This window comes from Carboxylicivirga sediminis (assembly GCF_018156225.1).
GTDB lineage: Bacteria > Bacteroidota > Bacteroidia > Bacteroidales > Marinilabiliaceae > Carboxylicivirga > Carboxylicivirga sediminis.
The window spans coordinates 1-86,791 of the sequence record NZ_JAGTAR010000027.1; the positions used below are offsets into that span (position 1 = coordinate 1).

At 41.3% G+C, this 86,791-nt stretch carries 73 protein-coding genes, 2 tRNA genes and 1 rRNA gene; 52 read left to right on the plus strand and 24 right to left on the minus strand.

Annotated elements, in window-relative coordinates; genetic code table 11:
- From rrf to KDU71_RS16140, 8 genes are all read left to right on the plus strand, one after another.
- Positions 1–92 (plus strand): 5S ribosomal RNA (gene rrf, locus KDU71_RS16105); the annotation flags it as partial.
- Positions 93–167: 75 nt separating this feature from the next.
- Positions 168–1,319 carry a CapA family protein gene (locus KDU71_RS16110; protein ID WP_212192122.1) on the plus strand — a complete coding sequence of 384 codons (1,152 nt, stop codon included), beginning with the start codon at positions 168–170 and terminating at the stop codon, positions 1,317–1,319.
- A gap of 57 nt (positions 1,320–1,376) precedes the next feature.
- On the plus strand, positions 1,377–2,075 hold the full coding sequence (gene cmk, locus KDU71_RS16115) for a (d)CMP kinase (protein WP_212192123.1): 699 nt from the start codon (positions 1,377–1,379) through the stop codon (positions 2,073–2,075).
- A 3-nt stretch (positions 2,076–2,078) separates the two neighbouring features.
- Complete coding sequence (locus KDU71_RS16120; protein ID WP_212192124.1) at positions 2,079–2,948, plus strand: 4-hydroxy-3-methylbut-2-enyl diphosphate reductase; 870 nt, start codon at positions 2,079–2,081, stop codon at positions 2,946–2,948.
- Positions 2,949–3,015: 67 nt separating this feature from the next.
- Positions 3,016–3,384 carry a DUF805 domain-containing protein gene (locus KDU71_RS16125; RefSeq protein WP_212192125.1) on the plus strand — a complete coding sequence of 123 codons (369 nt, stop codon included), beginning with the start codon at positions 3,016–3,018 and terminating at the stop codon, positions 3,382–3,384.
- A 224-nt stretch (positions 3,385–3,608) separates the two neighbouring features.
- Positions 3,609–4,823, plus strand: coding sequence for an efflux RND transporter periplasmic adaptor subunit (locus KDU71_RS16130; protein ID WP_212192126.1), 1,215 nt, complete (start codon positions 3,609–3,611; stop codon positions 4,821–4,823).
- A 4-nt stretch (positions 4,824–4,827) separates the two neighbouring features.
- The gene (locus tag KDU71_RS16135; RefSeq protein ID WP_212192127.1) at positions 4,828–6,342 is read left to right on the plus strand and encodes a TolC family protein; all 1,515 of its coding nucleotides are present in this window, start codon (positions 4,828–4,830) and stop codon (positions 6,340–6,342) included.
- 11 nt (positions 6,343–6,353) lie between these two features.
- The gene (locus KDU71_RS16140) at positions 6,354–6,545 is read left to right on the plus strand and encodes a YwbE family protein (RefSeq protein WP_212192128.1); all 192 of its coding nucleotides are present in this window, start codon (positions 6,354–6,356) and stop codon (positions 6,543–6,545) included.
- A gap of 5 nt (positions 6,546–6,550) precedes the next feature.
- Here KDU71_RS16140 and KDU71_RS16145 read toward each other — a convergent pair whose 3' ends face one another.
- Positions 6,551–6,967 (minus strand): (deoxy)nucleoside triphosphate pyrophosphohydrolase, encoded by a 417-nt coding sequence (locus KDU71_RS16145; RefSeq protein WP_212192129.1) that lies wholly within the window; start codon positions 6,965–6,967, stop codon positions 6,551–6,553.
- A 315-nt stretch (positions 6,968–7,282) separates the two neighbouring features.
- Between KDU71_RS16145 and KDU71_RS16150 the strand changes: the two genes are divergently transcribed.
- The 3 genes from KDU71_RS16150 to KDU71_RS16160 are packed head-to-tail and all read left to right on the plus strand — an operon-like array spanning position 7,283 to position 9,217.
- Positions 7,283–8,353, plus strand: coding sequence for a CNNM domain-containing protein (locus tag KDU71_RS16150; protein ID WP_212192130.1), 1,071 nt, complete (start codon positions 7,283–7,285; stop codon positions 8,351–8,353).
- Positions 8,340–8,762: a gamma-glutamylcyclotransferase family protein gene (locus tag KDU71_RS16155; protein WP_212192131.1), complete on the plus strand. Its 423-nt coding sequence runs from the start codon at positions 8,340–8,342 to the stop codon at positions 8,760–8,762. Before KDU71_RS16150 ends, KDU71_RS16155 begins: the two co-directional genes overlap by 14 nt.
- Positions 8,763–8,785: 23 nt before the next feature.
- Positions 8,786–9,217, plus strand: coding sequence for an MgtC/SapB family protein (locus KDU71_RS16160; protein WP_212192132.1), 432 nt, complete (start codon positions 8,786–8,788; stop codon positions 9,215–9,217).
- Positions 9,218–9,250: 33 nt separating this feature from the next.
- Here the strand turns inward: KDU71_RS16160 and KDU71_RS16165 are convergent, their stop codons facing one another.
- The 4 genes from KDU71_RS16165 to ahpC form a co-directional block, all read right to left on the minus strand.
- A complete protein-coding gene (locus KDU71_RS16165) occupies positions 9,251–10,462 on the minus strand; it encodes a C45 family peptidase (RefSeq protein ID WP_212192133.1) in 1,212 nt (403 codons plus the stop codon).
- 79 nt (positions 10,463–10,541) lie between these two features.
- Positions 10,542–11,414, minus strand: a complete 873-nt coding sequence (locus KDU71_RS16170; RefSeq protein WP_212192134.1) for a D-hexose-6-phosphate mutarotase — start codon at positions 11,412–11,414, stop codon at positions 10,542–10,544.
- A gap of 104 nt (positions 11,415–11,518) precedes the next feature.
- Positions 11,519–13,078 (minus strand): alkyl hydroperoxide reductase subunit F, encoded by a 1,560-nt coding sequence (gene ahpF, locus KDU71_RS16175; RefSeq protein WP_212192135.1) that lies wholly within the window; start codon positions 13,076–13,078, stop codon positions 11,519–11,521.
- Between the two features lie 89 nt (positions 13,079–13,167).
- Positions 13,168–13,731: an alkyl hydroperoxide reductase subunit C gene (gene ahpC, locus KDU71_RS16180; protein ID WP_212192136.1), complete on the minus strand. Its 564-nt coding sequence runs from the start codon at positions 13,729–13,731 to the stop codon at positions 13,168–13,170.
- Between the two features lie 396 nt (positions 13,732–14,127).
- Between ahpC and KDU71_RS16185 the strand changes: the two genes are divergently transcribed.
- Positions 14,128–15,639, plus strand: coding sequence for a GH3 auxin-responsive promoter family protein (locus KDU71_RS16185; protein WP_212192137.1), 1,512 nt, complete (start codon positions 14,128–14,130; stop codon positions 15,637–15,639).
- A gap of 12 nt (positions 15,640–15,651) precedes the next feature.
- Positions 15,652–16,266: a deoxynucleoside kinase gene (locus tag KDU71_RS16190; protein WP_212192138.1), complete on the plus strand. Its 615-nt coding sequence runs from the start codon at positions 15,652–15,654 to the stop codon at positions 16,264–16,266.
- Here KDU71_RS16190 and KDU71_RS16195 read toward each other — a convergent pair.
- Positions 16,263–16,910, minus strand: a complete 648-nt coding sequence (locus KDU71_RS16195) for a hypothetical protein (RefSeq protein ID WP_212192139.1) — start codon at positions 16,908–16,910, stop codon at positions 16,263–16,265. The genes KDU71_RS16190 and KDU71_RS16195 overlap by 4 nt on opposite strands.
- A gap of 115 nt (positions 16,911–17,025) precedes the next feature.
- Here KDU71_RS16195 and KDU71_RS16200 point away from each other — a divergent pair, with 115 nt between their 5' ends.
- Positions 17,026–17,394, plus strand: coding sequence for a YccF domain-containing protein (locus tag KDU71_RS16200; protein WP_212192140.1), 369 nt, complete (start codon positions 17,026–17,028; stop codon positions 17,392–17,394).
- A 92-nt stretch (positions 17,395–17,486) separates the two neighbouring features.
- Entirely contained in the window at positions 17,487–19,304 is a 1,818-nt protein-coding gene (locus KDU71_RS16205; protein WP_212192141.1) for an ankyrin repeat domain-containing protein, read from the plus strand.
- A 61-nt stretch (positions 19,305–19,365) separates the two neighbouring features.
- On the opposite strand, the gene kbl is transcribed toward KDU71_RS16205, so the two are convergent.
- Both kbl and KDU71_RS16215 read right to left on the minus strand, forming a co-directional pair.
- Positions 19,366–20,556: a glycine C-acetyltransferase gene (gene kbl / locus KDU71_RS16210; RefSeq protein ID WP_212192142.1), complete on the minus strand. Its 1,191-nt coding sequence runs from the start codon at positions 20,554–20,556 to the stop codon at positions 19,366–19,368.
- A 97-nt stretch (positions 20,557–20,653) separates the two neighbouring features.
- Positions 20,654–21,634 carry an adenosine kinase gene (locus KDU71_RS16215; protein WP_212192143.1) on the minus strand — a complete coding sequence of 327 codons (981 nt, stop codon included), beginning with the start codon at positions 21,632–21,634 and terminating at the stop codon, positions 20,654–20,656.
- A gap of 148 nt (positions 21,635–21,782) precedes the next feature.
- Here KDU71_RS16215 and KDU71_RS16220 point away from each other — a divergent pair.
- Positions 21,783–21,856, plus strand: a tRNA-Asn gene (locus KDU71_RS16220).
- Between the two features lie 40 nt (positions 21,857–21,896).
- A tRNA-Asn gene (locus tag KDU71_RS16225) sits at positions 21,897–21,970 on the plus strand.
- Between the two features lie 76 nt (positions 21,971–22,046).
- Here the strand turns inward: KDU71_RS16225 and KDU71_RS16230 are convergent.
- The 3 genes from KDU71_RS16230 to KDU71_RS16240 all read right to left on the minus strand — a co-directional run bounded on the left by KDU71_RS16230 (position 22,047) and on the right by KDU71_RS16240 (position 26,599).
- The gene (locus KDU71_RS16230; RefSeq protein WP_212192144.1) at positions 22,047–23,951 is read right to left on the minus strand and encodes a S8 family serine peptidase; all 1,905 of its coding nucleotides are present in this window, start codon (positions 23,949–23,951) and stop codon (positions 22,047–22,049) included.
- 172 nt (positions 23,952–24,123) lie between these two features.
- The gene (locus KDU71_RS16235) at positions 24,124–25,671 is read right to left on the minus strand and encodes a WG repeat-containing protein (protein ID WP_212192145.1); all 1,548 of its coding nucleotides are present in this window, start codon (positions 25,669–25,671) and stop codon (positions 24,124–24,126) included.
- A 13-nt stretch (positions 25,672–25,684) separates the two neighbouring features.
- On the minus strand, positions 25,685–26,599 hold the full coding sequence (locus KDU71_RS16240; RefSeq protein ID WP_212192146.1) for a porin family protein: 915 nt from the start codon (positions 26,597–26,599) through the stop codon (positions 25,685–25,687).
- A 137-nt stretch (positions 26,600–26,736) separates the two neighbouring features.
- On the opposite strand from KDU71_RS16240, the gene KDU71_RS16245 reads away from it, so the two are divergent.
- The 3 genes from KDU71_RS16245 to KDU71_RS16255 all read left to right on the plus strand — a co-directional run bounded on the left by KDU71_RS16245 (position 26,737) and on the right by KDU71_RS16255 (position 29,213).
- Positions 26,737–27,288, plus strand: coding sequence for a flavodoxin family protein (locus KDU71_RS16245; protein ID WP_212192147.1), 552 nt, complete (start codon positions 26,737–26,739; stop codon positions 27,286–27,288).
- Between the two features lie 86 nt (positions 27,289–27,374).
- Complete coding sequence (locus KDU71_RS16250) at positions 27,375–27,746, plus strand: BlaI/MecI/CopY family transcriptional regulator (protein WP_212192148.1); 372 nt, start codon at positions 27,375–27,377, stop codon at positions 27,744–27,746.
- 6 nt (positions 27,747–27,752) lie between these two features.
- Entirely contained in the window at positions 27,753–29,213 is a 1,461-nt protein-coding gene (locus KDU71_RS16255; protein WP_212192149.1) for a M56 family metallopeptidase, read from the plus strand.
- Positions 29,214–29,303: 90 nt separating this feature from the next.
- Here KDU71_RS16255 and KDU71_RS16260 read toward each other — a convergent pair whose 3' ends face one another.
- Positions 29,304–31,286, minus strand: coding sequence for a thioredoxin domain-containing protein (locus tag KDU71_RS16260; protein ID WP_212192150.1), 1,983 nt, complete (start codon positions 31,284–31,286; stop codon positions 29,304–29,306).
- 177 nt (positions 31,287–31,463) lie between these two features.
- Between KDU71_RS16260 and KDU71_RS16265 the strand changes: the two genes are divergently transcribed.
- From KDU71_RS16265 to KDU71_RS16280, 4 genes are all read left to right on the plus strand, one after another.
- On the plus strand, positions 31,464–32,129 hold the full coding sequence (locus tag KDU71_RS16265) for a hypothetical protein (protein WP_212192151.1): 666 nt from the start codon (positions 31,464–31,466) through the stop codon (positions 32,127–32,129).
- A complete protein-coding gene (locus KDU71_RS16270; RefSeq protein ID WP_212192152.1) occupies positions 32,130–33,581 on the plus strand; it encodes a DUF5723 family protein in 1,452 nt (483 codons plus the stop codon). It abuts the gene before it with no gap.
- 693 nt (positions 33,582–34,274) lie between these two features.
- Positions 34,275–34,661 carry an HU family DNA-binding protein gene (locus KDU71_RS16275; protein WP_212192153.1) on the plus strand — a complete coding sequence of 129 codons (387 nt, stop codon included), beginning with the start codon at positions 34,275–34,277 and terminating at the stop codon, positions 34,659–34,661.
- A gap of 102 nt (positions 34,662–34,763) precedes the next feature.
- A complete protein-coding gene (locus KDU71_RS16280; RefSeq protein ID WP_212192154.1) occupies positions 34,764–35,327 on the plus strand; it encodes a hypothetical protein in 564 nt (187 codons plus the stop codon).
- Between the two features lie 92 nt (positions 35,328–35,419).
- Here KDU71_RS16280 and KDU71_RS16285 read toward each other — a convergent pair whose 3' ends face one another.
- From KDU71_RS16285 to KDU71_RS16310, 6 genes are all read right to left on the minus strand, one after another.
- Positions 35,420–36,295, minus strand: a complete 876-nt coding sequence (locus KDU71_RS16285) for a hypothetical protein (protein WP_212192155.1) — start codon at positions 36,293–36,295, stop codon at positions 35,420–35,422.
- 91 nt (positions 36,296–36,386) lie between these two features.
- Positions 36,387–36,827, minus strand: coding sequence for a septal ring lytic transglycosylase RlpA family protein (locus KDU71_RS16290; RefSeq protein WP_212192156.1), 441 nt, complete (start codon positions 36,825–36,827; stop codon positions 36,387–36,389).
- A gap of 1 nt (position 36,828) precedes the next feature.
- Entirely contained in the window at positions 36,829–37,410 is a 582-nt protein-coding gene (locus KDU71_RS16295; protein WP_212192157.1) for a DUF502 domain-containing protein, read from the minus strand.
- Positions 37,411–37,566: 156 nt separating this feature from the next.
- Positions 37,567–37,917, minus strand: a complete 351-nt coding sequence (locus KDU71_RS16300; RefSeq protein WP_212192158.1) for an MmcQ/YjbR family DNA-binding protein — start codon at positions 37,915–37,917, stop codon at positions 37,567–37,569.
- Positions 37,918–38,046: 129 nt separating this feature from the next.
- Positions 38,047–38,409 carry a YraN family protein gene (locus KDU71_RS16305; RefSeq protein WP_212192159.1) on the minus strand — a complete coding sequence of 121 codons (363 nt, stop codon included), beginning with the start codon at positions 38,407–38,409 and terminating at the stop codon, positions 38,047–38,049.
- Positions 38,410–38,412: 3 nt separating this feature from the next.
- The gene (locus tag KDU71_RS16310; RefSeq protein WP_212192160.1) at positions 38,413–39,315 is read right to left on the minus strand and encodes a S66 peptidase family protein; all 903 of its coding nucleotides are present in this window, start codon (positions 39,313–39,315) and stop codon (positions 38,413–38,415) included.
- 190 nt (positions 39,316–39,505) lie between these two features.
- On the opposite strand from KDU71_RS16310, the gene metG reads away from it, so the two are divergent.
- From metG to KDU71_RS16345, 7 genes are all read left to right on the plus strand, one after another.
- Positions 39,506–41,548 (plus strand): methionine--tRNA ligase, encoded by a 2,043-nt coding sequence (gene metG, locus KDU71_RS16315; RefSeq protein ID WP_212192161.1) that lies wholly within the window; start codon positions 39,506–39,508, stop codon positions 41,546–41,548.
- Positions 41,549–41,698: 150 nt separating this feature from the next.
- Positions 41,699–42,442: a hypothetical protein gene (locus KDU71_RS16320; RefSeq protein WP_212192162.1), complete on the plus strand. Its 744-nt coding sequence runs from the start codon at positions 41,699–41,701 to the stop codon at positions 42,440–42,442.
- Positions 42,443–42,725: 283 nt separating this feature from the next.
- Entirely contained in the window at positions 42,726–43,175 is a 450-nt protein-coding gene (locus KDU71_RS16325; protein ID WP_212192163.1) for a DMT family transporter, read from the plus strand.
- Between the two features lie 198 nt (positions 43,176–43,373).
- Positions 43,374–45,245, plus strand: a complete 1,872-nt coding sequence (mutA, locus tag KDU71_RS16330) for a methylmalonyl-CoA mutase small subunit (RefSeq protein WP_212192164.1) — start codon at positions 43,374–43,376, stop codon at positions 45,243–45,245.
- A 52-nt stretch (positions 45,246–45,297) separates the two neighbouring features.
- A complete protein-coding gene (locus KDU71_RS16335; RefSeq protein WP_212192165.1) occupies positions 45,298–45,669 on the plus strand; it encodes a four helix bundle protein in 372 nt (123 codons plus the stop codon).
- 36 nt (positions 45,670–45,705) lie between these two features.
- Entirely contained in the window at positions 45,706–47,862 is a 2,157-nt protein-coding gene (scpA, locus tag KDU71_RS16340) for a methylmalonyl-CoA mutase (protein ID WP_212192166.1), read from the plus strand.
- 307 nt (positions 47,863–48,169) lie between these two features.
- The gene (locus KDU71_RS16345) at positions 48,170–49,612 is read left to right on the plus strand and encodes a leucine-rich repeat domain-containing protein (protein WP_212192167.1); all 1,443 of its coding nucleotides are present in this window, start codon (positions 48,170–48,172) and stop codon (positions 49,610–49,612) included.
- Between the two features lie 165 nt (positions 49,613–49,777).
- On the opposite strand, the gene KDU71_RS16350 is transcribed toward KDU71_RS16345, so the two are convergent.
- A complete protein-coding gene (locus tag KDU71_RS16350; RefSeq protein ID WP_212192168.1) occupies positions 49,778–50,323 on the minus strand; it encodes a hypothetical protein in 546 nt (181 codons plus the stop codon).
- Positions 50,324–50,584: 261 nt separating this feature from the next.
- Between KDU71_RS16350 and KDU71_RS16355 the strand changes: the two genes are divergently transcribed.
- From KDU71_RS16355 to KDU71_RS16415, 13 genes are all read left to right on the plus strand, one after another.
- Positions 50,585–51,802 carry a multidrug effflux MFS transporter gene (locus KDU71_RS16355; protein WP_212192169.1) on the plus strand — a complete coding sequence of 406 codons (1,218 nt, stop codon included), beginning with the start codon at positions 50,585–50,587 and terminating at the stop codon, positions 51,800–51,802.
- Positions 51,803–52,294: 492 nt separating this feature from the next.
- On the plus strand, positions 52,295–53,176 hold the full coding sequence (locus tag KDU71_RS16360) for a DUF5777 family beta-barrel protein (protein WP_212192170.1): 882 nt from the start codon (positions 52,295–52,297) through the stop codon (positions 53,174–53,176).
- Between the two features lie 21 nt (positions 53,177–53,197).
- Positions 53,198–53,617: a c-type cytochrome gene (locus KDU71_RS16365; RefSeq protein WP_212192171.1), complete on the plus strand. Its 420-nt coding sequence runs from the start codon at positions 53,198–53,200 to the stop codon at positions 53,615–53,617.
- 180 nt (positions 53,618–53,797) lie between these two features.
- Entirely contained in the window at positions 53,798–55,267 is a 1,470-nt protein-coding gene (locus KDU71_RS16370; protein ID WP_212192172.1) for a methyl-accepting chemotaxis protein, read from the plus strand.
- A gap of 437 nt (positions 55,268–55,704) precedes the next feature.
- Positions 55,705–57,156, plus strand: coding sequence for an endonuclease (locus KDU71_RS16375; protein WP_212192173.1), 1,452 nt, complete (start codon positions 55,705–55,707; stop codon positions 57,154–57,156).
- A gap of 25 nt (positions 57,157–57,181) precedes the next feature.
- Positions 57,182–59,908 carry a carboxypeptidase-like regulatory domain-containing protein gene (locus KDU71_RS16380; RefSeq protein WP_212192174.1) on the plus strand — a complete coding sequence of 909 codons (2,727 nt, stop codon included), beginning with the start codon at positions 57,182–57,184 and terminating at the stop codon, positions 59,906–59,908.
- 34 nt (positions 59,909–59,942) lie between these two features.
- Positions 59,943–61,769, plus strand: coding sequence for a DUF5689 domain-containing protein (locus KDU71_RS16385; RefSeq protein WP_212192175.1), 1,827 nt, complete (start codon positions 59,943–59,945; stop codon positions 61,767–61,769).
- 37 nt (positions 61,770–61,806) lie between these two features.
- A complete protein-coding gene (locus KDU71_RS16390; protein ID WP_212192176.1) occupies positions 61,807–63,522 on the plus strand; it encodes a DUF4493 domain-containing protein in 1,716 nt (571 codons plus the stop codon).
- A gap of 70 nt (positions 63,523–63,592) precedes the next feature.
- Positions 63,593–64,612: an endonuclease/exonuclease/phosphatase family protein gene (locus tag KDU71_RS16395; protein WP_212192177.1), complete on the plus strand. Its 1,020-nt coding sequence runs from the start codon at positions 63,593–63,595 to the stop codon at positions 64,610–64,612.
- 4 nt (positions 64,613–64,616) lie between these two features.
- A complete protein-coding gene (locus KDU71_RS16400) occupies positions 64,617–65,756 on the plus strand; it encodes a DNA/RNA non-specific endonuclease (protein WP_212192178.1) in 1,140 nt (379 codons plus the stop codon).
- Between the two features lie 195 nt (positions 65,757–65,951).
- Positions 65,952–66,776 (plus strand): alpha/beta fold hydrolase, encoded by an 825-nt coding sequence (locus KDU71_RS16405; RefSeq protein WP_212192179.1) that lies wholly within the window; start codon positions 65,952–65,954, stop codon positions 66,774–66,776.
- Entirely contained in the window at positions 66,777–68,525 is a 1,749-nt protein-coding gene (locus tag KDU71_RS16410; RefSeq protein WP_212192180.1) for a sensor histidine kinase, read from the plus strand.
- Positions 68,526–68,607: 82 nt separating this feature from the next.
- On the plus strand, positions 68,608–71,925 hold the full coding sequence (locus KDU71_RS16415) for a hybrid sensor histidine kinase/response regulator (RefSeq protein ID WP_212192181.1): 3,318 nt from the start codon (positions 68,608–68,610) through the stop codon (positions 71,923–71,925).
- Here KDU71_RS16415 and radA read toward each other — a convergent pair.
- The 4 genes from radA to panC form a co-directional block, all read right to left on the minus strand.
- On the minus strand, positions 71,922–73,289 hold the full coding sequence (radA, locus tag KDU71_RS16420) for a DNA repair protein RadA (protein ID WP_212192182.1): 1,368 nt from the start codon (positions 73,287–73,289) through the stop codon (positions 71,922–71,924). The genes KDU71_RS16415 and radA overlap by 4 nt on opposite strands.
- A 2-nt stretch (positions 73,290–73,291) precedes the next feature.
- A complete protein-coding gene (gene rfaE2 / locus KDU71_RS16425; RefSeq protein WP_212192183.1) occupies positions 73,292–73,786 on the minus strand; it encodes a D-glycero-beta-D-manno-heptose 1-phosphate adenylyltransferase in 495 nt (164 codons plus the stop codon).
- Between the two features lie 90 nt (positions 73,787–73,876).
- A complete protein-coding gene (gene panD, locus KDU71_RS16430; RefSeq protein WP_212192184.1) occupies positions 73,877–74,227 on the minus strand; it encodes an aspartate 1-decarboxylase in 351 nt (116 codons plus the stop codon).
- Positions 74,217–75,077: a pantoate--beta-alanine ligase gene (gene panC / locus KDU71_RS16435; protein ID WP_212192185.1), complete on the minus strand. Its 861-nt coding sequence runs from the start codon at positions 75,075–75,077 to the stop codon at positions 74,217–74,219. The genes panD and panC overlap by 11 nt, the downstream gene beginning before the upstream one ends.
- 254 nt (positions 75,078–75,331) lie before the next feature.
- On the opposite strand from panC, the gene KDU71_RS16440 reads away from it, so the two are divergent.
- From KDU71_RS16440 to KDU71_RS16475, 8 genes are all read left to right on the plus strand, one after another.
- A complete protein-coding gene (locus KDU71_RS16440; RefSeq protein WP_212192186.1) occupies positions 75,332–76,138 on the plus strand; it encodes a glycogen/starch synthase in 807 nt (268 codons plus the stop codon).
- 12 nt (positions 76,139–76,150) lie between these two features.
- Complete coding sequence (locus tag KDU71_RS16445) at positions 76,151–77,866, plus strand: DUF4270 family protein (protein WP_212192187.1); 1,716 nt, start codon at positions 76,151–76,153, stop codon at positions 77,864–77,866.
- Positions 77,867–78,117: 251 nt separating this feature from the next.
- On the plus strand, positions 78,118–80,106 hold the full coding sequence (locus KDU71_RS16450) for a DUF4954 family protein (RefSeq protein ID WP_212192188.1): 1,989 nt from the start codon (positions 78,118–78,120) through the stop codon (positions 80,104–80,106).
- Between the two features lie 24 nt (positions 80,107–80,130).
- Entirely contained in the window at positions 80,131–80,937 is an 807-nt protein-coding gene (gene nagB / locus KDU71_RS16455; RefSeq protein WP_212192189.1) for a glucosamine-6-phosphate deaminase, read from the plus strand.
- 162 nt (positions 80,938–81,099) lie between these two features.
- The gene (gene glmS / locus KDU71_RS16460) at positions 81,100–82,935 is read left to right on the plus strand and encodes a glutamine--fructose-6-phosphate transaminase (isomerizing) (RefSeq protein ID WP_212192190.1); all 1,836 of its coding nucleotides are present in this window, start codon (positions 81,100–81,102) and stop codon (positions 82,933–82,935) included.
- Between the two features lie 164 nt (positions 82,936–83,099).
- Positions 83,100–83,765, plus strand: a complete 666-nt coding sequence (locus KDU71_RS16465) for a hypothetical protein (RefSeq protein WP_212192191.1) — start codon at positions 83,100–83,102, stop codon at positions 83,763–83,765.
- Positions 83,762–84,250 carry an arsinothricin resistance N-acetyltransferase ArsN1 family B gene (locus KDU71_RS16470; protein ID WP_212192192.1) on the plus strand — a complete coding sequence of 163 codons (489 nt, stop codon included), beginning with the start codon at positions 83,762–83,764 and terminating at the stop codon, positions 84,248–84,250. The genes KDU71_RS16465 and KDU71_RS16470 overlap by 4 nt, the downstream gene beginning before the upstream one ends.
- Positions 84,251–84,273: 23 nt before the next feature.
- Positions 84,274–85,791 (plus strand): glycosyltransferase family 39 protein, encoded by a 1,518-nt coding sequence (locus KDU71_RS16475; RefSeq protein ID WP_212192193.1) that lies wholly within the window; start codon positions 84,274–84,276, stop codon positions 85,789–85,791.
- Positions 85,792–85,818: 27 nt separating this feature from the next.
- On the opposite strand, the gene KDU71_RS16480 is transcribed toward KDU71_RS16475, so the two are convergent.
- Positions 85,819–86,631 carry a M28 family metallopeptidase gene (locus KDU71_RS16480; protein WP_212192194.1) on the minus strand — a complete coding sequence of 271 codons (813 nt, stop codon included), beginning with the start codon at positions 86,629–86,631 and terminating at the stop codon, positions 85,819–85,821.
- Positions 86,632–86,791 lie beyond the last annotated feature (160 nt).

Below are 86,791 nucleotides of genomic sequence, written 5' to 3' on the forward strand. Positions count from 1 at the left end.
GGGTTCCACCTCTTCCCATTCCGAACAGAGAAGTTAAGCCCGATAGCGCCGATGGTACTGCGTAGAAGTGGGAGAGTAGGTCGCCGCCTTTTTTTAGAGAAACCTCTTATTCGAATGAATAAGGGGTTTTTTGCGTTTAATACTTATTTTTATCGAAAAAACTGATTATGCGCTTGTATCTATTCATTTTACTACTGCTCCCTCAATTATCCTCAGCTCAGGAGCGCTCTACTCTATCACTTGTGTTTATGGGAGATGTAATGGGGCACGATTCACAAATAAAAAGCGCACGCATTGGAAACGGCGATCAGTTTGACTATAACAGTTGTTTCAGGTATATAAAAGATGATATTAAGATTGCCGACATCGCTATTGCTAATCTAGAAGTTACACTTGCTGGTCCTCCGCATAAAGGTTACCCGGCTTTTTCATCGCCAGATACCTTAGTAGATGCCTTACAGGAAGCCGGCATTGATGCATTGGTGATGGCCAATAATCATTGCGTGGATCGGCGAAAGAAGGGCTTAAATCGCACGTGTGATATTTTGGATCAAAAGGGTATGCCGCGCACAGGTGTATTTAAGGACTCGCTTGACAGGGTAAAACACACTCCAATGATCATTGAAAAGAATGGATTTCGAATTGCATTTTTGAATTATACATATGGTACAAACGGCATTCATGTTCAACCTCCAAATATCGTCAATCATATCGACACAGCCATAATTGCAAAAGATATTCAGGTAGCCATGGCCATGCATGTAGATGAAACGATTGTATGTATGCACTGGGGCTGGGAATACCAGACGAAACCAAATCCTGAACAAAAGCGTTTGGCAAATTGGCTCAAATCGAAAGGCATAAATATCATTATTGGGTCGCACCCACACGTGCTGCAACCCATGGAGTTAACAGTGCACAATGAAAGACAGAGTCTTGTGGCCTATAGTATGGGTAATTTTATTTCTAATCAACGGCCGGCTCCTCGCGATGGATCGGCTTTATTGTTTGTTGAATTAGAAAAGAAGGATGGTATTACAAAAGTTATTAATGCCGAGTATCAGTTAACGTGGGTTTATACACCAATAATTGGCGATAAGAAGCATTTCTATGTAATGCCGGCAGTTCGGTACAAGAATGCTAAATGGATGCAGGAAACAGCACGAAAACGTATGAATGAATATGTGACAGAAGCGAGAGAGATATTGAAGTACAATAAGGCTGTTGATGAAAAGAAGTTTAATCAACCGTTAAGCAGGCTTAATGGCTTTCAAATGGATGTTCCGGATGTACATCCTGGTGGATTGGTAAGTTTATAAAATTAAAAAAATGGTGGTTGTTACATATTTTCTAAATTTGCATCCAACTAAAATAAAATGATGCACAATAAACAATCAATAATTGCAATCGATGGTCATTCGTCGTGCGGGAAAAGTACAGTAGCGAAAGATTTAGCCAAAGAACTTGGGTACGTATATATTGATACAGGTGCCATGTATCGTTCTGTAACACTTTTTGCCATGCAAAATGGCTTAATTCAGAATGGTAATACCGATGAAGCCACATTAAAAGAACGTCTTGGCGAAATCAACATTTCTTTTAAATATCAACCGGAAGAAAAGAAGAATGAAGCTTTTTTAAATGGCGTTAGTGTGGAAGATGAAATTCGTAGTCTGGAAGTAAGCAACAACGTGAGTGCTATCAGTGCAATTGGTTTTGTCAGGAAAAAGCTGGTGGAGTTGCAGCAGGAAATGGGTAAGGAAGGTGGCATCGTTATGGATGGCCGGGATATCGGAACGGTTGTTTTCCCAAATGCCGACCTGAAATTGTTTATGACAGCTTCTCCTGAAATCAGAGCTCAGCGACGCTACGATGAATTAACAGCAAAAGGGGATATGGTAGAATTTGATGCTATCCTTGAGAATGTGAAGCAGCGTGATTACCTCGATAGTACACGCGAAGAAAGTCCGTTAATTCAGGCTGAGGATGCTGTTGTACTGGATAATAGTCAACTGAATAAAGAAGAACAGCTTGAATGGATCATTAAGGTGCTTAAAGACCGCAATCTGCTTTAGCTGATGATAACCGTTGATATTGATAAGTCTTCCGGTTTCTGCTTTGGTGTAAAAAAAGCCATTGAAGCGGCAAGTCAACTACTCAGTGATGGTGAAAGAGTATACTGTGTTGGCGATATTGTGCATAACGAGGCTGAATCGACCAGGTTAAATCAACTGGGAATGCGTATCATTGAGCATAATGACTTAGAGCAACTTCAAGATGGAACTGTGCTGTTCAGGGCGCATGGCGAACCACCTGCCACTTACGATAAAATTAAAGCGTCTGGCTTGAAGCTGCAGGATGCAACCTGTCCGGTGGTGCTTAAGTTACAACAACGAATCAGACAAGCCTATCTGGAACAAAAGACAGCTGGTGGCCAGATTGTCATTTTTGGTAAACCAGGTCATGCCGAAGTGATAGGCTTAATGGGACAAACTGAAGATGAAGCGATAATTATTGAAAGCGAAACGGATATTCACCTCATTGATGCTGAACGGCCCGTTGAAATATTTGCACAAACCACAAAGGACCCCGATAAACTGGCAAGGCTGGTAAAGCTTATCCAAACCAGATGTCACAATGATGTAAAATGGCACAATACCACTTGTAAGCAGGTAACAGGACGTGTTCCGCGGATAAAGGAGTTTGCTAAGGCCTATTCAGCGGTGGTTTTTGTTGGTGGAAAGAAGAGTAGTAACGCCCGGGTATTGTTTGATGCCTGTAAACAAGTGAATCCCAATAGTTTTTTCGTATCCTCAGCTGAAGACGTGAGGACAGAGTGGTTCAATCCAGACACTTCTTCTGTTGGCGTATGTGGAGCTACATCTACCCCCAACTGGCTAATGGAACAAGTTGCCAACTATATCAGGACGATTTCGATGCCACGATAATTAAAGAACTGATAGCCCTTGACCAGATGGAAAGGGCTTTTTTTATAAACTCTAAAACCAAATAGAAATGAATTATTTTATTGCAGCATTAAAAAAGTATGCTGATTTCTCAGGAAGGGCAAGAAGAAAAGAGTATTGGATGTTTGTTTTATTTTATACACTTTTTGCAATGGTTGCGGGAATTCTTGATGTCATGATCATCAGCACAGCTGGTATTTATTTTACTCCAATACTTACATTGTTTTTATTGGGAATGATCATCCCAACATTGGCAATTAGTGTGCGCCGCATGCACGATATTGGTAAAAGTGACGCAATGATTCTGATTCCGATGGTGCCATTCATTGGCAGTATATGGTACCTTATTCTAACCGTAACAGAAGGTAATGTAGGAGATAATCAGTATGGACCCCATCCAAAAGCAACATCTTTCTGATACTGTGATTATGCTATGATATTTACAAGTCATTTGTAATTGGCTTTGCCCGGATAGAACTTCTATTCGGGCTTTTTTATTTATAAAAGGTAAAAATTACTCGTTTTGTCATTTAACAATGTAATTTGAACACAATTATACCCTTAGGATTAAAAAGCATCTGTTATTTTTGTGGCAACCTGAAAGTATTTGGTCTTAGAGGCCGGTTTCAACACTAGAATCTTATGAATCGATCGATTATTCTGCATAGCCTAAAAGTTGCATCATTTTTTACATTGATAATATGTCTTACTGCTTGTCAGGCTAAATCCGGCACTGGCACCTACGAAACCTACGTGGTTGATAAAGGCAATATTGAAACATGGGAGTCAACAGCTGGTTTTGTTGAGCCTGCCAATGAAGTTTTGCTGCTAAGTCCTACTGCCAGTATCATTACCAGTATTCTTAAAGAACCTGGCCAGGAAGTGAAGGAGGGTGAAACAATATTGGTGCTAAACACCAAAGAGGTGGAAGATAAAATAGAACAGCTCAATGATAATTTGGCTGTTATGCAGAATAACCTTGAAAAAACCCGATTGGCAGCACGCAGCAATAAAGCAGATCTATCACACAACATCGAAACCAAGAAACTGAAAATCTCATCGATTAAAGCCACCTTGGCCGACCAGGAACAGCTGCTTGAAGTTGGGGGAATTTCGCCTGCCAAGTTTGATGAAACAAAGCAACAACTGGTTTTAGCCGAGAAAGAATTGCAACTGGTTCAGCAGAAGAGTGCGATTAAATTACAGCAATTGGAGGCCGATGAAAAGGGGCTGTTGCTGCAAATTGATATTAAACAGAAGGAAATTAAACACCAACAGGAACTCTTAGAAAGCCTACAGGTAAAAGCTCCTTCCGATGGCATTATTTTGGCCATACATGGAAAGAAAGGCGAGAAGATTCAGGGTGATAAATTATTAGTTAGCCTGTCGGATTTAACCTGTTTTAAAATACAGGCTACGATAGATAGTAAATTTCGCGACATGGTAAAAACTGGTAAGCGCGCATATGTGGTGGTTGATAATACCAGGCTTGAAGGTCGTATTGGCACCATCATGCCTCAGCTGAAAGACGGTAACTTAGAGTTCTCGGTGCATCTGACCAATAGCCAGCATCCAAAGCTTATTCCTAATCAAAAAGTAGACATACAAATAGTAAAACGTGCCCGATACGATGTGCTTCGCATTAAGAAAGGAGCCATGATTAGCAACAAAAAAGTGCAACACGTATATGTTGTTAATGGCGATAGTGCCAATCAAAAAGAGTTGAAACTTGGTCTGGCAACCGATGAATACATTGAAGTGCAGGAAGGACTGGAAGAGGGTGATGAAGTGGTGATATCCACTGTATCGGCCATTGGAAAAGAGACATCGGTAAGTTTAGAAAAATTAAAAAAATAGAAGGATGAGACGTGTTGGAATATTAATACTGGCTGTCTTAATCGTATCTAACAGCAGGGCGCAGTCAAATGAGAAGGATACATTTAGCTTAACACTACAAAATGTGGTTGATTTAGCCATCAATCAATCATCATCGGTTAAATATGCTCAAAACCGCTATGAAAATTACTATTGGCGATGGAAGAACTTTCAGGCACAGTTCAGGCCACAGTTGGTGGTAGAAGGTAATTTGCCCAACTATTATGAGGGCACAGAGCCGGTAAAACAAGGGGATGGTAGTATTGAATTTAGAGAAGTGGGCCGATTTAATAATAACGTCGCGCTTTCGGTTAATCAATCAATTCCTCAAACAGGCACAAGAATATATGCCAGTAGTTCGGTTATCCGAAATCAGGATTTACTAAAAGATGAAGTCAGTTTCTCAGGAGACCCTTATAAAATTGGATTTACACAACCGGTTTTTGCCTATAACTGGATGAAGTGGGCACTAAAAACAGAGCCAATGGTGTACAATGAGGCTCAGAAAGATTTTGTTGAAACCATTGAAGAAATATCCCGCAATGCCACCTGGCGATTCTTTAAGTATTTAAGGGTGCAGACCAATTATAAGCTCGCCGAAAATAACCTGGCGAACAGTAAGGACAACTTGCGTATTGCAGAGACAAAGCGTAAACTGGGAACTATCTCTGAGAATGATTATTCCCGCATTCGGCTGTCGGTGCTAACTGCACAAAAGTCACTGACACAGGCCAGTATGGATTTAAAAAATGCTGACTTTGAACTAAAGTCCTACATTGGTCTTGACCAACATACACAAATTGAGCTGATTATGCCCCTCAATATGTTTTTATTCCAGGTCGATCCCGAGATGGCCTTAAGTGAGGCACTCGAAAACCGCAAAGAAACAACCCAATATAAACGACGCCTGGTGGAAGCTGAACGTGAACTGACCAAAGCTAAGCGGGGAAATGGTTTATCTGCCACCCTGCATGGTAGTTACGGAACATCAAACATTGCCTACGACTGGCCCGGGGTGTATGATGAACCGGCCAACCAGAAGTATTTGCGATTATCATTCTCCATTCCAATTCTTGATTGGGGCAAATCATCATCCAATGTTAAATTGGCAGAAAGCAGACGCGACCTGGTGGTATTTGATGTGGAGCGCGATAGAGAAAATTTTGAGCGAACCGTTGTAGTTCAGGTCGAACAATTTAGCCTGTTGAAGGCACAGTTAGAAATTGCAGAAGAAGCTGATTTGGTGGCTAATAATGGCTATATGATTGCGCTTAAGAAGTTCCAGAATGGTGAGATAAGTATTGCAGACCTGAATATTTCGCTGTCGGAGCGGGAGAAGGCTAAGCGTGACTATATAAATTCGTTGGAAACCTATTGGGTGGCCTATTACCGTTTACGAGAACTAACCCTCTATGATTTTGAGAAAGGGCAAAAAATCATGTATGATAATCCGCTTCTGGGAGGATTGCTCAAAAAGGCAAAACCAGTTGATAACATATAATAGCGTAGCTCATGGATGGCCGATATAGAACTAACATTAAGCCGGGTGACAATGTAAGTATTGTCCTCAAACAGCATCAGCGAACAGGTCAGTTGACCGAGGGTGTTGTCAAGGATATATTGACCAAGAGCAGCTTTCATCCGCATGGTATAAAAGTACGCTTAGAAGATGGCCAGGTTGGAAGGGTAAAAAAGATAGTATAAGTAGGTTAAACTTTAACTACCTGGCGTTTCACAAACTCTTCCATCACAGGCAGGTCAGCATCCGCCCAATTGAGTGATTTAAGTTCTTCAAGTGAGAACCAGCTAACCTTTTCGTGTTCTACCGCTGTAACGGTGCCTTCTTTTATTGAACAAATAAACGGAATTAGTTCAATTGTTTTATCCGGGTAGGAGTGAATAGTTGGAGTAAGTGACTCACTAACTGTGATAAGGATATTTAGTTCTTCCTTAATTTCACGGATGACACATTCTTCCGCAGTTTCGCCTTTATCAATTTTGCCACCAGGAAATTCCCATTTCCAGCTTTGACTCATTTGCCTGCTGCGTAAAGCAGCCAGTATTCTGCCATTATCAACAATAATAGCACAAGTTACCTGTATTAACTCATTTGTAGTAGAACTCATTTCGAATAGCAATATGCTAACCTTCAATTAATGAAGATTTGTGTGTTTTGGGTTTAGACGGGCATAAAAGTAATAAAACTCATTAAACCTGCAAGTGCATAGTTAATTAGTCATAAAGATTGATATTGAATAGCTTTATTGCTCTAAAATGGAAAAGTCGCACCAAATTGCTTATGCATCATTACCTGCTAATAAGTATTCAGAATCGGATAATTAAGATTTGTTAAGTCGCATAAAAAGGTAGGAAATGGTAAAAATTAAAAATAAATTTGGACAAATGCAGCCAGGTGAATGGCCGCTCATAATGTAAAAAACATGCTATTACTTTTTGTTTATCTATTTCTGGCACTGTTCATTTCCTTCCTCTGTTCAATTATGGAAGCAGTGCTGTTATCAACACCCCAGTCTTTTTTATTTGTTAAAAGTGGCGAGGGTAAATCCTGGGCAGCTTATTTTGCCGGTTTGAAGAGTAACATTGATAAGCCACTCTCAGCTATACTATCGCTTAATACAGTCGCACATACTGTTGGGGCTGCCGGAGTGGGTGCTCAGGCCATTAAAGTGTTTGGTGAAGCTTCTTTTGGCATTGTTTCGGCTATATTAACCATCCTTATTCTGGTTATTACTGAGATTATTCCAAAAACTATCGGGGCCAATTACTGGCGAAATCTGGCCAGGTTCTCAGCAATTGTCATTAAGGCCATGATGTTTGTGACCTATCCTCTGGTGGTGATGTCGGCAGTAATAACCCGCGCCCTATCTGGCAATAAGGATGAAAAAACCACCAGTAGAGAAGAGATTGCAGCATTGGCTACCATTGGTGCCGACGAAGGTATTTTTAATGCCAAAGAGCACAAGATAATCCAAAACCTGCTTAAGCTGAGAAATATAAAGGTGAAGGAAATCATGACGCCACGGATTGTAGTAGCTATTGCCAATGAGGAGATGCTACTACAGGATTTTCTTAACAACAAGGAATACCTCAATTTTTCGCGTATACCCGTTTATTCAGGACATGATGAGAATATTACTGGCTATGTTTTCAGACAGGAAGTGTTCGAAAATCTGGCTGAAGATCATCATGATTTAAAGCTTAAAGATATCAGGCGTGATATTGTTATGGTGGCTTATTCAACTGTGTTGTTTGAAATATGGGAGAAGCTGATGAAGCAAAAAGAACATATCGCGTTGGTGGTGGACGAATACGGTGGTATGGATGGCATTGTAACTATGGAAGACATTATTGAAACGCTTCTGGGGCTTGAAATTGTTGATGAAAAAGACACAGTAACAGATATGCAGGAATATGCGCGTCAGCGTTGGAAAGCCCGTATGGCCAAATACCAGCAGGCGGGGAATCAAAATAAGAGCAATGAGCCCCAATAATGGCCATTACCTGTTTGTGTATGGCACCCTATTAAATAATTCGGATCACCCGATGGCTACCTATTTGAATCAACAGGCAAAGTTTATCACATCGGGCTTTTTAGTGGGCAAATTATACAAAGTGGATGACTATCCCGGAGCTATCGTTACCCAACAAATTGATGAAAGGGTGTATGGCCAGATCTACAGCCTGCTAAGTGAAGAACAAGTGCTGAATGAGTTGGATAAATATGAGGAGACAGGAGTTGATTTTTCTGAGCCCTGTGAGTACATTAGAGAGGTAGTCGAGGTATTTGATGACTTTGGAATGGTATTCAACTGTTGGGTGTACCTATATAACTGGCCGGTTGACGACTTGGTTCATATCCCATCAGGTAATTATCGGGCATATCTTACCCAGACTTCGTAAACATCTTGTATTGAATTATTGCGATGACATATACCGAGTTTGCATTAAGATTGGTAATAGCACTGGGAGCAGGATTTCTCATTGGTTTTGAGCGAAGTTGGCACCATAAGTCAGCTGGTTTAAGAACTATTACGCTGGTGACGATAGGTTCGGCTTTGTATGTGATGTTATCGGTTAATATTACGCAAACAGAGGGTGATGTTACACGCATTATTGCCCAGGTAGTTTCAGGTATAGGTTTTCTGGGTGCAGGCATTATATTTAAAGAAGGTGTTAATGTGCATGGCCTGACGACAGCTGCAACAGTCTGGTGTAGCTCAGCCATTGGTTGCCTGGCCGGAGCAGGCTATCACATCGAAGCTATCATAGCTACGGTGCTGGTTTTAGCCATTAACTCAGTGATGTTATTACTCGATAAACACCTTGAGAACAGAGGAGAGGGAGAGAAAGAATAGGGGTATAATCTAAGATAATACCCCTTTGATATTTTATTCTGAAAAACCATGGTATGTTTTCCTTACTAAATCATCCAGCCAGGTATAAACCTCTTTTATTTCTTTGATGGTTGGTGCACTGATATGCCATTGATCCAGTTTCTGCTTTGTTGTTGAAAAAACCGATGCTTCTACTTTCTCGAGGTGTTGAATAATGCCACTTCCCTCGCTGTTAATTAATTCAGAAACATTGAGGTATTTATAGCCGGCTGAGCGTTCAATGGGATAGCATCGCTTTTTAAGTTGAAGTGTTAGCTCATTCAATTCGCAGTTGGCTTCACCCTCTGCTGTTAACATGGCAGGTAAGTTATTTCCTCCTTTAACCCAAACTGGTACCGACAGGCAGGTGCTCGGAAATCCAACCATAGTCCAGATAGTTGATAAATCAGGTGCTTCACCTCTGCTCACTCCCTCTATTAAAATGGCCGATGAGGAGCCATGGCGTGTGATCATATCTCCTGAATTAACAAAGTGCTGACCTTTGCGAACTGCCGAGTATTGTTGACGATAATCCACATCCAGAACCGCATGCTTGAGACAGCGCGAAAAATTCTGTAAGATGGTTTGCGTGTTGAGCGCTCCCATTGATTCGGCCTGATAGAAGATATCCTGAGCCGTTTGGTAGCGAATAAAACCATAGCCAACATCTTTTTTACCGGTGAAAGAGTAATTGGTGCGAATGATATAGCCGTTTGGTGCCTGGGCAGGATCGTTGGCATCAAATTTTGTATAGTTGTAATTATTCACTTCATAAAACGCCACGCCCCCTTTGGCATCCAATACGCCAAAATGCGCAGCCAATCCTTTAGGTGCTGGTCTTTCATGAATGAGTGCTTCAAAATCTTCCAAACTGGCACATTTTTGCAATGCCTCTTTCATAAAGAAGCCTTCCTGATCTTTAAATGAAGTGGTATCATCGAGGTTGACGTTAAAGGATGCACTATTCATTATGGCAAATCCGGCCGCATTGGAACCACCCCATACTTGCTCGCCTTTGGCATCAGATGAGTTTATCAAACCGATGTAATCGTATTTTCCATCACTGAAGTAGCGTAATTTGTTCTCAAATGTTTCGGTGTCACGCAGCTTCCAGATGATTGGTCGCCCATTGGCCGTATATTTACCAGATACAATCGCGGTGGTACAGGCCTTAACTGAGGGATGCCCGATGAGCAGAGCCATCAGGGCAATGAGTAGATGTTTCATAGAATCGTTGTTGGATTTAGAAAAGCAAGTAAGCTCTTTGCAATTAATAAAACAAAGAGCTTTGTCAGTATCAGCTAAATCAACTGATTGTAGTGGCTAATGTGTGTGACATACCCGGTTGAATCACAATTGTATCATCAAGGCTGTTGGCTGCTTCTACACACAGCATATGTTGATAATGTTCAGCCAAATCGCCCATTTGCATCGCTAATTCAGCACCCGGATTCCAAACCACTGTTATGCCACTGCCCGACTTTTTCACACTGATATCGCGCTTGGTATCATGAATAATGGCCGTATCCGATGTGCGATAGCGTCGATCGGTGCGCTGACCAAAAGCAAGCAATTTATCTGTTTGATGTCCATTTGCATTGGCTACATCATCCTGATAATCGACACTGGATAGCCCTTCGAGCGTAACAGTTTCAATGTCAGAAATATTAAAGTAACTGTGTAAGGCTGCGCTTACCTCAAATGGTTTATTGTCAGTATTTCGGGTTGTCAGTTCAACAGTTAGCTCTTGGTCCAGTTTTAGGAGTAATCTGGCTTCAAACTGATAGGGCCAAAGCCGCATGGTTTCGGCATTGGAGGTAAGGCCCAACTCGATGCTTACTTCTTCATCGCTGGCAGACGTGTTGGTTACGGCCCAGTTGGAGATGCGTGCGAAGCCATGTGGCGGTAGTGAGCTATCCACCGGATGAGGACCAAACCAGGGCCAGCATATAGGAATACCGCCACGGATAGCTTTCCCGTTCTTAAAAATGGCTTTGGGACTTACAAAGAGCACATCCTCTTGTTCATTGGGGATGAAGCTTAGTACATGTGCCCCATATAACGATACTTTAGCTGTTGCATGCTTGCTCTGCAGCTCAGCAACAATGGTGTGCTCAAATGGCTGAAAAGCTATTTTACCGACGATGCCAAATTGTGTGTTTAATACTTCCGGATTCATTGTTTGTGTTTTAGATAACAGCAAAAGTATTGATTCTGGATGATAACAAAAAAAGGGCCCACGCATTAAATACGCAGACCCCTTGGCTGTATTTCATTTACATATTAATTAGCAGACAAAACACCTTTAATGTTGTCCTCGAAGGCTGACAGTGCCGCTTTGGAACCTTCACCCATGGCAATAACGATTTGCTTGTAGGGAACGATAGATACATCGCCTGCCGCATATACACCTTTTACGTTGGTACGGCAATGTGCGTCAATCTCAATTTCACCCATGCGGTTGGTAGGTACCATGTCAGCGAATACTTTACTGTTCGCCTGCAGACCAATCTGCACAAATACTCCATCGGTTTGTATGGCTTCCTCTTGTTCTGTTGCTCTGTGTTTAAATGTTAATCCATTAACCTGACTACCATCGCCATCCACACTTAGTGTTTGGGCATTTGTAATAATCTTCACGTTGGAAAGTTGTTTTAGCTTATCCTGCAACACCTGATCGCCTTTCAGGCTATCCATAAACTCCAGAACTGTTACCTCTGAGGCAATTGAAGAAAGGTCAATAGCAGCTTCCAAACCGGAGTTGCCACCACCTACGACTACTACTTTTTTACCTTTGTAAAACGGCCCATCGCAATGAGTACAAAATGCCACTCCATTTCCAATGTAATCACTTTCACCAGGCACACCCAGTTTACGCCAGCTAGCGCCGGTGGCAATTATCAAGGCTGGAGTTATAAGTGTTTCTCCAAGTGAAGTGGTTAAATGTTTTTTACCATCGATCAGTTCTGTTTTTTCAACTAATCTGTTCTCCAAAATATCAATCGAATAATCATTTAAGTGGCTCATCAGATTGGCTGATAGCTCGGCACCAGTTGTTTTGGGCACTGATATCATGTTCTCAATAGAAACGGTTTCAGTAACCTGGCCGCCTACCTTTTCAGCCACCAATGCTACAGAAAAACCTTTACGGGCAGAGTAAATGGCTGCTGAAACGCCGGCCGGCCCGCCACCAACTACCACTACATCGTATGTCTTCGATTCTGATGCTGCTGGTTTGAATGTGCTACCTAGCTGCTTTTCAATCTTGGTCAGCAATTCACCTAATGATGATCGCCCAACATGCAGCTGCTGGCCATTGGCGTAAACGGAAGGTACTGCCTGTATATTTAATGCTTCAACCTCTTCCTTGTTTATGGCCCCGTCTATTATTTCATGGCTTATATTCGGATTCAGAAATGCCATGATGTTAAGCGCCTGTACAACATCGGGACAGTTGGTGCAACTAAGCGAAATATAGCTTTTCAGCTCAACCTTCTGATTAATGCCTTTGATGCGCTTTGTAAGCATCTCGTCGGGCAGGTTTTTACCAATACCATCCAGGTTAAGAATTGCCAATAGTAAGGTTGTAAATTCATGACCGGTTGGTACTGTACGAAAAGTTACATTGCTTGGTTCGCCATTTTTAAGAATGGTAAAGCTAAGGTTTGGCCCAACAGTAACCTCTGTCGTAATATTATTGGAACAAGCTGCAACGTCTTCAAGCAAGCCTGTCAATTCGTTTGTGTTAGGGTGCTTATCGGCTACTGCCACCTGAAATGTAAACTGACTTTTCAGGTTGGAGAATACTTGGGTTACCTGGTCTTTTATAGCTTGTTCTAACATGTTTGTCTGTTTTAAAAGTTGGGATTGAGAGTGAAGAGAGGTAGTCAGAAGACCTCAAGGATGGCCTTCTGACTTTTAGTGCCTGGTTATTAAATTTTACCTACAAGGTCAATGTTTGGCTTTAGAGTTTCGTTACCTTCTTTCCACTTAGCCGGACACACTTCTGATGGGTGTTCAGCAACAAATTGCAAGGCTTTTAATTTGCGTAATAGCTCATCGGCATTTCTGCCAACATTACCAGCTACCACTTCGTACGATACGATTTCACCCTGTGGATTCACAATAAATGTTCCGCGTTCTGCCAGACCAACTTCTTCAATCATCACTTCAAATCCGCGTGATAAAACACCTGTTGGATCGGCTAACATGGGGTATTTGATTTTTTTGATGGTATCAGAAGTATCGTGCCATGCTTTGTGTACAAAGTGTGTATCGGTCGATACAGAATAGATTTCGGCACCGGTTGCTTTGAACTCATCATATGAGTTGGCTAAATCTTCCAGCTCGGTTGGGCATACAAATGTAAAATCTGCTGGGTAGAAGAAAAATACGGACCACTTGCCTAATACATCTTCTTTTTTAACTGCTTTGAAATCATCGTTTACGTATGCTTGTACTTCAAAATCTACAATCTGTTTTCCAATCTGTGACATAGTTATAATGTTTAAATGTTAATATATTTCGTTGTTTAAATTTTTACAGAAGCAAAACTACATACTGAAGCAATATCAATCAAATAGATAGTAATTATACTAATGATAGACAAAGACTATAACAACAGAATATGAGGTAGTTGTAATGTATGTACATGATTGTTGGATATGAGAAAAAATATATCGGAATACTTAACGATCAAATAATGTGTTGTTTGTGTATAATGTATATATCCTTAGCTACCTTGCCTGAATTAGTGTGAATAGGGCTTACTAAGAGCTTATACACAAATCATTTTTACTTATCTTTAATCCCTGTGGATTGATAATTATTCGCAATGGTGCTGTTGATAGAGGAGATGATAGAATTATTTATTGCTAACCGATAGATTTTATATGCCCATACTGAGTTCAATTATATCACTGGTTAATGCCCGAAGATTATCTCAAATAGATCACTTTAAGAAAAACCCTGAGGAAGTGCAGCAAGCAGAGTTGCGTCGTTTGCTTGATTCAGCAAAGCATACGACCATAGGGAAAGAGTTTGAGTTTAAAAGTATAGCAGGCTATAGTACTTTTGCAGAGCGTGTACCTGTTCAGGACTATGAAGGTTTACGTCCTTATGTTGAGCGATTAAGAGAAGGGGAGAGTAATTTACTCTGGCCTGGTGATATTAGATGGTTTGCCAAGAGCTCTGGTACCACCTCTACCAAAAGCAAATTTATACCAGTGACCAAAGAGACACTGGAAGATTGCCATTTTAGGGGAGGTAAAGATGTGCTGGCATTGTACCTGCAGAATAATCCTGATTCAGATATGTTTAGTGGTAAATGCCTGACCTTGGGTGGTAGTCATCAGATCAATAACTTCAGTAATGAAAGTTATTACGGCGATTTATCAGCTATCTTGATTGAGAACCTGCCTTTCTGGACACATTTTGCCCGGACACCCGAACAATCCATTGCACTAATGGATGAATGGGAGGCCAAGCTGGAGAAAATTACCGAGACAACCATTAAAGATAATGTAACCTCGCTGGCGGGTGTACCCAGTTGGTTTCTGGTGCTGATTAAGCATTTGCTCAAGCAAACCGGAAAATCCAATTTATTGGAAATATGGCCAAATCTGGAATTGTTTATGCATGGGGGCATCAACTTTACACCTTATCGTAAGCAATATAAAGAGTTGATACCGACGGATAAGATGAATTACATGGAGACCTACAATGCTTCAGAAGGATTCTTTGGTATTCAGGATGATCTGAATGATCCGGGTATGCTGCTGATGCTTGATTATGGGGTGTTTTACGAGTTTATTCCCTTAAATCAGATTACCAGTCCACATCCGGATGCCAGAACCATTGAAAATGTGGAAATGGGCGTTGATTATGCCATGGTGATTACAACCAATAGTGGATTATGGCGTTATATGATTGGCGATACGGTGCGATTTACTTCCTTACGCCCCCATAAAATCATCATCACCGGAAGAACCAAGCATTACATTAATGCATTTGGTGAAGAACTGATGATTGAGAATGCCGAGCGGGCCCTTGATAAAGCTTGTGCAGCCACCAATGCGGTTATTAAAGAGTATACGGCTGCGCCCGTTTTTATGGGTGAAGAAACAAAAGGTGCACACGAATGGCTGATTGAATTTGATACCATGCCTGTATCGCTTGAAAACTTTACCGAACTGCTTGATAAAACCTTGCAGGAAGTGAATAGCGACTATGAGGCGAAGCGTTACAAAAACATCACGCTTGAGGGACCAAAAGTGACGGTGGCCAGACACCATTTGTTTATGGATTGGCTAAAGAGTAAGAATAAACTGGGCGGACAGAATAAAATACCTCGCCTGGCTAATAACAGGGAATATATTGACGAATTACTGAAGTTAAACCATTAGAAACGAAAAGATATGCACATTGCGGTAGCAGGGAATATTGGATCAGGTAAAACATCGTTAACCGAATTGCTCGCTCACCATTTTGGATGGGAAGCGCATTTTGAAGATGTGGATGAAAATCCTTATTTGCCAGATTTTTATGAAGATATGAAGCGCTGGTCCTTCAATTTGCAAATCTACTTTCTAAAGAGCCGTTTTTCATCGGTACAGGAAATTCGGAATACAGGAAGAACCGTTATTCAGGATAGAACCATTTATGAAGATGCCTACATCTTTGCGCCCAACCTGTTTGATATGGGTTTGATGAGCCGTCGCGATTTTGAAAACTATGAATCGTTATTTGAGTTAATGAGTAGTTTGGTGCAACCGCCAGATTTACTGATTTACCTGCGTGCTTCAATTCCTACTTTGGTCAACCAGATTCAATTACGCGGACGGAATTACGAGAACAATATACGTCTCGAATACCTCAAGCGACTCAACGAACGTTACGAAGCATGGATTGAAAAATACAATAAAGGCAAACTACTTATTATTGATGCTAACGAAATAGACTTTATCAAAAACAAAGCTGATTTGAGCATGATCATAGATAAGGTAAATGCCCAGTTACATGGCTTGTTTTAAAGGCCGAATAATAAACCAATATTGATACTTATTTGGTTTTGCTTCTCATGCGGATTCTCTGTGTAATCCGGTTCAGCATCCGGATAATAAATGGCTTGCATGTTAGTGATGATATCCATTTGCACATGGATATCCAGCATAGTTTTTTTCGATAATTCAACCAGAAGACCAAGTTGTGGTGCTACACCTGGCTTCCATACTTTAGCAGTGTATTTCACCGACTGGTTAGTAAGTCCATTCGAGGCAAAATCAATGGTATTCATCATGTAGTAAGCGCCAAATGATAAACCTATGTAAGGCCGCACTTCATCGTGACTAAAATAATAGGTTCCATTGGCCAGCAAACGAATGGTTTGGTACGAAGCGCTTACTTCCCCATATTGCTGCACATTCCAAAAGTCGCTACCATCCTGAAGCTGATAGCCTAAATCACAACCCAATGAAAGACGTTCGTTGTAGAACCATTTGCCCATAATGGCAGCCTGCCATCCATTTTCAGCAACATCCTTAAAGCCCAACTCATCCGATGAGCGTCCAATATTTGTAGGAAATGAATAGCCTATTTTACCACCGAGAAAATAATCCTGAGCCACAGTATGACTGATGAATAAAACAAAAAGTAACAGAATTGCTGATAATCGCATAACGTCGTTTGAAGCATTAGCTGTGAAAATAAAAAATGTTTATTAGTTTTAGTCAATATTATAACTAAAAACCTGAGGGATCCACTAATTGAATCCCGAATTAAATCTTTAACCTATGTCAGTTTTAGGAAATATCATCTGGCTGCTGTTTGGAGGCCTGTTAACAGCTATTGAATATTTTGTGTCTAGTCTTATATTGATGCTCACCATTATAGGTATCCCTTTCGGATTACAAACCATGAAGTTGGGTATTCTGGCACTCTGGCCATTTGGCAGTCAGGTAGTAGATAAGCCACAAGCCAGTGGTTGTTTAAATACGCTAATGAATGTCATCTGGATTTTCATTGGAGGCATCTGGATCTCTATATCTCACCTGATTTTTGGAATTCTCTTAGCTATCACCATTATTGGTATTCCATTTGCGCGCCAGCATTTTAAACTGGCCCATATTGCACTGGTGCCGTTTGGTAAAGAGGTGAGGTAAACATTATATAACTAGAGACTACATTGGTATGGCATGCAATAGGCATTGTGTGCTGGATTATTGCGCTTCAGAGGTTGATGCTATTGAAGATTATGAAATACTTTATAAAGAAAAGTTTATTACTGGGCTGTTTTGGTTTGAGCTTATTTGCTTGTAAGGTTTTTAAGATGGAACAGGTGCCTGAGAGTTTTGCCTATATATATCAAAGTGAGCAGGAAAAACCATTGTATGCAGGTCAGACGGAGATAGAAGTGGACCCAGAAGCTTTTTCTATACGGTTTGTGTGTGGCAGATTTGATGAAGTTGAGCAGCAGTTTTATAATATGCGCATAGCGGCTTTTTTAAGCGAAAGCCAAATGCCCAACATATATCCAGGCATACCTGCAGATTCGCTGCCATGTTTTGGGGCTGGTACCGGAATGGCTCCGTCTCAAAACGAAAAGTATGAAGTGCTAAACATTAACTCCAATGCACATCATTATCTTTTTTATCAGGATGAAACCAGTAACAGAGTTAAGCTTCTTTCAGAGAAGGATGAGCAGCTAATGCTCGAATTTGAAGTGGATTCATTAGGCTTTTGGGGGCATAATGAGGAAATGTCGCAAGCTCGTTTGAGCGAGTTTTATTTATTGCTTTATAAAGATGCGAACCTCAATAGGCGAATTGACGAAGGAGAGTGGAGTAAGGTAACCATTCGTTTAAAGGGTAATTACCGGGAGTGGAGTCAGCCATTCTGGAATCAGCAGGATAGTTTGGGACAAACGCCACTACACCATTTGTTTTTATTAAATCAATGGGCTGATTGTGGTGATAGGCAACGACTCTCTATCCTTGAGCAGGCCTGTATGTTGCCTGAAGTCAATCTGAATTTGCAGGATGCATATGGTAATACAGCTTTGCACTATGCGGTTGGGAACTACTATATGCATGATGTGGAAGCAGGCAGACGCTGTAATAAAGGGCATGATTTAAGACTTATTCAAGCGTTGCTTCATCACGATGGATGCGATGTGAACCGTACCAATTACTACTATTGCAATAATCCGTTACAAGAGTATTTGATGGCTTATGAAACCGGTGTTAATCGCATCAGTCAACGAGGTGTTGAGCTGATTAAACTTTTTCTGCAACGAGAGGGATTAAACCTCAATCATCAAAACAACGTGCTTTTTACGGCTTATGACTACGCCGAACGTAAGAATTGGCTGGATGATGTCAATGATGAGCTTATTGAGCAGCTTAAAGCGGATAAGGCTTTTCATAAGGGGGCAACGTATGAGTTGTGGATGATGCTTAATCAGGTTGATTTTAATGTAACGGAATTGGATACTGCATTTTTTACTGAAAATATAAAGCTCTGCCTTGATTACAATGCCAATCCTAATGGACGGCAAGATGCATCAACACCATTGGCGGCACTTTGCGATACCCGTCACAGGCCCTATGGCTATGATGAAAATGAAATTGCTTCTAACATGCGATTACGAGCTGTGTTAATCAATCAGCTCATAAATGCAACCGGATGTGATGTTAATGGCCATGATGGAGAGGGCTTAACGGCTTTGCACCATGCTGTAAGAAATGATAATGCAGAGTTGGTAGAAGCGCTCGTTGAGAATAGCGATACAGACCTGAATGTTCAAAATGCTTTGGGTAATACCCCTTTGATGGATGCTTTGCAAAATCTGCGTTTTCGATTAAATGATGCAGAGCAAGCAAAAGATTGTATTAGGTGTCTGACTAATGAACTTGAACGGACTAATTTGCATTTAGTCAACTATGAAGGTCATACTTTAAGTGATTTGCTGAAAAGGCAGATTGGTGATAAAGCCAAAATTAGCTCTACCTTATATCCAGGACTGCATCAACTCTTAGTTGATTTAAATGAGAAAGTTGAACGATTGTTATAATCAAAAAAAAGGGCGCTCAACGAGTGCCCTTTTTAATATTGTATAGCTGTAGCAACAGAATTTACTCTATAACCTTCAGTTCTTTACCAATCTTAATGAAAGCAGCAATGGCTTTGTCCAGATGATGTTGTTCGTGAGCGGCTGACAACTGAATGCGTATGCGAGCCTGTCCTTTTGGTACAACAGGGTAGTAGAAGCCAATGACATAAATGCCTTCTTCTAACAGACGCGCAGCAAATTCTTGCGACAATTTTGCATCGTAAAGCATCAATGCTACAATAGCTGATTCGGTTGGCTTGATGTCAAAACCGGCCTCAACAATCTTAGTTTTGAAGTATTCAGCATTTGAAATCACTTTGTCGCGTAATTCTGTTGATTCAGTCAGCATATCAAAAATCTCTAACGCTGCACCAATGATTGATGGAGCCAATGAGTTAGAGAATAAATACGGACGAGAGCGCTGACGCAGCATGTCGATAATTTCTTTCTTACCGGTTGTGTATCCGCCTAAAGCACCACCTAATGCTTTACCAAGTGTACCGGTAATGATGTCAACACGATCCATGCAGTTATGGTATTCATGAGTTCCACGACCTGTTTTGCCGATGAAACCTGATGAGTGACTGTCATCAACCATCACTAAGGCATCGTATTTGTCGGCTAAATCACAAATCTGATTCAATTTGGCGATATCACCATCCATTGAGAATACCCCGTCGGTAACAATGATGCGGAAGCGTTGCGCCTGCGCGGCTTTCAACTGCTCTTCCAAATCAGCCATATCGGCATGCTTGTAACGGTAACGGGCTGCTTTACACAAACGCACTCCATCAATGATAGACGCGTGGTTCAGTTCGTCTGATATAATAGCATCTTCAGCTGTAAATAATGGCTCAAATACACCACCATTAGCATCAAAGCAGGCTGCATATAGAATGGTGTCTTCCATGCCAAAGAATTCAGCAATTTTTGCTTCCAGCTGCTTGTGGATATCTTGTGTGCCACAAATAAAGCGTACCGATGACATACCATAACCGTGTGTGTCTAATGCTTTCTGAGCAGCTTTTACAACACGCGGATGTGAAGATAAGCCAAGGTAGTTGTTGGCACAAAAGTTAAGTACCGGCTCACCGCCCTGAACATTAATCTCGGCACCCTGAGGGGTAGTAATAATGCGTTCGTTCTTATACAGACCAGATTCCTTGATGACTTCAATTTCCTTGGTCAGAAAATCCTGAAATTTACCGTACATGACTATCGTTTTTCGTGTGATTAATCGATTTTAATTTTCAAAAGTACGGGCATTGAAACTAAAGAACAATGACTAAAAGCACTTTTTTACTTACGAATTAATTTAATTCGTCTTTTATAAGCTTTTGAATGTTAGTCCACGTACTTTCATTCATTTTCGGTCCGATTACCTCAATAACATGTCCCGAAAGGATAGAACCGATTCTACCACATTTTTCCAAAGGCAATTCCTGGATAAGACCGAATAAGAAACCAGAGGCATATAAGTCACCAGCCCCGGTTGTGTCAATGCTTTTAGCGGGAATAATACCTACTTTAACTATTTCGTTGGAGCGTTTAATCATTGAGCCTTCTTTGCCAAGCTTAAGAATGGCTACCTGTGTGCCTTGTGCCAATTGCAGAAGTGCCTCTTCACCTTCTTTACCTGTATAGGCTTTGGCTTCCTCTTCGTTGGCAAATACAATATCCACATAGTTATGGATTAAGTTAGTCAGAAACTCCAGATTATCCTCAACTACATTGAAACTTGCCAAATCGATGCTGGTAATTAAGCCATTGGCTTTGGCCAGTTGGTAAGCCTTTTCAATCAGTGCTTTGTTCTGCACCAGGTAGCCTTCTACATGAAAGTATTTATAGCCTTTGAACAGTTCCTCGGCCAAATCATCCTGCGATAATTCAACTGCAGCACCCAGGTAGGTGGCAAAGGTGCGTTCCGAATCAGGACTAATCAGTGCATTGGCGTGTCCGCTTTGTGTATCTGATTCCAGCAGGTGAGGGGTAATGTTATGGGCTGTCATGTCGGCTTTAAAAACTTGCCCCAACTCATCTTTACCTATCTTGCCAATGAAGCCGGTTTTAACACCCAGGCTGGCCAGGCCATGAATAGTATTAGCAGCAGAACCGCCGCTAGCCAAATCTTTTTTAATATGAGAAGTTGCTTCCTTCACTTTTAGGGCTGCAGCTTCATCTACTAACTGCATACTTCCTTTTGGTAAATTCAATTCATCTAATAATTGGTCGTTTTCCAGTATTGCCAGCACATCTACCAACGCATTTCCTAATCCTAATACACTGCTCATCCTTAATCGTTTAATATTTCCGGGTAAATTTATTCTAAAAATTTTCGACAAAGATATTGCATATTTTGAAGATTCCTTATAGTTTTGCAACGCATTTGACGAAAATGCCTCCTCAACAATGGGGTTCAAGACATCTTGAAATTCAAATTCCCTAGTAGCTCAGTTGGTTAGAGCGGCGGACTGTTAATCCGTAGGTCGTAGGTTCAAGTCCTACCTGGGGAGCTTTAAAAAGCTTAAACGAAAGCTTTGATTGAAAATATTTTCCCTAGTAGCTCAGTTGGTTAGAGCGGCGGACTGTTAATCCGTAGGTCGTAGGTTCAAGTCCTACCTGGGGAGCTGAAAAGCCATCTCAATAGAGGTGGCTTTTTTGTATATGTTTATTTTGGTTGTAATTAACTGAAGTTGTCTTAATCTATGGCATTTCTGGCAAAGGAAAAACATTGCATTCACGAGCTTTTTCAATAGCATGCTTTGGATGTATTAGTTTTATGCCCTCTTCAGATGTTGAAGATGTAGATGTAATAATATCAATCACTTCTGGGGGACTTAATTTAGGATTGATGCTGAGCATTTTTGCTGCCAGATTTGTTACTTGGGGTGAAGCCATTGAGGTTCCTGAAAATGCAATTACATCTCCGCCAGGCACTACACTTTCCACTTCATATCCATTGGCATATACATCAACGCTTTTACCTTCTGTGGTAAATGAGGTTTTTTTTCCGGCTTTATCCACAGCACCAACAGTAATAAGGTTGGGGTAGTTTAAGCTGGACGGAAAATCTGCAGCGAAGTCAACATCATTGTTGCTGTTACCAGCGGCACAGATAAAAAGTATGTCTGGATTTGAGGCTACAGCTTCTGTAAACGCCTTTCTTTGGATTTCAAATAACTTCTGACCATAGGTTTTTCGCTCTTCATCGCTTTTTCCATACCCATGCATTTCAAGTGGAGCAATAAACTCCTGATTGAGATCAATGCCCCAACTCATATTTACCACTCTTACATTGTTTGTTTTGAAATACTGGATTGTCTCAGTATACATTTTCGCCCAATTCAATGTTTTTTCGTCGTTTGGCAATTCTGGCATTAGCTTATGGTCAAAGGTTAATCGGGCAGAAAGTACTTTTGCCTTAGGATTGCCTTCAATGGCAATACCCGCTACATGTGTCCCATGTGCATAATTGGAATATAGTATGAGTTGTTCGAAGTAGGCCTCAAACTCTTCCGGAGGCACCAATGCGAATTCCTTTTTTAATGCAGTTGCTTCATCAGAAGATATATTGGCAAATATATCCATCAATCCTTTTAATGAGGCTTTTGCATCTTCTTTATTTTTCGCCTTATTGCCTTGTGAGTGCAGTAATGAAGTTGTTTTTAATCCCTCAAGGTTAAAGGCCACACCATGTATGTCGTCAACAAAACCATTGTTGTCGTTATCAATATTGTCTGGCTTTTCGTTGATGTTGGTCCAACGCTTTGACTCGGGCATAGCATCCATATCTACGCCTGTGTCCCATATGCCAATAGTTACATGCTTATTATCCGGATGATTATCCATGGAGACATTCCTGTCCGTCCAAATGTCAACCATCACCTCTTTGGTTCCGTACTTCTCCAGATTGCTGACATAGTTTGTGTATATAATATCTTTATATGGGAAGAAATAAGTAATATCGGCGTATGTGCCAACTAAAGCAAAGGCGATTTCCTGAGGTACATTGCCCTTGTTTTTATCAAGTGCAGTTTGTACGGTTCCTTTTAGAGGGGATATAGCAATATTCTTACTCCATATCTCAAGAATGCCTTTGAATTCTTCAACGTCTTCTTGTACTATGGAAAAGTCAACGTTAAGAAAAAAATCATCCAGATATAAGTTAATTGCTTTTTCACAGGCTTCAAGATTTTTCGCATCACATTTAAGCATCGCATTGGCAATAGATTCCATGCTTTTAGCTCTGATTAGTTTTGCAGATGCTTTGTCGGAATACTTTCTTTCTTTTTCGATGCATTCAATGACGGTTTTGTAATCATTTTCAATAAAAGCAATATCTCTCAACTTGGCATAAATATCACGTTTGCTGGCATTGTCATTGATTTCGTATGTTGCCAGGACGTTAAGCAAATCTGTTTTAATCTGCTGAGCTAGATGAAGTACTTTTTGCTCATCCTGAATAAATGCAAGGGCATCATCAACTACAAGCTCGTAAGAGTGTTTGGGGAGGTCTTCGGCCTTATTAATAACAATTTTTTCTTGTGCCGTTAATCTTACAGGACCGATGTGGAATAGTATCAGCACCAATAATACAACTGTTTTCATGACAATAATTTTTAGTGATTCCAGGGTGTTTAAAATCGAAGAAAAAAGAAAATACAAAATTACATCAAGGCTTGTGACCTGTCAATGTGAATGGTAAGGATTACTTGGCAGAAAATAACAGGCAATAAAAAAGCCACCCGAAAGAGGTGGCTTCAAATGCTTTGTTGATAAATTAAATGTCGAGGTAGATTGATAACCCTACCGAAACCGGATACAGTTCTGGCCCCTTGTTTTCTTCAAATAATGTAGAGAAATAATAGGTGCCATATAGATTGATGGCCCTGTAGCCGATGCGCACCATGCCACCATACCTGAACTTCTGCAGATTGTAGGCGCCTTTTTTCTTTTGTTTGTGTGGGTCCTCGCTGTCATCATAGACAATGCGATTGTACGAGTTGATGCGCATGCCACCAATACCACCAGCTGAAATATAGAAAGGCTGACGACGGTGGTTGGTCGGTATTTGAAACTCCATTAGTAATGGCACGTTCAGGTGTGTCGTTACCAGTTTGTTTTTATCCAGTGGACGAGCCGCATCCTCAAAGCTGATGTTGCCATTGGCATCTTTGGTCAGGATAATGGGATTCGAAAAGTGATAGTTGTTCCATTCTATTCCCAGACCAGTTACAAGACCAATATTACCCCTTCGATCCAGACCAATGCTCCATTGCAGGGCATTAATGGCAAAACTGTTGGAACGGCCACTGTTGAGTTCCATAAATGAATCGTCGGCTGGCAGATTGGTGCTGCCACTATAGGTGACATAATTGTTAAAGCCAAACTCAACACCTGTGTAATGGCCTTTAAATCGGCGATGGTATTCCCGGTATTTATCCCTGTTTCTTCCACCTATTTCGATATAAGTATTTTTGCCTTTTTCATTGATAACAATGTCGCTGCCTAAAACTTTAATGTGTGTTTTATTGCCATCCTCGTCTTCAACGATGATTTCTTTTTCATTCCGTTCAGTCACAGATGATTGTGAATTGCTTCGACTATAGTCATTCTCAGGAGCCGGTAAATCAAGCGGATGTCCCATTTCATCAATCCAAATCATTTGACCATCGAGCAGGGCTTTGGCCTTGCCATCTTCATAGGCCCATATGTGCGTATAGATGGGCGGGATTATTTCATTGCCGGTGGTATCAATATAACCCACCTTGCCATTTTTCAGCACACGTGCCTTGCCATCTTCAAAGGCCCATATCTGCTGGTATTCGCAAGGAATTATTTCATTTCCGAGGCTATCGATATAGCCCACTTTACCATTTTTGAGTACGCGTGCTTTGCCATTTTCAAAAGCCCATATCTGCTGGTATTGGCACGGAATGATTTGTTCGCCTTGCTTATTAAAGTAACCCAGCTTGCCTTGTTTTAGTACTTTAGCCAATTCGTCGCTAAAAGGCCATACCTGATCGTATTCGGCTGGGATAATTATCTCTCCGCTGATATGGTAAACGCCGGCTTTACCTGATTTTAGCACTCTGAAAAAGCCATCATCATCCAGGTTCCAAACCTGATTGTACTCGCAAGGCACAATAATCTGACCGCCTGCCTTGATGATGCCCACCTTTCCGTTTTTCATCACCCGATAAATACCGGATTCGATCTCCCAGTGACGCTCGTAAATGGAGGCGACCTCAGGTGTGATGGTTTGGGCACTCAGACTAAGAGATGTCAATAGTAGCGTTAACAGTATGGCAGCAAATTGCTTCAGCATAGTACAGCTTGTTTTAGAATTGAACTAATGATAAACCAATGGTAAATGGGTATAATTCGGGTCCACGATTTTCGGTGTAGAAGGTAGAGAAATTGTAGCTTGCATATAGGTTAATGAAGCGATAGCCCACTCTTACCATAGCACCATATTGAAAGGGTGTCAGGTTAATGTCGTCTTTCCCTTTGTCTTTCGTACGGTTGCCATTTTCTTTATATACCAGCTTGGTATGACCTCCAATTTTAAAACCGCAGTAGGGGCCTGCCGAGATATAGAATCGATGAAACGGTTCGGACGATGGAAACTGGTATTCGAAGAGCAGAGGAATATTAATAAATGATGTCGTTATCTTATTCTTTTCAACACTTCGTTCAGCTGGTACAGGTACACCTATTGTTTGACCGGTTTCAGTATCGCGTTCAAACGTATAAGGTTGGTCGGTGCGGTAGTTGTAGAACGTCCAGCCGGCGCCTAGTACCATGCCAAAATTGTTTTTGTGGCGCTGAAGACCAATGTTATACTGGAGGAAATTAATACTGAAGGTCACCGATTTAGAGCCATTTAAATCCATAAACAAGGCATCTGAGGGAAGATCTGTTGAGAAATCGGATGTCATGTAGCCATTGAAGCCGATATCACATCCTGCCCAATGGCCCTTAAATTTTTCGCGTGGTACACGCACCATGCGAATACGTGAGCGATTATAGTCCTCAATAACTTCAAAGCGACGACTACCAATGGTTATTTTAGTGATGGTGTCGTTGAATTCATCGACTTCCACTTTAACACCTGGCGCTTTTACAATGCTCTTGCCATTTTTTTCTTCTACACTGACAACACTTTTGCTTTTTTCTTTTTCCTGGGCATTGGTATTGCCAAGAACAGCTAGGGTAAAGGCTGCCAGCAATACTATTTTGAGTGCTTTCTTCATAGTTATTTGTGTTTAATTCATTAATCAAAAGTAGGACGACAGTTGCGGTTTATTTGTTACAGCGATATTGTTGACTTGCGATAGCTAAAGTGATAAAACATTAGTATATTGTATTTTATACCTCTAAATAAATTCTTATGCACGTCGCTATATTCATCGGAAGTCCGCGCTATAATGGTAATACCTCTACCATGGCATCCATCTTATCCACCTCATTGATTGAAAAAGGAGCTGAGTGTCGCAGCTTTCATTTGTACAAGCATAAAATAGAGCCCTGTCTCGATTGCAGGCTTTGTAAGCTGGACGACATGACCTGCGCCCAATTAGATGATATGACAGTTCTTTATGAAAACATTGAGTGGGCTGATGTCATAATTTTTGGAACCCCGATTTACTGGTTCGGGCCTTCGGCACAGACTAAGTTACTCATTGACCGGTTCCGACCTTACTTTGCCAATAAAAAGTTGTATGGCAAGCGGGCCGCACTGTTATTGCCAGCAGGCTCAGGCATGGGAGATTGTGATGTGACTATTGAGCAATTTCAACGGATATTTAAGGCCTTGGGCATGATTTATATTGATACGGTGGCTATACAGGCCTATGATGAAAATGATGTGCGTGATGATGAACAACATCATGATCAACTTCGTGATTTGGTAGATAAAATTATGACCGAAGAAATGGCTTAATAGCTCTTTCAACTAAAAAAGTAGTGAAAAGTTTTTGCAGTTGAGAATTAAGCCATATATTTGAACTAACAATTTAGTTGAATAGAATGAAGGAATTGACCAAAGCAGAAGAACAGGTGATGCAGAAACTATGGGAACTGGGCAAAACCAATGTTAAAAGCATCATAGACCTCATGCCGGAACCCAAGCCGGCATACAATACCGTATCTACCATTGTGCGCATTCTCGAGAATAAAGGCTTTGTCGACCATGAAAAGTTGGGCAAAGGATACGTGTATTTTCCAGTTGTGTCTAAAGAGAGTTACAAGAAAGTGTTTATGAAGCGCTTTATGTCTAATTATTTCCAGGATTCATTTAAAAATATGGTGTCTTTCTTTGCCAAAGAAGACAAGATGGACATAAATGACCTGGAAGAATTACTGAATGATGTAAAAAAAGATTTGGATAAAGAAGACTAACACATTATGAACCTAATCGTTAATTACTTATTTGAATCGTCGCTGATTTTGGGCTTGCTAACAATCTTTTACAGGTTTGTATTGCACTATGAACCAAGGTTTAAATTTAACCGCTTCTACTTGCTGCTATCGCTTATGGCGGCAGCAGTGGTGCCATTGCTCACATTCAGCTTTTACCGCACAATTACGCCAGAAGGCAATGTGTATGTAGGTAATGTACTGGGAGCCATTACGGTTTATGCCCAAAACACGAAAGAAGCGGTGGTGCCTGTTGTGGCGCAATCATCAGCTTTTAAATGGTTGTATATGGTTGGTTGCCTCGGTTTGTTGTTGCGCTTGCTTTATGGGTTTGTCCGATTGGGCGGATTAGCCGGTAAAGTGAAGTTGGTTAGTTTCAATGGATACAAAGTGGCTGACCTGCCCGGTCAGTTTAATCCATTCTCATTCTTTAATGTGGTGTTTGTGAATCAGTCGCGTTACTCCGAAAAGGAGCTGGAGCAGATTATGATTCATGAGCTGACACATGTTCGGTTAAAGCACAGTTGGGATGTGCTTTTACTCGAATTACTGCTAATTGTTCAATGGTTCAATCCCTTTGCGTGGTTCCTGCGCAGCATGCTAAAGGAGCTACACGAGTTTCAGGCGGATAAGCAGGTGCTCGATAAAGGTTATTCAGCTAAAAGTTACAAGGAGTTGTTGTTGTTTCAGGCTACGGGTGCCCGCTTGTTGCCGGTTAATAACTTCAACCAGTCGCTTACTAAAAAACGATTTACCATGATGAAAAAAGATAATATTCAAAAGTTATTGGGCCTTAAATCAGTGTTTGCCATTGTTACGATGACGATGGTGGCTGTACTATTTGCCTGCGAGCTGCGCGATGAGGAGCCTGCCATGACTGAAGAGGCAATAGAAATAAAAGAAGTTGTAGAAAACACCAGTGCACAATTAAAAACAGTTTCTGGACCGGTTTTCTTTGTGGTGGAGGAGATGCCCGAGTACCCGGGTGGAGAAGAAGCGTTGCGCAACTACATTGCCACTTCGGTTAAATACCCGGAAATAGCTAAAAAAGCCGGGGTAAGTGGTCGTGTTTATGTGACATTTATTGTTGCCGATGACGGTTCTGTAAGAGATACAAAAATTGCCCGTACAAGTGGTTTTAGTGTGTTGGATGATGAGGCTCTGCGTGTAGTTTCTGAAATGCCAGAATGGCAACCTGGTAAGCAAAGCGGGAAAGCGGTTAATGTGAGCTTTACGGTGCCAATTAATTTTGCTCTAAACGATGATCAATTTCAACCAGGGACAACTCAAAAGAAAGGTGTTGCTTACGAGGATATGACCGAAGAACAGAAAGCCCAGGTTATTGAGCAATACAGGAAAAAAGGATGGGAAGTGAGCTTCAACGAAGACGGTTCTCTCAATCTAAAACAGATTGTAACGGAAAAGGGGACCGCAACGCCAATCAAGTAACAAACAATTTATAATGTAAAGGACGTAATGTGCAGAGACTTCTCAATGTGCATTACGTCTATTTTTTTGTGCTTGGGCATCTGGACGGTGCTATCGAAGTTCAGATGGCTTATCCACCGGTAACTCACAGGTCTTATTTTGGCACTTATAAATTAACGTTGCGCCTTCTTTAAAACGGTCCTGTAGTACTGCTAGTTTTGATACTCCGTCAACTGAACCGGCATAAATGCCGCCTGACCGCAACTGCTGCTGTAGCTCTTTTCTGTAGGCTGCTGCCTTACTGCCTGCAATTACCAGCTCCTGACGTTTATCCTGCAGATAGGCCAGCAATGCCCACTGTGCATAATAGGTGGGGTGTTCTTCCGCTGTTTTAGTCATCCTGGCGATCAGCCCTTTGGCAATTGCTTCATACTCCGGCAGGTGAATGAGCTGGTGCAGTCGTATCAGGTTATTGGCCATAGCACCAACTGACGAGGGGATAACATTATCCTGCACATCCGTTTTGCGGGCAATCAATTGTTCGCCACTTTTGGCGGTGTAATAGAATACCTGCGCAGTGGCATTGTAAAACTCACCAATGGTATAGTCCGCCAGTTCTTGGGCTGTATGCAGGTAAGCCTCATTAAAAGTTACTTCGTATAGACTGATAAGCGCATCAAGCATAAAGGCATAATCATCGAGGAAGGCTGTAATTTTACTGACGCCATTTTTGGTGGTACGCAGCAAGCTGCCATCCGGTTGGTGCACCTGCTCAAGCAAATATTTCATGGCGCTTTCAGCCATTTGCAGATAGGCCTCTTCTCCAAAAGCCTGGTAGGCTTCACAAAGACTTGTTATCATCAGCGCGTTCCACGAGGTGAGGGCCTTATCATCCAAACCGGGTCGAACACGATGCGCTCGGGCTTTAAAGAGTTTCTCCAGGGCGGTGTTAATGCGTATGTTAAAAGCTTTAGGGTCCAGCTGATGCTGGCGGGCATAGGCTTCGCGGGTTACATCGCCATGCAATATATTGTTACCGTTTTCCCAGTTACCATTTTCGGTAATGTTGAAATAGCGGAAGAAATGCTCATCATCGCCCAGGAGGGTTTTCAACTCAGAATAATCCCATACATAAAAAAGGCCTTCTTCGCCCTCGCTGTCGGCATCCAGTGCCGAATAGAAGATACCTTCGGGCGATGTGAGTTCGCGTTTCACAAAGGCAATGCTTTCCAGCACTATTCGTTTATACAATTCATCATGCGAAGCTTTATAGGCCTGGCTATACAGGGCAATCAGCTGCGCATTATCGTAGAGCATCTTCTCAAAGTGGGGCGCAAACCAGCGCTCGTCCACCGAGTAACGGGCAAAGCCGCCACCAGCCTGGTCGTATATGCCGCCTGATGCCATGCGATTAAATGTGAGGTGTACAAAAGAAAGCAACTGCTCATCTTTTTCCATTACGGCTGTCTGATGAATCAGCTTTAGTGCTACCGGCATCGGGAATTTTGGAGCGCCTCCAAAGCCACCATGCTGTTCATCAAAGCGGGTACTGCTTTTTTGCACCGCCTGGTAAATGTTGGGGGTGACATCATGGTTTGCTACAGGTATCTCCAGCTGTTGGATGCCTTTGGTCAGGCCTTCGGCTTGTTGTAGCAGCTTGTCTTTGCCATTGGTATTTAGTTCGGCCAGCTGCTGCAATACAGCCATCCATTGAGCTTTAGGGAAATAGGTGCCACCCCACACCGGACGGCCATCGGGCAGTGCAAAACAGTTTAAAGGCCATCCGCCCCTGCCGGTCAGCATCTGCACGGCTTCCATATAAATCTGGTCTACATCAGGCCGTTCTTCTCTATCCACCTTAATACAGATAAAATGCGCATTCATCAATTGGGCGACCTCTTCATCCTCAAACGATTCATGCTCCATGACGTGGCACCAGTGGCAGGCCGAATAGCCCACACTAATCAGCAGGAGTTTGTCTTCATCTTTGGCCTTCTGTAATGCTTCATCGCCCCAGGGGTACCAATTAACCGGATTATGGGCATGCTGTAATAAATAGGGGCTGGTTTCGTGTATTAATTGATTAGTGTGCATAGATGTATTATTTTGTGGTAACGAACAGCTCCATACTATCACGATGAGATTGAGTACAGATATGGCAGTCCTGTTAGTCATTTAAGAACAACAGATGGCCGTATCCGAAGTTCACTCGCTTTAGAGGATATCGCTTGGCTGTTGGGGCAATAAGTTTGTAATAAATAAGTTAGTATAATGAAGTGCAGTCTGGTGCTGCTTATCGACCAATCTATGATTTCACGATACACGATATTGCTACTCATCCTGATGGTATTGGCCGGGTGCACCGGCATCGATACCGATAAACTGTCGGATGACCTGGAGTACCGGCCCAACCTGTCGGTACCGCTCGGCAAATTGACGGCGCAGTACGATGAGGTGTATGAGTTGCCGGTTGACTTGCCTGATCCCATTGACTCGGAACCGGTGAGTTGGGAGGAGAGGGAAATAATGTATTTCGATTTGGAAGCCTCCATCTCGGAGCGAAAATACATCCTGTCGATGCTCCTGCAGTTTGATATAGTCAATCGCTACCCCGCAGCCATGGCCGTGGAGCTATACCTGGTTGATGCATTGGGGGAGATAATAACGCTTACTACATCACCCATTGAACTGGAAGCGGCACAGATTGATGAAAGTGGCGCCATTGTGCAGCCGGCCAGTACTGATCCATATCCTTATCAGCTGCCGTTAAGCGACGAACAGATTGATGCTTTGCTGGACGCCCGGGCATTGATTGCTGAAGGAGTGGTGAAAGACATCCTGCTCAGCAACGCCATAGTCAACAGTTTTTCATCGTATCAGCTGGATGCTGCCATAGGCGTGCAGGCACAGGTGGATTTTAGTATTAACAATAACTAAATGAAGCAGCTGTCCTACTATATTGTTATTCTTGGGCTGCTGGCTTTTGTTCATGTGGCTAAGGCACAACAAAACCTCACCCTGTTTCTGATGCACGATGTGCCGCAGGCCAACTTTGTGAACCCGGCCGTTACCTACCAATGCGATTGGATCGTAGGGGTGCCGGCTTTAGCATCGCTGCACAGTAATTACAACAACAGTGCGTTTACCGTCAATGATGCCCTGCGCTACGATGCTGCTACTGACTCCAGCTATGTGAATTTTGATAAGGTAGTGAATCAGCTCGATAACACCGAGATAGTGGCATCCACTGCGCATTACACCCCTTTGTATGCCGGCTTCTGGTTAAAGAATAACTGGATAACCTTTTCGGTAACTGAGAAGGTGACGGCTTTTAATACCATGCCCAGGGAGGCAGCCGAACTGCTGTGGTATGGCAATACGCGTTTTGTGGGGCGCGAAGCTTCGTTGGATGGCCTTCGTATGAGTGGCTATCACTACCGCGACTATGCGCTGGGTATTGCCCGAAAGGTATCAGAGCGATTACAGTTGGGTATGCATGCCCGATTACTATTTGGCAAAGGAAGTATGTATACACCCAAAACGGTGGGCGGACTAGCGACCAATGCCACCAATTTTAATCTGTTGATTGATTTGGATACCAAAGTGCATACCTCATTTCCGATAGAGGTGGAGCTGGATGATGAAGGATATGTTAACAGCATTGACCTGCAGGATGATATTGACTGGCGACAGTACATGATGAATGCCAAAAACCTGGGGATAGGGTTCGACTTTGGTTTTATCTATGAGCTGGATGAGCGCACAACCCTATCGGGCAGCCTGCTAAACCTGGGTGTGATAGGCTGGAAAACTGATGTAAATAGTTTTGTGTCTGACGGCACTTTTGAGTTTACCGGTACCGATTCATCTACCGATTTTAACAACGGCAATTATGCGCAAGAACTGGGCGACAGCCTGCGCCATCAGTTCTTACCCGTACCTGATAATAATACCTTTACCACCCGCCTGACGCCTGAAATGTACCTGGGTGCCACCCGCAACTTCACCAACCACCTGAATGCCGGTGCGGTATTCTACAGCCGGATATATCGTAACCGCATCATGCCGGCATTTACCTTGTCGGCCAACACCTATAACTACAAAATGCTGAATGGCTCCTTGTCATACACAGCTATCAATGGCGACTATATGAATATTGGGGCCGGACTGGGGCTTAAGCTGGGTGTTTTCCACTTGCATGCGGTGAGCGATAACCTGCTTGGCTTTTTAAAGCTTGAGAACCAACGCAACCTCAATCTGCGTTTTGGGCTGAGCATTGTACCCCGCTGCGATGAACCACGCAATGAGGTGCAAAAAAGCAAAAAGGGCATCAGCGCCCTGCCATGCTACCAGGATCCGTATGCGAAAGGCCGCCGGAATAGGCGCTAGTGGTTGGCTTTAAGTTTATCTGTACTTTTTACACAAAGTTGATAATCTTCTTTTTTCTAAAAGGCAATCCCCCTAATTATTAATTTATTATGCGAATCAATAGTTAAAAATTGCTTAATATACACTTTCAACCCATATCAGGGTTGTTTTCTCACCATATTGATAACCCCGCGCTTCGCACGGGGCTATTATTGTTAATGTCCTACGGACATTTTTTCTGAAAGTCGCAACGACTTGCTAAGCATCTGTGAGATGCTTAGCAAGTTTTCTTTCATACCTGTTGGTGTTTCCCTGTATCATGAAAGTTTTTATCACGAAGGGATTTAATATTAATAACAGAACCCCGGAGTGGGTTCAACTATTGATTCGCATGTATTTTAACCTCCATAAACCGTCCTCCCCAAGGTGGAAATGCCTTAGGTCATTGAATAGTGCGCTAAGGTGAATGGGTACAGATTTTTTAAAACACAAGTTATATCTCTTTACAAAGCACCATCATGACTTTTCCTCACTACGTTTATGCTTTTTTGTAAGCAGGTTTTTGAATTTTCCTCATGAGGTTTCTTGACTTTAACCCGGGTTAAAACTAATTTGTACTATGGTAAAAAAGTAATATGACCCGGGTTAAAATCAAAAAGTATAAGAAGACAAAACAATAACTGTCCTTATAAAAATTCATAAACCTACTGAGACATGACGATTAATTACAAGAAGGTAAAGCAAATTGTTAAGGATAAGAACGGGAATGAGAAAGAGGTGTATTATGCGCGCTCGTGCCAGCGACGTAAAATTGATTTGTATGATTTAGCAGAGCGCCTTGCCAGCTATAGCATATTATCACCGGTGGATATACACAGTGTTTTAATTGGGTTAGCCGATGTCATTCCTGAGTATTTGATGGATAACAAGTCGGTGGACTTGGGCGATTTGGGCATCATCAGTCTGCACCTGAGCAGCCACAGCGAAGAAACCGAAGAGGCAGTGACCTGGCGTTCCATAAAGGATCTGAAGGTGCAGTTCAGAGCTGGTGTGCGTTTTAAAAAGAAGCTAAAGCACGCCAGTTTTAAGTTGGTGAAATAATTTTGATACAAAAAAGGCTCGCATCTTATTGAGATAATCTAACTCAAGATGCGGGCCTTATAACAAAAGGCCGTATGCATATTCAGAAAAGCAGATAAAGCTATGAGATATTTATTGTGGATTCTTCTGTTAATACCTTCGTATTGCCTGGCGCAGAATGTGGCTGAAAGAAAGGGAACATTAAAGGCAGGCATAGGATTAGGGTATAACGAAGGGTATCAAGAATCAGGGCTGGGGCTGGTTTACACAATTGGCTGGCAAAAGGCGATTGATAGTCAGGAGCGATTACGAATCAATCCCAACATCTTGTTTGGAGGATTTACACCTCTAATGATGACTGATAAACGCGATCAGTATATACGCTCAGGCAGCTTTGGGTGCCATCTGTATTACGATATGCTGCAAGGTAAGCACCTGTCGTTATTTGCTATGGCGGGAGCTTATGGCAATTACACCAGGGGATTGCTGGGCGATGGCGAATTTAATACTGGCTCAGAGTACTATCATAAGTTTTATGCTGGTGGTACAGCTTCATTGGGGATAAGGGTTTATAATCCGTCAAAGCGGATAGGTTATGAAATAAGGCCGCTGACCTTTCAATATGGCAGTAACCAGCATTTTATGGGCTATGTAATGGTCAGCATTGATTTTCAAATCAGGCGATAACTGTTTGTGGTGAAATGCAAATAAGGCTCGCACCTTATTGATTTAATGTACATCAAGATGCGAGCCTTATATTTTGGTTATAACAAATCTTCTTACTTCAGCAGCTTATCCATTCTGGCTGCATCGTCCTTTTGTTCCAGCCTGAGGTAGGTGTTTTTCAGGTATCTGATATAGGATTGGTCCTGTGGATTCATCTGGCGCAGCCTGATAAAGGTGTCGCGTGCAATACGAAAATCAGCTGATACCTTTTTAAGGTCGCGACGCAGGTAAGCATAGGTAGTGGCATTTTTGTTTTTATTGTACTTAGCCATTTCATACTTATATCTGTCTTCGGCTTTGTTGTAATAATACCTGGCTTTCCATTCCAGGGCCGCTTCATAATCTGGTTGTTCTTTAATGAGTTCATTGCAGGTTTTAACAGCTCTGCCTGCATTACCGGTTGCTTCCAGCGCTTTAATGTAGGTGAGTTGTGCTTCCTTCGAAAGTACGGCTTCTCCTTTGCTCTCATAGGCTGCAACAACTGCCTCACTATTTTCGTTGGCAGCATTCAGAAACACCTGACGTTCAGCTTTCAGCTTCAGCAATTCCGGGGTAGTGATTTTGTCTGCATACGATTGCCACAGGGCTAACTCCTGGTCGGTGCGGCCTTCGCGCTGTAAAAGTTGTGAGTATTCGGCCACTAATCCAATATTAGAATCATCTTTCAATAGCTGGTCATAAATGGCAGTAGCCTCATCGGCTTTATCTATCTGGGCGCAGCTTTGTGCCTGTTTAATCAAGAGGTCTTTACTGACCTCTACATTGTTGCTAGCGGCTAATTGGATATATTCAGCATAAAGAGTATATGCTTTGGTGTAGTCTGCCTGGTTAAAAGCAGCATCCGCTTCTGAGAGAATAGTGGGTAACTTAGCAGTAGGATTGCAAGCCGCTAATATAGCAATGGATAGTATGAATAATACCTTCTTCATTATAAACGTGTTTTGGTGTTTGTGCGACGAAGATACAATCAAAAGCCGTGCCTGACAAATACAGCAACTTGGCAAAGGGCTGAGAAATGCCCTAATGCAGCATAAATTGATGACCCATTTTTTGCAGGATAAGCCGGGGATGGTGATGGACTGGCTGCAGCAGGGAATCAGGAGGTAGTGGTTGGTGAAGCGATTCAATACTGACATTGGCAATGCCTTGGCGGTAAAAATCTAGCTCGCGGGCAGCACGTTCGCTAACATCAATGATGCGGCCTTTGATAAAAGGGCCCCGGTCGCTGATGGTAACCACCACACTTTTCTGATTCTCCAGGTTGGTGACGACCAGCTGTGTGCCAAAGGGCAGGGTGCGATGGGCGGCTGTCATGGCGCTATTGGAAAAGACCTTGCCGCTGGCTGTTAGCTTTCCTTCGAAATGACTCGCATAGTAGGAGGCTTTGCCGGTTTGGTAGAATGCTTGTGCCTGGCTCCACAGGCTAACCAGCAAAAGCAGTAACACAAGCAGTGCACGCATCTTATTTGACTTTAGCCACACCACCCGATACAATAAATTTCATCACATCGGCCGGATGGGCGTCAATGGGTTTTACATTCTCACTTGGTACAACATATAGCTCTCCTAAAATACCATAGGAGCTGGGCAGGTAAACAGCAAGTTTGTCTTTAATACCCAGTTCGTTGAGGTCGGATGCGGTGATAAAGCCAAACCGTTCCATAATGCCTTCTTTATCCAGGGTAACCAGCACAGGGCGCTCAAACTTACGCTCTTTACCCACAAAAGCTGATAATAAATCCTTCACCGAGGTGTAAATCACTTTAATCAAAGGAGCTTTCTTCAGGCCGCGTTCAAAGCGATTCTCGATAGGAGCCGTAATCAGTATCTGTCCAATAAAACCAATGAAGGTGATGCACAGGATGATTACCAGCAAACCCAGACCTGGGAAGTTAAACTGAGCATAGGGTTCGTGCTGAAATACCTCCAGATCACGCAGCAGACCATCGAGCCAGATAAAGGCAAATACAATGACATAAAGCGTAACCGCCAACGGTACTACATATAATAAACCCTGGAAAAAGAATTTGGCTAGTTTTTTCATTTCTTGAGTGTTTAACGCAGAGGCACAGAGCCGCTGAGTTATTAATAATTCATTCTTCTGCTGTCGATTTCTAATAATTTTACCACAAAATCAAAAGGCACTGGTGAGAAATATAAACCTCTGCACCTTTGCATCTCTGTGTTTATAATCTTTTATCTAAAGATGATACTCTTCTCTCACTTTCTTCGTCAGACTTTTAACAATCAATTCGTAAGAATGGTCTATAAGTTCCCTAAGCAAGTCATCTTTGATGGAGCCGTCGGCATATACGGTGTTCCAATGCTTTTTGTTCATGTGGTAGCCCGGTTGAATGGCCGGATATTCTTCGCGCAGTTCAATGGCACGTTCCGGATCGCACTTAAGGTTCATGCTAAACTCCTTGTCCAGGCTTGTTAGAGCAAACATTTTACCGGCGACCTTAAATACAAGCGTGACTTCATCAAAAGGGAATGTTTCGCTCACAGCCGGTTTGGCCAGGCAGTAGTCTCTGAATTCTTCAATATTCATATGATACTAATTTAGCTTTGGCAATATAACGAATAAGTATTTAAACGCAGAGACGCAGAGACGCAGAGGAATAATTTGATTTCTTTCTTTGCGTCTTCGTGTCTTTGTGTTGTTATTTTTTTTGCTGGATCACAAACCAGGATGAAAAGCTTCTTCGATATGTTCAATATCCCACTCCTCACCATTGGGTATTAGCGTGACTACATCAAAGCGTACTTCATTATCTATGCCAGTTTCATTTATGTAGGCTTCGGTGGCTTCTACAATAAAACGAATCTTACTATTGGTAATGGCTTCTTTGGGATTTTCCCAGCCATCTGAGGTTCGTGTTTTCACCTCAATCACCACCAGGTAGTCGTCGTGCATGCCAATCAGGTCCAGCTCTTTGTGGTTGTATTGCCAGTTGCGCTCCAGTATGTCAAAGCCTTTTTCTTCCAGGTAGTCAGCAGCTATGGCTTCCCCTGTTTTGCCCAGTTCGTTGTGTTGTGCCATCTGTTAAAAGCTTAATTGGCAGGAGCAGTTCTGGACGTTCAGATTCACACGCTTACCCAATATCAGGGGCTGGTTGAGGTGATTGTGTCCGGCTGGAAATCCAAACATTACCGGATAATCGTATTCTTCAACAGCCTCTTTGATGATTTCATAAGCCGTTTGGCCGTATGGGTCATCATTGTCCTTCATATCGGTAAAGTCGCCAACAATAATACCGCTTAATTCTTTAAGAAAGCCGCTCAGCTTTAGGTTTTGCATCATGCGGTCGAGGTGGTACAGGTATTCCGACAGGTCTTCGATAAACAGAATCTTACCATGAGGAGCAGGATCCAAATCAGTGGCACGTAAGGCATATATCAAAGAGAGGTTACCTCCTATCAGTATGCCATTGGCTTCACCCGTTCTGTTGAGCGGATGTGGTTTAAGCTGGTAATCGGGCAGCTCACCATGCAGCAGCTTAAACAGGTTCTCAACATCTTCCTCATCCTCCGATTTATCCGGAAAGTTTTTAGGCATCAGCCCATGGATAGAAGCCACACCTGCTTTGTTCTGCAAGGCGGCATGCAGCACCGTAATGTCACTGTAGCCTATCACCCATTTTGGATGCTCAAGATAATGCGTGAAATCAATTTGATCGATAATGCGGATGGTGCCATAACCTCCCCGTGCGCAGAATATGGCATCGATATCAGTACTGTTCAGCATGTGCTGCAAGTCGGCTTTACGGTGTTCGTCGTTGCCGGCATACTGGTAAAAGGAATTATAAGCATGCTCGCCAATAACCACTTTATAGCCCCGTTTGTGCAGGCACTTTTCGGCATAACGAATGATCTCTGCATCTACCTTACCGGCTGGTGCGACGATGCCAATGGTTGAACCTTTTTCGAGTGACTTAGGGAATATCATAACAGAAGTATCAAGATTTAAGATAAAAGTATCAAGATAATCTCTAAAACGAAAATAGTCTTGTGTCTTGATACTTAAATCTTATGTCTTTTATCTTACTTCTATAATAAATTACTTTGCATATCTTTGCGCCATTAAATTCAACCGTAGAATAGCAGGTTGTAAGCAACCATAAAATAATTCAAGCAGAATGAAGCAAGCTGGAGATTTCAAAAGAACATTGGTAACCACTGCGTTACCTTATGCCAATGGGCCCGTTCATATTGGTCACTTAGCGGGTGTGTATGTGCCGGCTGATATTTACGTGCGTTACCTGCGCCTTAAAAAGGAGGATGTGGTGTTGATTGGTGGCTCTGATGAGCATGGTGTACCCATTACTTTAAAGGCCAAAAACGAAGGTATTACGCCGCAGGATGTGGTGGATAAGTTTCATGGCATCATCAAAGATTCTTTTGAGAAATTCGGTATTTCATTCGATGTGTATTCACGCACTACCAGCAAAACGCATTATGAAACGGCTTCAGAATTCTTCCGCACGCTTTACGATAAAGGAGAGTTTATTGAGAAAGAATCGGAGCAGTACTACGACGAAGAAGCTAAACAGTTCTTGGCCGACCGTTACATTACAGGTACTTGTCCGCATTGTAAGAGCGAAGGCGCCTATGGTGACCAGTGCGAGAGCTGTGGTACATCATTAAACGCCACTGACCTGATTGATCCGCGATCAGTTGTGTCAGGTAGCAAGCCGGTCATCAAAACTACCAAGCACTGGTATTTACCTTTAGATAAACACGAACCATTTTTGAAAGAGTGGATTTTGGATGGCCATAAAGAGTGGAAGTCAAATGTTTATGGACAGTGCAAATCGTGGATTGACCTAGGTTTGCAGCCACGTGCCGTAAGTCGCGATTTGGATTGGGGAGTGCCTGTGCCTGTTGAAGGCGCTGATGGCAAAGTGCTTTACGTTTGGTTCGATGCGCCTATCGGTTACATTTCAGCCACCAAAGAACTAACGCCTGAATGGGAAAAGTATTGGAAAGATGAGGATACACGCATGCTTCATTTTATTGGTAAAGATAATATCGTGTTTCACTGTATTGTGTTTCCATCGATGTTGAAAGCAGAAGGCAGCTACATTCTACCTGAGAACGTACCGGCCAATGAATTCCTGAATCTGGAAGGTGATAAGATTTCGACTTCTCGTAACTGGGCCGTTTGGTTGCACGAATACCTGGTTGATTTTAAAGATAAGCAGGACGTGTTGCGCTATACGCTCACAGCCAATGCGCCTGAAACAAAGGATAACGATTTTACCTGGAAAGATTTTCAGGCACGTAATAACAACGAGTTGGTTGCCATATTGGGTAACTTTGTCAACCGTGCCATAGTATTGACACATAAATATTATGATGGGGTTGTGCCTGCGCAATGCGAACTGACTGACTATGATAAGGAAACCTTGAACGAGATTCCTGTGCTGGTTAAAAAGGTAGAAGATGCGCTGGATAACTTCAAATTCCGTGAAGCTGTTAAGGAAGCGATTAACTTAGCCCGCCTAGGTAACAAATACTTGGCTGATACTGAGCCTTGGAAACTGATTAAGACAGATGCAGAGCGCGTGAAGACGATTATGAATATTGCTTTACAAATTACTGCCAATGTGTCTATTCTGATAGAACCATTCCTGCCATTTACTGCTCAAAAGATGCAAAGCATGCTGAACCTGGGTGGTTTAACCTGGGTGGACTGTGGTAAGATTGATTTCCTTTCGGCAGGTCACCAGGTGAATAAACCGGAGTTGTTGTTCGAAAAGATTGAAGACGAAACCATTCAGATACAGCTGGATAAGCTGCAACAAACAAAAGAAGCTAATGAAGCGGCTAATAAGACAGCGGCTCCAGCCAAAGAGAATATTGAGTTTGATGACTTTGTGAAGATGGATATCCGTGTAGGAACCATTTTAGAAGCTGAGAAAGTGGCCAAAACGAAAAAGCTACTTCAATTAAAAGTTGATACCGGCATTGATCAACGCACTGTTGTATCTGGTATTGCAGAGTTCTTTAAACCCGAAGACATCATTGGTAAGCAGGTGAGTATCCTTGTCAATTTAGCACCACGCAGTATTCGTGGTATTGAGTCGCAAGGTATGATATTGATGGCCGAAGATGCAAATGGCAAATTGGAGTTTGTATCACCAGCCAATGCTGTTAAGCCTGGTTCGGAGGTAAGATAGAGACGATCTAAAATACTATAAATGAAAAGGTCCTGAATATTCAGGACCTTTTTTTGTTTAATTTTTTGATAAAAAAACAGTTATTATTGAAACTATTATTTTGTTATTTCGAATAAGTAGTCTGTATATTAATCTATTATAATCTAAACAATGAAAAAACTTGCACTATTTTGCATGCTGGCAATTAGCATGACCATGTTAGCTCAAGAGGCTCAAGAAGTTCAGACGACACAAGATGAACAAAAAGGACCTTTACTATTATCCCCATCATTTACATTTTCACATAAGAAGCTTGCTTATGTAACTCTTGAAGATGGAACTGAAATTAAAGGTAACATTCAGGATATTGATCGTGAAAAAGGATTGATAGAATTTGTAAAAATTAAAGATGGGCTGGGCAAAAAACATAAGCTTAAGCCAGCAGCAATTAAGCATATGTATTTACCTCCAAGTGGACTTGATAAGGTAACTAATGCTGTTGATGTTTTGTATGACGCAAAGAAATGGAATGATCAAAGAATTGACCAGGACTTGATTAACCAGGGATATGTGTATTTCGAGCAGGCTGACGTGAAAATCAAAAAGAAAACAGAAAAGCTCTTGGTTCAGCTTTTAAATCCAACCTTCTCATTAAAAGTTAAGGTATATCATGATCCTAAGGCTAAGGAGACAACCTCATTGGGAGTTGGCGGAATTAATGTTGTTGGGGGAATTGCTAAGTCGTATTATATAATGAAACAAAGTGATATAGCAGCCTATAAACTTACAAAAAAGGATTATCAGAAGCAGTTTGAGGCTTTTTGGTCTGATTGCAAAGTGTTGGTTGAAGAATATGGCGATAGTCCTAAGTGGCGTGACCTAACAGAGCACATACATATGTACAACGAACTATAATTGACTCTAAAATTTTATAACGACTGTCCTTCGTAAAGTGGGACAGTCTTTTTTGGCAACAACCGTAAAGTAATTTTCGAATTGGATAATGCGGCCAATTTCCTTTATTACTTTGATGAAAACAATGTAAATGTGTTCAACCTGAACTAATCGAATACAAAAAACTAACCTAAAGCCTTAAGAGTCATCTTAAGGCTTTTTTTCATTTCCTTTCCGCACTTTTTACCGTAAATTGCAGCCAAATTTTAGTTGAAGCAACTAAACTAATCGACCTGGATTTTATATGTATTTAAAGTATATTCTAACGGGCATTGCCTTGTTAATTGGTGGCCTTTTGGCTGTTCAAGGCAGTATCAATTCGCAATTGGGAGGTTTATTGAGGAATCCGTTACAGGCGGCTTTCGTTAATTTCTTCGTAGGAACAATTATTTTGCTGGCCATTAATGTATTTGCTAAAACCGAACTGCCGGCAAAAGAAACTCTTAAAGCCATCCCGTTATACTTGTTTATTGGCGGTGTGATGGGTGCCGTTTATGTGAGTTCAGCCATTATTCTTATCCCTAAAATTGGTGTGGCAACCATGTTGGGTGCGTCCATTGGTGGTCAAATGATTGTAGCCTCTATAATTGACCATTATGGTTTTTTCAACATTACGGTACATGCCATCTCACCCGGACGAATTGCCGGAATTATTCTTTTAATTATCGGCGTGTTTTTAATTCAGCGGTTTTAGAATTAAAGAAATTTAGCGTTAATAACTGACTGATTAAGTATAAGTTGGAGCGATATGAGACCTATCGAAAGTATGAAGATACTTGCATATGTTATTGATAATCATGCTCTATAACACCATTAAAAACAGTTAAAAATTAGTTCTAATATCAACAAAAGGTTTATTTTTGCGCCTTGGAAAAAAACAAACAGTTACATTATGGCAGATAAAACAAAACAACTGTTATTTAGTGATTTTCCACCAGTTTCTACTCAAGAGTGGATGGATAAAATCACGGCAGATCTTAAAGGAGCAGACTTTGAGAAAAAGCTGGTATGGAGAACCAACGAAGGGTTCAACGTACAGCCTTTCTATCGTTCTGAAGACCTTGAATCAATTAACTACCTGGAAAGCCAACCTGGCGAGTTCCCTTATGTAAGAGGTAATAACGCGAAAACCAACAAATGGTTTGTTCGTCAGGACATTTTGGTGAAAGATGTGAAAGCAGCTAACGAAAAAGCGTTGACTGTTTTAACTAAAGGTGTTGACAGTATTGGTTTCGTAATTGAAGACAAAGCGCTTATTACAGAAGCTAACGTTGAGGCTTTATTGAAAAACATCATTTCTGACGATGTGGAAATTAACTTCAACGCTTGCTGCGGCAACAAGGAGTTAATCGAGGCAGTTGTAGCAGTTCTTGACAAGATGAACCGCAACCAGGCTGAAGTTAAAGGTTCAATTAACTTCGACCCGATTGGTGATTTAACCATCAATGGAAAAGCTTGTTGCGATATCGAGAAAGCATTAGACCGTGTGAAAGAAGTGGCTGAGGTAGCTAAAAACTTCCCACAGTTCAAAACGCTTGCAGTAAATGCTCGTCACTTTAACAACGCAGGTGCTTCTATCGTGCAGGAGTTGGCGTTCGGTTTGGCTATGGGTAACGAGTACCTGTCGCAGCTAACTGAGCGTGGACTTTCTATCAATGAAGCAGCAGCTAACATGAAGTTCAACTTCGGTATCAGCGGTAACTACTTCATGGAAATTGCTAAGCTACGTGCAGGTCGTCTGTTATGGGCTAAGATTGTTGAAGCTTACAAGCCAACTGGTGTTGAAGTATGCAAAATGCATGTACACAGCGAAACTTCTGAGTGGAACAAGACTATCTTCGATCCAAACGTAAACATGCTTCGTACGCAAACTGAGGCTATGTCGGCTTCTATTGGTGGAACACAGTCATTAACTGTTATTCCATTCGACGCACTTTACAAAGAAACTACTGAGTTATCTGAGCGCGTAGCACGTAACCAGCAGTTACTGTTGAAAGAAGAATCTCACTTCGAGAAGATTGTTGACCCGTCAGCGGGTTCATATTATATCGAAAACCTAACTAACAGCATCGCTGAGCAAGCGTGGGCTTTGTTTGTTGAGGTTGAAGAAAAAGGTGGTTACCTGGCAGCTATGAAAGAAGGCTTTATTCAAGGTCTTGTAAAAGAAACAGCTGACAAACGTCGTAAGGCAGTAGCTACTCGTCGCGAAAATCTATTGGGTACTAACCAGTTCCCTAATACAGGCGAAATCATCTCTGGTAACATTGATGCCAGCAAATTAGTTAAGTCATGCGCTTGTTGCGAAACAGGAAACGATGTTGAGCCAATCTCATTGTTCCGCGGTGCACAAGACTTTGAAGAGTTGCGTTTAGCTACAGAAAAAGCAGCTAAGCGTCCAAAAGTATTTATGTTGACTTACGGTAACTTAGCTATGCGCTTAGCTCGCTCACAGTTCTCTGGTAACTTCTTTGGATGTGCCGGATACGAAATTCAGGATAACCTTGGTTTCAAAACTGTTGAAGAGGGTGTTGAAGCAGCCAAAGCAGCTAATGCCGACATCGTTGTACTTTGTAGCTCTGATGATGAGTACACAGAAGCAGCTCCTAAAGCTTTCGAATTACTAGGTGATACACCATTGGTAATTGCTGGTGCTCCTGCATGTGCTGATGAACTAAAAGCCAAAGGCATCACAAACTTTATCAATGTTCGTTCTAACGTGTTGGAGACATTGCAAGGGTTTAACGAGATGGTTCTAGAGAAATAGACTTTGAGACTATAGACTTTTAGACAAAAGACTTATTGAGAGTATAATTGTAATGAATAGGAAGCATAACTTTAAGGAATTGCAGATTTGGAAGAAGGGTAGGGCTCTTGTAAAGGAGATCTATCAGCTTACCTCTGAATATCCTCAATCCGAAATATACGGATTGGTTAGTCAAATGAGACGTGCTTCTGTGTCAATCCCTTCAAATATTGCAGAAGGTTCAGGCAGAAAAACGAGTAAGGAATTTAGTCGTTTTCTTGAAATTGCGTACAGTTCATCATTGGAGCTGGAAACACAATTATATGTTTCATGTGATCTTTCGTTTATCTCAGAATCTAAATTAGATGAATATCTATTTAAAATTGATGAAGTTCAAAAGATGATTTCTTCATTTGACAGTAAAATTCTGGCAGATAGTATCTAATCGTCTATTGTCTAAACATCTAACAATCTAAAAATTATGCGACCAAAATTTAATAACATAGATATCAAAAACAAGCCTTGCGGAACGACTGATGCTAAGGCTTGGGAACAAAAGCACGGGGTGAAAAAAGACTGGGTGACACCAGAGCAAATCCCTGTGAAACCAGTTTATGGTAAGGACGATTTAGAGGGCATGGAGCATTTGAACTATGCGGCCGGTTTACCTCCATATTTACGCGGACCTTACTCAATGATGTACGCGATGCGTCCTTGGACAGTTCGTCAGTATGCAGGTTTCTCTACTGCAGAGGAGTCAAACGCATTCTACCGTCGTAACCTGGCTGCTGGTCAGAAAGGTTTATCGGTAGCATTTGACTTGGCTACACACCGTGGCTACGACTCGGATCACGAGCGTGTAGTAGGTGACGTAGGTAAAGCAGGTGTGGCTATCGATTCTATCCTTGATATGAACGTATTGTTCGATGGTATTCCATTGGATAAAATGTCTGTATCGATGACTATGAACGGTGCTGTATTGCCGGTAATGGCTTTCTACATCGTAGCTGGTTTAGAGCAAGGCGTTAAGTTGGAAGAGATGGCTGGTACTATCCAGAACGACATTTTGAAGGAATTCATGGTGCGTAACACCTACATCTACCCACCACAATTCTCGATGAAGGTGATTGCCGACATCTTTGAATTTACTTCACAGAAGATGCCTAAGTTTAACTCAATCTCTATTTCGGGTTACCACATGCAAGAAGCAGGTGCTACCGCTGATATTGAGTTAGCATATACTTTGGCTGATGGTTTAGAGTACTTACGTGCCGGTGTTGATGCTGGTTTGGATATCGATGCATTTGCGCCTCGTTTATCATTCTTCTGGGCCATTGGTATGAACCACTTCATGGAGATTGCCAAGATGCGTGCAGCTCGTATGTTGTGGGCTAAAATCGTGAAGCAGTTCAATCCTAAAAATCCTAAGTCCTTAGCGTTACGTACGCACTCACAAACTTCAGGATGGTCATTAACTGAGCAGGATCCTTTCAACAACGTTGGTCGTACTTGTATTGAGGCGATGGGTGCTGCCCTTGGTCACACACAGTCGTTACACACTAACGCATTGGATGAGGCAATTGCATTACCAACCGATTTCTCTGCACGTATTGCTCGTAATACGCAGATTTTCATCCAGGATGAAACTCAAATCTGTAAGGCTATCGACCCATGGGCAGGTTCTTACTATGTAGAGTCATTGACTAATGAGTTGGTTGACAAAGCCTGGGCACACATCCAGGAAATTGAGTCATTAGGTGGTATGGCTAAAGCAATTGAGTCAGGTATTCCTAAAATGCGTATCGAAGAGGCTGCTGCTCGTACACAGGCTAAAATCGATGCAAAGACTCAGACAATCGTGGGTACTAACAAGTACCGTTTGGAGAAAGAAGACCCAATCGATATTTTGGATATCGATAACGCTGAAGTTCGTAAGTCACAGATTGAGCGCTTAGCTAAGCTACGTGCTAACCGTAACGAAGAAGAAGTACAGGCTGCTTTGGCTGCTATCACTAAAGCGGTTGAAACTGGCGAAGGTAACTTGTTGGCCTTAGCTGTTGATGCAGCTCAGAAGCGTGCTTCGTTAGGTGAGATTTCTGATGCTTGCGAAAAAATCGTAGGTAGATATAACGCAGTAATCAGATCAATTTCAGGAGTGTACAGCGCAGAAGCAGCAGACGATAAAGAGTTTGCAAAAGCACAGTCATTAGCAAAACAATTTGCTGAGAAAGAAGGTCGTCAGCCACGTATCATGATCGCTAAAATGGGTCAGGATGGTCACGACCGCGGAGCTAAAGTAGTAGCAACCGGTTATGCTGATATCGGTTTCGACGTGGATATGGGACCATTGTTCCAGACGCCAGCCGAAGCGGCTAAGCAAGCTGTTGAAAACGACGTTCACGTGGTGGGTGTGTCTTCATTGGCTGCTGGTCACAAGACCTTAGTTCCTCAAATTATTGAAGAGCTTAAGAAATTGGGTCGTGAGGATATCTTAGTAATCTGTGGAGGTGTTATTCCAGCTCAGGATTACCAATTCCTTTACGATGCAGGTGCTGTGGCTATCTTCGGTCCTGGTACTTCAGTTGCTAAAGCAGGTTCAGACATCTTGAACATGCTGATTGAGCAGCATGCTGAGTAATTAGAAATATTGCACGGTGCTTTGCATTGTGTTGCAAATATTAAAAAGCCACCTCGTTTTGGGGTGGCTTTTCTTGTATTTATTGCCAGGTTATCTTTAATTATTTTGTCTCTTTCAGATGCTTTTAAACAATTGAACCATAGTATTTACCTATACTTTAATGTTGATTTTTCTTCCCTTTCGTAACTATTCCGGTAGATGCCAGTAAAACAGCCTATAACCTGAAAGAGTTAGTTGGAATAGGGGAGCTTTTATCCTTAGGGAAAGGATAGATGTTAAGCCGGCTAGCTCTTTAAAAATCGTATAAATGAAAAAAATAGCGTTGGGAATGATGCTGGGACTATTCTGTCTTTCAGCTACGGCACAGAGGATTGATGAATTTAAAGCCGAAACATCTTATTTAACATATCCACGAATTCCGGTAAAAGATATCGACTGGAACCAGATTAAGGCTGAAGTGGCTCACTCAGACATCTCATTGGGTGACAAAACCGTGCACAAAGGGGCCAATCTTTGTAAGGCCAAAGGGGCGAGCATTAAAGATGCCAAAGTCATTGAGAATTATTACTACGAGGTAAAGCACCAAACGCCATCAGGTATTTTGCGTATCACTGACAATACCGGTATGGTGTTGTTAAGCAAAAAAACTTCGGAAGCTGGTAATTCAAGCACCATGTTTGGTAAAGACGATTGTTATTTTCTGGAAGCCATACTGGTAGATGTTTGGAAAAAGCAGGCAGATACTTACAAAGAAATAGTGGCAGAGGATGAGTTTGCTAATGTGCAGGCCAAGGCGCAGGATTTTGTTGATAAGGCCGTGATGTTTCGCTATGTTGATGAAGAAGTAGAGGTATTCTATCCTAAAACCAGTAAAGAGCATAATTACGATGCCTTACAAGCGGTAGCCCAAGAGGCTGCAGAGGCTTATAGGCTGATAAATGCCGATTATCAGCATGCAGAGGCGAAAGCTAAACTGGAGACGGCCATTGCTGCCTGGGAAAAGGAATTGGAGCAGACGAATCTGAATGATCGTAAATCACGCATCAATAAAAAAGTGGCGGCTACTTTACGGGCCAATATGGCTTTGGCTTATGCCTATCTTCAACAGTATAACGATGCCATTGTGCAGGTTAATAAGGCACTGAATATGTATTCGGGCATGTCCAGTAATCGCACCATGAAATGGGAAGTACTGCGCGATCGTTGCAATGAGCAAAATGGATACTACCTTTTAAATAAAGATACTGAAGTGGATTTGTCAGCACGTCAGGTGGAAGTGACCAACCGCGGAATGGCTGCTTATGAAGAATTTAAAAACGACTATAGTGCCTATGCGTCAAAGCAGCAAATGAACGAATACGCTGCAGCTAAAGATGCGCACGATAAAGCGGTTGAGTCGGGAGAATTAAACCCATATGAGTCCATGGTAACTCATACATCAACTCAGGGCTATATGCTGATGTATATGTCATTTAACAAGCTGGGCGAGTTTCCGGTAGAGGTGTGCGATCTGACCCAGTTGAACCAAATTTACTTTAAGAACCAGGACATTGAGAGTATCCCGGTTGAAATTGGCCAGTTGGTTAATCTGAAGCGTTTGGATCTGTCAAAGAATCGTATTCAGCTTATCCCCGATGAAATTGGTGCCTGTAAGGAATTGAAGACAATTATTCTGAAAGGTAATCCACTTCCTCAAAGTGAGTTGGATAAATTGGCGAAGCTATTGCCTGACTGTAAAGTGAAAATGTAATTCAATCAATACGTCATTCTGAAGCCATCTCATTTTAGGGGTGGCTTTTTATTTCTAGCTTATATAAAGGAGAACAAATGATTATATAATCAGTCGTTTTCTGTTGTAAGCCAATAGAAAACGCATTGGCTCACTCAATATATGATTGTCCTTAATAGTTTTTTATTAAAAATACACCTGAACACCCACCGAGATTAGGTGGTAACTGTTGCTAAACAGCTTGGTGTCGATATCGGCTTCGAGCATAAAGGTCATGTTCTCTTTAATCCATATTTCCAGGTTGATAGGAATCCATACCGGCATGCGGGTGGTGTTGGCAAATACAATATCGGCATCCAGGCCGGTGGACAGGCGCGCCCCTTTGCCCACATTAAACGATAGCAAACCCGTTAGGTCGAGTGCCACATCATTGAAGGAATGGATACCGGCTGCAAATGAAAAGTTTTTACTTTTACTAAACTGCAGGTCCATACCAACAAAGTTGCTGTTGCCCAATACGCCCAGCTTCATGCCTAAATCAATGCCCTGTGCAATACCAAAACCGCCGTTCATAAACAGCATCAGCTGATCGTTGCCATTAGTTACCAACAGGGTGGGCATCATGCCAAAGTTCCCTTTGCCTTTACCCACCATTTGTGGCGATCCAAACACCTGTGCGTTAGCGACCCATGCCGTGCCAAAAAGCAGAGCTATTAATATTAGTTTCTTCATCCGTCCAAAAATGTATAATAGCTGCAAAGGTAATGGATGGTTGTCTACCCTATACCTAATAATCCTTAACTTTTATCAAATGGCAAAGTAGCTTCTGGTCGTTAGTACAGCTTTTCTTCATTTTGTCGTCCGGAACTGTAACCTTGGCTTCTTTTTTGCTTGGCAAAGCCTTCAATCTGTTTATTTCAGAAGGGAAAATTGTGTTAGAGTAATTGGTGCAGGGGCAAGGCAATGCTTATTTGTGCCAAGAAAGGAAGAGTTATGACCATCAGTAAAGATTCAAAATATTTTATACCAGCCATCACCATTTTGCTTGCTATGCTAACGGCTATGTCGCCGCTGGCTATCGACACCTACCTGTCGTCCATGCCCATTATGGCCGAATATTTTGGGGTAACCATTAACCTGGTTGAGATAACTTTAACGGTCTATTTCCTGGGATTTGCTATGGGTAATTTCTTTGGCGGACCCTTGTCCGATGCCTTTGGCCGGAAAACCCTGGCCATGACGGGTATCACACTCTACATCTTGTCGGCACTCAGCATTCCTTTTTGTCGCACCATAGAGCAGGTGTGGGTGTTAAGGGCTGTTCAGGCTTTTGGTGGCGGCTTTTCGTCGGTAACGGCCATGGTGTTTGTACGCGACTGGTTTAAAGGAGCCAAGGTAGCCCGACTGGCCACCATGGTGGGTATGGTCATGATGTTTGCACCATTGGTGTCGCCCATCATTGGCACCGCATTGGGGCAACTAATTGGGTGGCAGTCTATTTTCTGGTTCTTAGCAGCCTATGGTGTGGTATTGTGGGTATTGTTTTATGCCTTTATGCCTGAGTCGAGGGAAGCGCACCTGATTACCCGACGTATTACCCCCGGGCAATTTTTCAGCAAATACAAGCTATTCTTTCAGTCGAGGCCGGCTGTGCTACTGCTATTGGCTACTGCCTTTTCTATGAGTGGCATGTTTGTATTCATCACCAGTTCATCGTTTATCTACCTCGAATATTTCGGCATGAAACCCGAGGTGTTTCCGATTTTATTTGCCGCCAATGTATTGCTCAACGTGGTACTGTCCTTACTTAATAACCGATTGCTTAAAAAATACTCACCCCAGCTGCTTCTAAAAACAGGTTTGTTGGCCGGATTGGTGGCGGCTACGCTTATATTTATTTACACCGTTGATGGCGAGGCACATTTTATTCCGGTATTTGCCGGCGTAGTGTTTTATATTGGCAGCCTGGGCATGGTGTTTGGTAATGCCACCGCTACTATTCTGAACCTCCTGCCAAAAATTAGTGGAGCGGCCAATGCCATGATTGGTGTTACCCGCTTTATTGCCAGCTTTCTGATTGGTTCGCTAACCGCCGTGTTTTATACGGGCAACCTGCTGCCACTGGGTATCAGTATGTTTGTGTGCGCGCTATTGGCCAATGGCTTCTATTGGTTATATAAAAGGAGTGAACGTGACCTAATATGCCGGTAAAGTAATTTAGGCATATGTATTTACGGTCAGGTACTTAGCAATAAAACATATAGATGTATGAAGACTTATGCTTAATTCAATCTAAATTACAATTATATCCAGAATATTTTCTCTAATACCCATTGTGCCAATCAAATAGACTTATTTCTTGAGCTTCGAATCTGATTGTTTACCCAATTCATTTTCAGAATATTATAATTATTGACTATATTTCATTTGACTTTTAATTACACCTAATACCGTTGCTCGAATGAAAAGAGTTGCTTTGCTGGACCGTACCTTTTTAGGTGCAGTACTTCTGGCTCTGTTTGATTGTGTGTACAACCTATTTCAGACAGGCATCAAAGAATTAAACAGGGCGAGGTCCGGCCTGTTAACTGCCTCTTACCTGCTTTCCTCTGTTTTTGTTGGCATTTTCGCTAATAGCCCAATGGCCATTTTGCTTCTACCCAGATGGTGTACCACTGCATTACCATTACAATCCAAACATACATGAAGAATCTACTTACTCTTGCCTTTACAATTCTTATTGGGCTTGCCTCAATGGCCCAGGAAGTTGTTCCAGAAAACACTATTGAGAAAGACTTACCGGTAAGCGAACCATTTTTAAGCGGTCTACTGGTCGATAACCAAACCACCTTTATACCTGTCAAAAAAACTTTCGAATTTATGATCCAACATAAGTTTGGAAATATGGATAATGGCATAAAGGATGTTTTCGGTATATATGCGCCGGGTGCTTTCATCAGAACCGGAGTCAACTATGTACCACTTAAGAATATGCAGGTTGGTTATGGTTTGCATTTAGTGAGAATGTACAGCGATTTTTCGCTGAAATATACTTTACTGGAGCAAACCCGTAAAAACAGGATTCCGGTGGCTGTAGGCTTTTATGGCAATATGGCTATTGATGGCCGCGAAAAGGAGGTGTTTGGTACAGGTTATACCTTCTCTGATCGCTTATCTTATTTTGCCCAACTTATTGTTGGTCGTAAATTTGGTGAGGTGGCCAGTATTCAGGCCAATACCAGTTTCTCGCATTTTAATGCTACAGAGCTGGGCATGGATCATGACAAAATAGCTGTTGGATTGAATGGCCGCATAACCGTTAACTATAAGCATGCCATATTATTTCAGTGCGATGTGCCACTGGAACTGAATTCAATTACCGAGCACCGTGAGTTTACCAATACACCTTATGCAAATATTGGCCTGGGTTGGGAAATAAGAACCAGTGCACACGTATTTCAGCTGTATATTTCATCGTCAGACGGATTTTTGCCACAGCACAATATGCTGTTTAATCGCAACGATTTCAGGGAGGGCCAAATCAGGTTTGGATTTACCATTACACGTTTATACAACTTCTTTTAATACTAAATAAACATAACTACTATGAAAAAACATCTGTTTAAACTCGCGATTATAGCGCTTTTGGCTATCATCCACATGTCGTTTACGACTAAAACAAGCAATCAGGAGCACACTAAGAAAGAAGTGCCTGCCGAATATCAAAACAAAGAAAATCCATACAAGAATGATGCATCCTTGAAAATGATTGGTCTTCGCAATTTTAATCGTCATTGTGTTTCATGCCATGGCAAAAAAGGCAAAGGTGATGGCGTAATGGCTAAGAATATGAAAACGCTTCCGGGCGACTTGTCGGCTAAATACATGGAAGAATATACCGATGGAGAACTCTATTATTTGTCATTTGTGGGCATTGCCGACCGGCCAGACTTTATGAAACTGATTCCGGAGGAAGAAGCCAAATGGGCCGTTGTAAACTATGTGAGAGCACTTCAGGACCAATAAGCAGACAATTGGGCAAGCAAAGCTCGTTTGCTTCATGAATGCAGTATCTAATGAGGGAACTACCGCAGAAGGCAGGAAGCTTTGCTAATAGCTGCATGCAGCTAATGAAAATTACTTAATCGGGATAAGCAATTTTTATAAAACCTAAATGATTAATTAAACACTTTTAACCACAAGCCCATGTCATTAAAAAGAAAATTACTTTTACTTGTTATACTACCGGTTCTATCCTGCGGTGTTATTGCCTTGCTGGTATCATCCATGCGCATTTATTCACAAGGAATTGATGACCTGGAAAACAAGAGCAATTCCATACTTGATTTATATACTATGCATTTCTTACGATACCACACAGATGGGAGTATGTCGGAAGATAATGCCGGTGAAACAGAAGACCTATTGGAAGGCTCCTATGAATTCAGGATTGTTTCACAGGAGGCCTTAAATAAGAATCATCAGGCAACAGCGGAAGAAGTTACATATGAAAACACATTGAAGGAAAACAATCTTCAGTCGCTTAAGGTATTTGATGACCAAACCAGTGAACTGCGAATTATACGGCCAGTGTATTACAGTGATGAACTCAACTGCGCATTTTGTCATAATCAGGGGCAGAGTCAAACAGCTTTGCATGCTGGCGATATCAGAGGCCTGTTTATTGTGTCTACCAGCACCGAACCGGTTTATAAGAGTGTCAAGTCATCGGTATTACAGATTTCGGCTTTTACGCTCTGCATTATAGTGATTGCCATTTTCATTAGTTTTATCATTATCCGGCGTATTAATAATTCATTTAAAGGCATTCTGCAAACCAGTAAACGCATAGCCAATGGCGACCTGACAGTGGATATTGATGCACAAAGCAATGATGAACTTGGTGAAATAGGCAAGAGTCTTCACCAGATGATTGAGAGTATACGCAAAATAGTCACTTCAATCACCACAGGTGCCAACAACATTGCTGTGGCTAGTGAAGAGTTGAGTATTAGTTCAACCAGGGTGTCGGAGGCGGCCACTCAGCAGGCCAGCTCGCTGGAGGAAGTTTCGGCCTCCATGGAAGAAATGCTTGCTTCCATTCAGCAAAACACAGCCAATTCTGATCAGACACGCACAAAGGCAGCCAAAGCTGCCCAATCTATGGTCAACGTTAGTAACTCAACCGATAAGAGCCTGAATGCCATACAGAGTATTTCCTCTAAAATTGGTATTATCAATGATATAGCTAACCAAACCAACATTCTGGCGCTGAATGCAGCTGTGGAATCGGCTCGTGCGGGGTCTGCAGGTCGAGGCTTTGCAGTAGTGGCCAACGAGGTTAAAAACCTGGCCGAGCTAAGCAAAAGTGCAGCTGAAGAGATTGTGAAGCTATCAGGCTCAAGCGTCGAAGTTTCGGAGGAAGCAGTACGCCTGGTCTCAGAAACCATACCCGAGATTGAGCGGACGGCTGAGCTGATGCACGAGGTTTACACGGCAAGCAATGAACAAAATGTAGGCTCTGAGCAGATTAATGCAGTATTGTCGGAGCTTAACCGTTCAACGCAAGTAAACGCTGAAACAGCCGAAGAATTAACCAGTAATGCTGAAGAGCTGAAGATGCAGGCACAAGAGTTTAAGCAGTTGGTGGCATTCTTTAAGTTGGCTAAGCAATAGGGCTAATATGCCATAACATACTATCGCATAAGATATTTATAAGGCCACCCTAAAGCGGGTGGCTTTTTTATTTGATGGCAGTTGGATATGTATATGATAGGCGAGTATTTTTTGATGGCTGTTCATCAACACACACGCTCATAGATTATGCTTTGAGATAAAGTAGTTTTTTGTTTGTGAATAGAATATATCACTCAAAAACCTGTGTAAATAATGCTAGCATATTAATTAACTATTAAGATTAAAAAAATGTCAACCGACCATTTGGTCTAATGTAAAGAATTACATTACTTTGTTACCGACGAAGGGAAAGCTACTTATAAGTGTTTTTGCTTAGAATAACCTGACCCAAACAGTGGTTTATTCAAGTGCTTGAGCATTTTTTATGTAGATTATGAGATAAAGAATAGTGAACCTACATCTATAATTTAAACGCAATGAATAAACCAGTCTATTGGATTTCATGTGCACTCTTTATTCTTAGTTGCTTCGCCTGTGATAAGGACGAGGTAAATAATAAAGAATCAATCAATGAAGTCTATTTAAATCTTGACCTTAAAAGTATTAGTGCGTCTGTGTTAGATAATCATCTGATGCAAATCAGCGACGCTGAGGGTGCTGTTGTAAGCGAATTTACCGATTTGCAAAACCTGCCTGGTCAAATAGAACTACCAGGTGGCGATTATACTGCTGAAGTGCTCTCGGAAATAACAACTCCCGCATTTGATCAGCCTTTATATGGCGGTACACAAAACTTCACGGTGACAGATCAAAATACAACATCATTAAGCCTAACACTTACACAATCAAACTTTGGGGTAAAGGTGGTTTATGCCGATGATTTTAAAACTGTCAACACTAATTATTCGACAGTCATTAGTAATGAACATGGCTCCTTAAGTTACAGTGATTCAGAAACCCGTTTTGGTTATTTTGTAGAAGGGCCAATTTCTGTGGTTCTTACCTATACCGATGCTGATGGGATTATCCAAACGGAAGAAAATGTACTGGAAGCAAGTAATCCGTCCATTGCAGCAGGTACCGCATTGACAATAAAATTTCAGACAAGTGAAGATGCTACCTATACCGGTTATTATGCACAGGCCTCAAATAAAACAGGTCTTGAGTTAAAGGCTACTTTAGGTGATATCATTTCTGCAGGATATAACGAACGTTCATATGCTGACTTGTGGGAGATCTACAAGGTCTCGGATATAAGAACCGATGGAACTATCTGGGATATGTATTCTGATAATCCAACCGGCCCCGAAACATATGTTTACTACCCAGGAGGAGATCAGTGCGGTAACTATTCTGGCGAAGGTGATTGTTACAACCGTGAGCACTCGGTGCCTAAAAGCTGGTTTAATGATGCCGCACCAATGTACACCGACATGGTTCACCTGGTGCCTACCGATGGATATGTCAATAGTAAGCGAAGCAATTATCCTTTTGGAGAAGTAGGCAGTGTTACCTGGACATCGGATAACGGCTGTGTTGTGGGTTCTGCTCGTAACGGTTTGGGATATTCAGGAACTGTATTTGAACCCATCGATGAGTATAAAGGTGATTTTGCCCGCATCTACTTTTATTTTGTAACGCGTTATGATGATAGAGTGGCCGGATGGAATAGTGTAATGTTTAGCTCTGATGCTTATGGGTTGGACCAATGGGCTATTACTATGCTTTTGGACTGGAGTGCGAATGATCCGGTGAGTGATAAGGAAAGAGAGCGAAATGAGCACATTCAGGACTTTCAAAACAACCGTAATCCATATGTCGATCATCCGGAGTTTATAGATAAAATATGGGGACAGTTGAAGTCAAGCCAAAAACTTAAAAGTGGGGTCGCAGTTCAAGCGGCTGAATTAACCTTATCAGTTAACTAAATCAGAGAAAAAAATCAATCAACTTATGAAGCTACTTTCATTAATAGCTCTATGTTGTATCAGCTTTTCGTTAGCAGCGCAAAATGGTGGTTTAAAAGGAGTCATCATTAACGCTGAAACCGGAAATACTGTACAAGGAGCTACAATCACTCTACAACAAAGTAATGTTTCATGCACGAGTGATCAGAATGGTGCCTTTGAAATAAAAGGAACAGCTGGTGCAGAAACCTTAATTGTTTCTTCTTCAACTATACAAACCTTAAACCTTGAAGTTCAGATTCCTTCTTCCAGCATATTTGATCTGGGCAAGATAAAAGTTGAACCAGCTGCTACTTATGTCAATGCTTTCTTTATTGGCGAAGATGAGATTAATATTGAGGATGATAACGACCAGGTCATTTCTGGCCTTTTGGTCTCATCTGATGATGTATACCTCAGTAATGTAGGTTTCACATTTAGTCCGATGCGTTTTCGTGTAAGAGGATACGATCAGGAATACACCTCAACATTTATCAATGGGGTTAATTTTAACAGTGCCGAGCGTGGACGCTTCTTTTACGGAAGTGTTGGTGGCCTGAATGATGTGGTTAAAAACAAAGATGTAGTTAATGGGCTTGAAATGGGTTCATTCAGCTTTGGTAATATTGGTGGTGCAACAAACATTAATATGAAGGCACGCAACTATGCACGGGGCGGACGTATTAGTGCCAGTTACACCAATCGGTCATACAATTATAGGGTAATCGGCACCTATTCAACCGGATTGATGGATAATGGATGGGCATTTACAGTTTCTGGCTCGCGTCGTTATGCGAAAGAAGGTTACATTGATGGAACATTCTATGATGCCTGGTCTTATATGTTGGCTGTTGATAAAGTGCTGAATGACAGGCATAGTATTTCATTCACAACTTTTGGTGCTCCCAGCCAGCGAGGTAGTTCAAGTGCTTCGTTTCAGGAAGTATATGATATTACCGGCGACAACCTGTACAACCCCAACTGGGGTTATCAGAACGGTAAGAAACGCAATGCACGCGAGACAAAGTCTTATGAACCAGTAGCTATTTTATCGCATGAGTGGAATATTGGTGAGCAAAGCAAACTGACAACCGGTGTGGCAGCACGTTACAGTATGTATAAGAAAACAGCACTAAACTGGTACAAAGCAGAAGATCCTCGTCCTGATTATTATCGTTACCTGCCAAGTTATCAGGAAAATCCTGAAATAGTGGCGATGTACGATAGCCTTTGGAGAAATGATGTAACGATGCGTCAGATTAACTGGGATAGGATGTATGAAGTCAACAGGTTGAACAACAATGAAAATGATAGGTATGGAACTGACAAAGGTGCCAGCTATATGGTTGAAGGCAGAAATAATGATTATATGGAGTTTACCTTCAACTCAACATTTTCAACCGCTATCAATGAACGTTTTAAGCTGGTTGGTGGCGTTGAGACTCGCCGAACCATTGGGATGCACTACAAAACCGTTGAGGACCTTTTAGGTGGTTCACACTGGTTGGACATTGACCAATTCGCAGAACGTGATTTTAGTGGTGATTCATACAAATTGCAGAACGACCTGAATAACCCTAATCGTAAAGTGACAGAGGACGATACCTTTGGTTACGATTATGAGATGCATGTCACTTCGGCCAATGTCTGGTTTCGCAATGACCATAGCTTCTCAAACTGGGATGTGTATTATGGAGCAAAACTAACCTATACTGGCTTTTACCGCGAAGGAAATATGCGTAACGGCCGTGCTCCCCTTAATTCATACGGTAAAGGGAAAGAACATCGGTTTGGTGATATTGCCGTTAAAGCTGGTGGTAAATACAAGCTAAGCGGACGCCATATTCTGGCATTTAATGCAGCTTATGAAACACGAGCTCCGGTGCCTTACAATGCCTACTTGTCTCCCCGCATTAAAGATAATCAGGTACCAGGTATGGAAAACGGTATTATTCAATCAGGTGATATTGGTTATATCATGAATTTGCCACGATTTAAAGGCCGTGTGACAGGGTATTATACATTGCTTGATAACCAGATTGAGATTGATAATTATTATCACGACGCCTTTCGCACTTTTATGAATGTGGCCATGACAGGGATTCAAAAAGAATATCGTGGTGTTGAATTTGGTGCAGAAGCAAAGGTGACGGACCAGATCACATTAACTGCTATAGGTAATGTGGGTGATTATCGTTACACTAATCGTCCTGAAGCAACATTTAGTTTTGATAACGGAAGCCAACCAGATATCACTGAAACGATTTACTTAAAGAACTTTCATGTGGCAGGTACACCTAGCATTGCGGGAAGTTTAGGTCTGGATTATTTCCATCCAAAAATGTGGTTCTTTAACATCAATGGCAACTTCTACGATAAAACCTATCTGGATGTGTCACCAACCAGAAGAACCGAAGCTGCTGTTCAGTTCCCAACGGATGGCCTGACAGATGAAGAAATTGATGCTAAACTGAGAGAGATTACAGAACAGGAAGAGCTGGGAAGTAAATTCACATTAGACCTTTCTTTAGGAAAACTTATCTATTTTGAGAATAATAACAGTCTAAGCATTAATGTAATGGTTCAGAATGTGCTGAACAATACTGATATGCGAACAGGTGGTTTTGAGCAGGGGCGCTTCGATTTTGAAGAGTATAATGTCAATAAATTTCCGCCACGTTATTATTATGCGCAAGGTTTGAACTTCTTTGTAAACCTGGGCTACCGTTTTTAAATATATCCAAATCAGAACAAGAAAATACAAACATATGAAACTTAGAAATTATAGCTTATTCGTATTAGCACTGATGCTGGCAGTGTTTACAGGGTGTGATGAAAGGGATTATGATGTGCCTCCAATTACAGCTCCGGAATATAATGGGCAAGCAACTCATACAATAAAACAATTTAAAGAGCAATTTACAGGCGACTATCAGGAAATAGACTTTCATGTGGTGATAAGTGGTATTGTAACCGCCAACGATGAGTCGGGTAACCTGTATAAAAAGATGATTATACAGGATGATGAACAAGCCATTGAATTATCTATCGACAAAAACAGTATTTATAACACCTTTCGTGTTGGGCAAAAAGTGTTTGTTGAATGTGAAGGTTTATATACTGGTAAATATGGCGATAAGCAATTGATTGGTTATAAATACCAGAGCAATGGTGAATGGGCCGTTGGCCGTATGCCGGCCGAACTATTTGATTTGCATGTGTTCAGACACGACTTTCCTGGCGACAAGCCACTACCTCAGGTGGTGAAGATTGCCGATCTGGACAATTCCATGAAAGATAAATTGGTGACATTTGAGAATGTTAAGTTCTCAGAAGGTGGGCAGGTTACTTTCGCCGAGCAATCTCAAGGTTCAACATCTCGTGACATTGTTGATGCGGATGGCAAACAAATAATTGCCTATACCAGTTCCTACGCCAATTTTGCCAACGAAACCTTGCCAGCTGGTTGGGGTAGTTTAACGGGTATCATGTCAAATTTTCGTGGAACCTGGCAGTTGGTTATTCGTGATACACTGGATATCGGCACTTTTGTGGATGGACCGGATACACCGGTTACCACTGTTGATGAAGATTTTGAAAGTGCTGAAGATTATGATGTGGCAGCTATTAATGGTTGGTCGGTTGTTAAGGTGTTGGGCGACCGCAACTGGCAGATAAGAACTTTCTCAGAAAATAATTATGCACAGGCAACAGCGCATAAAGGCAGTGCTGACGATTATGAATATTGGTTGATTTCACCCCTTATCGATTTTGATAATGCCACTAACAAAACGATGTCCTTTGAAACCGCCAAAGCCAATTGGAAGAGTACCTCATCATTGGAGGTATATGTGTTAGATAGCAAGGATATTGCCAATGCTAATGTGGAAAAACTAAACGTAACTTTAGCTGGCGAAAGTGATACTGATAATGCGTTCATTCCTTCAGGCGATGTAGATTTATCAGCCCAAACAGGGCAGAAATACATAGGGTTTAAATATGTAGCCAAGGGTGGAGAAAGCAACTCAACCACTTTCCGCATCGATAACTTCAAATTTGGTGTAGAGTCAACACCGGTTGAAGACCCTGATCCGGTCACAACCATTAGTGAAGACTTTGAAAGCGGAACCAATTATGGTTCGGCAGCCATTAACAACTGGACAGTAGCCAAAGTAACAGGCGATCGCGACTGGATAATTCGCGCCTATAACAATAATAATTATGCACAAGCCTCAGCACACAATGGTGAATCTGAGGATTACGAATACTGGCTAATTACGCCAGCTATTGATATGGATAATGCCACTAATAAAATCATGTCGTTTGAATCGGCGCAAGCCTATTGGAAAAGCACGTCTTCATTGGAGGTTTTTGTGATGGATAGTACTGATCCTGCATCGGCCAATGTTGAGAAATTGGATGTAACGCTTGCTCAGGAATCCGACACGGAGTTTGCGTATATACCAACTGGCGATGTGGATTTATCGGCCCAAACGGGTATTAAATACATTGGCTTTAAGTACGTGGCCAAGGGAGGTTCCCAAAACTCTACCACTTTCCAGATTGACAATTTTAAGTTTGGAGTAACCGAATAACTAAAAATACTTTAACTAACAATTAGACCTAATGAAAATGAAAACAAAATTGCTCATGATGGCACTGGGCCTGGCGGTGTTATCGAGCTGTTCAAACATCAAGGAAGATGTATCTGAAACAGGAACACTGGAAATTAAGTGCGGTTATAATTCTGCGGTCACGCTGAAATCAACAGCAGCTGTTGACCCCAATAGTTTTGTGGCGAAAATTATAAATGGACAGGATGCTGTAGTGAAGGAATACAATCCCGTATCAAGCGCTCCAGACCAAATTGAGCTGATGGCAGGGTCTTACACTGTTGAAGCCTATTCAGAAGAATTCACTACACCAGCATTTGATAAACCTGTGTATGGAGGTAGTGTATTGGTAGATGTGGTACCAGGTCAGAACAGAGCAGCCGCCATTAATTGTACGCAAACCAATGCCGGTGTTAAGTTCTTATGGACAGATGAATTTAAAGCCTCTTTTTCGGAGTATGCAGCAAAGGTAACAATAGCTGATGCATCATTGGATTATCCAAAAACAGAAACCAGAACAGGTTATTTTGCACCAGGTGATGTAACAATTGATATTACCATTGGAACTGCGCCAAATGCTGCAACATTCTCAAAGACCATTACACTTAATGCACGTGAATTAGTAACAATTAAACCAGTCGCATCGGATGCAGGTTCGGGCACTTTAACTGTAACAATTACTGTTGATACTGATGTGACAGAGCGTGAAGAGGTATTTGTGATTGGTACTGGTGGGGGAACAACTGCACCAGTAGGTGAGTTGACTGAGGATTGGTCTACTGGTACTGATTTGGGTAGTGCAGCCATAAATGGTTGGACTGTGGTTAACAGTGATAATGCGGCTGATCGTGCCTGGGTAACCAAAGTTTATAATTCTGAAATATACGCTCAGATGTCCGGCTATCAGGGTTCAGCAGGTGAATATGAATCATGGTTAATATCACCGGCGATTGATGTAACAGCTGCAACCTATAAAAACTTGAAGTTTGAAACTGCCAAAGCATATTGGGGTGCTTCAACTACATTGGAGGTGTTTATAATGGATGGAGCAGATCCAAGTACAGCTAATAAGGAGGTATTAACAGCAACTTTGGCTCAAGAATCAGACGCAAATCATGCCTGGATACCTTCCGGTACAATTGATCTGTCAAGCTATTCAGGTACACGATATATTGCTTTTAAATATGTGGGTGCGGCTACCACTTTCCGAATGGATAATTTCCATTTTGGATTTAACCCAAATGATTCGGGTGACACAGGTGGCGATACAGGCGGTTCAACAGGATCAGAAATCTTAGTAGAAGATTTTGCTGATGTTACTGGTCCAGCTGATAATCCAACATCTAAGTGGACTGGAAATACAAATTTTCCAATTGTGAATGATAAAGTTTATGCATCTGATGGTATGATTAAATTGGGGTCGAGTAGTGATTTAGGTTCAATTGAAAGTAAGACTCTTGATTTATCAGTAAATGGGGGTGCTTTTACAGTTTCATTCAAAGTAAAAGGTTGGACGAACGATTATGACAATAAGGTGGTCATTGTTGCTGCTGGTGAGGAAAAAACAATTGATTTTACTAATACTGGCGGGCTAGTTGAAGTTTCTGCAAGTTTTACAGGCGGTACAGCCAACACTACAATTGTCATTAAAAATGCTTTAAAGACGGATCCTGGATATGAAGGTAAGCCTATGCGTATTTTTGTTGATGATGTTAAAGTAACAGAGACTAAGTAATAATACTATATTTCAGCTGAGGCAGCCTGGTTAGTGAGGTTGCCTCTTCTTTTATAAATGATAACTAATTATGATGTTCAGGTATCTTCTTTTAATATTTCTGTTAGCTGTATTGGGAACAAATGCCCAAGACAAGAAATATACTGTTTATGGTATGGCGTTTTACAACGTTGAGAACTTATTTGATACGGTTAATTCTGATGATACCAATGATGAGGAATTTACACCGGATGGCAGCTATCATTGGAATGAAATGAAGTACGAGAATAAGCTGAAAAATATTTCCACTGTCCTCAATCAATTGGGGGGCAAGTATTGCCCGCAGGGGCCGGCTGTTGTGGGTTTGGCTGAGGTGGAGAACCGAAAAGTGCTGGAAGACTTGGTGGCCTATGGCAACATTGCTGATAAAAATTACCAGATAGTACATGAGGAGTCACCCGATTACCGAGGTATAGATGTGGCTTTAATATATAATCCTGCCATATTTACACTTGAGTCGCATAAAACCTATCCATTTGAATTGCCCGAAGATACGAAATACAAAACCCGCGATCAGCTGTTGGTTACCGGGCATATATCGGGTGAGAAAGTGCACGTGATTGTTAACCACTGGCCATCGCGCAGAGCCAAATCTATCCGCCGTGAGCAGGCCGCTGCAGTAACCCGTGCTATTGTTGATTCCTTGCTAAACGATGATGCTTCGGCCAAAATATTTGTAATGGGTGATTTTAACGATGATCCCACCAATAACAGCATTAAAAAGGTGCTAAAAGGGAAAAGAAAGAAGTCAGAAGTCCAAAACGATGAGATGTATAATCCATATTGGGATTTCTATGCGCAGGGAATAGGTACTCTGGGCTACAAAGGAAGCTGGAGCCTATTTGACCAGATCTTGATGAGCAAAGGCCTTATCGATGCTGATAAAAAGGAACTATTTTATTGGAAGTCGGAAATATTTAATAAGGATTTTCTGATTAATCAGGAGGGTCAGTTTAAAGGGTATCCTAAACGAACACACTCCAAAGGGATCTATCTGAACGGATATAGTGACCACTTGCCGGTAATTACCTACATTGCTAAAGAACTATAAGCACATGCCTGTTGTACTCAAACCATATCTCAAATTAGTAGCGTTGGCACTGGTTTGCTCTTGTTTTCTAATGGCTTGTTCCGATGAAGAAACATCAGGCGACTTGTCCTTTGAATTGGTACCCGATGTAGGCGAAATTCCGGTTAATGGCGGGCAATACGAATTACACATTAAAACAAGCTCAGGCTGGACAGTAGAAGAAAATGCTGATTGGCTATCAAGCTCGTCGCGATATGGTGATGGAGATGCAGTTGTTACGATAACCGTGGACGCCAACAGCGGCAGCAAGCGGGGTGAGAATATTAAAATAGCAACCCGCAATAAAACGGAATATTTATACCTTGTTCAGAGTGGTGCTGATGATTCAAATACCGGCAATGGAGGGAATACTGGTTTGGGCGATATTTCAAAGCGCATCGAAATACCCGAGTTGTCAGGCGGTGATGATGCATTGTTTATAACTCATTCTACCGATTATAAAGGTAAAAATATAACCAACTTCAGCTTGGAGTACAGTAAGTCGAAGCGGCATGCCAAATGGGTAGCTTTTACCTATTACAACGAAACGGCGGGCAATAATGTAAACCGCACAGATGCCTGGGGTGATGATCCTAAGGTGCCTCAGGAGTATCGCTCGCAACGCTCTGATTTTTATGGGTATGATCGGGGACATATCGTCGCTTCTTCTGATCGTGTTTATAGCCGCGAAGCCAATGAGCAGACTTTCTACTATTCAAATATGACGCCTATGTATGGTCATTTTAACCGAAATATCTGGACAAAATTTGAAGAAGTAGTTAGAAACTGGGGGCGTAGTACATCATTCAGAGACACCTTGTATGTGGTCAAAGGAGGCACGCTTGATAAGGTGATTGAATACACTTCAGCAGGAACTTATGTGCCGGTACCCAAGTATTATTACATGGCTCTGGTGAACTATAAGAATAAGAAATATTCCGGTCTGGCTTTTTGGATAGAACACACAAGTGACCAGGATGCAGGAAGTATGATGGTTGATGATTTTGCCATTAGCATCGACGACCTTGAAAGCAGAACAGGCATTAACTTTTTTCCAAACTTGCCTGATAACATTGAAGATGATATTGAATCCAGGCTCGATAAGTCGCTTTGGGGAGGCATGTAATACCATTTAAATAGTAAAATGCGCTGGTATAATGCCGATGCATATTCATCGTGTCTTAAGGAGTGAAACAAACTAAAGGCGCATTTTGAATTGTAATCAGTATAATCCCTTCACTAAACAATATTACAGCCACTGCAAAACAGGGTGGCTTTTTCATAAAATACTTTTTAACTTATTGGGGCCAAAACAGATAAGATGCTCAATAAGAAAAACCGCCATAGTATTATCATTCAAAATCATGAACTGGTATACTACCGCATTGGTAATGGAGAACCATTGCTGCTGGTTCATGGCATTACTACCTATTCATTCATCTGGCAGAAAGTGGTGCCATTTCTGGAAAATCGGTATGAACTGATAATTGTTGATTTATTGGGTTGTGGTGATTCAGCTAAATCCATTGATGTTGAGTTTTCACTTAAGAATCATGCTAATATTCTCGCTGAGCTGCTGGAAGCTCTGCATATTAACAAAGTGCATCTGGTAGGTCACGATGTGGGTGGAGGTATTTGTCAGATTATGGCTGTGAGGTTTGCCGAACTCATACTGAGCCTCACCGTTATTAATACTGTGGCCTATGATTTCTGGCCGGTTCAGCCCATTATTTCCATGCGTACACCCATCATCCGGCAGTTGGCCATGGCATCACTCGATCTGGGAGCCTTTCGTTTTATTGTCAAACGAGGGCTGTACTACAGAGAACGGCTCAGTAATGAACTGATGAACTGTTTCTGGTATCCTATGAAAACAAGTGCTGGTCGCAAGGCTTTCCTGCACTTTGCGCACTGCCTGGATAATAGAGACTTAATAGAGATTGTTGATGGTATTGAGCAACTGCAAATACCTGTTTTGATAATACGGGGAGACAAGGACGTGTACCTGAGCAAACAAATTGCGGAGAAACTGCACCAAAGTATTAAGGGAAGCCAGCTAAAGGTTGTTGCTACAGGCGGTCATTTCATTCAGGAAGATGAACCTGCGATGATTGCCAGGTATATTGATGAATTTATAACGGTATAAATGGCAGCTGATAAGGAAATACTAAGGCGGTTAGAACTAAGGGTTAAAGAACTGGAGGAAGAGAATAATTCCCTTTCTGACCAGGTTGAAGAGATGCTGCTGCTTAACCTTATCAACGAAAGCTTCGATGAGATAACTGATGAAGGAATGCTTTTAACTGCCGTCTTGGAGAAAATATCAGTGCTTAAAGATATTCCGTATTGTGCCTGTTTTGAGTTTAGTGAGACTAGTTATAATTGTTTGGCTCAATATTGCTCCTTTTATACAAAAGTGCCCTGCCTGAGTGTCGTCTCCATATCAGGCGATTTATTAAAAGAGCTGAATACTCAATCTATAATCCGAACTAATTTAAAGGAAAAACCAGGTTTGCTGACATTCGATTCGAAAAGTGCTACTTTTTTCCCTGGTGAGATGCTGGCCATTACCTTTCAAACAAGGGCTTTGAATCATGGGGTATTTATTTTTGTTTGCGATGGCAAGCCATCAGGGCCATTAAAAAATGATTTGTTGCCTTTTTATCAGATAATCCGGATAGTTACAGACAAATGGGATCGAATCAGTTTAATGAAAGAGCTAAAACAGCTCAATAAGGAGCTGGAGAAACGCGTTGAAGAACGTACCAACTTATTAAAGCAAAGTGAGGAGAAGTACCGTCAGCTGTTTGATATGGCTAATGATGCTATTTTCTTGTGGGAAATTGATGCTAATGGAAAGGTTTTAGGCTGCAAGGAAATGAATGATGCGGTGCTGAAGATGACGGGCTACAATAAAGACGATTTACAATCCCTCAACCTGTTTTCTCTGTTAGCTGATACTTACACTCAAAAAGAACGAAAGGTATTTGAGAAAGATTTCGCCCGGCAAAGTGGTATTCTGAAAGCTTCATTCAACACCAGGATAGGCATTATTCCACTTGAGCTACATTTTAGACGTATAAAACTGAATAATAAGCAGATGGTATTGGCCATCGCCCGTGACGTAAGCGAACGACAAGCCTACGAAAAACAAATAATTGAGGCCAAAAATAAAGCGGTTGAATCCGAAAAACTGAAGTCTGCCTTCTTAGCTAATATGAGTCATGAGATAAGAACGCCCATGAATGCAATAATTGGTTTCAGTGAGCTGCTCTATCAGGATGAAACCATGCCAGGTGAAGTGAAATTATATGCAGACATCATCTTTAAAAACAGTCTCCATTTACTGAATTTGATTAATGACATTGTTGATTACTCAAAAATAGAAGCCGAACAAGTTACTATCTGGAATGAAGCCATCAATGTAAATGAGTTGATTTCAGAACTTTCTATCAATATGATATCTATTCTTCATCAATTGTCCAAAAGTCATATTGATGTGTTAACCCATACGCCATTGATTGATAGTGAAGCGGTAATTATTAACGATAAAACACGACTTCGACAGGTGTTTACCAACCTGATTAATAATGCCATAAAGTTTACTCAACAAGGATTTATTGAAATAGGCTATCAATACAATCAAGATTATCTGGAGTTTTATGTACGTGATTCGGGAATTGGAATCGCTACAGAAAACCAAAAGAAGGTGTTTGAACGCTTTGTTCAGGTCAGGGATCCTGAAACAAGTAGTGCCGGTGGTACGGGATTGGGTTTGGCTATTTGCTCTAATCTGGTGGAACGTATGAATGGACAATTGTGCCTCGAATCAAGCATTGGTGAAGGATCAACCTTTTGGTTTAAGTTGCCATACAACAAAACCAATGAGTCATAATGGATTGAAAATCGCATTATAGAACATGGCATTGTATTTTTTATTAGTTTTAAGTGTCGGTAACCCTCTAAATAATTAGTGCTTGGGCTTAAAAACTTCGATAACAGCCATACTGATTGCTGTAGTGCTGCAATGTACTACAGCTAATGTTCGTGGTTTAAAATTTAAGCATCTGGATATTGATCAGGGCCTTTCTAATAATTATGTGACATCGGTACTTAAAGACTCGAAAGGATTTATTTGGGTGGGTACTTTTGATGGTTTAAACCGTTACGATGGCTATCAAATTCAGGCTTTTAACAGTTATGGCGAAGATGAACTGTTGTTAAGTAGTAACATCATCAACTGTCTTTTTGAAGATTCAAAGGGTAACCTGTGGATAGGTACCATGGGTGGAGGGCTTAATTGTCTTGATGCTTCACGCAGAAACGTTAGTGTCTTTGAATATGATTCGCTGCACAACAGCATTGCCTCTAATCATATTTTTGATTTAACCGAAGACGCACTTGGAAACATATGGATTGCCACGGGAGGCGGAGTGAATAGGTATAGCCCTGTCACAAAGCAATTTGAACTATTTTCACTGGCAGAAGGATTAAGTAATGTCAATGTGGTATCGGTGGTTTTGCTCAACAATATTGTTTACGCTGGTATGTATGGCGGTGGAGTCAATATGCTGAATACTGAAACGGGAGAAATTAAATCTTTGGATGAAGAGGCCAGGATGTCGCTTGATGAACATGTTCTTAATGTATTTGTGGATAGTGATGGACTACTTTGGATTGCATCTGAAAAGCAGGGCTTATGGTGCTTTAATCCATCAGATAATACGCATGTGCATTATACAAGTAAAGAAGAACAATATAGCTTTCTGGAGAACAACTTTCCGGTTTGTATTACTGAAGATAAGCGTAAGCGAATATGGGTATCTACCGATAAAGGAGGACTTTACTGCTTCGATAAAGCGACAGAATTATTTAGTAATCTGCAAAATAATCCTGTGATAGATGAAAGTCTTAAATCCAATGCTTTAACCAGGATATTGATTGATGATAATAATTTACTTTGGGTAGGCACCTACGATAAGGGAGTCTGCTACAGCAATCTCAATCAAGAGAATATCGTTCATATTACACATCAAATGAATCAACCGGGTTCGCTTTCAGATAGAAGTGTAAATTGTATTTATGAAGACAGTGACGGGGAAATATGGATTGGTACCGAAAATGGTCTTAACAGGGCAGATAACAAGTTTAATATCAAAGAGAAGTTTTATCGTACAAATGGGTTAAGTGATAATGTAGGTTTAAGTATTCTGGAAACAACTAGTGGCGAATTGTGGATAGGTACATACACTGGTGGGATAAGCATTTATAATAAACAAACCGGAGACTTTCGCTATCTGAAAAAGTCTGAGAGTGAAGAAGAAGGTATTTCCAGTGATTTTGTAAGAGCTTTGTTTCAGGACTCCATGGGATTAATATGGATTGGCACTGTAAGAGGTGGTTTAGATGTGTTTGATCCCCGAACCGGTACAATTACTCATTACCCCAATACACATAACGAGCGACGATATTTGAATAGCAGTAACGTATTGTCGATTCTTGAAGATAAACAACATAATATATGGATAGCTACCTATGGAGGAGGAGTTAATGTTTATCATCGGGCTACAGGCACATTCTCTTATATCCAGAATGATAAAAACAATCCACAGTCCCTTTCAAGCGATCAGGTAACTTGTCAACTGATTGATAGCAATGGTGACTATTGGGTGGGTACCAATTTTGGGCTCAATAAGATGAATGCAGATAATGAAACATTTACCGTGTATTATATTGAGGATGGGTTGGCCAGTAATTCAATCGTTGGACTGGTGGAAGATGAAAATGATAATCTCTGGATCACCACGCAAAACGGATTATCGATATACAATTTGAGAACAGGCTTGTTTAGCAATTTTTTCAAGGAAGATGGACTTCAGGAAAACGTGTTCCATTACAATGCGGTTGCCAAATTGCGGGATGGTTCCATTGTGTGTGGAGGTATTAATGGATTAAATGTATTTGAGCCCAATATAAATATTGAAAGACGAAAGCCTCAGCCGGTTATAATCACTGGGTTATCCATTTTTAATAATCAGGTTAGTTTTGGAACATTGGCGGATGGTCGCGAAATATTCAAGGGAAAGCTTAGCGAGGCTAAAAGAATCAACCTATCACACAAGGATAGGCTATTTGAGATAAGTTATTCGACCCTCGAATACGGGAATCCCAAACAAACAGTTTTCCAATATAAAATAGACGAACTACATGATAACTGGATTAACCTTGGGAATGAAAACACAATATCTTTTCACAACCTTCGACCAGATGATTATACATTCAGAATTAAATCAACTATATCAAATTCAAAGCTGGAAAGCGATGAAACGGTTTTAACCATCAGTATAAAGCCACCATTTTACGGCACTGTTTGGTTTTTCATGCTGGTGGGGATTGTTCTGCTGACAATGGTTATTGCCATTTATCTGATTAAAAACAGAAACGCACGCATCAAAAGGAAACTTCTTGAAAAAACAGTAGCAGAGAAAACCAGGGAGCTTTCAAAAGCCTATGAAAAGCTTGAGAAACAAAATGATAGTTTAGAGCGAAAAGTTAACGAACGGACCAGGGACTTGCTGCTGGCAAAAGAAAAGGCTGAAAAGGCTGACGCTTTGAAAACCGCTTTTTTGGCCAATATGAGTCATGAGATTCGTACACCCATGAATGCAATTTTGGGGTTTGTTGATTTACTGATTAATGTAGATGTACCGGAAGAAGAGAGTGACTATTTTAAAGAACTGATACAGTCCAACGGCGTTACGTTAATGCGTTTGATTGATGATATAATGGATTTGGCCCGTATAGAATCCGGGGATTTTCAGATTAAAAAAACGTACTTTGAAATCACTGAGGAAATAGAGAAGATTGCTTCCAATTATATTGATGGCAACAGTGAAATAAATGAGGGGGTGCGGTTTATTTATAACAAACTGGAACAGCCTCAGGAGGTGTTTACCGATAGAATTCGACTTCGCCAGATAATCACCAACCTGATAAATAATGCTATAAAATTTACCGAGAATGGGTGGATAAAGTTTAACTATTCCATTGAAGATGGCAGGATGTATGGCTTTGTGCAAGACACCGGAATAGGCATACCATCACATGAGATTGGGAATATCTTTAACCGGTTTAATAAGTTGGAAGGCTATTCTGAGAAAGTCTACCGGGGAACCGGTTTGGGACTGGCCATTACAAAAGGGCTGACCAAGCAGCTGGGGGGAAATATTAAGGTAGAAAGCGAAAAAGGTAAAGGTTCCACCTTCTACTTTAATATTAAGATCACCGAAGATTAGGCGAACAAAAATTTAAACGCTTCTTCAATTTTATTGGCTTTAATAACTTGAATATCATATTTATTCAGCTCAACACCTTTAACATAGCTGGGTATAATAATGCTCTTAAATCCTAGTTTAGCAGCTTCGCCAATGCGTTGGTCCAATCTGGTCACTGGTCTGATTTCGCCCGACAGCCCCACTTCTCCTGTCATACATATATCTGGCGAAATGGTCATGTCCATATTCGATGAGAGAACAGATGTAATGACAGCCAAGTCAATAGCAGGATCATTTACTTTAAGTCCTCCGGCAATATTTAAGAACACATCTTTTTGAGCCAATTTAAAGCCTGCACGTTTCTCAAGAACAGCCAGGAGCATATTCAACCTTCTCAGGTCGAAACCAGTAACTGAGCGTTGCGGGTTTTGGTAAGCAGCCGTACTTGCCAGTGCCTGCACTTCAATTAAAAATGGGCGAACGCCCTCCAATGCTGCTGAAATTGCAACGCCGCTCATCTGTTTTTGCTGAGTGGCCAATAATAATTCAGACGGATTACTTACTTCGCGAAGGCCACTGCCCAACATTTCAAAGATGCCAATCTCATTGGTGGAGCCAAAACGGTTCTTAATGGAGCGCAATATGCGGTACATATGGTGACGATCGCCTTCAAACTGCAGCACCACATCTACCATGTGCTCCAATACTTTGGGCCCGGCCAGGCTGCCCTCTTTGGTAATGTGGCCAATGAGAAATACCGGGATATGCTTGTCTTTACATACGCGCAATATAGTTGCTGTGCATTCGCGTATCTGAGAAACACTGCCAGGCGCCGATTCGATGCGTTCAGTTTCGAGCGTTTGTACCGAGTCAATCACTAAAACGTCGGGCTGCTCATTTTCGATGTGTTTGATAATATGCTCAACCGATACCTCGCTAACTACATGACAATTATCGGCCGATGCCCCTGATATACGGTCGGCACGAAGCTTTATCTGTTGAGGGCTCTCTTCACCAGATACATAAAGTACTTTAACATTGGGCAGGTTAAGGGCTGTTTGTAATACCAGTGTCGATTTTCCTATACCGGGTTCGCCACCAATTAATACCATGGCACCCGGTACCAGCCCACCGCCTAATACCCGATTTAGTTCCTCATTACCGGTACTAAGGCGGGGCATTTCTTCAACCGAAACTTTTGAAACAGGCATCGGTTTTGTGCGCTCAGCCAGCACAGTTCCGGGCCGACTGTTTTTGGCTTTACCGGTTATCTTGGTTTCCTCAACAAACGTATTCCATTCGCCACAGGCATAGCATTTACCTTCCCATTTGGGCGATTCATTGCCACAGTTCTGACAAACAAATACCGTTTTCGCTTTAGCCATAACTACATGGATGTTTTAATCTTTTCAACAATAGAGGTAGTAGAAAAACCTTCGACAAAGTCGATGGTTTCCACTTTTCCTCCTTTGGCTTTGAGTATGTCGTAGCCAACAATGTCTTCAGCTTTATAATCGCTGCCCTTCACCAATACATCAGGCTGCAGGGCTTTAATTAGTTCATAGGGGGTATCCTCATCGAAAAAAACAACTAAATCGATAAACTGTAGGGCAGCCATTAATATGGCTCTGCTTTGTTCATCAACAACAGGGCGTTTCGGACCCTTCAGGCGTTGAACTGACGCATCGGTATTGAGCCCAAGCACCAATTTGCTGCCTTTATCTTTTGCTTTCGACAGGTAATCGATATGGCCGCGGTGCACAATGTCAAAACAACCATTGGTAAAAACAATGGTGTCTCCGTTAGCGCTCCAATGCGATACAATCTCCTGTGCTTCACTACGGTTCTTAATTTTATTAGTAATGGCATCTAGCTGAGTCATTGAGTAGTCTTTTATAATAACTGAAGGTATAAAAATAACAAAACCCCGACAGGTGCCGGGGTTCTAGCTTAATATTTTTAAAAACTGCTTTTAAACCAGTGCATTGGTTGCTGTATCCGGAAATACAAATGTTGGTTTAAACTGCTTGGCTTCTTCTAGAGACATGTGGCAATATGTAATAATAATAACTACATCGCCAACGGCCACTTTACGGGCTGCAGCTCCATTCAGGCAGATAACGCCTGATCCTCTTTCGCCTTTGATTACATAAGTTTCAAGGCGCTCTCCATTATTGTTGTTAACAACCTGAACCTTTTCATTTTCAATGATGTTAGCTGCGTCCATTAAGTCTTCGTCAATGGTAATGCTTCCAACATAATTCAGATTTGCTTCCGTTACAGAAACGTTGTGTAGTTTTGATTTTACAACCTCAACATTCATGATCCCTATTTTTGTATGTCACGTTATCTATCAATCTTATCTCACCAGCAAAAACAGCAATACAACCAACAATGTAATCACTCTTCTCCCAGTTGTCAACAGGCTGCAGTGTATACCCATCTACTATTTCAAAGTACTCAACTTCCAGCCCTTTGGTCGCATTAATGGTTTCTTCAACCTGTTTTTTGATCTTTTCTACCGATAAATCAGGGGCAAAGTTACAAGATTCGAATAAAGTACGGGCAATGGCAGGTGCATTTTTTCGTTGCTTATCAGTGAGTAGCATGTTACGCGAGCTCATGGCCAGTCCATCTGCTTCACGAACAATGTCGCAAGGTACTATCTTAACTGGCAACTGTAGCTGTTTGGTCATCTCGGTTATAATAACGAGCTGCTGAAAATCTTTCAGACCAAAAAAGGCCTTATCGGGCTTTACCATGTCAAAAAGGCGACTGACTACCTGTGCTACCCCGTTAAAGTGACCAGGTCTGTAGCGTCCTTCCATCACAGTTTCGAGACTGCCAAAGTTAAATTGTCTGGAATCTTCTTCGGGATAAACCTCCTCAACGGAAGGGGCAAAAACAATATCGCATTTGACTGAGGATAGTGCCTCAAGATCGGTATTTAAATCTCGTGGGTAGCGATCAAGATCTTTTGCGTTGTTAAACTGCGTTGGGTTAACAAAAATACTTACTACCACAATATCGGACTTTGATGCCGCATGTTCCACTAATGATAAGTGGCCATTGTGCAAGGCCCCCATCGTGGGTACAAAGCCAATACTTTTGTTTCCCTGTTTGTGGTTTTCAAGCAGAGCCTGAAGAGCAGTAACTGTATGAACTACTTGCATGCTTTATGTATTTAATTGACACACAGGTTAATGTTTGCATTTTGTCGTGGTGTCTGAAAATAGCTCGGCAAAGTAATAAAATACTTATCACATTTGGTTCACGAAATCTCAAAAACCTTGTTAAAATATGCTTTCTTGCACAGAAATTGTTTGGTTTGAGGCCCTATATCGCTATGCGTGCAAGGGTTTTAATTTGTTACGTGGTTTATTTTTCGTACTTTTGCATTTGCTAAAAATATTCTACCAGTATAATAATGGAAAAAGCAAAAGTCTTATTCATCTCTCAAGAAATAACACCTTACTTACCTGAGACAGAAATGTCAAAAATAGGTCGTTATTTACCACAAGGCATTCAGGAATTAGGTAAAGAAATCAGAACATTCATGCCACGCTTTGGCTGCATTAATGAGCGTCGCAACCAGTTGCACGAAGTCATCAGGCTTTCGGGGATGAACCTTATTATAGACGACACCGACCACCCTTTGATTATTAAAGTTGCTTCGATTCAGGCTGCTCGTATGCAGGTTTACTTTATCGATAATGAAGACTATTTTCAGCGTAAAGCCACTCTGGTTGATGAAAATGGAGCTGAGTTTGAGGATAACGATGAAAGAACCATCTTTTTTGCACGTGGAGTGTTAGAAACCACCAAAAAACTCAGATGGGCACCTGATGTAGTTCATTGTAATGGCTGGTTTACAGCTCTTGCACCGTTGTACATTAAAAAAGCCATGAATGAAGATCCGCATTTTGCCAACTCAAAGGTGGTTTATACAGTTTATAATGATGATTTTACTAGTCTTTGGAGCGAAAACTTTAAGGAGAAGCTTAAGTTGGATGGAGTGGAAGACAGTGATCTGGAGGTAATGGCAGCCAATGACTTTGTGAACCTTACCAAACTAGCCATCTCAATGTCTGATGGTGTTATTCAGGGAAGTGAAACTATCAATCCCGAAATTAGTGAGTTTATTAAGCAATCGGGTAAGCCATTTTTAGGATATCACGATGAAGAAAGCTATGTTAGCGCCTACAATGGTTTTTATGACTCATTGCTTGACTAATTAATGACATTTATGAAGAACTACTCTTTACGAAAGATATTTTCTATTGCAGGCCAATCATTAGCTATTGGCCTTCTTTCTTTATCGGTAGGTTGTAAAGACGAACCGGCACGTTTAACAGGCGATGTGTTGCCCGACGGTGAGAAAATAAAAGGCCTCGTGTATGATGAGCATGAAATTGGCACCCGAAACATAAAAAGAGAAAGTGTACGCACCAGTGATGCAACATTTGGCATTATTGGTAAGTTCGACGATCCGGTTTTTGGAAGTTCTGAAGCTGCCTTTTTAACTGATTTCTCCATTGGTAAGCGGGTAGCTTTCTCCATTAAATATATTGATGGAGATGACGAACAGCGAGACACCGTATTATATCAGTTTAACAACAATAACGAATTTGATTTTCCTAATGATACTTGGGAAGTAGACAGTCTTGTGCTGAACCTGCAATACCAGTTTAATAACTGGTATGGTGAAATGAAGCAAGCGCAAACGGTTAATGTTTACGAATTAGAAAGCGACTTAGGTTCGGTTGGTAAAGAGTATTTCAGTGACCATGATGTTGATGGGATGTACAATATCAACCCGATAGCCTCAAAAGCAGTCTATCCAAACAGTGAGGTGCCTGATAGTATGCGTTCTGTCAACTGGAGTAATCTTTATCAATACCCCGATAGTTTATGGAATTATCCACAGTACCTGTGGGACAATGATAAGGTTAAGGCCTCAAAAGATAGCTCTTGGTTGGATTCAGATTTTAACGGTAACACAACCAAAACCAAAACCTGGAGCTTTAAGTTGCGAGATGACGTAAGAGACAGGTTCTTTGATATGTCGGAAAATGAATTGAAATCAACGGCTGCATTTAAGGGTGTGTTTAGTGGGGTGTATGTGGCATTGGATGACATTCAGAATGGTGGAAATGGCTGGCTGGCTAAAACGAATTTGCTGAGCTCCTCATCAGTTGCCTCTAATCTAACCCTGCACCTGTCAAGAGACTATAAGTATTTAAATACCGATTCAGTTATCCGAGATACAACGGCTGCCTATAGCTATACTTTTCCTATCAACCTTGAGAATGTTAGGTTTAATACATATAAACATGAGCTGGAGACAGCCAATATTGATACAACAGATGCCACGCCAGACAGACTGTATATACAAGGTATGGCAGGTAGCTATATGCGCATGCAATTGCCTGATGAAGTTATTAACTGGGTGGATTCAATTGGCGATCCGGCCAATGCAGATCCTTCTAAGGAGTTAGATTACCGCTTGGTTTCCAATATCGAGTTCTTGATGGAAATCGATACAGTTTCTTCTAACATGGATTATTACCCGGCACCATCTAAACTCCAGATAAAATGGCTTGATGATAAAGGTAAGCTTGAAGATCCTGTATATCCGATTGAAATTAATGGCAACAAAATATCGATTCCTGTATTTGGTCGAGATGTAGATGGCGATGGTAGTTTGGATGGTGTAGGAGAACGGGTCATTCGTTACAGTAAAGAGGGACGTCCTGAGTATGTATACCGTTTTATTATGAGAGCAGAATACTTCAACTATATCATGAGGGAAGAAGATGGGGCAGCATTAAACGAGAAACAGTTCTTTGTAGGCCCGGAAAGCACAACCTCTAATTTCCAGCGTGTTGTTCTTTTTGGCGGAGCCAATGAAAGCAGACCACTTAAGATGAATATTAAGTATTTCTTATACAGACCGCGATAAGTAATTATTACAATATAAAATGAGAGGGTGCTTATTGCATCCTCTTTTTGTTTGTATAAGAATATAAAAGGGTATCAGTTTTTTCGTAAGTGAAATGGCTTGTCATTGTCAAGCGAGGCCTTTCTAAACCTTTATATTGGATAGTTGGATTTACGATTTTATTATGTTTGGCTTTCTTTTCATTCTTGCCTTGCTTCGTAATAAAATTGTTTCATACATTCGCTTTGTAAAGTTACTTCACTACTGAGAGAATGAGCACATACCGGCCTTTATCAAATCAAGAAATTAGCATCCTTGAGCAGCGTAATTGCTTTTGCCCTGATTGGAGCAAGGTACTTGTTGATGAGGGATTTGATTCTGTTACGGTCAGAAATGTGTCTTTCTCCGGAGATGTTAGATTGGGCTCGTTCAAAAGAGCATTTACTTTTGCGGGTGGTGTTCAGAAACAAGCTGGTATCTCCAATGCCACCATCCATAATTGCATCATTGAATCTGATGCATACATCAATCAGGTGAAGAACCACATTGCCAATTACCATATTCACTCTAATGTTGTAATCGAAAATGTTGATTCAATCATTACCGAGGGTGATAGTTGCTTTGGTAATGGCGTTCTGGTATCTGCTTTAAACGAAGCCGGCGGGCGTGAGATAGCTATTTATAATGAGCTGTCTGCGCATACTGCCTATATTATGGCTATGTACAGGCATCAGCCGGCAGTGATTGAGAAGCTGCAAAAGCTGATAGATGCTTACAAAGCTGGCATATGTTGTTCAAAAGGTACCATTGAGGAGGGTGCACACCTTATTAATTGTCGTACCATAATAGATACCAATATTGGCGCTTATGCACGTGTTGAAGGTATATACCGTTTAAGTAACGGAACAATTAACAGTTCAGTTGATGCACCCAGCTATTTTGGGCCTGGTGTTATTGCTGAAGATTTTATTGCGGCTTCAGGTTGTCGGGTAAGTGACAGTGCACTTATTTCTAAATGTTTTGTTGGTCAGGGCTGCGAGCTGGGAAAGCACTACTCAGCAGAGAATTCCGTGTTCTTTGCCAATTGCCAGGGATTCCATGGTGAAGCCTGTTCGGTGTTTGCCGGACCATACACCGTAACTCATCATAAATCAACGCTGTTGATTGCCGGGTATTTTTCGTTTATGAATGCCGGCAGTGGGTCTAACCAAAGCAATCACATGTATAAGTTAGGACCCATTCATCAGGGAGTGGTTGAACGAGGTTCTAAAACAACCAGTGATTCTTACCTGTTATGGCCGGCTCATATTGGTGCATTTTCTTTGGTGATGGGTCGTCACTACCGTAATCCTGATACGTCACAGCTTCCATTCTCCTACTTAATAGAGAATAAGGATGAAAGTATACTGGCACCGGGAGTTAACCTGCGCAGTGTTGGTACAATAAGAGATGCCCGCAAATGGCCCAAAAGGGATAAGCGGACTGATAAAAAACTATTGGATTTTATCAATTTCAATTTGCTTAGTCCCTTTACCATTCAAAAGATGATTAATGGTAAAAAGGTTTTGAAAGCTTTAATCACTTCATCGGGGCAAACTTCAGACTATTACATGTATAATAGTGTGAAGATTACAAATACTTCGCTAAGGCGTGGAATTCAGTTGTATAACACCGGGATTGTAAAGTTTTTAGGGAATGCGCTTATAAAAAAGCTGGAAGATGTTATCTTTGAATCGTTAAATGAATTAAGGAGTGGCCTTTCGAAAACTTCCGATTATGGAGATGGGGAGTGGATAGATATGGCCGGTTTGTTAGTTCCCAAAGAAAGGGTGATGACCCTTTTAAATGATTTACAAAAAGATAACATATCCAATTTGGAGGAGCTGAATGAGCGATATGCTATGTTACACGATAACTATTTTGATTATGCGTGGACATGGTGTTTGAAAGTCTTCATAGAGGAGTTTGATATTGATTTCCAGACAGCGGAAATCGATCAGATACTCAACTTTGTTGACAACTGGAAAAAATGTGTTATTGATTTGGATAATATGGTGTATGCCGATGCCCACAAGGAGTTTACATTAAACAACCAGACCGGCTTTGGCATTGATGGCTCGGAAGAAACCCGCATAATGGATTTTGAACAGGTGCGTGGTGAATTTGAGAAACACCCTTCGGTGCAAGACATCAGTAATCATATCAGGGAAAAAAGCAGACTGGCTGAAGAACTGAAAGAAAGGCTTATCCTCTTGAAGTAGAGAATAAACCTTAAATAGATTACTATGCGATTAATTATTGAGCCGGATTATCAGCAGGCATCTGCATGGACAGCAAGTTACATTGCACAAAAAATCAACCAACACAAAGGTGATAAGCCTTTTGTTCTTGGATTGCCAACGGGCTCGTCTCCACTGGGGACATACAAAGAACTTATCAGACTGAACAAGGAAGGAAAAGTATCTTTTCAGAATGTGGTAACTTTTAACATGGATGAGTACCGCGAAATTCCCCGTGAGCATCCTCAGAGCTATTACACATTTATGTGGGATAACTTTTTCAGCCATATTGATATAAAGCCTGAAAATACGAATCTGTTAGACGGACAGGCTGAAAACGCAGAGGCAGAATGCCAGCGTTACGAAAATAAAATTAAAGAGATGGGCGGCATCGACCTGTTTATGGGCGGTATTGGCCCCGATGGTCACCTGGCTTTTAATGAGCCAGCGTCGTCATTAAGTTCAAGAACAAGGGTTAAAACGTTAACCTATGATACCATTTTAGCAAATTCACGCTTCTTTGATAATGATCCAAACAAAGTGCCAAAGACTGCTTTAACAGTTGGTGTGGGTACAGTGCTTGATTCGAAAGAGGTGCTGATTATTGTAAATGGTCATAACAAAGCGAGAGCTTTGCAACATGCTGTGGAAGAGGGAGTCAATCATATGTGGACTATCAGTGCTTTACAGATGCATCCGAAAGGAGTAATTGTTTGCGATGAGGCTGCAACCTATGAACTTAAGGTTGGAACCTACAATTACTTCAAGGATATCGAAAAAGACAATTTAGCACCTGAAAGCTTGTGGAAATAAGAAACAAGTCATAACAATATCACATCTGTTTGAAGAGGAATCCTAAAGGTTTCCTCTTTTTTTTTCTGCAGCTCAAAAACTGAATTTGATTGTTTGTGAAATTGAAAGATGTGGGTTTTGTGCCTGCATGTGTTTGTTGGAGAAAGATATAAAGATTATACTATGTGTGGAATTGTTGCATATGTTGGTGGCCGTACGGCTTACCCTATTATTGTTAAAGGCCTGCAGCGTCTTGAATACCGTGGATATGACTCGGCTGGTCTGGCTTTGATCAATAGCGAGGTAAACGTGTACAAATGTAAAGGTAAAGTGAAAGACCTTGAAAATCATGCCAAAGGAAAATCTATCTCGGGTTCTATTGGTATGGGGCATACACGTTGGGCTACTCATGGAGAGCCAAGTGATAATAATGCGCACCCGCACGTATCTCAAAATGGCAAATTCATCGTCGTACATAATGGGATTATCGAAAACTATTCTCACCTTAAAAAGGAGCTGGTAAGTCGTGGATATACTTTTCAGAGTGAAACTGATACAGAAGTGCTGGCTAATCTGATTGAAAACATTTACATCAATAAAGAAGTGAATGCGGAAATGGCTGTCCGATTGGCTTTAACAAAGGTTGTAGGAGCATACGGATTGGTTATTACCTGTACCGATGAGAAAGATCAGTTGATTGCTGCCCGTAAAGGCAGCCCTTTGGTGATTGGTGTTGGCGATAATGAGTACTTTTTGGCATCTGATGCTACACCAATCGTTGAATATACCGACCAGGTGATATACATGAACGATGAAGAGGTGGCTATTATTAAAAAGGATAAGCTGACCCTTAAGAGTATTCAGAACGATGCCCTTAAGCCAAAGATTCAGAAGGTTGATCTCACCATCGATGAGATTGATAAAGGCAATTTTGAGCATTTTATGCTTAAAGAAATATACGAGCAACCCATTTCCATTGAAGACACCTTCAGGGGGCGCATTGCCATGGATCATTCAAAGATATTTTTGGGAGGTATCAGCGATGTGATGCCTCAACTTTCTCAGGCACGCCGTATTATTATTGCGGCCTGTGGAACTTCGTGGCACGCTGGTATTGTCGGTGAATATTTGTTTGAGGAGTTTGCACGTATTCCTGTTGAGGTGGAGTATGCCAGCGAGTTCAGGTATCGCAACCCTATTATCAATGAGGATGATGTTATTATAGCCATCTCGCAGAGTGGAGAAACAGCTGATACGCTGGCGGCCATTAAAATGGCGAAAGAGCATGGAGCAACCATTATTGGGATTTGTAATGTGGCTGGTTCATCCATTCCTAGGGAGACGCACGCTGGTGTTTATACACACGCTGGTGTTGAAATAGGCGTTGCATCTACTAAAGCTTTCACTTCTCAGGTAACGGTATTAACCATGATGGCGCTACTGTTGGGAAAGACAAAAGGTCACCTTAAAGATTCGGTATACAAGGAATTAATTAATGAACTGACCCAGGTTCCTGATAAAATTAGGGCCATATTAAAAGCTGAAACAGATATTAAGCAAATAGCTGATACATATAAAGATGCGAACAATGCGCTTTACCTTGGGCGAGGGTTTTTATTTCCGGTTGCCCTAGAAGGTGCTTTAAAATTGAAAGAGATTTCTTACATTCATGCCGAAGGATATCCTGCAGCCGAGATGAAGCATGGTCCCATAGCACTTATAGATGAGAACATGCCGGTTTTTGTTTTGGCTACCAAGGATAAGTCTTACGAGAAGATCGTGAGTAATATACAGGAAGTGAAAGCGCGTAATGGTAAGGTAATAGCTATTGTTACAGAAGGAGATGAGGTGATCAAAAAGATGGCTGATCATGTAATTGAAGTGCCTGATTGTCACGAAGCTATTGCACCATTGCTTACATGTGTGCCACTTCAGTTTATTTCATACCATATTGCGGTTATGCGTGGCTGCAATGTGGATCAACCACGTAACCTGGCTAAGTCAGTAACCGTGGAATAGAGTTGCATTACTTCGTTGTCATTCGTTCATGAATGACATTCATTGTAATATTTTAAGGTTTATCTCTCAGTTAAAGCCCGTTTGAAACGTCATACGGGCTTTGCTTTTTATTGGCAAAGCTTAGCTTTTATTATATTTGGTCATTAACTAAAATAACCCTGATAATGAGAAAAGTTTTGATGCTAAGTTTGTTGGTAGCTTTAGGCCTATCTGCGTGTGAAAAGGATGAGGTCAGCTATCCGTATAGTTATGTATGTTATGTGGTTACTGATGGTACACTGCGCGTATATACTGAAAAGGGCGAAGTGCACGACCAGGATATTAAGGAGCGGTTTTATAACCAGATGCAGAAGGTCATCAGTTCTGGAGCGGGGGAGGATACTTACGGTGAACTAGTAATTACATATCATAATGTGTCGGATATAACTATTGATGGATTCGGGGAAAGGCATGACGGGAAAGCGTATAAAAAAGACGATGTGCTGATTTGGGAGTATCCGTATAAACTTAAATCATATGGTTGGGCGCCATATTCAAGTTTATGGCCGATCAATTACGAGGTGCTTCCAATGCCGTTGACTTCGGGTTATTCAGAAGTGATAGAATACAATCCTTGCATCTTTGCGAAAAGAAGTAATGGTAGAGTGTATTTGCCGATGATTCAGCGTTTGGTATTGAGCTATTTCTACAGCGACAACCAGCCAAATGTTTATAGGACTCAGGATAACAATGTTTACGACTATTCTTTTCACGATCAACCCGAATTCTATATGACTGAAAATGATACTCTGGTGGTGTATGAATATGCTATTGAAATGAAAAAACAATGATTAGAACGATTAAGCCAGTTGACGCGGCACATATCGCAGGTATCTACAACTATTATGTTGTAAACAGCATTGTGACGTTTGAGTTTGAGCCAGTTTCAGTTGATGAAATGGCGAAGCGTATCGACACTATCTGTAAACGTTATCCATACCTGGTTTACGAAGAAGAGGGCATTGTTCTTGGCTATGCTTATGCCACACAGTGGAAAGCACGGCAAGCCTATCAGCATTCGGTCGAGAGTTCTGTATACCTGCATCACGAAGCCATAGGGAAAGGGGTTGGCTCGAAGCTGTATACTAAGCTGCTGGATGAGCTCAAAGCGATGTCAATTCATGCTGTTATTGGTGGTATTTCGTTGCCCAATGATGCAAGTGTTGCATTACATGAGAAATTTGGTTTTGAAAAAATTGGCCAGCTCAAGCAGGTAGGGCGTAAATTTAATCGATGGATTGACGTTGGCTATTGGGAATTGATTATTTCTAAATAGTTGTTTTTATATAATGTTATTCAATGAGTTTGATATTTAAGAAAATTAAAGTTGAATTTTATTTTACTCTGTTTTTTATAGTAAGTATTTGTTTTGTACACGCACTTAGTTTTGATAAAATGCCAACACGAATCCATGCCTGGGCACAAAGTGACCACTATGCATTGGCTTTAGGATTTATAAATAATGGTTTTGACTTCTTTCATCCACAAACCTATTCACTTAATCACCAATTTCCCCCAGAACAAGAAGTTGATGTTCCAAAAGGAATTACAGCAGTCGATTTTCCATTGTTGCATTACATTGTCGGATTTATTATGTATTTAACAGGAATAAAGGAACCATGGATATTTCGATTAGTATCATTATTGTTTAGTTACGTTGGATTACTTTACCTTTTCAGGATTTTATATGATTTAAAAGGTTTATGGATTTCATTGTTTGCGGTTAGTTTTGTTATGTTTCAGCCTATCTACTGTTATTATCAAAATGGTTTCCATGTATCTTCAGCTGCTTTTAGTACGCAGTTAATAGGTATTAGTTTGATGTTGAAGTATTTCTATAAGCCAAGTTCCAGAACTTTTTACGTTGGAGTTTTATTTCTTACACTTGCAGCTTTAATGAGGTTTACTCAAGTAATCACTTTAATAGCCTTATTTTGTAGCTTTGTATTAAGATTCATAAGTACTCGCAAGTATAATGGTAAAATGCTAGCAGTGTTTATGGGATTATTCCTAATTGGCGGATATTTTGTTTATAATAAACATTTAGCATCTCTTTATGGCTCTGTTTTTCTGGGTAGTCCATTACCTGCAGAAACTTTTAGAGATTTTATGTTTCAAATATTTTATATTGCAAAGTCTTATCTAAGAGGCTTTCTTCCCTTTCTACATTTATTCGTATTTATTGTGGTATTGATAAATGTTCCGAAAGAAAAATGGAACTTGAACTCGTTTTGGCTTCAATGGCTTGGATTCTCATTATTTGGAACCTTTGTATTTAGTCTCCTAATGTCATGGAGCTTGTCAGCACATGACTACTATTCTCTGGATACATGGATGGCTCCTTTAGTAATTTGTCTTATTTGGGCATTAATGAATATTGAAACAAAAGGTTATAGTATGAAGGGTATTAGTTTGTTTGTTGTATTGTTTGTAATCGGTGCTTTTTCTATTGCATTAGAAAACCAACTGAGAAAGTATGATGAAAAAATTGAAGTTCGGGGGGTTGATCTTACAATTGAAACTTTCAAAGAAAGCTCAAACTACTTGAATTCAATAATTCCGGATGAATCACGAGTCATAGTTATTACTGGAAGTGGTTGGAACTCCCCAATGATGGGTTGGAAAAGGCCCGTTTTTAGGGTAGCTTGGAAATTTGAAGAACAAATACCTACAGAGTTAGATAAAGGGTATGATTTTATTGTTACCCAGAATAAGAGTATTGATGAAGAGGTTATAAAGAACTATCCAGATTTTTATAATCGGGTAGAGCTTATTGGTTCTAACGGGAAAGTTAGTATCTGGCATACTAAATTATAATTGAAGGCCCTTTAAGGGCCTTTATTCTTATTCAGGTTTTATTACTTCATTAAGGTCGATGCTCTCGGCATTGGCAAGCGAATAGAGGCCTAAATAAAGCCATTTGCTCACGTCTTCCATTATTTCCGGCACCAAGGTTTCGGGTGTGTCCGCCGGATGATGATAATAGAGTTTTTTAACCCGATCGGTGCAATGTACGCTCAATGCTCTGAAGCCATGTTGAGATAGAGCCATGCCATCAGTTCTTGGGCGCCCTTTGTATGAGCGGTTCAGATAGTTGGTTTTCATAGTGCGGTGGATGAATTGCTTGTTGCTCGCTTCAAAATGTTTGTAGATATCAGGAAACGATTGACCACCGCCAAAGTACAGGCCATTGCCATTACCAACCATGTCGAGGTTGATGTAGCAAATGGTTTTATCCTTGTTGAATAAAGGATCCTTTGCATACTCCAACGCGCCAAGCAAGCCTTTTTCTTCGGCCCCGATAAAAAAGAAAGCGATGGTTCGCTTGGGAGCTGGCAGATTCGACAGGGCTCTTGCCGCCGCCATGATGTCGGCTACTCCAGACGCATTATCGAGCGCACCCGGAAACAGTTCGCCCAGGTTGCCTTGGCCGTCGAGATGTGCGCCTACCATGATTACTTCATCTTTTAACAAAGGATCAGAGCCTGGAATAATACCAATCACATTGGCATAGGAACCATCTGGATGGTATTCAGTATCCGCCGAAAGGGTAACCTTATGTTTGAGCTCAATGCTTTGTGGCTTATTCTTTTCTTTGAGTGTTTTTCGAATTTTCTCAAGACTTAAATTACGTGCAAAAAAGAATTCTTCAGCCACTTTATCATCAATATGGCAATAGATGATATCGTTGTTGTAATGGATACCTGGGCTTGCAATTTTAGATATCGTTAGTTTGTGGAATCACTATTCCAGCATACTAAAAAAGAATCAAACGTGATCTTTAACTTAGGCAAAAAGCTCCATCTGCTGCATTAAC

Bases quoted from the DNA above. Each gene is read 5' to 3' on its own strand.
- KDU71_RS16110 (WP_212192122.1), top strand. From the start codon at position 168: ATGCGCTTGTATCTATTCATTTTACTACTGCTCCCTCAATTATCCTCA.
- cmk (WP_212192123.1), top strand. From the start codon at position 1,377: ATGATGCACAATAAACAATCAATAATTGCAATCGATGGTCATTCGTCG.
- KDU71_RS16120 (WP_212192124.1), top strand. From the start codon at position 2,079: ATGATAACCGTTGATATTGATAAGTCTTCCGGTTTCTGCTTTGGTGTA.
- KDU71_RS16125 (WP_212192125.1), top strand. From the start codon at position 3,016: ATGAATTATTTTATTGCAGCATTAAAAAAGTATGCTGATTTCTCAGGA.
- KDU71_RS16130 (WP_212192126.1), top strand. From the start codon at position 3,609: ATGAATCGATCGATTATTCTGCATAGCCTAAAAGTTGCATCATTTTTT.
- KDU71_RS16135 (WP_212192127.1), top strand. From the start codon at position 4,828: ATGAGACGTGTTGGAATATTAATACTGGCTGTCTTAATCGTATCTAAC.
- KDU71_RS16140 (WP_212192128.1), top strand. From the start codon at position 6,354: ATGGATGGCCGATATAGAACTAACATTAAGCCGGGTGACAATGTAAGT.
- KDU71_RS16145 (WP_212192129.1), bottom strand. From the start codon at position 6,967: ATGAGTTCTACTACAAATGAGTTAATACAGGTAACTTGTGCTATTATT.
- KDU71_RS16150 (WP_212192130.1), top strand. From the start codon at position 7,283: ATGCTATTACTTTTTGTTTATCTATTTCTGGCACTGTTCATTTCCTTC.
- KDU71_RS16155 (WP_212192131.1), top strand. From the start codon at position 8,340: ATGAGCCCCAATAATGGCCATTACCTGTTTGTGTATGGCACCCTATTA.
- KDU71_RS16160 (WP_212192132.1), top strand. From the start codon at position 8,786: ATGACATATACCGAGTTTGCATTAAGATTGGTAATAGCACTGGGAGCA.
- KDU71_RS16165 (WP_212192133.1), bottom strand. From the start codon at position 10,462: ATGAAACATCTACTCATTGCCCTGATGGCTCTGCTCATCGGGCATCCC.
- KDU71_RS16170 (WP_212192134.1), bottom strand. From the start codon at position 11,414: ATGAATCCGGAAGTATTAAACACACAATTTGGCATCGTCGGTAAAATA.
- ahpF (WP_212192135.1), bottom strand. From the start codon at position 13,078: ATGTTAGAACAAGCTATAAAAGACCAGGTAACCCAAGTATTCTCCAAC.
- ahpC (WP_212192136.1), bottom strand. From the start codon at position 13,731: ATGTCACAGATTGGAAAACAGATTGTAGATTTTGAAGTACAAGCATAC.
- KDU71_RS16185 (WP_212192137.1), top strand. From the start codon at position 14,128: ATGCCCATACTGAGTTCAATTATATCACTGGTTAATGCCCGAAGATTA.
- KDU71_RS16190 (WP_212192138.1), top strand. From the start codon at position 15,652: ATGCACATTGCGGTAGCAGGGAATATTGGATCAGGTAAAACATCGTTA.
- KDU71_RS16195 (WP_212192139.1), bottom strand. From the start codon at position 16,910: ATGCGATTATCAGCAATTCTGTTACTTTTTGTTTTATTCATCAGTCAT.
- KDU71_RS16200 (WP_212192140.1), top strand. From the start codon at position 17,026: ATGTCAGTTTTAGGAAATATCATCTGGCTGCTGTTTGGAGGCCTGTTA.
- KDU71_RS16205 (WP_212192141.1), top strand. From the start codon at position 17,487: ATGAAATACTTTATAAAGAAAAGTTTATTACTGGGCTGTTTTGGTTTG.
- kbl (WP_212192142.1), bottom strand. From the start codon at position 20,556: ATGTACGGTAAATTTCAGGATTTTCTGACCAAGGAAATTGAAGTCATC.
- KDU71_RS16215 (WP_212192143.1), bottom strand. From the start codon at position 21,634: ATGAGCAGTGTATTAGGATTAGGAAATGCGTTGGTAGATGTGCTGGCA.
- KDU71_RS16230 (WP_212192144.1), bottom strand. From the start codon at position 23,951: ATGAAAACAGTTGTATTATTGGTGCTGATACTATTCCACATCGGTCCT.
- KDU71_RS16235 (WP_212192145.1), bottom strand. From the start codon at position 25,671: ATGCTGAAGCAATTTGCTGCCATACTGTTAACGCTACTATTGACATCT.
- KDU71_RS16240 (WP_212192146.1), bottom strand. From the start codon at position 26,599: ATGAAGAAAGCACTCAAAATAGTATTGCTGGCAGCCTTTACCCTAGCT.
- KDU71_RS16245 (WP_212192147.1), top strand. From the start codon at position 26,737: ATGCACGTCGCTATATTCATCGGAAGTCCGCGCTATAATGGTAATACC.
- KDU71_RS16250 (WP_212192148.1), top strand. From the start codon at position 27,375: ATGAAGGAATTGACCAAAGCAGAAGAACAGGTGATGCAGAAACTATGG.
- KDU71_RS16255 (WP_212192149.1), top strand. From the start codon at position 27,753: ATGAACCTAATCGTTAATTACTTATTTGAATCGTCGCTGATTTTGGGC.
- KDU71_RS16260 (WP_212192150.1), bottom strand. From the start codon at position 31,286: ATGCACACTAATCAATTAATACACGAAACCAGCCCCTATTTATTACAG.
- KDU71_RS16265 (WP_212192151.1), top strand. From the start codon at position 31,464: ATGAAGTGCAGTCTGGTGCTGCTTATCGACCAATCTATGATTTCACGA.
- KDU71_RS16270 (WP_212192152.1), top strand. From the start codon at position 32,130: ATGAAGCAGCTGTCCTACTATATTGTTATTCTTGGGCTGCTGGCTTTT.
- KDU71_RS16275 (WP_212192153.1), top strand. From the start codon at position 34,275: ATGACGATTAATTACAAGAAGGTAAAGCAAATTGTTAAGGATAAGAAC.
- KDU71_RS16280 (WP_212192154.1), top strand. From the start codon at position 34,764: ATGAGATATTTATTGTGGATTCTTCTGTTAATACCTTCGTATTGCCTG.
- KDU71_RS16285 (WP_212192155.1), bottom strand. From the start codon at position 36,295: ATGAAGAAGGTATTATTCATACTATCCATTGCTATATTAGCGGCTTGC.
- KDU71_RS16290 (WP_212192156.1), bottom strand. From the start codon at position 36,827: ATGCGTGCACTGCTTGTGTTACTGCTTTTGCTGGTTAGCCTGTGGAGC.
- KDU71_RS16295 (WP_212192157.1), bottom strand. From the start codon at position 37,410: ATGAAAAAACTAGCCAAATTCTTTTTCCAGGGTTTATTATATGTAGTA.
- KDU71_RS16300 (WP_212192158.1), bottom strand. From the start codon at position 37,917: ATGAATATTGAAGAATTCAGAGACTACTGCCTGGCCAAACCGGCTGTG.
- KDU71_RS16305 (WP_212192159.1), bottom strand. From the start codon at position 38,409: ATGGCACAACACAACGAACTGGGCAAAACAGGGGAAGCCATAGCTGCT.
- KDU71_RS16310 (WP_212192160.1), bottom strand. From the start codon at position 39,315: ATGATATTCCCTAAGTCACTCGAAAAAGGTTCAACCATTGGCATCGTC.
- metG (WP_212192161.1), top strand. From the start codon at position 39,506: ATGAAGCAAGCTGGAGATTTCAAAAGAACATTGGTAACCACTGCGTTA.
- KDU71_RS16320 (WP_212192162.1), top strand. From the start codon at position 41,699: ATGAAAAAACTTGCACTATTTTGCATGCTGGCAATTAGCATGACCATG.
- KDU71_RS16325 (WP_212192163.1), top strand. From the start codon at position 42,726: ATGTATTTAAAGTATATTCTAACGGGCATTGCCTTGTTAATTGGTGGC.
- mutA (WP_212192164.1), top strand. From the start codon at position 43,374: ATGGCAGATAAAACAAAACAACTGTTATTTAGTGATTTTCCACCAGTT.
- KDU71_RS16335 (WP_212192165.1), top strand. From the start codon at position 45,298: ATGAATAGGAAGCATAACTTTAAGGAATTGCAGATTTGGAAGAAGGGT.
- scpA (WP_212192166.1), top strand. From the start codon at position 45,706: ATGCGACCAAAATTTAATAACATAGATATCAAAAACAAGCCTTGCGGA.
- KDU71_RS16345 (WP_212192167.1), top strand. From the start codon at position 48,170: ATGAAAAAAATAGCGTTGGGAATGATGCTGGGACTATTCTGTCTTTCA.
- KDU71_RS16350 (WP_212192168.1), bottom strand. From the start codon at position 50,323: ATGAAGAAACTAATATTAATAGCTCTGCTTTTTGGCACGGCATGGGTC.
- KDU71_RS16355 (WP_212192169.1), top strand. From the start codon at position 50,585: ATGACCATCAGTAAAGATTCAAAATATTTTATACCAGCCATCACCATT.
- KDU71_RS16360 (WP_212192170.1), top strand. From the start codon at position 52,295: ATGAAGAATCTACTTACTCTTGCCTTTACAATTCTTATTGGGCTTGCC.
- KDU71_RS16365 (WP_212192171.1), top strand. From the start codon at position 53,198: ATGAAAAAACATCTGTTTAAACTCGCGATTATAGCGCTTTTGGCTATC.
- KDU71_RS16370 (WP_212192172.1), top strand. From the start codon at position 53,798: ATGTCATTAAAAAGAAAATTACTTTTACTTGTTATACTACCGGTTCTA.
- KDU71_RS16375 (WP_212192173.1), top strand. From the start codon at position 55,705: ATGAATAAACCAGTCTATTGGATTTCATGTGCACTCTTTATTCTTAGT.
- KDU71_RS16380 (WP_212192174.1), top strand. From the start codon at position 57,182: ATGAAGCTACTTTCATTAATAGCTCTATGTTGTATCAGCTTTTCGTTA.
- KDU71_RS16385 (WP_212192175.1), top strand. From the start codon at position 59,943: ATGAAACTTAGAAATTATAGCTTATTCGTATTAGCACTGATGCTGGCA.
- KDU71_RS16390 (WP_212192176.1), top strand. From the start codon at position 61,807: ATGAAAACAAAATTGCTCATGATGGCACTGGGCCTGGCGGTGTTATCG.
- KDU71_RS16395 (WP_212192177.1), top strand. From the start codon at position 63,593: ATGATGTTCAGGTATCTTCTTTTAATATTTCTGTTAGCTGTATTGGGA.
- KDU71_RS16400 (WP_212192178.1), top strand. From the start codon at position 64,617: ATGCCTGTTGTACTCAAACCATATCTCAAATTAGTAGCGTTGGCACTG.
- KDU71_RS16405 (WP_212192179.1), top strand. From the start codon at position 65,952: ATGCTCAATAAGAAAAACCGCCATAGTATTATCATTCAAAATCATGAA.
- KDU71_RS16410 (WP_212192180.1), top strand. From the start codon at position 66,777: ATGGCAGCTGATAAGGAAATACTAAGGCGGTTAGAACTAAGGGTTAAA.
- radA (WP_212192182.1), bottom strand. From the start codon at position 73,289: ATGGCTAAAGCGAAAACGGTATTTGTTTGTCAGAACTGTGGCAATGAA.
- rfaE2 (WP_212192183.1), bottom strand. From the start codon at position 73,786: ATGACTCAGCTAGATGCCATTACTAATAAAATTAAGAACCGTAGTGAA.
- panD (WP_212192184.1), bottom strand. From the start codon at position 74,227: ATGAATGTTGAGGTTGTAAAATCAAAACTACACAACGTTTCTGTAACG.
- panC (WP_212192185.1), bottom strand. From the start codon at position 75,077: ATGCAAGTAGTTCATACAGTTACTGCTCTTCAGGCTCTGCTTGAAAAC.
- KDU71_RS16440 (WP_212192186.1), top strand. From the start codon at position 75,332: ATGGAAAAAGCAAAAGTCTTATTCATCTCTCAAGAAATAACACCTTAC.
- KDU71_RS16445 (WP_212192187.1), top strand. From the start codon at position 76,151: ATGAAGAACTACTCTTTACGAAAGATATTTTCTATTGCAGGCCAATCA.
- KDU71_RS16450 (WP_212192188.1), top strand. From the start codon at position 78,118: ATGAGCACATACCGGCCTTTATCAAATCAAGAAATTAGCATCCTTGAG.
- nagB (WP_212192189.1), top strand. From the start codon at position 80,131: ATGCGATTAATTATTGAGCCGGATTATCAGCAGGCATCTGCATGGACA.
- glmS (WP_212192190.1), top strand. From the start codon at position 81,100: ATGTGTGGAATTGTTGCATATGTTGGTGGCCGTACGGCTTACCCTATT.
- KDU71_RS16465 (WP_212192191.1), top strand. From the start codon at position 83,100: ATGAGAAAAGTTTTGATGCTAAGTTTGTTGGTAGCTTTAGGCCTATCT.
- KDU71_RS16470 (WP_212192192.1), top strand. From the start codon at position 83,762: ATGATTAGAACGATTAAGCCAGTTGACGCGGCACATATCGCAGGTATC.
- KDU71_RS16475 (WP_212192193.1), top strand. From the start codon at position 84,274: ATGAGTTTGATATTTAAGAAAATTAAAGTTGAATTTTATTTTACTCTG.